At 72.4% G+C, this 111,413-nt stretch carries 115 protein-coding genes and 3 tRNA genes (1 of these 118 running past the window's edge); 51 read left to right on the forward strand and 67 right to left on the reverse strand.

The features are described from left to right. Positions 1 to 70: 70 nt before the first annotated feature. Positions 71 to 147 (reverse strand) — tRNA-Ile (locus tag ACFO9I_RS03715). A 327-nt stretch (positions 148 to 474) separates the two neighbouring features. On the opposite strand from ACFO9I_RS03715, the gene ACFO9I_RS03720 reads away from it, so the two are divergent. The 7 genes from ACFO9I_RS03720 (at position 475) to ACFO9I_RS03750 (ending at position 5,559) form a co-directional block, all read left to right on the forward strand. Then, entirely contained in the window at positions 475 to 783 is a 309-nt protein-coding gene (locus tag ACFO9I_RS03720) for a hypothetical protein (protein ID WP_379177931.1), read from the forward strand. Between the two features lie 79 nt (positions 784 to 862). Further along, positions 863 to 1,315 (forward strand): hypothetical protein, encoded by a 453-nt coding sequence (locus ACFO9I_RS03725; RefSeq protein WP_379177933.1) that lies wholly within the window; start codon positions 863 to 865, stop codon positions 1,313 to 1,315. Beyond that, on the forward strand, positions 1,312 to 2,721 hold the full coding sequence (locus ACFO9I_RS03730; protein ID WP_379177935.1) for a ferric reductase-like transmembrane domain-containing protein: 1,410 nt from the start codon (positions 1,312 to 1,314) through the stop codon (positions 2,719 to 2,721). Before ACFO9I_RS03725 ends, ACFO9I_RS03730 begins: the two co-directional genes overlap by 4 nt. A gap of 7 nt (positions 2,722 to 2,728) precedes the next feature. Continuing rightward, complete coding sequence (locus ACFO9I_RS03735) at positions 2,729 to 3,280, forward strand: FMN-binding protein (protein WP_379177937.1); 552 nt, start codon at positions 2,729 to 2,731, stop codon at positions 3,278 to 3,280. A gap of 7 nt (positions 3,281 to 3,287) precedes the next feature. Continuing rightward, positions 3,288 to 4,163, forward strand: a complete 876-nt coding sequence (locus ACFO9I_RS03740) for an FAD:protein FMN transferase (RefSeq protein ID WP_379177939.1) — start codon at positions 3,288 to 3,290, stop codon at positions 4,161 to 4,163. Continuing rightward, positions 4,049 to 4,861: a DUF72 domain-containing protein gene (locus ACFO9I_RS03745; protein ID WP_379177941.1), complete on the forward strand. Its 813-nt coding sequence runs from the start codon at positions 4,049 to 4,051 to the stop codon at positions 4,859 to 4,861. Before ACFO9I_RS03740 ends, ACFO9I_RS03745 begins: the two co-directional genes overlap by 115 nt. A gap of 173 nt (positions 4,862 to 5,034) precedes the next feature. After that, positions 5,035 to 5,559: a hypothetical protein gene (locus tag ACFO9I_RS03750; protein ID WP_379177943.1), complete on the forward strand. Its 525-nt coding sequence runs from the start codon at positions 5,035 to 5,037 to the stop codon at positions 5,557 to 5,559. A gap of 1 nt (position 5,560) precedes the next feature. On the opposite strand, the gene ACFO9I_RS03755 is transcribed toward ACFO9I_RS03750, so the two are convergent. Both ACFO9I_RS03755 and ACFO9I_RS03760 read right to left on the reverse strand, forming a co-directional pair. Further along, positions 5,561 to 5,932 carry a hypothetical protein gene (locus ACFO9I_RS03755; RefSeq protein ID WP_379177945.1) on the reverse strand — a complete coding sequence of 124 codons (372 nt, stop codon included), beginning with the start codon at positions 5,930 to 5,932 and terminating at the stop codon, positions 5,561 to 5,563. 35 nt (positions 5,933 to 5,967) lie between these two features. Beyond that, entirely contained in the window at positions 5,968 to 6,981 is a 1,014-nt protein-coding gene (locus tag ACFO9I_RS03760; RefSeq protein WP_379177947.1) for a phosphotransferase, read from the reverse strand. Positions 6,982 to 7,041: 60 nt separating this feature from the next. Here ACFO9I_RS03760 and ACFO9I_RS03765 point away from each other — a divergent pair, with 60 nt between their 5' ends. After that, positions 7,042 to 7,794 carry a PIG-L deacetylase family protein gene (locus tag ACFO9I_RS03765; RefSeq protein ID WP_379177949.1) on the forward strand — a complete coding sequence of 251 codons (753 nt, stop codon included), beginning with the start codon at positions 7,042 to 7,044 and terminating at the stop codon, positions 7,792 to 7,794. Positions 7,795 to 7,891: 97 nt separating this feature from the next. Beyond that, the gene (locus ACFO9I_RS03770) at positions 7,892 to 9,205 is read left to right on the forward strand and encodes a dicarboxylate/amino acid:cation symporter (RefSeq protein WP_379177951.1); all 1,314 of its coding nucleotides are present in this window, start codon (positions 7,892 to 7,894) and stop codon (positions 9,203 to 9,205) included. A 175-nt stretch (positions 9,206 to 9,380) separates the two neighbouring features. Here the strand turns inward: ACFO9I_RS03770 and ACFO9I_RS03775 are convergent. From ACFO9I_RS03775 to ACFO9I_RS03820, 10 genes are all read right to left on the reverse strand, one after another. Further along, a tRNA-Asn gene (locus ACFO9I_RS03775) sits at positions 9,381 to 9,456 on the reverse strand. 67 nt (positions 9,457 to 9,523) lie between these two features. Next, positions 9,524 to 10,006, reverse strand: a complete 483-nt coding sequence (locus ACFO9I_RS03780) for a hypothetical protein (protein ID WP_379177953.1) — start codon at positions 10,004 to 10,006, stop codon at positions 9,524 to 9,526. Between the two features lie 10 nt (positions 10,007 to 10,016). Then, positions 10,017 to 11,918, reverse strand: coding sequence for a DNA primase (gene dnaG, locus ACFO9I_RS03785; protein ID WP_379177955.1), 1,902 nt, complete (start codon positions 11,916 to 11,918; stop codon positions 10,017 to 10,019). Positions 11,919 to 11,968: 50 nt separating this feature from the next. Next, positions 11,969 to 12,883, reverse strand: coding sequence for a 2-hydroxyacid dehydrogenase (locus ACFO9I_RS03790; RefSeq protein ID WP_379177957.1), 915 nt, complete (start codon positions 12,881 to 12,883; stop codon positions 11,969 to 11,971). 10 nt (positions 12,884 to 12,893) lie between these two features. Beyond that, positions 12,894 to 14,180 (reverse strand): deoxyguanosinetriphosphate triphosphohydrolase, encoded by a 1,287-nt coding sequence (locus tag ACFO9I_RS03795; RefSeq protein WP_379177959.1) that lies wholly within the window; start codon positions 14,178 to 14,180, stop codon positions 12,894 to 12,896. A 30-nt stretch (positions 14,181 to 14,210) separates the two neighbouring features. Beyond that, positions 14,211 to 15,128, reverse strand: coding sequence for a mucin-2 protein (locus tag ACFO9I_RS03800; protein ID WP_379177961.1), 918 nt, complete (start codon positions 15,126 to 15,128; stop codon positions 14,211 to 14,213). Positions 15,129 to 15,277: 149 nt separating this feature from the next. Then, complete coding sequence (gene dusB, locus ACFO9I_RS03805) at positions 15,278 to 16,429, reverse strand: tRNA dihydrouridine synthase DusB (RefSeq protein ID WP_379177963.1); 1,152 nt, start codon at positions 16,427 to 16,429, stop codon at positions 15,278 to 15,280. A gap of 44 nt (positions 16,430 to 16,473) precedes the next feature. Next, entirely contained in the window at positions 16,474 to 17,205 is a 732-nt protein-coding gene (locus ACFO9I_RS03810; RefSeq protein ID WP_379177965.1) for a hypothetical protein, read from the reverse strand. 26 nt (positions 17,206 to 17,231) lie between these two features. Further along, positions 17,232 to 18,632, reverse strand: coding sequence for a glycine--tRNA ligase (locus ACFO9I_RS03815; protein WP_379177967.1), 1,401 nt, complete (start codon positions 18,630 to 18,632; stop codon positions 17,232 to 17,234). A gap of 58 nt (positions 18,633 to 18,690) precedes the next feature. Further along, complete coding sequence (locus ACFO9I_RS03820) at positions 18,691 to 19,011, reverse strand: antibiotic biosynthesis monooxygenase family protein (RefSeq protein ID WP_379177969.1); 321 nt, start codon at positions 19,009 to 19,011, stop codon at positions 18,691 to 18,693. A 62-nt stretch (positions 19,012 to 19,073) separates the two neighbouring features. On the opposite strand from ACFO9I_RS03820, the gene ACFO9I_RS03825 reads away from it, so the two are divergent. The 4 genes from ACFO9I_RS03825 to ACFO9I_RS03840 are packed head-to-tail and all read left to right on the forward strand — an operon-like array spanning position 19,074 to position 22,168. Further along, positions 19,074 to 19,952, forward strand: coding sequence for a metal ABC transporter substrate-binding protein (locus ACFO9I_RS03825; RefSeq protein WP_379177971.1), 879 nt, complete (start codon positions 19,074 to 19,076; stop codon positions 19,950 to 19,952). After that, complete coding sequence (locus ACFO9I_RS03830; protein WP_379177973.1) at positions 19,949 to 20,788, forward strand: metal ABC transporter ATP-binding protein; 840 nt, start codon at positions 19,949 to 19,951, stop codon at positions 20,786 to 20,788. Before ACFO9I_RS03825 ends, ACFO9I_RS03830 begins: the two co-directional genes overlap by 4 nt. Further along, complete coding sequence (locus ACFO9I_RS03835) at positions 20,788 to 21,783, forward strand: metal ABC transporter permease (RefSeq protein WP_379177975.1); 996 nt, start codon at positions 20,788 to 20,790, stop codon at positions 21,781 to 21,783. The genes ACFO9I_RS03830 and ACFO9I_RS03835 overlap by 1 nt, the downstream gene beginning before the upstream one ends. Then, on the forward strand, positions 21,770 to 22,168 hold the full coding sequence (locus ACFO9I_RS03840) for a Fur family transcriptional regulator (protein WP_379177977.1): 399 nt from the start codon (positions 21,770 to 21,772) through the stop codon (positions 22,166 to 22,168). Before ACFO9I_RS03835 ends, ACFO9I_RS03840 begins: the two co-directional genes overlap by 14 nt. Before the next feature lie 9 nt (positions 22,169 to 22,177). Here ACFO9I_RS03840 and ACFO9I_RS03845 read toward each other — a convergent pair whose 3' ends face one another. From ACFO9I_RS03845 to ACFO9I_RS03855, 3 genes are all read right to left on the reverse strand, one after another. Next, positions 22,178 to 23,776, reverse strand: coding sequence for a sensor histidine kinase (locus ACFO9I_RS03845; protein ID WP_379177979.1), 1,599 nt, complete (start codon positions 23,774 to 23,776; stop codon positions 22,178 to 22,180). Positions 23,777 to 23,910: 134 nt separating this feature from the next. Further along, on the reverse strand, positions 23,911 to 24,684 hold the full coding sequence (locus ACFO9I_RS03850) for an isoprenyl transferase (RefSeq protein WP_379177981.1): 774 nt from the start codon (positions 24,682 to 24,684) through the stop codon (positions 23,911 to 23,913). A gap of 17 nt (positions 24,685 to 24,701) precedes the next feature. Next, positions 24,702 to 25,625: a universal stress protein gene (locus tag ACFO9I_RS03855; RefSeq protein WP_379177983.1), complete on the reverse strand. Its 924-nt coding sequence runs from the start codon at positions 25,623 to 25,625 to the stop codon at positions 24,702 to 24,704. Positions 25,626 to 25,870: 245 nt separating this feature from the next. Here ACFO9I_RS03855 and ACFO9I_RS03860 point away from each other — a divergent pair, with 245 nt between their 5' ends. Further along, a complete protein-coding gene (locus ACFO9I_RS03860; RefSeq protein ID WP_379177985.1) occupies positions 25,871 to 26,524 on the forward strand; it encodes a TetR/AcrR family transcriptional regulator in 654 nt (217 codons plus the stop codon). Here ACFO9I_RS03860 and recO read toward each other — a convergent pair. Then, positions 26,509 to 27,234 (reverse strand): DNA repair protein RecO, encoded by a 726-nt coding sequence (recO, locus tag ACFO9I_RS03865; protein WP_379177987.1) that lies wholly within the window; start codon positions 27,232 to 27,234, stop codon positions 26,509 to 26,511. The two genes, ACFO9I_RS03860 and recO, sit on opposite strands and share 16 nt — an antisense overlap. 58 nt (positions 27,235 to 27,292) lie before the next feature. Here recO and ACFO9I_RS03870 point away from each other — a divergent pair, with 58 nt between their 5' ends. Both ACFO9I_RS03870 and ACFO9I_RS03875 read left to right on the forward strand, forming a co-directional pair. Then, the gene (locus ACFO9I_RS03870; RefSeq protein ID WP_379177989.1) at positions 27,293 to 27,745 is read left to right on the forward strand and encodes a protein kinase domain-containing protein; all 453 of its coding nucleotides are present in this window, start codon (positions 27,293 to 27,295) and stop codon (positions 27,743 to 27,745) included. Next, a complete protein-coding gene (locus ACFO9I_RS03875; protein ID WP_379177991.1) occupies positions 27,628 to 28,587 on the forward strand; it encodes a serine/threonine-protein kinase in 960 nt (319 codons plus the stop codon). The genes ACFO9I_RS03870 and ACFO9I_RS03875 overlap by 118 nt, the downstream gene beginning before the upstream one ends. Here ACFO9I_RS03875 and ACFO9I_RS03880 read toward each other — a convergent pair. Continuing rightward, entirely contained in the window at positions 28,568 to 29,434 is an 867-nt protein-coding gene (locus ACFO9I_RS03880; protein WP_379177993.1) for an alpha/beta fold hydrolase, read from the reverse strand. The two genes, ACFO9I_RS03875 and ACFO9I_RS03880, sit on opposite strands and share 20 nt — an antisense overlap. Before the next feature lie 50 nt (positions 29,435 to 29,484). Between ACFO9I_RS03880 and ACFO9I_RS03885 the strand changes: the two genes are divergently transcribed. Together ACFO9I_RS03885 and ACFO9I_RS03890 are read left to right on the forward strand one after the other, a co-directional pair. Beyond that, positions 29,485 to 30,246, forward strand: a complete 762-nt coding sequence (locus tag ACFO9I_RS03885) for a GNAT family N-acetyltransferase (RefSeq protein WP_379177995.1) — start codon at positions 29,485 to 29,487, stop codon at positions 30,244 to 30,246. Positions 30,247 to 30,313: 67 nt separating this feature from the next. Beyond that, entirely contained in the window at positions 30,314 to 33,151 is a 2,838-nt protein-coding gene (locus ACFO9I_RS03890; protein WP_379177997.1) for a PAS domain S-box protein, read from the forward strand. Here ACFO9I_RS03890 and leuA read toward each other — a convergent pair. Continuing rightward, complete coding sequence (gene leuA / locus ACFO9I_RS03895) at positions 33,138 to 34,874, reverse strand: 2-isopropylmalate synthase (RefSeq protein ID WP_379177999.1); 1,737 nt, start codon at positions 34,872 to 34,874, stop codon at positions 33,138 to 33,140. The two genes, ACFO9I_RS03890 and leuA, sit on opposite strands and share 14 nt — an antisense overlap. Positions 34,875 to 34,997: 123 nt before the next feature. Next, positions 34,998 to 35,447, reverse strand: coding sequence for an ion channel (locus ACFO9I_RS03900; RefSeq protein WP_379178001.1), 450 nt, complete (start codon positions 35,445 to 35,447; stop codon positions 34,998 to 35,000). Between the two features lie 51 nt (positions 35,448 to 35,498). On the opposite strand from ACFO9I_RS03900, the gene ACFO9I_RS03905 reads away from it, so the two are divergent. Then, on the forward strand, positions 35,499 to 36,068 hold the full coding sequence (locus ACFO9I_RS03905) for a sugar O-acetyltransferase (protein WP_379178003.1): 570 nt from the start codon (positions 35,499 to 35,501) through the stop codon (positions 36,066 to 36,068). Between the two features lie 5 nt (positions 36,069 to 36,073). Continuing rightward, a complete protein-coding gene (gene malQ, locus ACFO9I_RS03910) occupies positions 36,074 to 37,921 on the forward strand; it encodes a 4-alpha-glucanotransferase (RefSeq protein ID WP_379178005.1) in 1,848 nt (615 codons plus the stop codon). Here malQ and ACFO9I_RS03915 read toward each other — a convergent pair. Next, positions 37,905 to 38,303 (reverse strand): hypothetical protein, encoded by a 399-nt coding sequence (locus ACFO9I_RS03915; RefSeq protein WP_379178007.1) that lies wholly within the window; start codon positions 38,301 to 38,303, stop codon positions 37,905 to 37,907. The two genes, malQ and ACFO9I_RS03915, sit on opposite strands and share 17 nt — an antisense overlap. Before the next feature lie 120 nt (positions 38,304 to 38,423). Between ACFO9I_RS03915 and ACFO9I_RS03920 the strand changes: the two genes are divergently transcribed. Both ACFO9I_RS03920 and ACFO9I_RS03925 read left to right on the forward strand, forming a co-directional pair. Further along, a complete protein-coding gene (locus ACFO9I_RS03920) occupies positions 38,424 to 39,389 on the forward strand; it encodes an NAD(P)-dependent alcohol dehydrogenase (protein ID WP_379178009.1) in 966 nt (321 codons plus the stop codon). Between the two features lie 132 nt (positions 39,390 to 39,521). After that, positions 39,522 to 40,292, forward strand: a complete 771-nt coding sequence (locus ACFO9I_RS03925; RefSeq protein WP_379178011.1) for a maleate cis-trans isomerase — start codon at positions 39,522 to 39,524, stop codon at positions 40,290 to 40,292. A 46-nt stretch (positions 40,293 to 40,338) separates the two neighbouring features. On the opposite strand, the gene ACFO9I_RS03930 is transcribed toward ACFO9I_RS03925, so the two are convergent. Continuing rightward, positions 40,339 to 41,553, reverse strand: a complete 1,215-nt coding sequence (locus ACFO9I_RS03930) for an RNA polymerase sigma factor (protein ID WP_379178013.1) — start codon at positions 41,551 to 41,553, stop codon at positions 40,339 to 40,341. A 22-nt stretch (positions 41,554 to 41,575) separates the two neighbouring features. After that, on the reverse strand, positions 41,576 to 41,938 hold the full coding sequence (locus ACFO9I_RS03935) for a YciI family protein (RefSeq protein ID WP_379178015.1): 363 nt from the start codon (positions 41,936 to 41,938) through the stop codon (positions 41,576 to 41,578). A gap of 187 nt (positions 41,939 to 42,125) precedes the next feature. Here ACFO9I_RS03935 and ACFO9I_RS03940 point away from each other — a divergent pair, with 187 nt between their 5' ends. The 5 genes from ACFO9I_RS03940 to ACFO9I_RS03960 all read left to right on the forward strand — a co-directional run bounded on the left by ACFO9I_RS03940 (position 42,126) and on the right by ACFO9I_RS03960 (position 46,875). Further along, complete coding sequence (locus ACFO9I_RS03940) at positions 42,126 to 43,826, forward strand: alkaline phosphatase family protein (RefSeq protein WP_379178017.1); 1,701 nt, start codon at positions 42,126 to 42,128, stop codon at positions 43,824 to 43,826. Between the two features lie 53 nt (positions 43,827 to 43,879). Then, positions 43,880 to 44,365, forward strand: a complete 486-nt coding sequence (locus tag ACFO9I_RS03945) for a flavodoxin family protein (RefSeq protein ID WP_379178019.1) — start codon at positions 43,880 to 43,882, stop codon at positions 44,363 to 44,365. Positions 44,366 to 44,426: 61 nt separating this feature from the next. Beyond that, positions 44,427 to 45,236, forward strand: coding sequence for a septum formation family protein (locus tag ACFO9I_RS03950; RefSeq protein WP_379178021.1), 810 nt, complete (start codon positions 44,427 to 44,429; stop codon positions 45,234 to 45,236). Next, positions 45,233 to 46,078, forward strand: a complete 846-nt coding sequence (locus ACFO9I_RS03955; RefSeq protein ID WP_379178023.1) for a septum formation family protein — start codon at positions 45,233 to 45,235, stop codon at positions 46,076 to 46,078. Before ACFO9I_RS03950 ends, ACFO9I_RS03955 begins: the two co-directional genes overlap by 4 nt. 32 nt (positions 46,079 to 46,110) lie before the next feature. Continuing rightward, positions 46,111 to 46,875, forward strand: coding sequence for an SDR family NAD(P)-dependent oxidoreductase (locus tag ACFO9I_RS03960; RefSeq protein WP_379178025.1), 765 nt, complete (start codon positions 46,111 to 46,113; stop codon positions 46,873 to 46,875). Between the two features lie 12 nt (positions 46,876 to 46,887). Here the strand turns inward: ACFO9I_RS03960 and era are convergent, their stop codons facing one another. From era to ACFO9I_RS03980, 4 genes are all read right to left on the reverse strand, one after another. After that, on the reverse strand, positions 46,888 to 47,805 hold the full coding sequence (gene era, locus ACFO9I_RS03965) for a GTPase Era (protein ID WP_379178027.1): 918 nt from the start codon (positions 47,803 to 47,805) through the stop codon (positions 46,888 to 46,890). Beyond that, a complete protein-coding gene (locus ACFO9I_RS03970) occupies positions 47,798 to 48,592 on the reverse strand; it encodes a siderophore-interacting protein (protein ID WP_379178029.1) in 795 nt (264 codons plus the stop codon). The genes era and ACFO9I_RS03970 overlap by 8 nt, the downstream gene beginning before the upstream one ends. A 108-nt stretch (positions 48,593 to 48,700) precedes the next feature. Next, positions 48,701 to 49,999 carry a class I SAM-dependent methyltransferase gene (locus tag ACFO9I_RS03975; protein WP_379178031.1) on the reverse strand — a complete coding sequence of 433 codons (1,299 nt, stop codon included), beginning with the start codon at positions 49,997 to 49,999 and terminating at the stop codon, positions 48,701 to 48,703. Continuing rightward, positions 49,996 to 51,372 carry an FAD-binding oxidoreductase gene (locus ACFO9I_RS03980; RefSeq protein ID WP_379178033.1) on the reverse strand — a complete coding sequence of 459 codons (1,377 nt, stop codon included), beginning with the start codon at positions 51,370 to 51,372 and terminating at the stop codon, positions 49,996 to 49,998. The genes ACFO9I_RS03975 and ACFO9I_RS03980 overlap by 4 nt, the downstream gene beginning before the upstream one ends. A 113-nt stretch (positions 51,373 to 51,485) precedes the next feature. Here ACFO9I_RS03980 and ACFO9I_RS03985 point away from each other — a divergent pair, with 113 nt between their 5' ends. From ACFO9I_RS03985 to ACFO9I_RS04005, 5 genes are all read left to right on the forward strand, one after another. Further along, positions 51,486 to 51,716, forward strand: coding sequence for a hypothetical protein (locus ACFO9I_RS03985; protein ID WP_379178035.1), 231 nt, complete (start codon positions 51,486 to 51,488; stop codon positions 51,714 to 51,716). 64 nt (positions 51,717 to 51,780) lie between these two features. Then, positions 51,781 to 52,770 (forward strand): ATP-binding protein, encoded by a 990-nt coding sequence (locus ACFO9I_RS03990; RefSeq protein ID WP_379178037.1) that lies wholly within the window; start codon positions 51,781 to 51,783, stop codon positions 52,768 to 52,770. Positions 52,771 to 52,860: 90 nt separating this feature from the next. Continuing rightward, a complete protein-coding gene (locus ACFO9I_RS03995; RefSeq protein ID WP_379178039.1) occupies positions 52,861 to 53,511 on the forward strand; it encodes a TetR/AcrR family transcriptional regulator in 651 nt (216 codons plus the stop codon). Positions 53,512 to 53,545: 34 nt separating this feature from the next. After that, positions 53,546 to 54,025: an SRPBCC family protein gene (locus ACFO9I_RS04000; RefSeq protein WP_379178041.1), complete on the forward strand. Its 480-nt coding sequence runs from the start codon at positions 53,546 to 53,548 to the stop codon at positions 54,023 to 54,025. Continuing rightward, complete coding sequence (locus ACFO9I_RS04005; RefSeq protein WP_379178043.1) at positions 54,022 to 54,456, forward strand: nitroreductase/quinone reductase family protein; 435 nt, start codon at positions 54,022 to 54,024, stop codon at positions 54,454 to 54,456. Before ACFO9I_RS04000 ends, ACFO9I_RS04005 begins: the two co-directional genes overlap by 4 nt. Here ACFO9I_RS04005 and ACFO9I_RS04010 read toward each other — a convergent pair. From ACFO9I_RS04010 to ACFO9I_RS04020, 3 genes are all read right to left on the reverse strand, one after another. Next, positions 54,445 to 55,101 carry a DUF4389 domain-containing protein gene (locus tag ACFO9I_RS04010; RefSeq protein ID WP_379178045.1) on the reverse strand — a complete coding sequence of 219 codons (657 nt, stop codon included), beginning with the start codon at positions 55,099 to 55,101 and terminating at the stop codon, positions 54,445 to 54,447. The two genes, ACFO9I_RS04005 and ACFO9I_RS04010, sit on opposite strands and share 12 nt — an antisense overlap. A gap of 157 nt (positions 55,102 to 55,258) precedes the next feature. After that, positions 55,259 to 56,122 (reverse strand): neutral zinc metallopeptidase, encoded by an 864-nt coding sequence (locus ACFO9I_RS04015; protein ID WP_379178046.1) that lies wholly within the window; start codon positions 56,120 to 56,122, stop codon positions 55,259 to 55,261. Between the two features lie 159 nt (positions 56,123 to 56,281). Continuing rightward, positions 56,282 to 56,941 carry an FHA domain-containing protein gene (locus tag ACFO9I_RS04020; protein WP_379178047.1) on the reverse strand — a complete coding sequence of 220 codons (660 nt, stop codon included), beginning with the start codon at positions 56,939 to 56,941 and terminating at the stop codon, positions 56,282 to 56,284. 102 nt (positions 56,942 to 57,043) lie between these two features. Here ACFO9I_RS04020 and ACFO9I_RS04025 point away from each other — a divergent pair, with 102 nt between their 5' ends. Together ACFO9I_RS04025 and ACFO9I_RS04030 are read left to right on the forward strand one after the other, a co-directional pair. Beyond that, positions 57,044 to 59,353: an FHA domain-containing protein gene (locus ACFO9I_RS04025; protein WP_379178048.1), complete on the forward strand. Its 2,310-nt coding sequence runs from the start codon at positions 57,044 to 57,046 to the stop codon at positions 59,351 to 59,353. 100 nt (positions 59,354 to 59,453) lie between these two features. Further along, positions 59,454 to 61,256 (forward strand): serine/threonine-protein kinase, encoded by a 1,803-nt coding sequence (locus ACFO9I_RS04030; RefSeq protein WP_379178049.1) that lies wholly within the window; start codon positions 59,454 to 59,456, stop codon positions 61,254 to 61,256. A 4-nt stretch (positions 61,257 to 61,260) separates the two neighbouring features. On the opposite strand, the gene ACFO9I_RS04035 is transcribed toward ACFO9I_RS04030, so the two are convergent. From ACFO9I_RS04035 to ACFO9I_RS04055, 5 genes are all read right to left on the reverse strand, one after another. Next, positions 61,261 to 61,611: a cytidine deaminase gene (locus tag ACFO9I_RS04035; RefSeq protein WP_379178050.1), complete on the reverse strand. Its 351-nt coding sequence runs from the start codon at positions 61,609 to 61,611 to the stop codon at positions 61,261 to 61,263. Then, the gene (locus ACFO9I_RS04040; RefSeq protein WP_379178052.1) at positions 61,595 to 62,914 is read right to left on the reverse strand and encodes a hemolysin family protein; all 1,320 of its coding nucleotides are present in this window, start codon (positions 62,912 to 62,914) and stop codon (positions 61,595 to 61,597) included. Before ACFO9I_RS04040 ends, ACFO9I_RS04035 begins: the two co-directional genes overlap by 17 nt. Then, on the reverse strand, positions 62,911 to 63,372 hold the full coding sequence (gene ybeY, locus ACFO9I_RS04045; protein WP_379178054.1) for an rRNA maturation RNase YbeY: 462 nt from the start codon (positions 63,370 to 63,372) through the stop codon (positions 62,911 to 62,913). Before ybeY ends, ACFO9I_RS04040 begins: the two co-directional genes overlap by 4 nt. Then, on the reverse strand, positions 63,369 to 64,388 hold the full coding sequence (locus ACFO9I_RS04050; protein ID WP_379178056.1) for a PhoH family protein: 1,020 nt from the start codon (positions 64,386 to 64,388) through the stop codon (positions 63,369 to 63,371). The genes ybeY and ACFO9I_RS04050 overlap by 4 nt, the downstream gene beginning before the upstream one ends. A gap of 160 nt (positions 64,389 to 64,548) precedes the next feature. After that, positions 64,549 to 65,226: a hypothetical protein gene (locus ACFO9I_RS04055; protein ID WP_379178058.1), complete on the reverse strand. Its 678-nt coding sequence runs from the start codon at positions 65,224 to 65,226 to the stop codon at positions 64,549 to 64,551. Positions 65,227 to 65,386: 160 nt separating this feature from the next. Here ACFO9I_RS04055 and ACFO9I_RS04060 point away from each other — a divergent pair, with 160 nt between their 5' ends. Next, positions 65,387 to 65,650: a hypothetical protein gene (locus ACFO9I_RS04060; RefSeq protein ID WP_379178060.1), complete on the forward strand. Its 264-nt coding sequence runs from the start codon at positions 65,387 to 65,389 to the stop codon at positions 65,648 to 65,650. A 9-nt stretch (positions 65,651 to 65,659) separates the two neighbouring features. On the opposite strand, the gene ACFO9I_RS04065 is transcribed toward ACFO9I_RS04060, so the two are convergent. Together ACFO9I_RS04065 and ACFO9I_RS04070 are read right to left on the reverse strand one after the other, a co-directional pair. Then, positions 65,660 to 66,865, reverse strand: a complete 1,206-nt coding sequence (locus tag ACFO9I_RS04065; RefSeq protein ID WP_379178062.1) for a hypothetical protein — start codon at positions 66,863 to 66,865, stop codon at positions 65,660 to 65,662. Continuing rightward, positions 66,862 to 67,209 carry a histidine triad nucleotide-binding protein gene (locus ACFO9I_RS04070; protein ID WP_379178064.1) on the reverse strand — a complete coding sequence of 116 codons (348 nt, stop codon included), beginning with the start codon at positions 67,207 to 67,209 and terminating at the stop codon, positions 66,862 to 66,864. Before ACFO9I_RS04070 ends, ACFO9I_RS04065 begins: the two co-directional genes overlap by 4 nt. Positions 67,210 to 67,322: 113 nt before the next feature. Between ACFO9I_RS04070 and ACFO9I_RS04075 the strand changes: the two genes are divergently transcribed. Genes ACFO9I_RS04075 through ACFO9I_RS04090 form a run of 4 tightly spaced genes read left to right on the forward strand, consistent with a single transcriptional unit; the run spans position 67,323 to position 70,645 of the window. Then, a complete protein-coding gene (locus ACFO9I_RS04075; protein ID WP_379178066.1) occupies positions 67,323 to 67,916 on the forward strand; it encodes a SigE family RNA polymerase sigma factor in 594 nt (197 codons plus the stop codon). After that, positions 67,913 to 68,986, forward strand: coding sequence for a Gmad2 immunoglobulin-like domain-containing protein (locus tag ACFO9I_RS04080; protein WP_379178068.1), 1,074 nt, complete (start codon positions 67,913 to 67,915; stop codon positions 68,984 to 68,986). Before ACFO9I_RS04075 ends, ACFO9I_RS04080 begins: the two co-directional genes overlap by 4 nt. Continuing rightward, on the forward strand, positions 68,983 to 69,546 hold the full coding sequence (locus ACFO9I_RS04085; protein ID WP_379178070.1) for a GNAT family N-acetyltransferase: 564 nt from the start codon (positions 68,983 to 68,985) through the stop codon (positions 69,544 to 69,546). Before ACFO9I_RS04080 ends, ACFO9I_RS04085 begins: the two co-directional genes overlap by 4 nt. 52 nt (positions 69,547 to 69,598) lie before the next feature. Next, positions 69,599 to 70,645, forward strand: a complete 1,047-nt coding sequence (locus ACFO9I_RS04090) for a winged helix DNA-binding domain-containing protein (RefSeq protein ID WP_379178072.1) — start codon at positions 69,599 to 69,601, stop codon at positions 70,643 to 70,645. Positions 70,646 to 70,648: 3 nt separating this feature from the next. On the opposite strand, the gene ACFO9I_RS04095 is transcribed toward ACFO9I_RS04090, so the two are convergent. The 3 genes from ACFO9I_RS04095 to hrcA are packed head-to-tail and all read right to left on the reverse strand — an operon-like array spanning position 70,649 to position 73,617. Then, entirely contained in the window at positions 70,649 to 71,389 is a 741-nt protein-coding gene (locus ACFO9I_RS04095) for a 16S rRNA (uracil(1498)-N(3))-methyltransferase (RefSeq protein WP_379178074.1), read from the reverse strand. Then, positions 71,389 to 72,558: a molecular chaperone DnaJ gene (dnaJ, locus tag ACFO9I_RS04100; protein WP_379178076.1), complete on the reverse strand. Its 1,170-nt coding sequence runs from the start codon at positions 72,556 to 72,558 to the stop codon at positions 71,389 to 71,391. Before dnaJ ends, ACFO9I_RS04095 begins: the two co-directional genes overlap by 1 nt. 45 nt (positions 72,559 to 72,603) lie before the next feature. Further along, positions 72,604 to 73,617, reverse strand: coding sequence for a heat-inducible transcriptional repressor HrcA (hrcA, locus tag ACFO9I_RS04105; RefSeq protein ID WP_379178078.1), 1,014 nt, complete (start codon positions 73,615 to 73,617; stop codon positions 72,604 to 72,606). Positions 73,618 to 73,690: 73 nt separating this feature from the next. On the opposite strand from hrcA, the gene ACFO9I_RS04110 reads away from it, so the two are divergent. From ACFO9I_RS04110 to ACFO9I_RS04125, 4 genes are all read left to right on the forward strand, one after another. Then, positions 73,691 to 74,560 carry an MBL fold metallo-hydrolase gene (locus tag ACFO9I_RS04110; RefSeq protein WP_379178080.1) on the forward strand — a complete coding sequence of 290 codons (870 nt, stop codon included), beginning with the start codon at positions 73,691 to 73,693 and terminating at the stop codon, positions 74,558 to 74,560. Positions 74,561 to 74,594: 34 nt separating this feature from the next. After that, positions 74,595 to 74,795, forward strand: coding sequence for a hypothetical protein (locus tag ACFO9I_RS04115; RefSeq protein WP_379178082.1), 201 nt, complete (start codon positions 74,595 to 74,597; stop codon positions 74,793 to 74,795). A 61-nt stretch (positions 74,796 to 74,856) separates the two neighbouring features. Continuing rightward, positions 74,857 to 75,705: a DUF3097 domain-containing protein gene (locus ACFO9I_RS04120; RefSeq protein ID WP_379178084.1), complete on the forward strand. Its 849-nt coding sequence runs from the start codon at positions 74,857 to 74,859 to the stop codon at positions 75,703 to 75,705. A gap of 105 nt (positions 75,706 to 75,810) precedes the next feature. Beyond that, positions 75,811 to 76,341 carry a DUF4870 domain-containing protein gene (locus ACFO9I_RS04125; RefSeq protein WP_379178086.1) on the forward strand — a complete coding sequence of 177 codons (531 nt, stop codon included), beginning with the start codon at positions 75,811 to 75,813 and terminating at the stop codon, positions 76,339 to 76,341. A 4-nt stretch (positions 76,342 to 76,345) separates the two neighbouring features. On the opposite strand, the gene hemW is transcribed toward ACFO9I_RS04125, so the two are convergent. The 14 genes from hemW to ACFO9I_RS04195 form a co-directional block, all read right to left on the reverse strand. Continuing rightward, positions 76,346 to 77,587 (reverse strand): radical SAM family heme chaperone HemW, encoded by a 1,242-nt coding sequence (gene hemW, locus ACFO9I_RS04130; protein WP_379178088.1) that lies wholly within the window; start codon positions 77,585 to 77,587, stop codon positions 76,346 to 76,348. A gap of 21 nt (positions 77,588 to 77,608) precedes the next feature. Then, positions 77,609 to 78,175 carry a hypothetical protein gene (locus ACFO9I_RS04135; RefSeq protein WP_379178090.1) on the reverse strand — a complete coding sequence of 189 codons (567 nt, stop codon included), beginning with the start codon at positions 78,173 to 78,175 and terminating at the stop codon, positions 77,609 to 77,611. Between the two features lie 27 nt (positions 78,176 to 78,202). Beyond that, positions 78,203 to 78,514 carry a hypothetical protein gene (locus tag ACFO9I_RS04140; RefSeq protein ID WP_379178092.1) on the reverse strand — a complete coding sequence of 104 codons (312 nt, stop codon included), beginning with the start codon at positions 78,512 to 78,514 and terminating at the stop codon, positions 78,203 to 78,205. Positions 78,515 to 78,583: 69 nt separating this feature from the next. Beyond that, positions 78,584 to 80,404 (reverse strand): AMP-dependent synthetase/ligase, encoded by a 1,821-nt coding sequence (locus tag ACFO9I_RS04145; RefSeq protein ID WP_379178094.1) that lies wholly within the window; start codon positions 80,402 to 80,404, stop codon positions 78,584 to 78,586. Positions 80,405 to 80,536: 132 nt separating this feature from the next. Continuing rightward, complete coding sequence (locus ACFO9I_RS04150; RefSeq protein ID WP_379178096.1) at positions 80,537 to 81,184, reverse strand: MOSC domain-containing protein; 648 nt, start codon at positions 81,182 to 81,184, stop codon at positions 80,537 to 80,539. Between the two features lie 68 nt (positions 81,185 to 81,252). Further along, positions 81,253 to 82,431 (reverse strand): hypothetical protein, encoded by a 1,179-nt coding sequence (locus tag ACFO9I_RS04155; RefSeq protein ID WP_379178098.1) that lies wholly within the window; start codon positions 82,429 to 82,431, stop codon positions 81,253 to 81,255. 663 nt (positions 82,432 to 83,094) lie between these two features. After that, positions 83,095 to 84,015 (reverse strand): aminoglycoside phosphotransferase family protein, encoded by a 921-nt coding sequence (locus ACFO9I_RS04160; protein ID WP_379178100.1) that lies wholly within the window; start codon positions 84,013 to 84,015, stop codon positions 83,095 to 83,097. 22 nt (positions 84,016 to 84,037) lie between these two features. Next, a complete protein-coding gene (locus tag ACFO9I_RS04165; RefSeq protein ID WP_379178102.1) occupies positions 84,038 to 84,349 on the reverse strand; it encodes a hypothetical protein in 312 nt (103 codons plus the stop codon). Then, positions 84,346 to 84,768, reverse strand: coding sequence for a hypothetical protein (locus ACFO9I_RS04170; RefSeq protein WP_379178104.1), 423 nt, complete (start codon positions 84,766 to 84,768; stop codon positions 84,346 to 84,348). The genes ACFO9I_RS04165 and ACFO9I_RS04170 overlap by 4 nt, the downstream gene beginning before the upstream one ends. 1 nt (position 84,769) lies before the next feature. Then, the gene (locus ACFO9I_RS04175; protein WP_379178106.1) at positions 84,770 to 85,501 is read right to left on the reverse strand and encodes a WXG100 family type VII secretion target; all 732 of its coding nucleotides are present in this window, start codon (positions 85,499 to 85,501) and stop codon (positions 84,770 to 84,772) included. After that, positions 85,498 to 86,091, reverse strand: a complete 594-nt coding sequence (locus ACFO9I_RS04180) for a hypothetical protein (RefSeq protein WP_379178108.1) — start codon at positions 86,089 to 86,091, stop codon at positions 85,498 to 85,500. Before ACFO9I_RS04180 ends, ACFO9I_RS04175 begins: the two co-directional genes overlap by 4 nt. A gap of 92 nt (positions 86,092 to 86,183) precedes the next feature. Beyond that, the gene (locus tag ACFO9I_RS04185) at positions 86,184 to 86,678 is read right to left on the reverse strand and encodes a GNAT family N-acetyltransferase (protein WP_379178110.1); all 495 of its coding nucleotides are present in this window, start codon (positions 86,676 to 86,678) and stop codon (positions 86,184 to 86,186) included. Positions 86,679 to 86,682: 4 nt separating this feature from the next. After that, positions 86,683 to 88,560 carry a translation elongation factor 4 gene (gene lepA / locus ACFO9I_RS04190; protein ID WP_379178112.1) on the reverse strand — a complete coding sequence of 626 codons (1,878 nt, stop codon included), beginning with the start codon at positions 88,558 to 88,560 and terminating at the stop codon, positions 86,683 to 86,685. A 46-nt stretch (positions 88,561 to 88,606) separates the two neighbouring features. Continuing rightward, positions 88,607 to 90,331: a thiamine pyrophosphate-dependent enzyme gene (locus tag ACFO9I_RS04195; protein ID WP_379178114.1), complete on the reverse strand. Its 1,725-nt coding sequence runs from the start codon at positions 90,329 to 90,331 to the stop codon at positions 88,607 to 88,609. A 184-nt stretch (positions 90,332 to 90,515) separates the two neighbouring features. Here ACFO9I_RS04195 and ACFO9I_RS04200 point away from each other — a divergent pair, with 184 nt between their 5' ends. Together ACFO9I_RS04200 and rpsT are read left to right on the forward strand one after the other, a co-directional pair. Continuing rightward, entirely contained in the window at positions 90,516 to 91,457 is a 942-nt protein-coding gene (locus tag ACFO9I_RS04200) for a phosphotransferase (RefSeq protein WP_379178116.1), read from the forward strand. A gap of 142 nt (positions 91,458 to 91,599) precedes the next feature. Further along, on the forward strand, positions 91,600 to 91,860 hold the full coding sequence (rpsT, locus tag ACFO9I_RS04205; RefSeq protein ID WP_379178118.1) for a 30S ribosomal protein S20: 261 nt from the start codon (positions 91,600 to 91,602) through the stop codon (positions 91,858 to 91,860). 117 nt (positions 91,861 to 91,977) lie between these two features. Here the strand turns inward: rpsT and holA are convergent, their stop codons facing one another. The 6 genes from holA to leuS form a co-directional block, all read right to left on the reverse strand. Beyond that, positions 91,978 to 92,970: a DNA polymerase III subunit delta gene (holA, locus tag ACFO9I_RS04210; protein WP_379178120.1), complete on the reverse strand. Its 993-nt coding sequence runs from the start codon at positions 92,968 to 92,970 to the stop codon at positions 91,978 to 91,980. Between the two features lie 46 nt (positions 92,971 to 93,016). Continuing rightward, complete coding sequence (locus tag ACFO9I_RS04215; protein WP_379178122.1) at positions 93,017 to 95,332, reverse strand: ComEC/Rec2 family competence protein; 2,316 nt, start codon at positions 95,330 to 95,332, stop codon at positions 93,017 to 93,019. A 1-nt stretch (position 95,333) separates the two neighbouring features. Further along, positions 95,334 to 96,287, reverse strand: a complete 954-nt coding sequence (locus ACFO9I_RS04220; protein ID WP_379178124.1) for a helix-hairpin-helix domain-containing protein — start codon at positions 96,285 to 96,287, stop codon at positions 95,334 to 95,336. Positions 96,288 to 96,412: 125 nt separating this feature from the next. Continuing rightward, positions 96,413 to 97,267 carry a DegV family protein gene (locus tag ACFO9I_RS04225; RefSeq protein ID WP_379178126.1) on the reverse strand — a complete coding sequence of 285 codons (855 nt, stop codon included), beginning with the start codon at positions 97,265 to 97,267 and terminating at the stop codon, positions 96,413 to 96,415. 59 nt (positions 97,268 to 97,326) lie between these two features. After that, positions 97,327 to 98,871 carry an alkaline phosphatase D family protein gene (locus tag ACFO9I_RS04230; protein WP_379178128.1) on the reverse strand — a complete coding sequence of 515 codons (1,545 nt, stop codon included), beginning with the start codon at positions 98,869 to 98,871 and terminating at the stop codon, positions 97,327 to 97,329. Positions 98,872 to 99,078: 207 nt separating this feature from the next. Then, positions 99,079 to 101,589, reverse strand: a complete 2,511-nt coding sequence (leuS, locus tag ACFO9I_RS04235; RefSeq protein ID WP_379178130.1) for a leucine--tRNA ligase — start codon at positions 101,587 to 101,589, stop codon at positions 99,079 to 99,081. A 170-nt stretch (positions 101,590 to 101,759) separates the two neighbouring features. On the opposite strand from leuS, the gene ACFO9I_RS04240 reads away from it, so the two are divergent. The 4 genes from ACFO9I_RS04240 (at position 101,760) to ACFO9I_RS04255 (ending at position 105,239) form a co-directional block, all read left to right on the forward strand. Continuing rightward, positions 101,760 to 102,530, forward strand: coding sequence for an SDR family NAD(P)-dependent oxidoreductase (locus tag ACFO9I_RS04240; protein WP_379178132.1), 771 nt, complete (start codon positions 101,760 to 101,762; stop codon positions 102,528 to 102,530). A 78-nt stretch (positions 102,531 to 102,608) separates the two neighbouring features. Next, positions 102,609 to 104,078, forward strand: coding sequence for a flavin-containing monooxygenase (locus ACFO9I_RS04245; protein ID WP_379178134.1), 1,470 nt, complete (start codon positions 102,609 to 102,611; stop codon positions 104,076 to 104,078). Then, positions 104,042 to 104,314, forward strand: coding sequence for a heme NO-binding domain-containing protein (locus tag ACFO9I_RS04250; protein WP_379179382.1), 273 nt, complete (start codon positions 104,042 to 104,044; stop codon positions 104,312 to 104,314). The genes ACFO9I_RS04245 and ACFO9I_RS04250 overlap by 37 nt, the downstream gene beginning before the upstream one ends. A 7-nt stretch (positions 104,315 to 104,321) precedes the next feature. Then, complete coding sequence (locus tag ACFO9I_RS04255; RefSeq protein ID WP_379178136.1) at positions 104,322 to 105,239, forward strand: sensor histidine kinase; 918 nt, start codon at positions 104,322 to 104,324, stop codon at positions 105,237 to 105,239. Here the strand turns inward: ACFO9I_RS04255 and ACFO9I_RS04260 are convergent. From ACFO9I_RS04260 to ACFO9I_RS04290, 7 genes are all read right to left on the reverse strand, one after another. Continuing rightward, the gene (locus ACFO9I_RS04260; RefSeq protein ID WP_379178138.1) at positions 105,224 to 105,592 is read right to left on the reverse strand and encodes a metallopeptidase family protein; all 369 of its coding nucleotides are present in this window, start codon (positions 105,590 to 105,592) and stop codon (positions 105,224 to 105,226) included. The genes ACFO9I_RS04255 and ACFO9I_RS04260 overlap by 16 nt on opposite strands. A 44-nt stretch (positions 105,593 to 105,636) precedes the next feature. Beyond that, positions 105,637 to 106,020, reverse strand: coding sequence for a VOC family protein (locus ACFO9I_RS04265; RefSeq protein ID WP_379178140.1), 384 nt, complete (start codon positions 106,018 to 106,020; stop codon positions 105,637 to 105,639). 93 nt (positions 106,021 to 106,113) lie between these two features. Beyond that, positions 106,114 to 106,186: transfer RNA gene (locus ACFO9I_RS04270), tRNA-Ala, on the reverse strand. 44 nt (positions 106,187 to 106,230) lie between these two features. After that, positions 106,231 to 106,947: a histidine phosphatase family protein gene (locus ACFO9I_RS04275; RefSeq protein ID WP_379178142.1), complete on the reverse strand. Its 717-nt coding sequence runs from the start codon at positions 106,945 to 106,947 to the stop codon at positions 106,231 to 106,233. Next, on the reverse strand, positions 106,937 to 107,323 hold the full coding sequence (rsfS, locus tag ACFO9I_RS04280) for a ribosome silencing factor (protein ID WP_379178144.1): 387 nt from the start codon (positions 107,321 to 107,323) through the stop codon (positions 106,937 to 106,939). Before rsfS ends, ACFO9I_RS04275 begins: the two co-directional genes overlap by 11 nt. Continuing rightward, a complete protein-coding gene (gene nadD / locus ACFO9I_RS04285) occupies positions 107,320 to 107,913 on the reverse strand; it encodes a nicotinate-nucleotide adenylyltransferase (RefSeq protein ID WP_379178146.1) in 594 nt (197 codons plus the stop codon). The genes rsfS and nadD overlap by 4 nt, the downstream gene beginning before the upstream one ends. A 188-nt stretch (positions 107,914 to 108,101) precedes the next feature. Further along, positions 108,102 to 109,361, reverse strand: coding sequence for a glutamate-5-semialdehyde dehydrogenase (locus ACFO9I_RS04290; protein WP_379178148.1), 1,260 nt, complete (start codon positions 109,359 to 109,361; stop codon positions 108,102 to 108,104). A 127-nt stretch (positions 109,362 to 109,488) separates the two neighbouring features. On the opposite strand from ACFO9I_RS04290, the gene ACFO9I_RS04295 reads away from it, so the two are divergent. Continuing rightward, a complete protein-coding gene (locus ACFO9I_RS04295; protein WP_379178150.1) occupies positions 109,489 to 110,973 on the forward strand; it encodes a lysyl oxidase family protein in 1,485 nt (494 codons plus the stop codon). Positions 110,974 to 111,011: 38 nt separating this feature from the next. Further along, a protein-coding gene (locus ACFO9I_RS04300) for a DNA polymerase ligase N-terminal domain-containing protein (RefSeq protein ID WP_379178152.1) crosses the window boundary here: on the forward strand, positions 111,012 to 111,413 show its 5' portion. 105 nt of this gene lie beyond the right edge of the window; only the first 402 of its 507 coding nucleotides appear in the window; it begins with the start codon at positions 111,012 to 111,014; its stop codon lies off the right edge, out of view.

Raw genomic sequence — 111,413 nt, forward strand, 5'->3', positions numbered from 1 at the left:
CAACCGAAACACTGTCGCGCCTCAGCCGAAGTCCGAATGTCGTGTGTCAGGCGAAGTAACACATCCTGCATGGTAGGGCGGGTGGGGCTCGAACCCACGACCCAAGGATTATGAGTCCTCTGCTCTGACCGACTGAGCTACCGCCCCTCGAGTGCGAGAGCCTAGCCCGGAGCACGCCGGGAGGCTCTCCAGGGTGGCGACCCATGAGGGCGCCCGGTCCGTGCGGGGGACTCCCCTCCGGTTTGAACAAACGTTTGTTCAAAGCGCAGGGGTTGTCCCCTGCGTCGTGGCGAGGCACGAGCGCCTCGTGGCGCCACCGGATTTGAGTGATGACGGGCGCCGCCGGCCCGACGTACCGTGGACGGATTCCGAGAGCATCCCCGGGGAGATCCGCCATCGGAAGACGGGGACGACTCTTGGGAGCTGACGCTCCCGGCAAACCACGATCGGGTCCGTTCGAAGGACAGGCATGTCGTGGTCGCCGCACTCGCCCAAGCACACGGCCCCCGGGCCCTGCGGGCGTTCCTGCTGTCGCGGCTCGACGACGAGGACCAGACCGCCCGGGAGCTGCTCGAGCGCGACGAACTGAGCCCGGTGCTCCGCCGGGTCCTGGAGCACGCGCTGCAGAACGCGGCCGCGCGACGGCTCGAGGTCCTCAGCCACACCTCCCGCGAGCACGGCGACCGGATGTGCCACACCCTGCTGACGCTGGCGGCCTCCTACGCCACCCATCCCGAGTTCCGACGGGAGTGGATCGCCCTGGGACGGGGCCGCCCGGGCTGACAGGAACCTCACAGGTTCGCCACCTGTCGGGCTCAGGTCGGCGGCGCACGATGAGGTCACCTGAGACGAGGAGACCCACGTGAACGACGAACAGAGGCCCGGCAGCGGTTCCCGCTGGGAGCCCACTCCCCCGCCCACCGGTGCGAACGTGCCGCCCCCGCCCCCGCCCCCGGTCACCCCCGAGCCGTACGACGCCCCCACACCTCCGCCCGTCCGCTCGCGCAGCACCTGGATGCGCACCCGCGGTGCCATCGCCGGGGGGGCGGCGGCCGCGCTGGCGGTGTTCACGCTCGGCGGCTTCGCGGTCGGCCACGCCACCGCCGGTGACGGTGACGGGAGCGGTGACCACACCGGCCAGTTCGACCGGGGCTTCGGCCCCGACGGCGACCACGCGCCGCCCGGTCAGCCGCCGGGCGACCTCGACGGTGACGGCGAGGGCCTCGCACCGCAGCAACCGGACCAGGGCGACACCGACCAGGGCAGCACCGGCCAAGGAGCTGTCGAGGGCAGCGACACGGCGTACCTGTCATGACGGCGCTCACCGGCAGCCTGCCGACGCGGGTGCCCACGGTCCGGCACCCCCGGTTCCGGCGGGCGCGCGTGGACGCCGCCGTGCGGACCGGCGCCGGGGCGACCCTGTGGCTGAGCCTGCTGCTGGTGACCTACTGGTGGACGGCGGCCGGCGGTGTCCAGGACCTGGGTGGCTGGGCCTCGGGGCTGACCTCGCTCGGCCGGCTGACGGGACTGGTCGCGTCCGACCTGCTCCTCGCGCAGGTGCTGCTGATGGCGCGCCTGCCGCTGCTCGAGCGGGCGTTCGGCCAGGACCGGCTGGCCCGCCAGCACCGGCTCGTCGGCTTCACGTCGTTCAACCTGATGCTGGCGCACGTCGGCCTCATCACCTGGGGGTACGCCGCCGGCGACCTCGCCGCGACCCCGGGCACGTTGTGGAACCTGACCACCACCTACCCCGGCATGCTGCTCGCGGCCGCCGGCACCCTGTGCCTGGTGCTGGTGGTCGTGACGAGCATCCGCGCGGCCCGGGCGCGGATCCGCTACGAGTCCTGGCACCTGCTGCATCTCTACGCCTACCTCGGTGTCGGCCTGGCGCTCCCCCACCAGCTCTGGACCGGGCAGCAGTTCCTGACCTCGCGCGGGGCGACCGTCTTCTGGTGGACCGCCTGGGCGGCGACGGCGGCCGCGGTCCTCGTGTGGCGCGTCTGCCTGCCGTTGTGGCGCAGCGCCCGGCACGGCCTGCACGTGACGTCGGTCGTCCGGGAGGCCCCGGACGTCGTTTCGGTGTACGTCGCCGGACGCGGCCTGCACCGGCTCCCGGTCGAGGCCGGGCAGTTCCTCTCCTGGCGCTTCCTCGGGCGGCACGGCTGGACCCGCGCCAACCCCTACTCGCTGTCCGCGGCTCCCGACGGGCGCAGCCTGCGCATCACCGTCAAGGAGGCGGGCGACGGCAGCGCGGACGCGGCGTACCTGCGTCCCGGCACCCGGGTGCTCGTCGAGGGTCCGTACGGCCGGCTCAGCCCCCGGGCCCGTCAGCGGCACCGGGTCGCACTGATCGGCGCCGGCGTCGGGGTCACGCCGCTGCGCGCCCTGGCCGAGGGACTGGACTACGCCCCCGGTGACGCCGTGCTGGTCCAGCGGTTCCGCGACCACCCGCTCTTCGAGCGCGAGCTCGAGGTGCTCGGACGGGAGCGCGGGTTGCAGACGCTCTACCTGCCCGGTCCGCGCCGGGCCGACGACTCCTGGCTCGGGTCCGGCATCGGCCCCGCCGACGACCTGACGGCACTGACCTGGTGGATTCCCGACATCGCCGAGCGCGACGTCTACGTGTGCGGCCCCTCGGAGTGGGCCGAGAGCGTACGACGTACCTGCGAGGCGGCCGGGCTCCCGCCCGAGCACTTCCATCTCGAGACCTTCCGGTGGTGACCTCCCCATGAAGCGCAACGTCATCTGGCTGCTCAGCACCCTCAGCGTCGTGGTGCTGCTGTTCGGGTACCACACGTCCACGTCGGGTGCGCTGGGCACCAGCGCCGGCACCGCGATCACGTCCTCGGCCCAGCCCGACGGCTCGACGACCACGTCGGGCCAGGGAGGTTCGGGATCCGGGTCGGGATCCGGGTCCGGCGGCAGCACGGGCGGGACCAGCGGAGGTCAGAGCCAGGGCAACGGCGGCCAGAGCGGGAGCGGCGGCAGCGGCTCGACGACCACCACGAGGACGGTCACCGGGGACACCGTCCAGACCGCGTGGGGGCCGGTCCAGGTCGAGCTGACCGTCAAGGACGGCTCGATCACCGACGTCTCGGTCCTGCAGTACCCCAACGGCAACCCGCAGGACCAGCAGATCAACGCCTACGCGCTGCCGATCCTGGTGCAGGACACCCTCGACGCCCAGAGCGCGAACATCGACATGATCAGCGGCGCCACGATCACCAGCACGGGCTACGTGGAGTCGCTGCAGAGCGCGCTGGACCAGGCGGGGCTGTGAGCACCCGATGAGCAGCTCCGTGCATCGTCATGTCGCCCACGTCATGGGCATGCCCATCAGCCTGGCGCTGCGCGGCCGCCACGCCCACGACGCGCACGGCTACGGCGCCTGGGCGGAGGTGATGGCAGCGCTGCACGACGTGGACCGGGTCTTCAGCACCTACCGCGACGACTCGGTCGTCTCCCGGCTGGACCGCGGCGAGATCGACCTGGCCGACTGCCCGCCCGAGGTGGTCGAGGTGCTCGGCCTGGGCGCGCAGGCCGAGCGCGAGTCGGGAGGAGCCTTCCGCATCCACCTCCCGGGACCCGACGGCCGCACCCGGCTCGACCCCAGCGGGGTGGTCAAGGGGTGGGCGGTGGACCGCGCGGCCCGCCCGCTGCGAGCCCTGGTCGACACGGACTTCTGCCTCTCCGCGGGCGGAGACCTGGTCTGCCGCACCCTCGACCCGACCGCCGCCCCGTGGCGGATCGGCATCGAGAACCCGCACGACCCCACCGGCCTGGTCGCGGTCGTGCCGGTGCTCACCGGCGCGGTCGCGACGTCGGGCACCGTCCACCGCGGCCGGCACCTGGTCGACGCGCGCACCGGCGAGGCGCCCGCGGGGGTCGCCTCGGTGACGGTGGTGGCCGACTCGCTGACGTGGGCCGACATCGACGCGACTGCGGCGTACGCCCTGGGCCGTGACGCCGCCCGCTGGCTGCGCACCCGCCCCGGTCGCCGCGGCCTGGTGGTGTGGGCCGACGGCACCACCGATCTAGTGTCGACGCCATGGGACGCATCCGGATCGGCATCTCCGGCTGGACCTACGCCGGCTGGCGCGGGGACTTCTACCCGCCCGGCCTGGTACACCGCCGGGAGCTGGAGTACGCGGCCGAGCGGCTGACCTCGATCGAGATCAACGGCTCGTTCTACGCGCTGCAGCGCCCGACGTCGTACGCCGCGTGGCGCGACCAGACGCCCGACGACTTCGTCTTCGCCGTCAAGGGCGGTCGCTACATCACCCACCTGCTCAAGCTGCGGGGCGCCGAGACCGCCCTGGCCAACTTCTTCGCCTCCGGCGTGCTCGCGCTCGGCCCGAAGCTGGGACCGGTGCTCTGGCAGCTGCCGGAGACCCTCGCGTTCGACGCCGAGCGGCTGGCGGAGTTCTTCGCGCTCCTCCCCCGGACCACCGCCGAGGCCGCGGCGCTGGCCGCCCGTCACGACGACAAGGTGCCCGAGGACCGGGCGCTGACCAGCGCCGTCGACGAGCGACCGGTCCGGCACGCGCTGGAGTTTCGCAGCCGGTCGTTCTGCACCCCGCAGGCCACGGCCCTGCTCCGCGAGCACGGGGTGGCCTGCGTGCTCGCCGACACCGCCGGCCGGTGGCCGAAGGTCGACGAGGACACCACCGACTTCCGCTACGTGCGGCTGCACGGCGACCGGGAGCTCTACTCCAGCGGCTACACCGACGAGGCCCTGGACGGCTGGGCGACACGGTGCCGGGCGTGGGCGCGCCAGCGCGACGTGTTCGTCTACTTCGACAACGACGCCAAGGGATTCGCGCCCTACGACGCGATGCGCCTGCTCGAGCGCGTGACCTGACCCCGCCTGGGGACCAACGGCCCTGTCGTCGGCTGCCACCAGCCGCTGGGATCGTGGGGATGAACCGCCTCGCCTCGGGCGTCCGCCGGACCGCGCCGCGGACCGCCGCCGACCGCCGGAACGCACCTCCGCTGGCACCGAGCCCACTCCCACCGGGTGTCGCCTGGCCTGCGGTGGGCAGGAGCGTGCTCACGTCCGGCGCGATGCTCGCCCGGCGACGCATCTGGCAGCCGACCGACCACCTGGGCCTCCGGATCCGCTTCGCCGACGGCACCTCCGCACGCGTCTACCGCGAGACCCGTGTCGACCGGCCCGAGCCTGCGGACCCGTGTGTGCTCGTCGTGGCGTTCCGGCTCCGCTGGGTCCGCGGTCTCGGGCACGCGGCGTTCGAGCACGAGAGCGTGGTCCACACCCCCCTGTTCGCCGGGTTCCCGGGCCTGGTGTCCAAGCTGTGGCTCGACCACGACGAGCACCGCGTGTACCGCGGCGTCTACGAGTGGGACGGCGCGAGCCTCGCGGACAGCTACGCCCGCTCGCTGTGGCGGGCTCTGGCCCTCGTGAGCGCGCCCGGCTCGATCGACTTCCGGGTGCTCGACGGGCTGGGACGCGACGAGCTGCTCGCCGACCCGGTCCGCTCCGTGGGGTTCGCCCCCCTGGACCCGCACGCCTGGTGGCGGGTCGTGGCCACCGACCGGTAGGTCAGTCCTTCGCGCGGGCCGAGTCCACCAGCAGTGCCAAGGTGTTGAGGCCGGCCCAGCCCAGGGTCACCGCGAGGACCTTCTGCCGTACGGCGTCGTCATCGGTCTTCGCCGACAGCAGCGCCGCGTCACCGAGGTCCATGGCGATCCGCATCAACATGGCCGCCTTCACGGTCTTCCCCGACCGGCCGAACACGCCGAGCGCGCTGATCGCCAGGTCGCGCACGCCGTAGGTCTGCGCCAGCAGCTCGAGACCCGCCCGGTCACTCTTGTCCGCCTGCAGCGCGTCCGGCAGGTGGCCGGGGCTGGCGAGCGCGAAGACGCCGTACCCGGCGGTGGCGGTGGACATGAAGCGGCTCAGTCGGTAGCTCATGTCGCCACGCTAGCCAGCGGGGCACAAACCGGGGCTCATCCGGGCAGGTGGCCCACCGGCGGGCGCCGGCGCAACGAGGCGAGCGACGCCGCCGCGGCTCCGCCCCACTCCTCCAGCTCGGCCTCGTCCATCGGGGCCGTGCAGCGCACCCAGGTCTCGGTGCGGCCGAGCCGGCCCAGCTGGAGCGCGGCGGGCAGGGCGGCGCGCAGGTCCGCGGCATCGGCCAGGTCGCTCCAGACCTCGATCGCCGCGTCGGCGACCCGCCACAGGCGCGGGTCGTCCGGCCCCGCGTCGAGCCGGAAGGCCAGCAGGTCCAGCGGGATCTGCAGCGCTGCGAGCGGCTCCATCAGCATGGCGTCGCCGAAGTCGAAGAAGCGCAGCTCCTCGCCGACCTCGACCACGTTGTTCCCGTGCAGGTCGTTGTGGACCAGCGTCGTGGGCAGCCCGAGCGCGGCGACCTGCCCGGCCCAGCGTGCCACCTCGGGCAGCAGCCCGACGACCGCCACCCGGTCCTGATGGCGCATCGCGCGCAGGTCGCCGGGCGCCAGCACGTCGAACTGCTGGAGCAGCTGCTCGACGTAGGCGACGGCCTCCAGCGGCTCGAGGGTGGTCAGGCCCACGGCGGCCAGAAGGTCGGCGTACGCCGCCACCTCGCGCTGCAGCGCGGCCCCGGCCTGCACCACCCGGCACCAGGTGTCGATGTCCCCGGAGCCGTGGCCCAGGACGGGGCCCTGGTCGGGAGTGAGCAGCAGTCCCCGATCGAGGTCCACGGCGGTGACCGGGACGACGTGGTGGGGCGCGAGGACGGCCAGCTCCGCGAGCAGCGCGGCCTCGTAGGCCTGGGCCGGACAGTTCTGCTTGGCGTAGTGGACCCCCGCCGGGCCGGCTGCCCGCCAGACCGTGGCCCACGGGCGGATCTTCACCGGCTCCAGCGAGGCCGCCGCCCCGACCGCCGAGGACACCCACGCGGTCAGCTCGTCACGGAACTCCGCGCTGCGCCAGCGCGCGCTGGTCGACGGCAGTCGCTCGAGGCGGGCGAAGCGGGGCACGGGGCAACCCAACCGCCTGAGGTGCTGTGCGGCAAACCACTTTCGGTGCATGCTCTGGTCATGACCGACATGCCCCACGTGGACCGGCTCGAGCCACTGCCCGAAGACTGGGAGCGCGCCCTGTGCGTGGTCGCGCACCCCGACGACATGGAGTTCGGGGCGGCCGCCGCCGTGGCCCGCTGGACCGGTCAGGGCAAGGAGGTCGTCTACTGCATGGTCACCAGCGGCGAGGCCGGCATCGACGGCATGGCGCCCGACGAGTGCCGCCGGGTGCGCGAGGCCGAGCAGGTGGAGTCGGCGCGCGTCGTCGGCGTACCCGTCGTGGAGTTCCTGGGCCTCCCCGACGGCGTGCTGGAGTACGGCGTGCCGCTGCGCCGCGCGATCGCCCACGTCGTCCGCCGACACCGTCCCGACATCGTCATCACCGGCAACTTCCGCGAGACCTGGGGCGGGCGCAACCTCAACCAGGCCGACCACATCGCGACCGGGCGTGCCGTGGTCGACGCGGTCCGCGACGCCGGGAACCGCTGGGTGTTCAACGAGCAGCTCACCGACGGGCTCGAGCCGTGGGGCGGGGTGCGGGCCGTGTGGGCGTTCGGCTCACCGAACGCGACGCACGCGGTCGACACCAGCGACACCTTCGATGCCGGCGTCGCGTCGCTCGAGGCGCACCGCGCCTACATCGACGGGCTGGGCTGGGAGGACTTCGACCCACGGGAGTTCCTCGAGGGGTTCGGCCGGCAGTCCGGGCAGCGCCTCGGTGTCGCGTTCGCCGCGACCGTCGAGGTGTTCCCGATGGGCTGGGGCGAGTAGGCACGACGGCGAGTGAGGGACCTCACGGCCGATCTCGGAACCCCTCGTCGCGGGGCCTTGTTGTGACACGAGTCCACCCGTCGAAAGGCAACTGCTCGTGTTCTCAGCGCTTCGTCGGACCCCGTTCTGGGTCCAGATCGTCGGCGGCCTCGTGGTCGGCGTGCTCCTGGGCCTGGTGGCCCGCAGCTACGACGTCACCTGGCTGACCACCACCCTCGAGACCGTCGGCAGCGTGTTCGTCGGTCTGCTCAAGGCCGCGGTGCCGCCGCTGGTGTTCACCGCGGTCGTCGTCAGCATCGCCAACCTCCGTCAGGTCGCCAACGCCGCCCGGCTGGCCACCCAGACGCTGGTCTGGTTCATGATCACCTCGCTGATCGCGGTCGCGATCGGCCTCGGGCTCGGCCTGCTGACCAACCCCGGCCAGGCGGCCGACGTCGCGGCCGAGGGGGCGTCGTACGACGGCAGCACCGGCTCGTGGCTCGACTTCCTCACCGGCCTGGTGCCCGCGAACTTCCTGGGCCTCTCCGTGGCCGACGGCGCGCTCAGCTTCAGCGTCCTGCAGATCGTGGTGGTCGCGCTGGCGATCGGCGCGGCGTCGCTCAAGGCCGGTGACGCCGCGGAGCCGTTCCTCGGCTTCATGCGCTCCGCGCTCGCGGTCATCCAGCAGGTGCTGTGGTGGATCATCAAGCTGGCCCCGCTCGGCACCCTCGGCCTGATCGGCAACGCCGTGGCGACGTACGGCTGGGACCTCGTGGCCCCGCTCGCCACCTTCACCGTCGACGTGTACGTCGGCTGCGCGCTGGTGCTGTTCGTGGTCTACCCGGTGCTGGCCCGCCTGCACGGCCTCTCCCCCGCGAAGTACTTCTCCGGCGCCTGGCCGGCGATCCAGCTCGCGTTCGTCTCCCGCTCCTCGGTCGGCACCATGCCGCTCACCCAGCGGGTGGCGACCCGCAACCTGGGCGTCCCGATGGAGTACGCCTCGTTCGCGGTGCCGTTCGGCGCGACCACCAAGATGGACGGCTGCGCGGCGATCTACCCGGCGCTCGCGGCGATCACCGTCGCCCAGGTCTTCGGCATCCCGCTGGGCGTGCAGGACTACCTGCTGATCGCGTTCGTCTCCGTGATCGGCTCGGCGGCCACCGCCGGCCTCACCGGCGCCGTGGTGATGCTGACGCTCACCCTGTCCACGCTCGGTCTCCCCGTCGAGGGCGTGGCGCTGCTGCTGGCGATCGACCCGATCCTGGACATGATGCGCACCGCCACCAACGTCGCCGGCCAGGCGCTGGTCCCGACGATCGTGGCCAAGCGGGAGGGCATCCTCGACCTCGACGCCTACAACGCCCCGCGCGGTGCGGACGTGCTCGGCGACGACGCGACCGCGAATCGGGAGCTGGTGGGCAGCGCCGCCTGACCTGCCCGCCCGGTCGGCCGCAATCTCCGTCGACCGTGGTTGATCCGGTGCACCCGATGCGTCGGATCGACCGCGGACGCGGTTCGACCGGACGGAAGCCGGCCGAAACGTGCCGGACCATCCGTCGGAGATGCAGAACGGGCCCGCCTCGCAGTGAGACGGGCCCGTTCCTTGCTGGCTCCCCCGGTTGGACTCGAACCAACAACCCTCCGGTTAACAGCCGAATGCTCTGCCAGTTGAGCTACAGGGGATCGGTGCAGCGCGCACACATTAGCAAGGTCCCCGGCGCAGGTGAAAATCGGGCTCGGTCCCGGCGGGTCAGGGCAGTCCGACGTCCGCCCGGGCCGCCTCGAGGGCCTCCGCGGCGAGCCGGCGGACCTCGGGATCGGCCGGGTCGACACCGGCGTCGTACTCGTAGAGCCACAGCAACGGCTGGTCCCCGCGCGGCGCCCGGCGGGCGATCACGCGCAGCCCCCGGCGCCCCTGCACGGGGACGTGCCGCTGCAGCACGACGCTCGCGGTGACCCGCTCGCGGACCAGCTCGAGGAGCAGCCCGGGCTCCTCGAGGGTGAACCGGTGCTCGCGCCGCTGCTCGCCCCAGGTGCCGACCTCGCTGACCCGCAGCACCGACGTCTCCCGGTCCCAGTCGGCGGCCTCCACCAGCTCCCAGGCCAGGCGGCGGTCGCCGACGTACAGCGCGTCGCGGGTGCCGGCGACGACGCCCTCGGCGCCCTCGGCCCAGGCGAGGACGCGCTCGCCCGACGGGACCGCGACGGGCGGACGGGAACGCCTCAGCCTCACGGCGCCAGCCTCACTGGGCACCCACGGTGCGCTCGCGCAGGTTGCGGCGGTGCTGCTCGAGGGCGGCCAGCTCGCCGAACATCTTGTTGTACTCCGCGGGGTGCTCCACCGGGTTGGTGCGTTGCAGCCGGGACTTGAGCTCGGCGATCCGGCGCATGGTCGTCAGCTCGAGCAGCCGGAAGACGTGCAGGGCGACGTAGGAGGCGTCCGGCTCCTTGGCCGTCGGCAGCGGCTCGACCGCGAGCGCGCTGATCACCGAGGAGACCTCGGGGTCGGTGGCCGCGTCGCGGAGCCGGTTCGCCCAGGCGGGGTCGCCGGCACCGGCGCCGGGACCGCCGGCGGCCGCCACCAGCCCCCACACGGCGCGGTACGTCGGGTGCGTGAAGTCGTTGGGGCCCACGTCACCGGTGGTCCGGCCGATGGTCATCGGGTGCTGGATGACGAGCTTCAGCGTCTCCCGCTCCAGCGAGAAGCGGGGGTCGCGCAGGTCGGGCACGGGAGTGCGGGGCGCGGCCGGGGCCTGCTCGGCGGGGGCGCCCCGACGGTCGGAACGCTGGTCGTGGCGGCCACCCTGCACGGGACCACGCGCGGCAGCCCGGCGCACCTCGGCGCGGGCCTCGTCGATGTCGACGCCGATCATGCCGGCCAGCTCCCGCGAGAACGCGTCCACCTTGGACTTGTCGCGGATGCTCGAGACGAGGCGGGCAGCCTCGCGCAGCGCGTCCACCCGGCTGTCGGCCCGGTCGAGGTCGTACTTGCCGACCACGTTCGAGAGCACGAAGCGGTACAGCGGCACCCGCCGGGCCACCAGCTCGCGCACCGCCGCGTCACCGCTCTTGATGCGCAGGTCGCAGGGGTCCATCCCGGACGGCTCCACCGCGACGTAGGTCTGGGACACGAAGTTCTGGTCGCCGGAGAACGCGCGCAGCGCGGCCTTCTGCCCCGCCGCGTCACCGTCGAAGGTGAAGATCACCTCGCCCCGGAACTCCTCGTGGTCGTTGAGGAAGCGCCGCAGCACCCGCGAGTGCTCGTCGCCGAACGCGGTGCCGCAGGTGGCGACGGCGGTGCCGACACCGGAGAGGTGGCAGGCCATCACGTCCGTGTAGCCCTCGACGATCACTGCCTGCGAGGTCCGCGCGATCTCGCGCCGGGCCAGGTCGATGCCGTAGAGCACCTGGCTCTTCTTGTAGATCGGCGTCTCGGAGGTGTTGAGGTACTTCGCCTCGATCCGGTCGTCGTCGAAGATCCGGCGCGCCCCGAAACCGATGGTGTCCCCCGTCGCGTCACGGATCGGCCACATCAGGCGGCCGCGGAAGCGGTCGTACGCCGAGCGCCCCAGCGCCACCAGGCCGCCGGTGACCAGCTCCTCCTGGCTGAACGCCTTGGCCCGCAGGTGCTTGAAGAGCGCCTCGCCCTCCCGGGGCGAGAAGCCGATGCCGAACTGCTCGGCCGCCGCCTGGTCGAAGCCACGCTCGGCGAGGAACTGGCGGGCGGCCAGGGCGTCGGGGGTGGCCAGCTGGTCGGCGTAGAACTCCTGCGCCTCGCGGTGCGCCTCGAGCAGCCGACTGCGCGAGGGGCCCTTGGGGCGGTCCTCGCGGACGTCGCCCTCCTCGCGCTTGAGCTGCACGCCGAACTTGTCCGCGAGCCGCTCGACCGCCTCGGCGAAGCTCAGCGCGTCGATGTCCATCAGGAAGTTGATGACATCGCCGCCCTTCTGGCAGCCGAAGCAGTGGTAGAAGCCGCGCGAGGGGGTGACGTGGAAGGAGGGGGACTTCTCGTCGTGGAAGGGGCACAGGCCCTTCTGCGAGCCGCCGCCGGCGTTGCGCAGGCTGACGTACTGCGAGACCACCTCGTCGATGCGCGCCTTCTCGCGCACCTCGGCGATGCTCTCCTCACGAATCCGGCCGGCCACGTGCGGAGTCTACGGGCGCCGGTCGAGGCCCGGGGCAGCGCTCCACAAGGTCAGTACTCCCCCGACATCACGTTGGCCAGCGGCTCCCCCGCGGCGAACCGGCGCAGCTGGTCGCGGACCAGCCGGTGGGCGCGCGGCCACATCGCGCTGCTGGCGCCACCGACGTGCGGGGAGACCAGCAGGTTGGGTGCGCGCCACAGCGGGTGGTCCTCGGGGAGCGGCTCCGGGTCGACCACGTCGATCGCGGCGTGGATCCGGCCCGACTCGAGCGCGGCGACCAGCGCGTCGGTCTGCACGACGGCGCCCCGGGCGACGTTGACGAGCAGCGCGTCGTCCTTCATCCGGGCCAGGAAGTCGGCGTCGACGAGGCCCCGGGTCTCCTCGGTCAGCGGGACGATCAGGACGACCACGTCGGCGTCGGGCAGCAGGTCGGGCAGGTCGGTGATCGGGTGCACCCCCTCGCGGGCCGAGCGCGCCACCCGCACCACCTCGACCTCGAACGGCAGCAGCCGCGCCTCGATCGCCTCGCCGACGGCGCCGTACCCCACGATGAGCACCCGCCGGTCGGCCAGCGCCGGGCGCCACCCGGGCGCCCAGGCGCCGCGGTCCTGGGCGCGGACGAAGTCCGGGACTCCCCGCAGCGAGGCCAGGGTCAGGGTGAGCGCGAGCTCGGCGGTCGACGTGTCGTGGATGCCGCGGCCGTTGCAGAGGGTCACGCCGTCGGGGACGTTCGCCCTCAGGTTGTCGACGCCGGCGGTCATGGTCTGGACGACCCGGAGGCTCGTCATCCGGGGCAGCACCTCGGCGACGCGGGGCCCCACCTGGTACGGCGGCACGTAGAACTCGACCTCGGCCACGCTGTCGGGCACGTGCTCGGTCGGGTCGACCACCTCGTAGCGCAGTCCGCCCGGCGGGTCGCCGAGCAGGTCGGGGTCGAACGGCAGCCAGACGAGGGGTGAGGTCACGGGCTCGAGGCTAGCGAGCACCCCGGTGGGCATGGCGCAGCTGCTCGTGCCGGGCCACGGCGCTGGCGTCGGTCAGCGAGGCGACCTGGTCGATCACGACCCGCAGCCGGGCGTTGTCGTCGGCAGCGGCGGCCCAGTCGTCGGCGAACGGCCGCTCCAGGGCGTCGGGCCCACGGTGCGCCAGCAGCGCCACCAGCTCGGCGATCAGCTCGCGCTGGCGCACCATCGCCGCGACCCGGTCGTCGGCCTGCATGACGTAGTGCGCCGCGACGCCCTTGAGCACCGCCATCTCGAGACGCGCCTGCTCGGGCACGACCAGGTCGGCGGCGTACCGCGCGAACGGGCCCTCGCCGGCCGCGAAGGTCGCGTGCTGGGCGGCCCCGCAGAACCGGCCGATCAGGTCGCTGGTGAGGTTCTTCAGCGCGGCAAGGCTGCGCCGCGAGGAGTCGTACGGCGCCGTCGGCCAGCTCCCCTGCTCCCGCATCCCCGCGAGGGCGGCGTCGAGCGCCTCGTCCGAGGCGTCGGGGAGGTACCAGTCCCGGACCGTGTCCCAGACGGCAGCGGTGTCGAGGGCCGTCAGCTCGATCCGGCCCGCGACCACGCCGTCCTCGATGTCGTGGACGGAGTAGGCGACGTCGTCGGCGAGGTCCATCACCTGCGCCTCGAGGCACCGGCGGGTCCCCTCGACCCCCGAGCGCAGCCACTCGAAGACCGGCTTGTCGTCGTCGTAGACGCCGAACTTCCGGATCGTGCGCGGCGACCCGTCGGCGTGGACGCCGGCGGGCTCCTCGGCGTGCGCCCGGGGCCAGGGGTACTTGGTGCAGGCGTCCAGCGTGGCCCGGGTGAGGTTGAGCCCCACGGAGCGGCCGTCGGCGTCGATCGTCTTGGCCTCGAGCCGGGTCAGCAGCCGCAGCGTCTGGGCGTTGCCCTCGAAGCCGCCGCAGCTCTCGCTGAGCTCGGCCAGCACCCGCTCCCCGTTGTGGCCGAACGGCGGGTGGCCCAGGTCGTGGGCCAGCGCCGCCGTCTCGGCGATGTCGGGGTGGGTGCCCAGCGCCCGGGAGATGTCCCGGGCGACCTGGGCCACCTCGAGGCTGTGGGTCAGCCGGTTGCGCACGAAGTCGTCGCTCTGCGGACCGACCACCTGGGTCTTGGCGGCCAGCCGGCGCGAGGCCGCGGCGTGGACCACGCGGGCGCGGTCGCGCTCGAACGGCGTGCGCTCCGGCGCGTCCACCCGCTTGGGCGGCTCGTCGACGAGGCGCTCGCGCGCGGCGGCGTCGTACAGGTCCAGTGAGTCCATCGGGAGGACCCTACTCAAGCCCTCCGACGCTCACCCGTTGGTCGACACGTGGACGTGGTCCATGTGGTTGGCGGTCGCCGACCCGTGGTCGCCGTAGTCCCGCCAGCCCTCCGACGCGCGCTCCGGCGTCCAGATCTGGTCCCACCAGATGACGTCGTAGAGGTTGAGCTCGGAGGCGTGCGCCTGCAGGAAGGCGGCGATCTGGTCGCCCAGGGCCTTGTCGCTGGTCATGATGTCGATGGCGCGGCCCGAGGCGTGCTCGCCGTGGGCGTCCCAGCCGCCGTACGTCGTGATCTGCGGGAAGGCGTTGCACACGGCGCGGTAGACCATCACCGCGTCGGAGGTCAGTCCGCTCTCCACGCTGCCGTCGGGGCAGGGGGCCGTCGACAGCCCGGCCGTGCTGGTCCTCGCCGTCGTGTCGGTCGTCGTGTCGGTCGCCGGGTCGGCCACCGGCTTGTCCTCGGCGAGGTAGCCGGCGGTGACCCACCGCGCCTTGCCGCCGACGACGAGCTCGGTGCGATCGGCGGTCCGGCGCCCGGTGACGAGGACCTTCTTGCCCTCCTTGACCAGCCCGACCTTCTCGGCGTCCTTGTCCGGGCTGGTCCACAGGTTGAGCGGCGCCGTGGTCCACAGGTGGACGTGGGCCTTCTCGATCGCGCGCTCGGTCAGGCGCCGGTCGTAGGCGTCCTGCAGGTGCAGGATGTAGCGCTCGCCTCGGACCGACGCGAGCCGGGACTCGGACCGGGACACGATGGCGGCCCGGTCGGTCGTGATGTCGGCGCTCGTCGTCGCGTCCGAGGCGGCGATGACGTCGGTGGTCGCGGGGTCCTGCGAGAGCACGCCGATGGTGACGGCAGATGCGGTCGCAAGGAGGGCGAGAGGGCCGGCGATGAGCGCGGCTCGGGGCTTGCGGCGGGCATCGGTGTCCCGCTTGTGGCGGATGGCCACAGCGCTGATCCTTTGCTGTTGCTGACGGGGGGTCGGTCCGAGAACGTCGCCGCGAATCGGTGGTAACGAAACGGCAACGACCCACGACTAAAGCACAGATGGACCGCGCCGTCGCAAATCCACCCCCTATTTGGGGCGCGTGTTCCCGGTCACCCGCCGGTGGTCTCCCGCGCGTCCTCCTGCAGCCGGCAGCCGGTGCCGTCGGTGTCGTCGAGCCATCCCTCGGGCAGCACGACCCGCTCCCGCGGGGACCCCTGCCGTCCCCGCGGGGTGCCCAGCTCGGCCACCGGGAACGGCTCGGAGGGGTCCAGCTCGGCGAGCAGGGAGTCCAGCGCCGCGAGGCTGTCGACCAGGCCGAGCGAGCGGCGCATCTCGCCACCGGCGGCGAAGCCCTTGAGGTACCACGACACGTGCTTGCGGAACTCCTTGCAGCCGCGCTCCTCGCCCATGTGCTGGCAGAGCAGCTCGGCGTGGCGCCGCATCATCACCGTGACCTCGCCCAGCGTCGGCAGCGTGGCCACCTGCTCGCCGGCGAAGGCTGCGGCGAGGTCGCGGAACAGCCAGGGGCGGCCGAGGCAGCCGCGGCCGACCACGACGCCGGCGACTCCGGTCTGCTCCACCATCCGCAGTGCGTCGGCGGCCTCCCAGATGTCACCGTTGCCCAGCACCGGGATGTCGACGTGGTCGACCAGGGCGGCGATCGCCTCCCAGTCGGCCTCACCGGAGTAGGCCTGCGAGACCGTCCGGCCGTGCAGCGCGATGGCGGCTGCGCCGGCCTCCTGGGCGATCCGGCCGGCGTCGAGGTAGGTCAGGTGGTCGTCGTCGATGCCCTTGCGGGTCTTCATGGTCACCGGGACGTCGTACGGCGAGGCCGCGGCGACGGCCGCCTCCAGGATCTCGGCCAGCAGCCCCCGCTTCCACGGGAGCGCTCCCCCGCCGCCCTTGCGGGTGACCTTGGGGACCGGGCAGCCGAAGTTGAGGTCGATGTGCGCGACGCCGTACTCCGCGCAGAGGATCTCGGCGGCCTTGCCGACGTAGACCGGGTCGGTGCCGTAGAGCTGCACCGACCGGACGGTCTCGAGCTCGTCGAAGACCAGCATGTCGCGGGTGTGCTGGTCGCCCTCGACCAGGCCGCGGGACGTGATCATCTCGCAGACGTACAGGCCCGCGCCCTGCTCGGCGCAGAGCCGGCGGTACGCCGCGTTCGTGATCCCCGCCATCGGGGCCAGCACCACGGGCACGTCGACGTGCAGCGGCCCCAGACGGAGACCGGCACTCGGGGAGACGGACGGGGCGGACATGGGACCCATTGTCCCAAGCCCGCCCCGGAAGCCGAAAACCGCGGTCAGCCCTGCTGCTTCTCGTCCTTCTTCTTGTCCTTCTTGTCCTTCTCGCCCTGGTCGCCCTTCTTCGGCTGCTCGGCCCCGGGCCCGGTCAGCTCGCCGGTCCAGGTGATCGGATCGAACTCCTGGGTGGGGCGGAAGCTCACCGCGGTGAGGTCACCGTGCCGGGGCGAGAGGTAGACCAGGCAGGTCTTGACCTTGTCGCCGTGCCCGAACTTCTTCGGGAACGGCGTGCTCGGGCAGGGCTTGAAGCTGCTGGCGAACGTCGAGGCCTCGATCAGGGTGTTGCGACCGTCGACGATGTAGAGCGGCACCGCCCGTCCTCCGAGGTCGGTCCTGCCGACGTTCTCGACCGTGGCCCGCACGAAGTACGGGTTGGTCTTCCGGGTCGCCTTGTCCAGCTGCCAGCCGTCGAAGGACCGGGCGAAGCTGGTCTTCTCCAGGCCGGTCACCCGGACGTCGAGCACGCCCACGGTGCCCTGCCGCGGCTCGTAGGCGACCACGGCGTCGTCACCCACCGCCAGCTCGCTGCCCTGGGCGGTGAGCTCGACCCCGTCCGGGACCGGCAGGTAGGGCTTCTCCTCGGTGGGTGTCGGGCTCGACGCGGAGCCGGAGACCGGGGTCGAGCCGGACGCGGTGTCCGCCGGGGCGTCGTCGTCCGAGCAGCCCGTGAGGGTCGTGGCCGCCACGAGTGCGGAGACCAGCAGGGCGGAGGAGGCGAGGCGCTTGCGCATGGGAGGAGTCTGCAACGTGGCCCCCGTCAGCATCCGACGAAACGCTCGGCGAAGTAGGACGTGATCGAGTCGAGACCGATCCGCTCCTGCTTCATGGTGTCGCGCTCGCGCACGGTGACCGCGTGGTCCTCCAGCGTGTCGAAGTCGACGGTCACGCAGTACGGCGTGCCGATCTCGTCCTGGCGGCGGTAGCGACGGCCGATCGCGCCGGAGTCGTCGAACTCGACGTTCCAGCTGCGGCGCAGCTCGGCGGCGAGGTCCTTCGCCTTCGGCGACAGGTCGGCGTTGCGCGACAGTGGCAGGACCGCGACCTTGACCGGGGCCAGGCGCGGGTCGAGCTTGAGCAGGACGCGCTTGTCGACGCCGCCCTTGGTGTTGGGGGCCTCGTCCTCGGTGTAGGCGTCGATGAGGAACGCCATCAGCGAGCGGGTCAGGCCGGCCGCCGGTTCGATGACGTACGGCATGTAGCGCTCGTTGTTCGCCTGGTCGAAGTAGGACAGGTCCTGGCCCGAGAAGTTGCTGTGCTGGGTCAGGTCGAAGTCGGTCCGGTTGGCGATGCCCTCGAGCTCCTCGAAGTCACGGCCGGAGAAGCCGAAGCGGTACTCGATGTCGACGGTCCGCTTCGCGTAGTGGCTGAGCTTCTCCTTCGGGTGCTCGAAGTGCCGCAGGTTGTCGGGGTCGATGCCCAGGTCGGTGTACCAGCGGGTCCGCTCGTCGATCCAGTACTGGTGCAGCTCCTCGTCCTCGCCGGGCTTGACGAAGTACTCCATCTCCATCTGCTCGAACTCGCGGGTGCGGAAGATGAAGTTGCCCGGCGTGATCTCGTTGCGGAAGCTCTTGCCCATCTGCGCGATGCCGAACGGCGGCTTCTTGCGGCTCGAGGTCACCACGTTGGCGAAGTTGAGGAAGATGCCCTGCGCGGTCTCGGGGCGCAGGTAGTGCAGCCCGGACTCGTCCTCGATCACGCCGAGGTAGGTCTTGAGCATCATGTTGAACTCACGCGGCGGGGTCCACGCGCCACGGGTGCCGCAGTTGGGGCAGGCGACCGACTCGTTGATGTCGACCGAGTCCGGGTCGTCGATGCCCTTCTTGGACGCGTAGTCCTCCTGCAGGTGGTCCTCGCGGAACCGCTTGTGGCAGGACTGGCACTCGGTCAGCGGGTCGTTGAAGGTGCGCAGGTGGCCGCTGGCCTCCCACGTCTTCGTCGGCAGGATGACGCTGGAGTCGAGGCCGACGACGTCCTCACGGGCGGTGACCATCGAGCGCCACCACTGACGCTTGATGTTCTCCTTCAGCTCGACGCCGAGCGGGCCGTAGTCCCACGCCGACCGGGTGCCGCCGTAGATCTCGCCGCACGGGTAGACGAATCCCCGGCGCTTGCAGAGGGAGACGACGTGGTCGAGGGTCGAGGCGGGCGGCTTGGCCACAGCAGTGTGCTCCTCAAGACGGCCGGCTGGCTGCCGGTCTGGTTCGGGGTCGGAGGGATCAGCCTAACGACCGGGGCGACCCGATATTGAGGACGGTGCCGGGCTCGACGACCTCGAAGGCGCTGGGCTCGTCGATCGCCCGGCTCAGGAGCGCGACGGCGTTCAGCTTCACGTCGTACGACGACAGGGCGCGACGGTAGGAGCCGACGTTCTCCCAGGTGGTCGTGAGCACCCACAGCGTCGGGTCGTCGAGGTTGCGGCCGACCGTCCCGGCGACGTACCCGGCCCGCTCGGCCAGCGCGGCGTGCGCCCGGTCGAGCCCGGCCCGGAACTCCGACGCCTCGTCCTCGGGCACGCGGAACCTGCTCACCACCAGCACGACGGGCAATCTAGCGGACACGCATTTGACAATGATTCTCAAACAGTCTGAGAATCATTCTCATGCGATTGCTCCTCGTCCCGAGCCTGGTCGGCCTCCTGCTCGCCACGACGGCGTGCGGGTCGCTGGACGACGACTCGGGCAGGGTGAAGGTCGCGGCCGGCTTCTACCCGCTCGCGTGGGCGGCCCAGCGGATCGGGGGCGACCTGGTCGAGGTGACCAACCTGACCCAGCCCGGCGCGGAGCCGCACGACCTCGAGCTCACGATCAAGGAGACCGTCTCGATCGCCGAGGCGGACGTCGTGGTCTACGAGCACGGCTTCCAGCCCGCGGTCGACGACAGCGTCGAGCAAAACGCCGAGGGCACCACCCTGGACGCCGCGGACGTGGCCGACCTGCAGCCGTTCGCCGACCAGCCCGACGACCTCGACCCGCACTTCTGGCAGGACCCGCTGCGGCTGGCCGACGTCGGCGACGCCCTGGCGCGGGACCTGGCCGACGCCGACCCCGACCACGCGACGACGTACGCCGCGAACGCCCGGGCCCTGCGCCGGGACCTGACGGCCCTGGACCGCGACTACACCGCGGGCCTGGCGGACTGCGCGCGGCACACGATCGTGGCAACGCACGACGCGTTCGGCTACCTCGGCAGGTACGGCCTCGAGATCGAGCCGATCACCGGTCTCTCCCCCGACGCCGAGCCGACCCCGGCCGACCTCGGCCGGCTGCAGGACCTGATCCGCTCCGACGGCATCACCACGGTGTTCTCCGAGACCCTGGTGAGCGCGAAGACCGCCGACACCCTCGCCGGCGACCTCGGCATCGAGTCCGCCGTCCTCGACCCCATCGAGGGGCTCAGCGACCGGACCGCCGACGAGGACTACGAATCCCTCATGCGCCGCAACCTCGCGGCCCTCGAGAAGGCGAACGACTGCCGATGACCGACCACCAGCCCACCGGGCCCGGCGCCCCCATCCGCCTGCGCGACGGCGCGGTGTCCATCGGCGGCCGCCCGGTCGTGCGCGGCATCGACCTGGACGTGGACGCCGGCGAGTTCGTCGCGCTGATGGGCGCCAACGGGTCCGGCAAGTCGACGCTCGTGCGGGCCCTGACCGGCCTGAACCCGCTCACCGCCGGGTCGCTCGAGCTCTTCGGCACGCCCCTGCACGACTTCGGGGACTGGCAGCGCGTGGGCTACGTGCCGCAGCGCGCCTCCGCGGCCTCGGGTGTGCCCGCGTCGGTGTGGGAGGTCGTGGCCTCGGGCCGGCTGACGCGGCGCGGCCTGCTGCGCCGGCTCTCCCGTGCCGACCGCGAGGCGATCGACCACGCCCTGGTGGTCGTCGGCCTCCGCGACCGGGCCCGCGACGGCGTCTCGCACCTCTCCGGCGGCCAGCAGCAGCGCGTGCTCATCGCCCGGGCGCTGGCCGGCGAGCCCGACCTGTTCTTCCTCGACGAGCCGACCGCGGGCGTGGACCTGGCCAACCAGCAGGCGCTCGCCGACGCCCTCGCCCACCTCAAGCAGCGGGGGGCGACCGTCGTGCTGGTCGCCCACGAGCTCGGGCCGATGGCCCCCCTGGTCGACCGGGCGGTGGTGATGCGCGACGGACGCGTCGTCTACGACGGCCTGCCGCTGGACGACCACGCGGTCCCCCGGACCGGCCTCGAGCCCGACCTGGGCACGCACGTCCACCACCCCGACCCCGCGCACCACGACCACACGCCCCGGATGGGATCGCCCCTGGACCGGGAGTCACCGTCGAACGAAGGATGGGCCTGATGGAGCTGTTCACGCTCGCCTTCATGCAGAGGGCGATCCTCGCCGCCGTCTTCACCGGACTGGCGGCGCCGGCGGTCGGGACCTACCTGGTCCAGCGCCGGCTCTCGCTCATGGGCGACGGCATCGGCCACGTCGCGGTCTCCGGCGTGGCCCTCGGGCTGCTGACCGGGACCTCCCCCACCTGGACCGCAGTGGTCGTGGCGGTGCTGGGCGCCGTGCTCATCGAGGTGATCCGCGAACGCGGGCACGCCAACGGCGACGTCGCCCTGGCCCTGCTCTTCTACGGCGGCCTGGCCGGTGGCGTGCTGCTGACCGGCATCGGAGGGCAGAGCGCCTCGCGGCTGCAGGAGTACCTGTTCGGCTCGATCACCACCATCTCCCGCACCGACGTGTGGGTGACCATCGCGCTGGCGGCCGTGGTGGTCGTGGTCTGCGTGGGGTTGTCGCCCCAGCTGTTCGCAGTCGCCCAGGACCCCGACTTCGCGCGGGTCGCCGGCCTGAACGTCCGGGTCTACAACGTGCTCGTCGCGGTGCTGGCGGCGGTCAGCGTCACCGTGGCCATGCGGACGGTGGGGCTGCTCCTGGTCTCGGCGCTCATGGTCGTCCCGGTCGCGACCGCCCAGCAGGTGACCCGGTCCTTCCGCACCACCCTCGCCGCGGCGATGGCGATCGGCACGGCCGCCTCCCTCGGCGGGCTGGTGATCTCGGCGTTCGCGTCGTTCCACGCCCGGGTCGCCCCCGGCCCCACCATCGTGCTGCTCGCCCTGGCCGGCTTCCTGGTGACCTGGCCGCTCGGGGTCTTCCTGCGCTCCCGCCAGCGGCTGCGCGCGCCGTTCCCGGCCGTCGGGCCCGACGGGCACGAGGTCACCGACGACCATCCCCACGAGCACGGGCCGACGTGCGGCCACGTCGCCGTACCCCACGGCGACCACGTCGACTACGTGCACGACGGGCACCGGCACGCACCCCACGGGACCCACTATGACGAGCACTGAGCCCGGCCCGCTGCGGCCCACCCGCCAGCGGCGCGCCGTCGCGGAGGCCCTCGCCTCCTTCGCCGACTTCCGCTCGGCCCAGGAGATCCACGACCTGCTGGGGCGCCGTGGCGAGCAGGTCGGCCTGGCCACGGTCTACCGCACCCTGCAGAAGCTCGCCGACGCCGGCGAGGTCGACATGCTGCGCTCGGAGGACGGCGAGGCGGTCTACCGCCGCTGCTCCGACACGCACCACCACCACCTGGTGTGCCGGCACTGCGGGGCCACCGTCGAGGTGGAGGGGCCGGCCGTGGAGCGGTGGACCGGCGCGATCGCGGCCGAGCACGGGTACGCCGACGTCAGCCACACCCTCGAGATCTTCGGCAGCTGCCCGGACTGCCGCTGACGCGTCCGGTCAGACCCGGACGGACTCCTGCTCGACGTCGAGCGGGATCCGGACCCGGAAGACGCTGCCCCGGCCGACCTCGCTGTCGACCTCGATCCGGCCGCCGTGGCCCTCCACGATCGAGCGGGTGATGCTCAGCCCGAGACCGACGCCCTGGATGGACTGCTCCTCGGCGTGCCGGGCACGGAAGAAGCGGGTGAAGAGGCGCGCCCGGTCGGCCGCGGTGATGCCGATCCCGGTGTCGGCCACGACCAGCTCGAGGCGGTCGCCGTCGACGCCCAGGCCGACGTGCGCCCGTCCGCCGGCCGGGGTGTACTTCACCGCGTTGGAGACCAGGTTGTCCACCACCTGGGCGAAGCGCTGCGGGTCGACGCGTGCGTGCAGCTGCCCGGGCACCTCGAGGTCCAGCTCGACGCCGGCCGCCTGGGCCGCGGGGCCGGCAGCACGGACCGCCTCGCGCACGATCTCGCAGACGTCGCAGCGGGTCCGGACCACGTGCATCGGCCCTTCGTCCACCTGTGCGGTGTGCAGCAGGTCGGCGACCAGCCGGCGCAGGCGCTCGGTGTTGCGGTCGACGATCTCGAGCTGGGCCAGGACCTCGGGCGGCAGGTCCTGACGCTCGAGCAGGATGCTCACGTAGCCCGCGATCGAGGTCAGCGGGGTGCGCAGCTCGTGGGACACCGAGGCCACGAACTCGTCCTTGACCCGCAGCGCGCTCATCAGGGCGGTGACGTCCTTGTAGGCCAGCGCCGCGCCCGCGACCCGGCCCCGCCCGTCGCGCACGGTCCTGGCGGACACCGAGAGCGCGCGCCGGGTCAGCGGGTCACACCCGATCCAGATCCGGTGGTCGTCGAACTCCTCGCCGTGGCTGGCGCGGAAGGTCGGCATGTCCTCGCGCGTCAGCAGCGTGGCACCGTCCGCGGCGTACACGTCACCGAGCTGGCCTGCGACGCCCTCGTGGCCGTCGGGGAAGGCGATCGCCATCATCGCGCGGTGGTGCCGGTTCATCGACTCGTAGCGACCGTCCGCATCGAGCAGGACCAGGCCGACGTCGACGGTGTCGAGGATCGCGTCGGAGACACGACGCTGGTGCTCGATGGTCCCCTGGCCGGCGCGGACCCGGTCGATGCCGGAGGCGATCGCGAGGGCCGACCAGCCGACCACCACGACGATCAGCAGGACGCGCGAGACGTCGAGCCCGCTGGTCCCGAAGTAGAGCAGGCCGGGGACCGCGATCAGCGCCAGCGCGGCGCCCATGGCGATCCAGGCGCCCGTCCGGCCGAGCTGTCGCCCGAGCCACAGCGCCGGCACCACGGCGAGGATGCCCGGACCAGAGGTCTGCGGGTCCAGGCGCGAGAGCCCGAGCGCAGCAAGGTCGAGGACGGGCAGGACGGCCACCGCCCAGACCGGGAGCCGGCTCCAGGGCACGACCACCGCGGCGACGCACGCGACCACCGCCACCGCGATGCCCAGCGCGGGCCACGAGCGGGCGACGAGTCCGTCTCCCCCGAGGTCGCGCAGCAGCCGACCGAGGAGGAAGAGGAGCGCGAAGACGCCCTGCAGCGCCCGGGGGTCCGGCTCGTCGGCGAAGATCAGGCGGCGTGCCACCTTCGTGGCATGGCCCCGTGCACCCGACTGCGACATCCGTCATCCCCCTGCGCTGCTGTCGGCAGTCAGGATCCCAGAAACCGGTGTGACGTGCGACACGAACGCGCGTGTCCCTCCGGAGCCCTCGCCGCAGGTCAGCTCGGCTCGGCGCCGCCGTACCTGCGGTCGCGTCGGGCATAGGTCTCGATCGCGGCCCACAGGTGCCGACGGTCGACGTCGGGCCACAGCACGTCGGTGAAGACGAGCTCGGAGTACGCCGCCTGCCAGAGCATGAAGTTCGAGAGCCGCTGCTCCCCCGAGGTCCGCCAGATCAGGTCGGCGTCGCTCTGCTCGGGGACGTAGAGGTGCCGGGCGAAGACCTTCTCGTCGACCTTCTCCGGGTCCAGCCGGCCGGCCGCCACCTCGCGGGCGATCGAGCGGGCGGTGTCGGCCAGCTCGGCGCGGCCGCCGTAGTTGACGCACATCGTCAGCGTGAGCACGTCGTTGTCGCGGGTCAGCTCCTCGGCCACCTGCAGCTCGCGGATCACCGACTTCCACAGCCGCGGCGCCCGCCCGGCCCACCGGACCCGGACCCCGAGCTCGTGCATCTCGTCGCGGCGCCGGCGGATGACGTCGCGGTTGAAGCCCATCAGGAACTTCACCTCGTCGGGCGAGCGGGACCAGTTCTCGGTGGAGAACGCGTAGGCGGAGACCGCCTTGACCCCGATCTCGATGGCGCCCTCGACCACGTCGAAGAGCGAGTGCTCGCCGCGCTCGTGGCCGGCGGTGCGGGGCAGCCCCCGCTCCTTGGCCCAGCGGCCGTTGCCGTCCATCACGACGGCGACGTGCCGGGGCACCAGGCCCTTCGGCACCGCGGGCGGACGTGCTCCGGAGGGGTGCGGGGTGGGTGGGCGGACGCTGCGTCTCACGGGGAAACCCTAGGGGGTCACTTGCGGACGTCCCCCGCCTCCTCGAGCACGAGTCCCTCCATCTCGGCGAGCACCTCCTGCGGCGGGACCACCTCGACCGGGCACTCCGCCTCTCGCAGCAGGGTGCGCCCGGTGCCGCCGAGGTGCGAGGTGAGCGGCAGGCCGTGCGCCCGCCGGACGACCACCAGCAGTTCGGCCCCTGCCGCCGCGCGCAGCAGCGCCCGCACCGGCTGCTCGTGGACGACGGAGAGCTCCACCTCCACGTCCGGGTGGCCCTGCCGGAACGTCTCCAGCAGCGGGTCGATCTCCCTCTCCATCTCGAGGGCACGGTCGTCGGCGTGGGTGCGCGCCTCGACGATGTCGTCGTACGCGCCCGGCAGCTTCCAGGCGTGCAGGACGACCAGCCGGGCGCCCCTGAGCCGGGCGGCGGCGAAGGCCTGGCCCAGCAGCTCGGTCGAGTGGGCCGGCGAGCGTACGCCGACGACGACGCGGCCCCGCGTGGACTCGTCGGACCAGGTGGGCGGCACGCAGACCACCGGGCAGTCCGCCCGCCCGGCCGCGCCGACCGTGGTCGAGCCGGTGAACACCGCCTCCGCCCGGGAGCGGTGCTGGCGACCGAGAGCGACGAGGTGGGCTCCCTCAGCCGCGTCGAGCAGGGTGGTCACCGTGGGGCCGGTCCGCAGCACCGACGACACCTCGCACCCCGGATCGACCTCGGCCACCACACCCAGGGCCTCGCCCAGGATCTTCCTGCCGACCTGCTCGAAGTCGTCGCGGATCAGGGGCAGCATCGGCGTGGTCGGCGTGTAGTCGGGCGAGACGTGGACCAGCCGGACGCCCACCTCGAGACGCGCCGCCTCGGCCACGGCGTACCGGACCGCCTGGATGCTGGACGGAGAGCCGTCGACCCCCACGACCACCGGCGACGGAGTGCTCGTCATGGCCTGCCCCTCTCCGACGGTCCTGCCCCCGATCCTGAGGGGACACGCCTGCCCACGTCAGGGGCGTTCGCCGTCCGGGCGGGGACCAACGGCCCTCGGGTCACGTGGGCCGGACGTGGTGACCAGTCGGCCCGGCCGCCCCCTGTACCGGCCGGCCCGACTGGCCCCCGATCGCGGTGACGCGACGTCACACGCGGTGTCGCAGAGCATAGGCCCAACTTGCCCGCCTGCGTAGGCTTCGCCTGATGGCGACTCCGACTGGGCGCGCGGACCGGCAACGGCGGGAGCGCCGGGACGCCCGGCAACGGATCCTCGACGCTGCCTCCCGTCTCCTCGAGGAGCACCGCTGGCACGACCTGCGGCTCGAGGACGTCATGAGTGCCGCCGGCCTCTCCCGCACGGCCTTCTACCGGCACTTCGACGACCGGCACACGCTGCTGCTCGCGATGCTCGAGCAGGTGAGCGTCGGCGTCCGCGAGACCGGCCGGACGTGGAAGGCGGGCGCCGGCGGGGCCGTCGAGGAGCTGCGCGCGGGGCTCACCGAGCTGGCCGAGGCGATGCGCGAGCACGGGCGCCTGATGCAGGCGATCGCCGACTCCGCGGCGTACGACGTCGAGATCAGCGCCGCCCGCGACGAGATGGTGCGGTACTTCGTCGCCGTCACCGCGGACCGGATCCGCGCCGACGTGGCGGCGGGCGCGAGCGGGGTCCGCTCCCCCGAGAAGGTCGCCGAGGCGCTGGTGCGGATGAACGAGAGCGTGCTGCTCGACGCCTTCGGCCGGCCGCCGTATCCCCCGCTCGAGGACGTCGTGCCGACGATGTGCGAGGTGTGGGCCGTGACGATCTACGGTCGTGACGCCCTCGACGCGGCTGACCGGTCGGATCAGCGCTCGACGTAGGCCATCGACCGCAGCGCGCGCTCGAGGTGCCAGGCGAGGTACGCCGACACCAGGCCGCTCGCCTCCCGCAGGTGCCGCTGGTCGGCCGCGTCCACCACCGGCCAGTCACCGGCCAGCAGCGCTCCGAGGACGGCCACGGTCTCGGGCGCGGGGCTCGCCGAGCCGGGGACCCGGCAGGTCGAGCAGAGCACCCCGCCCATGGACGGGTTGAACCACCGGTGCGGCCCCTCGAGCCCGCACCGGGCGCAGTGCTCGAACGACGGTGCGTACCCCGCCACCGCCAGCGAGCGCAGCAGGTAGGAGTCGAGGACCTGGCTCGGCCCGTGCCGCCCGCCCACCATCGCGCGCAGGCCGCCCACCAGCAGCAGGAACTGCTGGACCGACGGCTCCTTCTCCTCGGTCACCAGCCGGTCGGCCGTCTCGAGCATGACGGTCCCGGCGGTGTAGCGGTCGTAGTCGAGGCCGAGCCCGGAGGAGAACGGGGTCAGCGTCTCGGCCTGGGTGACGACGTCGAGGTTGCGGCCCTCGGCCAGCTGAAGGTCGACGTGCGTGAACGGCTCCAGGCGCGACCCGAAGCGCGAGGTGGTGCGGCGCACGCCCTTGGCCACCGCCCGCACCCGACCGTGCTGGCGGGTCAGCAGCGTGATGATGCGGTCGGCCTCACCCAGCTTGTGGGTGCGCAGCACGATCGCCTCGTCACGGTAGAGCACCTCCCCATTCTGCCCCCGCCGCCGTTTGGAACCGGCACCGTGGGACAGACTCCCGTGCGTGTCGGCACCTGAGCAGCTCGGACGTCTCCGCCGGATCCGCAGGATCGGCGCGGGCGGCTTCGCGACCGTCTGGCTCTACCGCGACGACGAGCTGGACTCCGACGTCGCGGTGAAGTGCCTGGCCGACAACTGGGCGGGCGACCCCGAGATCCGCGAGCGGTTCCTGGCCGAGTCGAGACTGCTGCGCCGGGCCCGGTCCCCGCACGTGGTGCACGTGCACGACGTGGGCGTCACCGACGGTGACACGCCCTACTTCGTGATGTCGTACGCCGACGACGGCTCGGTCGCCGACCTGGCCCCGGTGCGGGCGTCGGCCCGGACGAGCTGGTGGAGGTGGTCACCCAGGCGGCCGAGGGGCTCGCCGCACTGCACGCCGTCGGGATCGTGCACCGCGACATCAAGCCCGCCAACCTGCTGCTCGCCTCCGACTCCTCGGGCGCACGGCGACTGATGGTGGCCGACCTCGGCGTGGCCAAGGCCATCACGCCCGACTCGGGCGTGACCCGGTCGGTGGGGACCCCGTCGTACATGGCTCCCGAGCAGATGGACGACGCCGCGGTCATCGACGCCCGTGCCGACGTCTACGCGCTCGGGGCGGTGGCCTGGGCGCTGCTGACCGGGCAGCCGCCGCGGGCCCGCCGCTTCCCCGGTGAGCGCCCGGCACCGGTGACCACGCTGCGGGCGGTCCCGCCCGCGGTCGACCAGGTCGTGATCCGCGCGATGGAGCCCGATCCCGACCACCGCTGGCCGGACGTGCGCAGCTTCGCGCGCGCCCTGACCGACGCCTGTCGCGGGGTCGCCCCGCCGCCCGCGCCGGCGCCCACGACCCAGCCCGCGGCAGCTCCCCCGGCATCGGGCGCACCCGCGGCGCCCGCCCGGGACGGCGGCCGGCACCGTCCGGGGACCGCGGTGCTCGCGAGCGTCGCCGCACTCGCCGTCGTCCTCGCCGTCGCGCTCGGCGTCGTGCTGCTGCGCGGCGGCGCGGGCGGGAGCGACGACTACAAGGACGCGTTCAAGGAGGCGGGCCTGGACTACGTCAGCGCCCTCCAGGACCGGCGCTGCGCGGACGCCGCGCCCTACGACCCGGACCTCACCGACCCCGAGGACGTGTGCGACCCGGACAAGAACAGCCACCTCGAGCTGGCGAAGTGCCTCGACGTCGACGGTCCGGTCCGGGTGGACATGATCGGCGAGAACCGCGCGCGCGTGGTCTTCGTCGACCAGGGCTACGTCGAGATGATCCGCGGCGAGGACACGCTCTTCCGGGCCGGCTTCATGGTCGGCTCCTGCTGACCCTGCCCGACCGTCGAGGGCTCTTCCAGCAGCCCAGCGCGAAGCCGATCGCCGCCCGGTTCAGCCGGTCGGGGGTCATCCGCCACTCGAGGATGCTCCGGGCGCGCACGAACGTCGCCCGCGGCATCTCCTCGGCGAGCATGGCCGCGTCGGCGGCCGGGTGCAGCGGGTCGATCGGGTGGCCGACCACCAGCGCCGGAGCCGTGATCGTGCGCCGCTGGCTCGAGGGCGGGGCGACCCGACCGAAGAACAGGCCGTGCACGACCGCCGCGACGGAGTCGGCCCGCTGGTCGAGGGTGTCCAGCCCGATCCCCACCCAGAACGGCACCAGGCCGCGCGGGATCGGTCGGGTCAGCAGCCGCAGGCCGTTGACGGTGAACGGCAGGAACCGGGAGGCGAACAGCAGCGGCCCGAAGGTCAGGATCCCGACCTCGAGGGCGTTGTTGAGCACCGGCATCTCCACGATCAGCCCGCGCACCCGGTCCGGGGCCAGCACGGCCACCTCGAGCGAGACGTTCGCGCCGAGCGACTTGCCGCCGACCACGGCCTGGGGTGCGCCGAGGTGGTCCAGCAGCGCGACGACCTGCTCGGCGAACGCGGTCATCGAGTAGACCAGCGGGTCGGCCGGCCGGTCCGACCTTCCGTGCCCCAGCAGGTCGAGCGTGACCACGTGCAGGCCCTCGGCGGCCAGCGCCCGGGCCAGCGGCTGGTGCATGCGGCGGGGCATCAGCTGGCCGTGCAGCAGCACCACCCAGGAGTCGCCCGCGCCGTACTCGGTGTACTCCAGCCGGTCGCGACCGCTGTCGCCCTCGACGAAGAACTGCCCAATGCGCTCGGAGACCAGCATGCACTGCAATGTAGTTGCTGCCCGGCGAGCCGGCTGGGACCTTTCTCCTCGTGGACCTGAGCCAGATCGAGCGCTACTACGATGCAGTCCCCCGGCCGGTCGCGACCGTGGAGGAGGTCGGACCGTTCACGCTCTTCGTGGCCGACCCGGCCACCGGGTGGCAGTTCTACGCCCGGCCACGGCTCGGCCTCGACCGCGACGTCCGGCCCGACGACGTACGCCGCGTCCTCGCGCGCCAGGCCGAGCTCGGCGTGCCGGGCGCCGTCGAGTGGGTCGACGACACCACCCCGTCGCTGCTGCCGGCCGTGCGCGCCGCGGTGGGCGGCCCGCACCAGCTCGACCTCTGCCCGCTGCTGGTGCTGCCGCGCCCGGCCGACCTCCGTGCCACGACCGGGGCGACGCGCGTCCTCGCCGCCGACGACCCGGACCTGCCCCTCGCGCTGGGGGTCGCCAGCGCGGCGTTCGGCGGGCGCGACGAGGTCACCCCCCAGGACCCGGGCGTGCGCCGGCGCCTGGTCGAGCGGGGACTGCTGGTCGTCGTGGCGGCGTACGACGGGTCCGGGACCCTGGTGGCGACCGGCACCGCCGCGCCACGTGAGGACACCGCCGAGCTGATGGGCATCGCGACCCTGCCGGGTGCGCGGCGGCGCGGCCTGGGGTCGGCCGTCACCGCGGCGCTCGTGCGTGCGTGTCGGGAGGCCGGGGTCCACGACGTGTTCCTCACCGCCGCGTCCGACGAGGCCGCCAGCGTCTACCGCTCGCTCGGCTTCGAACGCCGGGCCCTGGCCTGCATCCTGGGGGCCGGTTCCTGAGGGCGTCGCGCCGCCGACCGGCGAGCCGGTGCCGGTCCCGGCGCAGGCGTGGTCGACACTGTCCCCCATGACCACGTCCGGCCCCCGGTGCCCGGCCTGGCTGGTGTCGCTCGGGATGCTCGTGGCGGTCTACCTCGCCGGCGTCGGCGCCGTCCTGTTCGCGCCCGCAGGAGACCCGGTGGCGACCTGGTGGCCGGCGGCCGGCATCGCCGTCGCCCTGGTGGCGCTCTCGCCCCGACGGCGGTGGGCGCTGCTCGCGGCCGGCATCGTCGTCTCCAGCGGCCTGGCGAACCTCACCGGTGGCCGCGACCTGCCGATCTCGATGCTGTTCGGCATGGCCAACGCGGCCGAGGCGGTCGTCGCCGCCGCGGTGCTGCGCACGGAGGGTCGCGACCGTCCCCGGCTCGAGAGCCTCGACGACTTCGTCCGCCTCGTCGCGGCCGCGCTGCTCGGCGGTGCCACGATCGCCACCGGCGCAGCGCTCGCAGTCGTCGCACTCGACGGTGGCGGGTTCCTGGAGAGCTGGCGCTCCGTGCTCGCCTCCCACGCGGCGTCGACGCTCGTGCTCGTCCCGGTCGCCCTCTCCGCCCGCGTCGTCACCGGGCCCCCGCGCCGGGCGGCGCGCCCGATGCGCCACGGCGAGCTGCTGCTGCAGCTGCTGGCGCTGGTGGTCGTCACGACGCTGGTCTTCTCACCCTCGCAGGCGCTGCCGGTCACGTTCGTGCCGCTGCCGTTCCTCGTCTGGGCGGCCCTCCGCTTCGACCTGCGCACGGTGGCCTGGCAGCTGGCCGGCCTCAGCGTCGCCACGACGTACCTGACCGCCCACGGGTACGGCCCGTTCGGCACCAGCCTGGCCGACGGCGACATCGGCGCCGCGACGGCCGGGCTGCTCACCCAGGTCTACCTCCTGTGTGCGGCGCTGATGTCGGTGCCGCTGGCGATCGCGGCCGAGCAGCGCGGCCGCCTGCTCAGCCGGGTCAGCGCCAGCGAGCTGCTGTTCCGCCGCAACTTCACCGAGTCCCTCGTCGGCATGCTGCTGCTGCGTCGCCACGGGTCGGAGCTCCAGATCGTCGAGAGCAACGACACCGCCGCGGGCCTGCTCGGCGCGGACCAGGCGGACCTGGTCGGGCGCCGTCTCGACGACGTCCTCGACACCTCGGTCCGGCTCGACGACGTCGCCGGGCAGATGCTGGCCGGCGACCTCGAGGGCTGGAAGGCCCAGGTCGGCCTGACCGGCCGGCCCCGGGCCCGCGTCAACGTCGCCCTCTCCCTGCTCTACGGCGACCCGGAACCGACGTTCTCCGTGCAGATGCAGGACGTCACCGCCGAGTACGACGCCCTGCGCCGGCTCAAGGAGGCCGAGAGGCTCACCAACGCCACGCTCGACACGGCCGCGTGCATCATCCTGGTCACCGACCTCGCCGGCACGATCGTCCGGGTCAACGCCGCGACGACCGAGCTCACCGGCTACCGCGAGGACGAGCTGGTCGGAACCCCGGTGTGGGACACCACGTTCACCCCGTTCGCCGCGTCCGACGCGTCGGCGGTCTTCGAGCGGATCGGCACCGCGCAGCCCCGTGAGGTGGAGGCCCTGACCCGGAGCGGCGAGAAGCGGCGCATCGTCTGGAACGACGACGTCGTGCGTGACGAGCAGGACCGGCCGCAGTACGCCGTGCTCACGGGCGTCGACGTCACCGCGGAGCGCACCGCCGCGGGCATGGTGGTCCACCTGCTCGAGGCCGCGGTCACCACCGCCATCATCGGGATCGACCACTCCGGCCGGATCACGGTCTTCAACTCAGGAGCCCAGAACCTGCTGGGGTTCCACTACACCGACATGCTCGGACAGCCCTTCGTCACCCTGCTCGCGCCCGAGCAGCTCGAGGCGCGCACGGGCACCCGCGACGCCGACGCGGCCTTCGCCGCGCTGACGTCCTCGCTGCGGTCGTCGCAGGAGTCGTCGCTGGAGTCGTCGCTGGAGTCGTCGCTGGGACCGGAGCGCGCCGGACGGGTGCGGGACTGGACCTGGGTGGCCAGGGACGGCCGGCGGCACACGGTCTCGATGACGCTGAGCGTCACCGCGGACAGCGCGGGCTCGTCGATCGGCTTCCTCTGCGTCGGGCGCGACGTGACCGAGCAGCGGCAGAACCAGGAGCTCCTCGTCGCCGCGCTGGACAAGGAGCGCACGGCCGTGGAGCGGCTGCGCCAGCTCGACGAGGCCAAGAACGAGTTCGTCTCGACCGTGAGCCACGAGCTGCGGACACCCGTGACCAGCATCGTCGGCTACACCGAGATGCTCCAGGACGGCTCGTTCGTGGACCCCGCGCCCGAGCAGCTTCCGCTGCTGGACACCATCGCCCGCAACGGTCAGCGGCTGATCGTGATCTGCAACGACCTGCTGCTGCTCAGCGGGCTGGACTCCGGCGCCGTCCCGTGGGAGCGGGAGTCCGTGGACCTTGCGACCCTCCTCAAGCCGGTCGAGGAGGCGCTGCACCCGCTCATGCTCGGTCGCGACCTGTCGCTGCGGATGGAGCCGCCGGACGGTCCGCTCCCGGCCCTGGGCGACCGGGCCCAGCTCGAGCGGGTGCTCCTCAACCTGCTCAGCAACGCCGTGAAGTTCACCGAGGACGGCGGCGAGATCGACTGCCGCCTCGAGGAGCAGGACGGCGAGGCCGTGCTGACCGTCCGGGACACCGGGATCGGCATCCCCGAGGAGGAGCAGGGCGGGCTGTTCGAGAAGTTCTTCCGCTCCTCGACGGCCCAGGAGCGCGCGATCCAGGGCACCGGGCTGGGCCTGTCGATCGTGGCCGCCATCGTCGCCGCGCACGGGGGCCGGGTCGGTGTGCAGTCGGCCCACCTCGCCGGCACCACGTTCACGGTGCGGCTCCCGCTCAGGCGCGGTTGACCGCGCTGATCACGGCCTTGAGCGAGGCCGTCACGATGTTGGGGTCGAGGCCCACGCCCCAGAAGACCTGGTCACCGACGAGGCACTCGACGTACGCCGCCGCGATGGCGTCGCCACCCGACGAGAGCGCGTGCTCGGCGTAGTCGAGGACTCGGACGTCGAAGCGGCTGCCGCCGTCGGCGTCGGGCAGCTCGTTGATCGCGTTCACGAACGCCGCGATCGGGCCGTTGCCGCTGCCCTCGAGGGTCTGCAGCTCGCCGTCGACGTACACGTTGACCGTGAGCGCGTCCTTCTCCCCCGCCGCCGAGGAGGTGTGCACGGAGTTGAGCTTCAGCGGCGACTCGCGGTGGAGGTACTCGGTGGAGAAGACCGACCAGATCTCGTCGGGCGACATCTCGCCGCCCTCCGCGTCGGTGCGCTCCTGGACCACGCGGCTGAACTCGATCTGCGCGCGGCGCGGCAGGTCCAGCTTGTGCTCGGCCTTGAGGATGTAGGCCACGCCGCCCTTGCCGGACTGGCTGTTGACGCGGATGACCGCCTCGTAGGACCGGCCGACGTCCTTCGGGTCGATCGGCAGGTACGGCGCCTCCCACGGCAGCTGCTCGACCGGGACGCCCTGCTCGGCGGCCTGCCGGTCGAGGTCCTCCAGTCCCTTCTTGATGGCGTCCTGGTGGGATCCGGAGAAGGCGGTGTAGACGAGGTCGCCCGCGTAGGGGTGGCGCGGGTGGACCGGCAGCTGGGTGCAGTACTCCACCGTGCGACGGATCTCGTCGATGTCTGAGAAGTCGATCATCGGGTCGACGCCCTGGCTGAAGAGGTTCATGCCCAGCGTCACCAGGCAGACGTTGCCGGTGCGCTCGCCGTGGCCGAACAGGCAGCCCTCGACCCGGTCGGCGCCGGCCATCATGGCCAGCTCGGTCGCTGCGACCGCGGTGCCCCGGTCGTTGTGGGGGTGGAGGCTGACGACGGTGTTCTCGCGCCGCGTCAGCTGGCGGGAGAACCACTCGATCTGGTCGGCGTAGACGTTCGGCGTCGCGGACTCGACCGTCGCGGGCAGGTTGAGGATGATCTCGCGACCGTCCTCCGGCTGCCACACGTCGGAGACCGCCTCGCAGACCTCGAGGCTGAACGGCAGCTCGGTGGAGGTGAAGATCTCGGGGCTGTACTCGTAGCCGATGACGGTCATGTCCAGGTACGACTCGCCGTACTTCATGACCATCTCGGTGCCGCGGGTGGCGATCGCCTTGACCTCGTCCTTGCCGGCGTGGAAGACCACGCGGCGGAACAGCGGGGCCAGCGCGTTGTAGAGATGGATGTTGGCGCGGGGTACGCCGACCAGCGACTGCACGCTGCGCTCGATCAGGTCCTCGCGGGCCTGGGTCAGCACCGAGATCGTGACGTCGTCGGGGATCCGGTCCTGCTCGATGAGCTGGCGGACGAACGCGAAGTCCGTCTCGCTGGCCGAGGGGAACCCGACCTCGATCTCCTTGTAGCCCATCTTCACCAGGAGCTCGAACATCTTCAGCTTGCGGGCCGGGCTCATCGGGTCGATGAGCGCCTGGTTGCCGTCGCGCAGGTCGGTCGAGAGCCAGCGCGGCGCCTCGGTGATCGTCCTCGTGGGCCAGGTCCGGTCGGGCAGGTCGATCGGCGGGTAGGCGCGGTAGCGCTCCACCGGCATGCCGCTGGGCTTCTGGGAACCCGAGATGTTCGATGCAGTGGTCATGGTGTCCTCGCTGGGTCGGTGCTGGGCGGCCGGTCGCACGCGCTCACTCCGCAGCGAGGGGGTCCGGCTCTGGCTCAGACCTCGCTGCGGCAGCGAAGGAGAAGCTGGCGCATCATGACCCGTTCACGATAGCCCACCTGTCCCGGAGCGCGGGACGGGTGTCTCACTGCTCGATCCCGCACCGCCCAGCCGCTGCTCGATCGCGGCGATCCGCTGCTCGATCGCCGCGAGCCGCTCCAGCACCTGCTGCTCCAGCGCCTCCTCCCGCTCCTCCGCGGGCTCCTCGTCCTCGCGGACGAACAGCGAGGCGAGGGCGGCGCTGATCAGCGAGAGGAGCAGGAAGCCGGCCACCATCAGCAGGGCCGAGGTCACCGCACCGCCCACGCTGGTCGGCGTGCCCTCGACGAAGCCGACGGTCGTCATCAGGGCAAGCGCCCACCACAGGCCCTCCCAGTAGCTGCCGACGGTGTCGGACTCGAACGCGGCGGCGGCGCCCGCGCCCACGACCAGAGCGGACAGCGCGATGATGACGCCCGGCAGCACGAAGCTTCGTCGTACCCGCGGCAGCCGCATGACCCCACGATAGGACCGCCCCGCCGGGGTCGCGCATGACACGATCTGGGCATGACGGACGAGCGCAGCATGCGCGAGCGGATGCTCGCGGGTGAGCCCTACATCGCCGACGACCCCGACCTGGCGCGGGAGAGCCTCCGGGCACGAACGCTCTGCCAGCGGCTGAACCAGCTGGCACCCGACGCGGCCCTGGAGCGCCGGGAGGTCCTGGTCGACCTGCTCGGCGCGATCGGCGAGGACACCGAGATCCGGCCGCCGTTCCACTGCGACTACGGCTACCAGACCTTCATCGGGTCCGGGACGTTCGCGAACTTCGGCCTCGTGTGCCTCGACGTGGCCCGGGTGACGATCGGCGACGACGTGCAGATCGGGCCGAACGTCCAGCTGCTGACGCCCACCCACCCGGTCGAGCCGGGACCGCGCCGGGACAAGTGGGAGGCCGCCGAGCCGATCACCATCGGCGACAACGTGTGGCTCGGCGGCGGCGTGATCGTCTGTCCCGGCGTCACGATCGGCGAGAACACCGTCGTCGGCGCGGGCGCGGTCGTGACCCGCGACCTGCCGGCGAACGTCGTGGCCGTCGGCAACCCCGCGCGCGTGGTCAAGAAGCTGGACGGCTGAGGGCCGTGGGGACGGACGACCGGGGCGTCCAGCGGGACTGGGTGGACGCCTACGGGAAGCCCCGGGTCGCGTCCGACGCGTCCGTCGCGGCCCTGCGGGCGGCGATCGGCATTCCCCCGCCGGACCTCGAGGACCGGGCCCCCGTGGTGACCCGACCGGGTCGCCGCCTCGGGCTCGGGCCGCTCGTGGTCGAGTGCGAGGACGAGCGCGTCCGCCGCGTCGGCGACGTGGTCCCGGACGACTTCCCGCTGGGCTACCACCGGTTCCAGCAGCTCGGCGCGGACGGGCCCGGACCGTGGCGTCGGCTGGTCGTCTCACCCGGGCGGTGCTGGCTGCCCGACTCGCAGCAGTGGGGTTGGACCGTGCAGCTGTACGCTGCCCGCTCGCGGTCGAGCTGGGGCATCGGCGACCTCGGCGACCTCCGCGCCCTGCGCGAGTGGTCGGAGTCGCTGGGCGCCGGCTTCCTGCTGGTGAACCCGCTGCACGCGGTGGCACCCACGCTCCCCCAGGAGGCCAGCCCCTACCTGCCCGCCAGCCGCCGGTTCCGCAACCCCGTCTACCTGCGGGTCGACGACGTGCCGGGCTTCTCCCCCACACTCGACGACGGCGCCCGCGCGCGGCTCGACGCCACCGACCTGATCGACCGCGACGGCGTGTGGGCGCTCAAGCGGGCGGCCCTGTGGCAGGCCTTCGTCTCGGCCGAGGCGGCCGCCGACCCGACGTTCACGGCGTGGCGGCGCGGGCAGGGCCGCGGCCTGGAGGAGTTCGCCACCTGGTGCGCGCTCGCCGAGGAGATGGGCCCCGACTGGCGGGCCTGGCCCGAGGGCCTCCACCGCCCGGACGGGCCGGAGGTGGAGGCGTACGCCGCCACGCACCGCAACCGCATCGCCTTCCATGCCTGGCTCCAGTGGCAGCTCGACGTCCAGCTCAGCGCCGCGACCGGCACCACGACCGTCCTGCAGGACCTGCCGATCGGGGTGTCCGGCGGCGGGGCCGACGCGTGGGCCTGGCAGGACGAGGTGGCCTCCGGCCTCACCGTCGGCGCCCCACCGGACCTGCTGAACACCACCGGCCAGGACTGGGGCTCACCCCCGCTGGTGCCGTGGCGGCTCCGGGCCGCGGACTACGAGCCCTTCGTCCAGTCCGTGCGCGGCACGATCGCCGGCGCCGGCGGGCTGCGCATCGACCACGTGATGGGGCTCTTCCGGCTCTGGTGCATCCCCGACGGCATGGGCGCGACCGAGGGCGCCTACGTGCGCTACCCCGCCGACGACCTGCTCGACATCGTGGCGCTCGAGTCGCACCGGGCGCAGGCCGTCGTCGTCGGTGAGGACCTCGGCACGGTGGAGCCGGGGGTCCGGGAGGCGCTGGCCGAGCGCGGGATCCTCTCCTACAAGGTGCTGTGGTTCGAGGACGACGAGCCGGCCGACTGGCCCGAGGGCGCGCTGGCCACGGTCACCACCCACGACCTGCCGACGGTCGCCGGCCTGTGGACCGGTTCCGACGCCGAGGACCAGCTCGCCAGCACCTCGATGAGCGAGCAGGACGTCCGCGGCGGCCGCGCCGACCTGCTCGCCCGGTTGCGGCGGGGTGGCGAGCTCGACGACGCCGCGCCCGCGCGCGACGCCGTCGACGCGGCGTACCACCGCCTCGCACAGGCGCCCTGCCTCCTGCTGTCGGTGGCTCTGGAGGACGCCGTGCTCGAGGAGCGCCGGCCGAACGTGCCCGGCACCGTGGCCCGCGAGAACTGGCGGATCCCGCTGCGCGTGCCGCTGGAGGAACTGCCGGGCTCGCCCGACGCCCTGCGGCTGGCCCGCCTGATGGCCGAGGCCGTGGCTACTCGGCGAGCATGATCCCGACGAAGAGCGCCGCGAGCGCGGTGAGGCCGGTGAGCGCGCCGAACACCGCCATGCCCCGCTTCGACGTCGCCCGGGCGTGCAGGTACGCGGTGACGCCCGAGGCCAGCACGAGGACGTACTTCAGCGACAGCGTGTTCTGGAACGCCGCGCTGTCGTCGTCCGCCGCGACGACGTTCCAGACGCCCGTCAGCACCAGCACCCCGAACGCCGGCCAGGCGATCCGGTTGAAGGCGTTCGCGGCGGCCTTCGGCACATCGGTGCCGGCGGCGCGCAGGGCGGGCACCAGCGCGGCGAGCGTGACCTGACCGCCGACCCAGACCGTCGCGGCCAGCACGTGCAGGAACAGGCGGATGGTCTCGAGGTCGACGTCCTTCACGGGCGCCACCCTCTCAGGCGGCAGGTCGGGTCATCACGGAGCCCCGGTGCCGAAGGTCCCATGACGTGCTCTCGCGCCAGGTCCACGATGGTGGTGACGCAGCACTCCTGGAGGGTCGAGATGAGAGCCATCGTGCAGCACCGGTACGGCGGGGCGGACGCGCTGTCCGTCGGCGAGGTCGCCCGGCCCGAGATCGGTGATCGCGACGTCCTCGTGCACGTGGTCGCCGCCGGCGTGGACCGGGGTGCCCTGCACTTCATGACGGGCCAGCCGTACCTCATGCGACTGGGCACGGGCCTACGGTCGCCCAAGCGGGGCGTCCCCGGTGTCAGCTTCGCCGGGCGGGTCGAGGCAGTCGGCGGGGCCGTGACCCGGTTCCGCCCGGGGGACGAGGTCTACGGCGCTGCGAAAGGTGCGTACGCCGAGTACGTCGCGGCCCCGGAGGCCAAGGTGGCGACCAAGCCCGACGGGCTCACCTTCGAGGAGGCGGCGGTGCTGCCCTACTCGGCGTTCGCTGCCCTGCAGGCCGTGCGCGACCACGCCCACGTCGGCGCCCGCGACCACGTGCTGGTGGTGGGTGCCACGGGCGCGGTGGGGAGCATCGCGGTCCAGGTGGCCAAGGCGTCGGGGGCGGAGGTCACCGGCGTGTGCGGCACCCGGAGCCTGGACCTGGCCCGCTCGCTGGGGGCCGACCGCGTCGTCGACCACACCCGCGAGGACTTCACCGACGGCAGGGTCCGGTACGACGTCATCATCGACGTCTTCGGTCGGACTCCCATCAGGCGGCTGCGGCACGCGCTGGCTCCGCGCGGCCGGCTGGTCATCGTCGGCGGAGAGGGAGACCGGTGGATCGGGGGCATGCAGCGCCAGCTGTCGGCCGCCCTGCTCTCGCCGTTCGTCCACCAGCGGCTGGGCTTCTTCGTGGCGAAGGAGGATGCCGCCACCCTGGCGGCGGTCAACGACCTCGTCGCCGCCGGCAAGGTCCGTCCGGTGCTGGACCGCAGCTACCCCTTGGCCGAGGCCGATGACGCGGTGCGGCGACTGCAGGACGGGACCGGCTCGGGGCGGGTCGCGCTGGTCGTCTGACCGCGGCCAACCGCCTCGGCGGCCGACGGCCCACGCGCGATCGTGAGGTGGTGCGATGACAGCAGCCGTGCTGTCATGGAGACGAGCTCGTGACGGTGGCCGTCCCGGTGCCGTCCCGGAGGGGAGGCCGCGATGTGGCAGCCAGACGGGTGGGACGTCCGCACCCGCATCGGAGTGATCACGCCGCACGCGGACGTGGGCCCGGAGTCGGAGATCAGGGCCATGGCGCCCGCGACGATCGGTGTGCACGCCGCTCGGGTCCCCTTCGGCGCCATGGCGGCGGGTGGCGCCATGGATCCGACGATCCCCCTGGCGCCCGTCGCGGCGTTCGTGGAACCACCCCACATCGACGACGCGGTCTCGCTGCTCGCCGCCGCACCGCTTGCGGTCATCGGCATCGGTTTCACAAGCTCCGCCTACGTGACCGGCGCCGCCGCCGAGGCTGAGCTGGTCGAGCGACTCCGGAGCCGCGCATCCGGCGTGCCGGTCGTCCCCACCTGCGCTGCCGCGGTCCAGGCCCTCCGCCACGTCGGCGCGAGCAGGATCAGCGTCGTCGATCCCCCGTGGTTCGACGAGGAGCTCGACCGGCTCGGTGCCGAGTACTTCTCCTCGCAGGGTTTCGAGGTGGTCTCCCACGCACCGTGCAGCCTTCCGAGCGACCAGCGGAGCATCGAGCCGGCCGCGCTCCATGAGTGGATCCGCGTGCACACACCCGAGACCGCTGAGGCGGTGTTCGTGGGCGGCAACGGCTTCCGGAGCGTGGGGGCCATCGCTGCGCTGGAGGAGTCCCTGGCACGGCCCGTCTGCACGGCCAACCAGGTCCTCCTGTGGGGCATGCTGCAGGCGGCCGGGTCGCCCGTCCCGGTCCCCGGGTACGGACAGCTGCTCTCAGCGACGGCTTGACCGACGTACGCGAGCCGAGCGGCCAGAGTCGCGAGCCCGACCCGGCTCAGACCAGCTCGCCGCGCTTCCGGCCCAGGTAGGCACGCTCCGCGGAGTTCTGGGTGGCGGCGATGGCGGCGTCGTACGCCTCCTTCGCCTCGGTGCTCCGGCCGAGCCTGCGCAGCAGCTCGGCGCGGGTGGCGTGCCAGGCGTGGTAGCCGGTGAGGGGCAGCCGGTCGACGATGGCGAGGCCGACGTCCGGGCCGTCCAGCTCCGCCACCGCGACCGCCCTGTTCAGCGCGACGATCGGTGACGGGTCGAGCCGGACCAGCTGGTCGTAGAGCGCGACCACCTGTGACCAGTCGGTGTCCGAGGCCCTGGGAGCGTCGGTGTGCACGGCGTTGATCGCGGCGAGTATCTGGTAGCGACCGGGCCGGTTGATCGCGAGGCACTCGCGGACCAGGCCGTGGCCCTCGGCGACCAGGGTGCGGTCCCACCCGGCGCGGTCCTGCTCGTCCAGCGGGACCAGCTGGCCGTTGCGGACGCGGGCCTCACGCCGGGCCTCGATCAGCACCAGCAGCCCGAGCAGGCCGGTCACCTCCGGCTCCTCGGGGAGGAGTCCGTGCAGGACCCGGGTCAGCCGGATCGCCTCACCCGTCAGCTCCGCCCGGACCGGGTCACCCTCACCGCTGGCCAGGTAGCCCTCGTTGAACACGAGGAACAGCACCGCCAGCACTCCGCCCAGCCGGTCGGGGAGGTCGGCGGCCTCGGGCACCCGGTAGGGCACCTTCGCCGCCGCGATCTTCTTCTTCGCCCGGGTGATCCGCTGCGCCATCGTGGTCTCGGGCACGAGGAACGCCTGCGCGATCTCGGGCACCGTCAGCCCGCCGAGGAGCCGGAGCGTCAGCGCGATCCGCGCCTCGGGCGCGAGCGCCGGGTGGCAGCAGGTGAACATCAGCCGCAACCGGTCGTCCTCGACCGGTCCGGTGGCCTCGTGGGGCGTGTCGTCGTGGATCATCAGGGCCGCCTGGTGCTTGGCGTCGCGCAGCTTCTCGCGGCGGATCCGGTCGATCGCGCGGTTGCCCGCGGTGGTGGTGAGCCAGCCGCCGGGGTTGGGAGGCACGCCGGTCTCCGGCCACCTCTCCAGGGCGATCATGAGCGCCTCGCCCGCCGCCTCCTCGGCGAGGTCGATGTCGCCGAAGCGGCGGACGAGCGTGGCGATCAGGCGGCCGTACTCCTCGCGGAAGACCCGCTCGACGGCCGCCGTCCCGGTCTCCGTCATGGTCAGTCGTCGCCCGGCCGGCTCAGGCCAGGCCGCCGAACGGGCGGACCTCGACCTTGCCCCGGCACGCCTTCGACCCCTCCGCCGCGAGCCGGAGCGCCACGTCGAGGTCCGGCACGTCGATGACCCAGAACCCGCCGATGACCTCCTTGCTCTCGAGGTAGGGGCCGTCGGTGATCACGGGCGACTCGCCCCGGCCGTCGACGACGGTCGCCGTCGTGGCCGGCTCCAGGCCGCCGGCGAAGACCCAGTAGCCCTCCGCCTGCAGCTTGTCGTTGAAGGCACCGGTGGCGGCGAACGCGTCCTCCATCTCCTCCCGGGAGCCGTAGTTGCCGAACTCGCCCATCTCGGCCGGGCCGTGGACCGACATCAGGTAGTGCGTCATGACTTCTCCTCAGTTCCGGGGCGGTCCTCGCGACCGCCTTCACCCTGACCACGAACGGCAACGCGTCGACACGACACAACCTGCCACAGAGTCGGACCCCTTCTCTGGGGGATGCCCGCGGCCGGCCGCGAGGCATACGTTCGGCACACGGTTCGCGGGAGACGGCCGCGCCGGGAGGGAAACCGCCATGCATCGTGTCCGCCCCCGCACCATCGCCGCGGTCATCGCCGCGATCGCCCTCACCGCGACGGGTGCCCAGACCGTCGCCGAGGCGAGCGCCCCGGTCGACCCGTCCGGCGCGGCGCCGGACGGTCGCGCGGCCGACCACCCCACGAAGGTCGTCATCATCGTCGTCGACTCCCTGAGCAGGCAGATCGTCAGGAAGTACGACATGCGCCACGTCGAGGGCCTGATGCAGCGCGGCGTCGACACACCTCACGGCTACGTGGGCCACACCGGGTCGGTCACGGTGGTGACCCACAACGTGATCACCTCCGGCCAGCTCCCGAAGCACATGGGCTGGACCGACGAGGGCTACCGCGACGTGGCCGGGGTGCTGCCGGACGAGGAGCCGGACAACCCCGACCAGCTCTACATCACCAGCAACTTCGGCAGCGACGAGATGTTCGCCCTGCAGCAGGCGGCCGGTTACCCGAAGCTCGCGGACTACTTGGGTGCCGCCGACCCGTCGGCCAAGACCTTCACGATCAGCCCCAAGGGGTACGCCGCCTGGGCGTTCGGTGGCGCCGGCTCGGACTCGATCATCACCTTCGGGAGTGCCCCGGCCTGTCCGGGCGTCCCCGGCTCGTGGCGCATGCCGACCGGCATCAACGTGCCGTCGTACATCACCCGGGGGCCCTGCAGCCGGTTCTGGGTGCACAGCGGCTACCCGGACTACGCCTACGACACCACGAAGCTCCCGGCGATCCTCTACCCGCTCGACAGCGACCGCTACGTGACCGGCCACGACCCTGCCCACCGCGGTGGCGACGTCTGGGCGGCCGACGCCGCGGTCCAGGTCATGCGCCACGAGGCCGACTGGAACGGGATCTTCGTGACCCTCCCCGGCGTCGACAAGGCGGCACACATGTGGGGCGGCACCTCCGACCCGGGACCCACGGGCGCCGACGGCGACCCGATGACCCACATGCGGGCCGCCACCGCCACGGCCGACCGCCAGGTCGGCAAGATCATGGCCGAGCTGAGGGCACAGGGCGTCCTCGACGACACCCTCGTGGTGCTCACCGCCGACCACGGCTCGGTCGCCGGCCGCCACTTCTACGGCGACCTGGTGCCCGAGCAGGACTACGGCTACAACAACTGGTACTACGGCGACCCCGAGAACGACGACGTCTACGACCGGCCCCAGGCCGCACTGGCCCCGCTGGTCGCCACGGACAACGTCGGCCTCTCCTACAGCGACTCGATGCTGCGCGTGTGGCTCAAGGACCAGTCGCCGGCCAAGGTCGCCGAGGCCGCCGCCGCGATGCGCACGATGGCCGGCGTGACCGCCGTCTGGCGGCGCGACGGGGACCACTTCGACCGGGTCTCCCGGGTGAGGTGGGGCCGGATGCACTCCGCCGGCGAACGACGGTGGTTCGTGCGCCGGGCCCACGAGCTCGTCGACACCGAGGCGGCCCCCTACGGACCCGACCTGATCGCCACGCTCCCCGACGACACGACGTACTCCGTCGCCGGGGACCACGGCGGCATCCAGCGCGCCGCCCAGCGGATCCCGATCGTGTTCACCGGGGCCGGCCTCTCCGGTCGCGACCTCCGGGCGCCGGTCCGGTCGGTCGACATCATGCCGACCATCCTCGAGGCGATGGGGATCAGGCCCATCCACTCCATGGACGGCATCGCCTACAGGCTTCCTGCCCGCCGCTAGCACGCCCACCGGGCGGAACCGGGCCGGCAGCGCCCGGCGCTACGCTCGGCCGGATGGCCCGACTGCTGATCGTGCACCACTCCCCCACGCCCACCGTGCGTTCGCTGGCCGACGCGGTGGTGGCGGGCGCCCACGACGGCGCGATCGAGGGAGTCGAGGTCGTGGTCCGCCCGGCACTGGAGGCGACCGCGGCGGACGTGCTCGGCGCGGACGGCTACCTGCTCGGCACGACCGCGAACTTCGGCTACATGAGCGGCGCGCTCAAGCACTTCTTCGACTCGATCTTCCTCGAGGCCGGCGGCGCGCTGGCCGAGGACGGCTCCGCCACGGCAGCGGCAGGAGGCAAGAAGCCGTACGGGCTGTGGGTGCACGGACGCTACGACACCACCGGGGCCGTCCGCTCGGTGCAGTCGATCGTCGGGGCGCTGCCCTGGCGCCAGGCCGCGGAGGTGCTGGAGGTCCTCGGCGAGGTGGGCGAGGAGCAGCAGGCCGCGGCGTACGAGCTCGGCGGGACGCTGGCGGCTCTGCTCGCCGGCTGACCCACGGGTACGATCACGGTCGTTCTCGAACACCACGCGGGACATCAGGGAGGGAGGGTCCGTGCCGCACGTGCGCGCGCTCGCCGTATCCCTCCTGGTCGGTGCGCTCGCCCTCCTCGCCGGCTGCACCACCGAGCAGGCGCAGGGCAGCAACGCGGACCCCGACCAGGTCGACTCGGTCGAGGTGCCCGAGCTCGGCGCCTGCCGGGTGCTCACGCCCGAGGACGTCGCGCAGCCCAGCAACGCGACCCGCACCGTCGACTGCGCCGAGCCGCACACCGCCCAGACGTTCGCCGTCGGCACCCTGCCGGACTCGTTCGAGGACGCCGACTGGGACGCCGACGCACTGGGCGCCTGGGCCTACGAGACCTGCTCGAAGAAGTTCATGCGGTTCCTCGGCGCCGACGAGAGCCTGGTGATGCGCACGGTCACCAGCTGGGCGTGGTTCCGGCCCTCGGAGAGCGCCTGGGACGACGGCGCCCGCTGGTACCGCTGCGACGTGGTCGGCGGCGGCGACCAGAGCAAGGACTACGTCGAGCTGCCGGAGACCGCCGAGGGCCTGATGCTCGGCAAGCTCGACGACGACTGGCTCGTCTGCGCCGACGGCCCCTCGGTGGCGGGCTCGGTCAAGGTGCCCTGCTCCGAGCCCCACGACTGGCGCGCGGTGACGACGATCAAGCTGGGCGAGGACGACGACCCCTACCCCGGCGACCGGCTGGTCGAGGTGAAGACCCGGGACTTCTGCTCGGACTCGGTGGGCGCCTGGCTGGGCTACCCCGTGAACTACGACATCGGCTACACCTACTTCCACGAGGCCGAGTGGAAGGCCGGCAACCGGCGCTCGGTCTGCTGGGCGAGGACCGACCGGTGAAGCGCCTGGCCGCCGTCCTCGCGTCCGTGCTCCTGCCGGCGCTGCTGCTGGCCGGCTGCACCGGTGACGGTGACGGCTCCTCCGCACCGTCACCGTCCGCGTCGTCCTCGGCGACGGTGTCGGAGTCGCCCACGCCGACGCCCGCGGCGCGCGTGCCCGCCCCGCGCGAACGGGCCTGCTACGCGCTGGGCTACGACCAGGCGCTCGCCCCGACCAGCGGGGCGAAGTCGGTGCCCTGCGCGAAGCCGCACACCTCGATGACGTACGCCGTGGGTGTGCTCGACGCCGTCGTCGACGGGCACCTGCTGGCCGTGGACTCCGACCGGGTCCAGTCCCAGGTCGCGACCGAGTGCCCGCGCCGGCTGCCGGCGTACCTCGGCGGCAGCCTCGACGACCTGCACCTGAGCATGCTGCGTGCCGTCTGGTTCACCCCCACCGTCAAGCTCTCCGACGCCGGCGCCGACTGGTACCGCTGCGACGTGATCGCCGTCGCCTCCGAGGGCCGGCTCGCGCCGCTGGCCCCGCGGATGGGCGGGGTCCTCGGCACCGCCGAGGGCCGGGACCGGTTCGGCATGTGCAGCACGGCCGAGCCCGGCCACGCCGACTTCTTCCGGGTGATCTGCTCCCGGCCGCACAGCTGGCGCGCGGTCGAGGTCGTGCACTTCGCGGGCGCTCGCTACCCCGGCCCGGCAGCCGCTCGCGAGGCCGGCCAGGCGCCCTGCGAGGACGCCGGGCGGGCCGCGGCGGCGGACCCGCTGCAGTTCACCTGGGGCTACGAATGGCCGACCAAGGAGAAGTGGGACGGCGGGCAGCACTACGGCCTGTGCTGGGTGCCGGACTGACGGCCCGCACCCGACCACGAGAGGATGTCGCCATGGTCGAGCACACGTCTGGCCGCGGCGTCCTCGTCACCGGGGGCTCGCGCGGCATCGGAGCCGCGATCGCCCGGGCCTTCGCCGAGCAGGGTGACCGGGTCGCGGTCCACTACGGGACGTCGGTGGAGGCCGCCGAAACGGTGCTCGACTCGCTGCCGGGTGACGGGCACGTCGTCGTGCAGGCCGACGTGGCCCAGCCGGACGCCGTGCGCGAGGCCGTGGACTCCGCCGCGCAGCAGCTCGGCCGGCTCGACGTCCTGGTCAACAACGCCGGCGTCTTCGTCGCCCACCCGCCGCTGTCGACGTCGTACGAGGACTGGCAGGACGTGTGGTCACGAACCCTGGCCACCAACCTCGGCAGTGCCGCCAACGCCACGTTCTGCGCGATCCCGCACCTGCGGGCCGCGGGTGGCGGCGCCGTCGTCAACGTGTCGAGCCGGGGCGCCTTCCGCGGCGAGCCCGAGTGCCCGGCCTACGGAGCGTCCAAGGCGGGGATGAACGCCTTCGGGCAGTCGATGGCGCTCGTCCTCGCGCCGCACGGGATCACGGTCGGGACGGTGGCACCCGGATTCGTGGAGACCGACATGGCGCGGGAGGTGCTCGACGGCCCGGGCGGGGACGCCGTGCGCGGCCAGTCGCCCTTCGGGCGGGTGGCGCGCCCCGAGGAGGTCGCCGCTGCGGTGGTGTGGCTCGCCTCGCCCGACGCCCGGTTCGCCTCGGGCACCATCATCGACGTGAACGGTGCGTCGTACCTGCGCAGCTGAGCAGAGGCGGGCTCAGAACCCGAGCTTGCGCAGCTGGCGCGGGTCGCGCTGCCAGTCCTTGGCCACCTTCACGTGCAGGTCGAGGTAGACGGGCGTGCCGAGCAGCGCCTCGATCTGCTGGCGGGCCACGGTGCCGACCTTGCGGAGCCGGGCGCCCTTCGGGCCGATCATGATGCCCTTCTGGGAGTCGCGCTCGACGTAGAGGTTGGCGTGGATGTCCAGCAGCGGCTTGTCGTCGGGGCGGCCCTCGCGCAGGGCCATCTCCTCCACCACGACCGCGACCGAGTGGGGCAGCTCGTCGCGCAGGCCGTCGAGCGCGGCCTCGCGGACCAGCTCCGCCGCCAGGATCTCCTCGGGAGCGTCGGTGAGGTCGCCCTCGGGGTAGAGCTGCGGGCCCTCGGGGAGCAGTCCGACGAGAAGGTCCTCGAGCAGCTTGACCTGGTCACCGGACTTCGCCGACACGGGCACGATCTCGGCCCACTCGATGCCGGCCTCGCGCCCGGCCTCCTGGATCGCCAGCAGGTGCAGGCCGATCTGCTCGGGGGTGGCGAGGTCGGTCTTGGTCGCGATCGCGACCTTGGTGGTGCGCTTGATCTTGGCGATCTCGTTGATGATGAACTTGTCGCCCGGCCCGATCTTCTCGTTCGCCGGGAAGCACACCGAGACCACGTCGACCTCCGACAGCGTGGTCTTCACCAGGTCGTTGAGCCGCTCGCCGAGCAGCGTGCGCGGCCGGTGCAGGCCCGGCGTGTCCACGAGGATCAGCTGGGCGTCGTCGCGGTGCACGATGCCGCGCACCACCGTCCGCGTGGTCTGCGGCTTGTCCGAGGTGATGGCCACCTTGGTGCCGACCAGCGCGTTCGTCAGCGTCGACTTGCCTGCGTTCGGGCGGCCGACGAACGACGCGAACCCACTCCTGTGCTCACTCATGCCGGGTCCTCGCCTCGTCGTAGTCGGCCCAGATCTGGTCATCGGCCTTGCCTGCCATCTTGCCCGCCCGCCAGATCGGGCCGGGGTCGACCGCACGGGGCTGGCGCCGGGCCACCCCGCGCCAGTAGCCCATCACGTCGTACGCCGCGCTCGGCAGCTGCCGCTCGCGCATCAGGTGCTTGCGGATCGCCCGCATCTGCGCGGACTCCCCCGCCATCCAGAAGTAGCCGTCGCCCTCGGGCCAGTCGATGCCCTCCACGACCGCGGCCAGGTCGCTCTGCCCGGCGGCCGGCGGGGCCAGCCAGGTCACGTCGACACCCTCGGGGAGGTACGCGGAGCCGCTCAGGACGTCGGCGTCGGGCACCTCCGCCCAGATCCGGACGGGCAGGTCGCGCGGGACGGACTCGGCGATCCGGGCCATCGCCGGCATCGCGGTCAGGTCGCCGACCAGCAGCAGCCACGCGGCCTCGTCGGGCATCGCGAAGGAGCCCTTGGGCTCGGTGACCGTGACCGTCTCGCCCACGCACTCGCGGGCGGCCCACTCGGTGACCAGCCCGACCTCGTGCACGACGACGTCGAGGACCAGCTCCGCCCCGTCCCAGGACCGCACCGTGTAGTAGCGGCTCTGGAACTGCTGCGGCACCACCAGGCCGACCCACTCGTCGGGGATGCCGGTGCTCGCGAAGGCAGCCAGCCCGGGACCGCCCAGGGTCAGCCGGACCAGGTGGGGGGTGAGCTGCTCACGTCGCAGGACCTCTGCTGCGTACTGCCTGGCTCTCGTGCTCACCGGTCAAGGCTATTCGCCGACCCGTCGCTTGTTCACATCGAGACGCGTCGACCCGTCGTCGGCTGACGACGGGTCGACGGTCACGCGGGTCGGGAGCGACGGGTCGGCTCAGAAGGTGTGCCGCAGCGGGTAGCCCGACTCGCCGTTCTCGTCGGTCTTCGTGGCGAGGACGTGGTGCAGCTGGATCTCGTTGCGCTCGAACGCGAGCCGGGAGCCGGCCATGTAGAGGCCCCACACGCGGGCGGTGCCCTCCCCCACCTCGGCGACGCACTCGTCCCAGTTGTCCACCAGGTTCTGGCACCAGCCGGCGAGCGTCTTGGCGTAGTGCACGCGGATGTTCTCCTCGTGCTGCACCTCGAGGCCGGCGTTCTGCACCTCGGTGATGATCTTGCCCGACCCGATCAGCTCGCCGTCGGGGAAGACGTAGCGGTCGATGAACGCCCCGGTGCTGCGCGGGATGTTGTCGTGCCGGGTGATGCAGTGGTTGAGCAGCCGCCCCTGCGGACGCAGCTTGTCGCGGATGAACCCGAAGTACGCCGGGTAGTTGCGCACCCCGATGTGCTCGGTCAGGCCGATCGAGGAGATCGCGTCGAAGTCACCCTCCTCGACCAGCCGGTAGTCGAGGAACCGCACCTCGGCGAGGTGGTCGAGGCCCTCCTCCTTGATCCTCTGCTGGGCCCACGCGGCCTGCTCGCGAGACAGCGTCACGCCCAGCGCCTTGACGCCGTACTCCCGTGCGGCGTGGCGGACCATGCCGCCCCAGCCGCAGCCGAGGTCGAGCAGGCGCTGCCCGGGCTGGAGGTCGAGCTTGCGCGCGACGAGGTCGTACTTCGCGTGCTGCGCCTCCTCCAGCGTCGCGTCGGCGGTCGGGTACACCGCGCAGGTGTAGGTCATCGACGGCCCCAGCACCATCTCGTAGAAGCGGTTGGAGACGTCGTAGTGGTGGTGGATCACCTCGGCGTCGCGGGTCATCGAGTGCCGCACGCCCTCCATCACCCGGCGCCAGCGCGGCAGGTGCTCCTGCGGGGGCGGCGGCGGGGGCTTGAGGTTGGTGATGCCCAGCCCGCGCACCAGTGCGAGCGCCTCCGCTGCGGTCGGCTTGCGGAACCGCAGGTGGTTCTGCAGCAGCTTCAGCGCGTCGTAGGGGTCGCCCGGGTGCACGCCGTGGACCCGGAGGTCGCCGGAGACGTAGGCACGCGCCATGCCGAGGTCGCCCGGCGCGGTGAGCAGGAACGACAGGCCGCGCTGGTTGAGCAGCTCGAGGCCGATCGGGGCGTCCGCGTCTCCTGCTGCGCTGCCGTCGTACGCCGTGAACCGCACCGGCATGCCGTCGCGCAGCAGCGACGCGACTGCGTCGCCGATGCTGAGGTTCCCGGTCGTGGTTCGCCGGGACGTCGTGATGGTCATCGTCTCCTCACCGCCTTGTCGTAGAGGCTGGTCAGCCTGTCGTCGGGGTCGTAGCGCCGCTTGACGGCCGCGAGGTTCGCGCCGTCGTACAGCTGGTCGAAGGTCTCGGCGTCGTAGAACGCCTCGGAGTAGAGCGACTTGTGGCCGCCGAGCTCGTGGACGCGCTCCTCGATGGCGCGGTTGCGCGGCCCGTCGGGGGCGTCCGGGCCGACGTGCACGGTGCCCCAGAAGCCGACGTTGACGTACGTCGCGCCGGGCGCCAGCGGGTAGGTCGGCCAGTCGCGCCTCGAGACCAGCGGGCACAGCCAGACCGGCCGCATGCCCACGGCCTCGTCGAACCACGCGAGGAACTCCTCGAGCCGCTCGACCGGCACCTCGACGTCCTGGATCACGCGCTCGCGCAGCGGCCGTCCCGCACGCCGGTCGAGACGGTCGGCGATGCCGAGGCGACGGTCGAGGCCGACCAGCTTGTGGTAGACGTCCGAGCGCCGGTAGCGCCGCGGCCACAGCCGGCGGACCACCGGGTGCTGGACCCCGAACGCCCCGGAGCACCAGAACCAGTCGGTGTCCCACCGCCACAGGTAGTCGTACATCGTGAGCAGGTCGGTGCCGGAGCCGGCAGCTGCCCGCTGCTGGATCGAGCGGTAGTAGATCTCCTGGCCGGTGTAGTCCGACGTCGCGCCGTCCGGGGAGTCGGTCCAGGTGGCCAGCGTCAGGTAGTACTCCCCCGGAGCGAACGCGACGCCGTCGAGCCCGTCCACGCGGGTGCCCTCGAAGGTCCGGGTCGCGACGATGTCCGACACCGTCTTGGCCAGCACACCCGCGTCGTCGAAGCGGACGTGGCGCAGGGCGACGTACGACGGCACGGGCTCGAGCTCGATGCGGAGCCGGGTGGCGTAGCCCAGCGAGCCGTAGGAGTTCGGGAAGGTGTCGAAGAGCTCGTCCCCCGGTCGGGTCGTGACCACCTCCCCGGCGCCGGTGAAGACGTCCATCTCGAGGACAGACTCGTGCGGGAGCCCGCTGCGGAAGCTGGTGGACTCGATCCCGAGGCCGGTCACGGCTCCGCCGAGGGTGATCGTGCGCAGCTGCGGCACCACGAGCGGGATCAGGCCGTGCGGCAAGGTGGCGTCGACGAGGTCCTCGTAGGTGCACATCCCCTGCACCTCGGCGGTCCGCGCCGCCGGGTCCACCTCGATCACGCCGGTCAGCCCGGACACGTCGAGGCCGGGGGCCGCGGAGTCGGCGCGGGGCCGGAAGAGGTTGGAGGTCTTCTTCGCCAGCCGGACGGGTGCACCCGCCGGTATCGCGTCGTACGACGCCCGCAGGCGCTCGACCGCGGCGGCGTGCTGGTCCCAGGATCCCCCAGTCGTCACGGCATGCAACTTACTCCTGTCCGGTATCCGGAGTGTTACCGGTGGGTCAGGAGTCGTCACTTCAGGGGATGTGTGGGGTCGGCCCGTGTCGGGCCGCGTGCCACAGTGGGGCCATGACCATCCCCCACGCGACGCTCCTCGAGGTCGACGGCGAGGTCTTCGAGGTGGAGACGCGCGAGGGGGTGCGCAGCCAGTGCGACTTCACCTGGCTGTCCGGCCCGAACCGTGGCTACGGGTTCAGCTCGCGGCTCTCCGAGGACCGGTCGTTCACGCGGCCCGAGATGGTCTGGGCGATCCGGGACTTCCTCGCGAACATCAACCCGGACACGGGATACCTGGACTAGCGCGCCGAATCCTGCCCACCCAGCGAGCGGAGACAGCACCTCGTGGCGGTGCCACACTGACCGCGTGGACTGGTACCTGCCGGGTGACTCACCCCAGACTCTCCCGCTGCTGCGGCGTGAGCTGGTCGCCTACCTGAGGCGCCACGGCGAGCCGGAGAGTGACTTCGACGCGGCCGAGCTCCTCGTCGCGGAGTCGGTCGGCAACGCGATGCGGCACACGGCGGGACCGGTCTGGGTCTCGCTCACTTGGCGGGGCCCCAACCCCACGATGTCGGTCTTCGACCTCGGGCCGGGCTTCGACCAGGAATCCGCCGGGCTCGCCGACGACGTGGGTCCGGCCCCGGACCCGGATCCGGACGCCCTGGCCGAGTCCGGCCGCGGCCTCTTCATCATGCGGGAGCTGGCGCCCACGCTGGAGAGTCGCGAGCGCTCAGGTGAGGGTCTCGTCGTCTCGATGACGTTGCCCGTCTCCCGACCCGCCACGGTCGACCACGACCCACCACGTCGTCGCACCCCCGCACTGCCGGCGCTCGAGGAGGCCCTGCCCAGCGGCGGTTTCGGCAAGGAGGCCTTCCTCCGGGCGCTGGTCGTGCAGCTGGCGCAGACCATCGAGGTCGAGCACGGGCAGGACTCCGCCGACGCGGCCGTGGCGCAGGTCGGCACGGACGTCGGTGGTCGCATGGAGGAGGAGTTCCGGCTCGCGGCGGCGATCACCGGTCGGATGACTCCTGAGCTGATGGGTCAGTGCTACGTGCGGCTCAAGCACGCCATCGACGGCGGCTTCCGCGTCCTCGAGGCCAGCACCGAGCGGATCGTCCTGGTCAACGACCGCTGCCCGTTCGGTTCGGTGGTCCAGCAGGCACCCTCCCTGTGCCGGATGACCTCGAGCGTGTTCGGCGGGATCGCTGCTCGCAACAGCGACCACGGCGCGACGGTGCTGCTCGAGGAGAGGATCGCGGTCGGCGACCCCGGTTGCCGCGTGGTCGTGGAGCTGAACGTGCCGAAGGCCCGAGCCGCTCCCGAGGCGCACCACTACGCCGCTCCCCTTCCGTGACAGCTGTGCTCAGCCGGTCCAGACATTGACTGGAACACCGTTGTATCGAATACGGTCCGGTTCTAGCATCGTGCGTGGGAGGTGGCGCCGATGAGCACCCCCGAGGACACGCTCCCCGAGCAACCGAGGCGGCCGTACCGGTCGACGCGCCGCCGTGAGCAGGCGGCACAGACACGCGCGTCGGTGCTGGCAGCGGCGACGTCACTGTTCGCCGACCGGGGCTGGTCGGCGACCGGGATGCGTGACATCGCCGGGGCGGCCGGCGTCGCGGTGGAGACGGTCTACGCGAGCTTCGGGTCGAAGCCCGAGTTGCTGCTGACGGCCATCGACGTGGGCGTCGTCGGCGACGCGGAGCCACTGCCGCTGTCGCAGCGTCCGGAGTTCGCCGCGCTCGGGGTCGGCGGGTTCGCAGACCGGATCAGCGCCGCCGCGAGGCTGCTCGCGGGGTTCAACCAGCGCACCTGGGGGTTGCGTCGGGCACTCACCGAGGCCGCCGGCAGCGTGCCGGAGCTCGCGGCGAAGCTCCACGAGCTGGAGACCAGACGGCGGGACAACATCCGCCAGGGCGTGGAGATGGTGGTCGGCAGGCCGGTCGACGACGACGTGCTCGACGGGCTGTGGGTCGTCATGGGCGCCGATGCCTTCCACCTGCTCACCCAGGTCGGACGCAGGTCGGTCGGAGACTACGAGGAGTGGCTCGCGACGACGCTTCGCCTCTTGCTGAACGGTGACGGGACATGACACCCGCACGTCGGATCTACCGGAGGAGGGCTCCATGAGCCAGGTCCAGAAGAGCTCTCACGTCGAGGTGGTCGTCGACGCCACGGTGGCGCAGGTCTGGGCGGTGGTCGGCGACGTCACCCGGATCGGCGAGTGGAGCCACGAGTGCCGTGCCGCACGGTGGCTCGGCGGCGCCGCCGGACCGACCCCGGGGGCGCGCTTCCGGGGTCGCAACCGGGCCGGCTGGGCGCGCTGGGGCCGCACCTGCGAGATCCTGGCCGCGACCCCGCACCACGAGCTGGTCTGGCGGACGGTACCGACCCCGCTCTTCCCCGACAGCACGGTGTGGCGCATCCTGCTGGAACCGCGCGAGGACCGCACCCTGATCACGCAGTCGTTCACCGTCCTGCGCGCGCCGTGGCTGCTCGACCGGCTCTACGCACGACTCATCCCCGCCCACCAGGACCGCGACGCCCGCCTGGCCCAGGACCTCGCCCGGGTGGGTGCGGTGGCGCACAGGGGAGCCCGGACATGAGTCGACGCCTCACCCGGGTCGGCAACCGCATCGGCGTCTGGCTCTACCGGAGGCTCGACGGCCGGCTGAGCAGTGGCCGCAAGGACGTCACCGTCCTGCTGATCACCGTCCCCGGACGACGCACCGGTCTCCCCCGCTCCACCTGCGTGCGCTTCCTGGAGACGCCCGACGGCAAGGTCGTGTGGGGCACCGGTTCGGGCTCCGCACGGGACCCCGACTGGTTCCTGAACCTCCGTGCGGCCGACGTGGCTGACGTGCAGATCGGCCGTGACCACTTCCGGGTCCGTCCCCGCGAGCTCGTCGGGAGTGTGCGGGAGGCGGTGTGGACCGGGACCGTCCTCACCCGCGCGCCGGAGGTCGCCAGGTACGCCCGCAAGGCAGGCAGGACGATCCCGGTGGCCGTGCTCCAGGAGCTTCCCTCAGCGGAGTGAGAAGGGTGGGTACCGGTCGGTGACGAGGAGGAACGCGTACGCCTCCACGCGCAGCCACCACCGGCCCACGCCGACCACGTAGTCGAACAGTCCCTGGGGGTAGCGACCGGTGAACAGGATCGCGAACCAGGCGACGACCACGGCGAAGAAGGCACCGATCGAGAGGAAGAACAGCACGATGTAGTGCGGGATCGCGAGGAGCCACTTCACCAGGGGCAGCCAGCGGTTCAGCTCTCGCTCGACGTCCGGGTAGTCGATCTCGAGGTGGACCCTCTGCGCCTCGACCGTCGAGGGGTACTCGTCGGTGAGCAGCGCGACGTAGGCGCCGATGCGGGTGCCGAACCGGGTCAGCTCGAGCGCGAAGTCGAACCACCAGCGCGGGTACCGCTGCCGGAACAGGATCATCAGCAAGGTCGCCATGAACAGGCCTGCGACGATCCCGCCGCTCGTGGAGCTCACCGTCTCGCCGCTCTGGTCGTACGCCGTCTCGCTCGCGCCGGCGGTGAGCACGCCGTAGACGATCGCGATCGGGATGACCACCACGATCCGGAACGCCGTCGTCACGCGGTTGTACTGGTCCGCGTGATCGACCTCGAGGCGTGCCGGGTAGGCGGTCGGTACGGGTGGCGTGCTCGATGCAGACATGAAGGTCCTCCGTCGTCTCGATCCTCCAGCCCAAGCGTCCGTCAGGCCGTTCGGAGTGCGGAGAGGCTTACGTCCTGCGGCGGAGGGACCTGCCAGACGTCACGACAGCGCCCCGGACCGCCTGTCCGGGGCGCTGCAGCGAGGCGAGGTGTCGGCCTCACAGTGTGTCGGCGAGGTCCAGCGTGCAGCTGCTGGCGTCGCCGGAGTCGTACCCCACCATGAAGGCCCCCGAGCGCTCCTCCGGCGTGCCGTGGAAGCCCGGATCGGTGTACTCGTAGTCACCGACGGCCGCGGCCTCGGCCACCGCCTCCTCGACGTCACCGGGCTCGAGCTGGTTCTCGTAGTACTTCTCGTTGCTCCACACGCCGGCCAGGCAGTCTGCCTGCAGCTCCGTCGGCGCGACCGTGGCCGAGTCGGCGGGGGTGGTGATGCCGAGGTCGTGCTGGACGGCGTGCCCCATCTCGTGCGCGACGGCGTAGGCCACCCCGAAGTCGCTCGCCGCGGCACTGTCACCCGAGGCGTTCCAGATGTTGTCGTAGAGCCACTGGCTGGACAGGTAGATGGTCATGTCCGCGCCACAGAAGAACGCGGGGTTCGCCCCTGCGAGCTCGTCGGGGTCCCCGGCGAGCGTGGTGTTGCCCGCGCCATCGGTGCACGCGCTGAGGACGGACTGGCCGCTGTCGATGATCTGGTAGGTCACGGTCTGCCACGGACCGGTTCCGTACTGCGGCTCCCAGGCCGTCAGCTGGCCGCTCCAGTAGTTCGCGGTGTCCTCCACGACGCTCGCGAGGAACGAGTCGAAGTCGGTCGTGTCGGCGCTGGTGACCAGGCCGTCGGTGCTCCCCGCGCCACCGGCGGCGAGGGCCTGCGCCGACCCCGGGGTGCGGTCGGTCGAGCGGAGACGGGCTGCGGACGTGTCTCCGAGACCGCCCCCGAGGGCTGCCGTGAGCAGGACGCCGACGCCGGCGACGGCCAGGCCGGTGTGGAGCTTGAAGGAGCGGCTGGTGGTGAGAGTGGACATCGGATTCCCCTTGGTTCTTCGAGATCCGGCACCCGGGTGGTGCCTGTCCAAGAACCATCACTCCCGCCCGGGGGTGCCGGTAAGACAGCCAAAGTGGGGTCGCGCAGCGCTCGAGGGGTGGCGTTTCGCCACCCAGGTGTGGTGCCCGGGTGGCGGTGCTCAGAGCTCCTGGTCCGTGACGATGCCCAGACGCAGGGCGATCTCGACCAGGCGGGCTCGCTTCTGGTTCTGACCCAGCGCGTCCAGGTCGAACTTGGCGAACAGGGTGCGCAGGTGCGTCTTGACGGCGTCCACACTGAGGAAGAGCTCGTCCGCGACCTGCTGGTTGGTGGGGGGCGTGGCGTACCGCGCGCCGCCCTTGTAGGGCCGGCACAGCGCCACCAGGACCCGTCGCTGGCTCTCGGAGATCCGTACCGCGTGGGCCACGTCCACCGCGGTGACGGTACGCGGTGCGGTCCCGCCGGTGAGCGTCGAGCAGCTGAAGGTCACCGGCGTGTTCCCGAAGCGGATCGTGTCCCCGTCCTCCAGACGCTGACGACCGCTGACCCGGTGCCCGTTGACCCAGGTGCCGTTGCGTGACAGGCCGTCGTCGACGACGACCCACCGTGAGCCCAGCCGCTCGATGTGCGCGTGCAGGCGCGACACCTCGCCGTCCCAGGTCAGGGCGACGTCGAGACCCTGGTCGCGTCCCACCGTCACGTCGCGCTCGTCCAGCGCGACGATCCGCTGGCGCCCGTCACCGTCGCGGTAGAGCAGGAACGACGATCCCTGCCGCACCGCGTCTGGTCCCGCCGGACCGTCGGCGCTCGGGTCGGACATGCACACAGCGTAGGACCGTGCTGTACCGGCTGGCAGCGATCCTTGCTCCCGCGTGGGCGCGGTGAGACCATTCCGGACAACCGGGGAGGTCAGGCCGTGGGCGTGCCGAGCTTTTCCGCCGCATGGGACGGGACGCGCAAGTCCTTCGGCGGCGACCAGATCCTGGTGATCGGCCGCGACCAGCAGCACGACATCACCGTGCGCGACAAGCGCGTGAGCCGCAGGCACTGCGAGCTGCGTCCCGCCGCCGACGGCTGGACGGTCGTCGACCTCGACAGCCGCAACGGCACCTGGGTGGACGGACAGCGGCTCGGGAGCTACGACCTGCGACCCGGGCAGACCGTGAGCATCGCGCTCGGCGCACCGGACGGCCCCGTCGTGGCGCTCGCCCTGGACCCCGTCCCCAGCAGTGTCCCGGGCCACGCCTCGGCTCCCGGCCGACCACCGCGGGTCGCCGCCACCGTGGCCACCGCGGCGCCCCCCGCCCGCCGGGAGCGGATCAGCATCGGCCGGGAACCGGACAACGACGTGGTGGTCGCCGACCCGCTCGTGTCCCGCCACCACGCCGTGGTCGAGCGCGAGTCCGGTGAGGGCGTCCTCCTCGACCTCGACAGCTACAACGGCACGTTCCTCAACGGCAGTCGGGTCGAGGGACCTGCCCGGCTGCGACCACGCGACGTGGTCGGCGTCGGCGCGGCTCAGCTCCGCTGGGACGGCGATCGGCTGCTGCCCGTCGCACCGGGAGCCGGCTCGCCGCTGGTGGCGGAGGACCTGTCCGTGGTCACCAGGGGCGGCAAGGTCCTGCTGGACCACGTCTCGCTCACCCTGCCCGCGGGCACGCTCACGGCGGTCATCGGCCCCTCGGGCGCCGGCAAGTCGACGCTGCTCGGCGCGCTGAACGGCCTGCGCCCGGCCACGTCGGGGTCCGTGCGCTGGCTCGGTCGCGACCTCTACCAGGACTACGACCAGCTGCGACTCCACCTCGGCTACGTCCCCCAGGAGGACATCCAGCACCCGCAGCTCAAGGTCGGCGACTCCCTGCGGTACGCCGCACGGCTCCGGCTCACGCCGGACACCTCGACCGCCGAGCTCGACCACCGCGTCGACGAGGTGGTGGACGAGATGCAGCTCGGCGCCCGGCTGGACCAACGGATCGGGTCCGGGCTCTCCGGCGGACAGCGCAAGCGGGTGTCGATCGCGATGGAGCTGCTGACCGCTCCCCCGATCCTCTTCCTGGACGAGCCGACCTCGGGACTCGACCCGGGCCTGGACATCAAGGTGATGAGCGACCTGCTCCGCGGTCTCGCGGACGCGGGCCGGATCGTGGTCGTCGTCACCCACAGCGTGCTCGCACTGGAGGTGTGCGACTTCATCGTGGTCATGGCCGAGGGCGGTCGGGTCGCCTACTTCGGCCCGCCGGCGGACCTGCTCGAGTTCTTCGGCGTGCCGACGTTCGCCGCGGTGTTCAACGCGCTCGAGAGCTCGGAGTGGCCCAGCCGCTACGAGCAGTCGACGGCGCGTGGCCGGTTCGTGCGGCGCGACGAGTCGCTCACCCCGGCGCCGGTCCAGAGCAGGACGCTGCCGGCGGCGACCCGGCAGTTCCGCACGCTGGTGGCGCGTTCGCTCTCCGTGATCGCCGCAGACCGCAACTTCATCGTGCTGCTCGTGGCCATGCCCGTGGTCCTCGCCGTCCTGGCGCGCATCGTGCCCGGCCACGCCGGCCTGTCCATGCTGCGTCAGACCGAGCCCAACGAGGTGGACCAGAGGCTGATCATCCTGGTCCTCGGCGCGGTCCTGATGGGAGGCGCGATCTCCGTGCGGGAGCTGGTGAAGGAGCGCGCTATCTTCGCCCGCGAGCGGGCCGTGGGCCTGTCGGTGTCGGCGTACCTCGCCAGCAAGGTGGCGGTGCTGGGGAGCCTCGCCGCGCTCCAGTCGATCCTGTTCGTCCTGCTGACGGTGGCAGGAACCCCCGGCCCCGACGGCGACGGGGTGATCGGCCTCGGCACCCTCGAGATCGTCGTACCGCTGGCCCTCGTCTCCGTGGCCATGGTCATGGCCGGACTCCTCATCTCCGCCCTCGTCAGCTCCAGCGAGCAGACCATGCCGGCGCTCGTCGCCCTGGTGATGCTGCAGCTCGTGCTGTGCGGCGGGCTGCTCCCGATCGCCGGCCGCGCCGGCCTGGAACAGCTGTCGTGGGCGGTGCCCGGACGGTTCGCCTTCGCGGCGTCGGCGTCGTCGGTGGGCCTCGAGAGCGCCCCGCACCACCGCGGGACCGTCCGCGACGCGCTGTCCACGAGCTCGGCGGGGTACTGGACGCTCGACGTGGTGGCACTCGTCGTGCTCGCCCTCGTGCTCACGGCCCTGACCCGGTGGGCCACGGCCCGCTCCATCCGGCGTTCGTCGACGCGCTGAGGACCCGTCACCGCGGCCAGTTCTCGCGACGCGTACCTCACTTGGCGGACGTGGTGACCGGGCACGCACCCATCCGGGCGGGCCGCCCTATGGTGGCGAAATGATGCCGATGGTGGGTGAGGAGTTCGCTGGCTACCGCCTGCTCTCCGTCCTGGGCCGGGGCGGCATGAGCGTCGTCTTCCAGGCCGAGAACCCGCGTATCGGCAGCTCGGTTGCCCTCAAGGTGCTGGCACCGGAGCTGTCCACCGACGACGTCTTCCGCGCCCGTTTCCTCCAGGAGTCGAGGATCGCGGCGTCGCTCAACCACCCCAACGTCATCCCGATCTACGACATGGGCGCGCACGGCGACCTGCTCTACATCGCGATGAGGTACGTGCCGGGAAGCGACCTGAAGCAGATCCTGCGCCGGGGTCGCGCGCTCAGCCCGGTCCAGGTGCTGCACATCATCGACCAGGCCGCCCGCGCGCTGGACCACGCGCACCGCGCCGGTCTCGTCCACCGCGACGTCAAGCCGGCGAACATCCTCGTGCAGCGCGGCTCGGACGACGACCCCGACCACGTCTACCTCGCCGACTTCGGCATCTCGAAGCACGCCCTGTCCCGGACCGGCCTCACCCCCACCGGCCAGTTCATGGGCACGATCGACTACATCGCCCCGGAGCAGATCACCGGGCGGGACGTGGACGGGCAGGCCGACATCTACTCGCTCGGGTGCGTGCTCTACGAGTCGCTCACCGGACGGGTTCCGTTCGTCAAGGAGGCGGACGCCGCCGTCATCTGGGCCCACGTCGAGGAGGCGCCGACCCCACCCAGCCAGCTCCGCCCGGAGCTCGGTCACGCGATCGACGACGTGATGAGCCGCGCGCTGGCCAAGAACCCCGCGGACCGCTACACCAGCGGCCGTGAGCTCGTGGAGGCCGCCCGGACGGCGCTGGGGGCCAAGGACGTCCGACCCGAGACGGCGCTCAGCGCCACGGCCCCGGCGGGGTACGCCGGTCCACCGACCGAGGCGGCCGCACCCCGCGAGTGGTCGGCACCGGGCGGCAGCAGCGGAGGCGCGCCTCCCTCGACGGGCTCAGGCGCTGCCGACGTACCGCCCCCGGGTGGCACCGGCGCCGGCCCGGTGACCGACGCACGCCGGCGCCGAGCCGGCTGGCTGGTGCCCGTGACGATGGTCGTGCTGGCGGCCCTGGCGCTCGGCGGTCTCTGGTACGGCTACGAGCATCGGTCCTCGCCGGCGGGTGCGAGCAGCGACACCGGCGGGCAGCCCGGCCCGTCCGGGTCCACCAGCCCGTCGGGTGACGGCTCCGCGGGTGCCGGCACCAACCCGATCATGGGCATCCTCGCCGAGACGAGCTCGGAGGGCGCGGCCCAGGGCTACGTCCCGCCGGAGTCGTGCCAGCCCGCGACCAGCACGAAGGTCGTCTGCGCGCCCCAGGTGCACGGCGCGGACCTGGCCACCTTCGAGACCTACGACTCGCTGAGCGAGCTCTACTCGGCGTACCTCGACAGGGTGGAGAAGCTAACCGGCGAGCGGCCCTCGATGGACCAGACCGCCGTCGGGAACTGCTCGCGCAGGCGGTCGAGCGGCGAGGTGTCCTGGAACCACCGGTACGAGCACCCTCGCAACTTCATGATCTCCCAGCTCGAGGCGGGCGGCCTCAGCTCCGAGGTGGCCGGCGGGCGACTGTTCTGCACGCTCGTCGGCGGACGCCAGGTCATCGTCTGGACGCACAACGACCTCAAGCTGCTCGGCCAGGTCACCGGCTACGGCGGCCACGCCGAGACCTTCCTGTGGTGGCGGACCGTCCACCACAACATGGGCCCGGGCATGTCGATGCCGGGCGGGGGCGAGTCCGCGTCCCCGGGCGAGTCCGAGTCGTCGGACATGTCGGGGATGTGACCGGCTAGGTCGTCGAGGTCGACGCCAGCACGCCCTTCGGGTCGCCGAGGTGCACGACCACGCCCGTGCCGGCGAAGTCCGTCAGTGCCTGCAGGTCCGTGTCCGAGACGGCCCCGGACCCGGTCAGCACGACCGCGGCCTCGAGCCCGCGCGACCCGGAGGCCACGGCCATCGCCACGCACACCCCGAGCGCCGAGACCTGCAGCGAGGGCAGGTCGACGGTGGCGCCCGCGTAGGTGCGCCCGTCGCTGTCGCGGACCGCGGCGCCCTCCGCGGCGCGGGTCCGGGCCAGGGTCGCCCGGGCCAGGGTGACCAGCTTCCTGTCCTCCGCGGACAGGTCAGTCGGCGTGCTCACGCGTTCCTCCTTCGTCGGCCTCCGGCGCGGGCTCGGGCCCGACCCGGCTGATCAGCACCGTCTCGATCTTGTTGCGGCGGCCGACCGTGCCCTCGGCCTCGAAGCGCAGTCCGTGCGCCTCGACGTGCGACCCCGGGATGGGGACCCGACCCAGGTGCTTGGCCATCAGGCCGCCGACGCTGTCGACGTCCTCCTCCTCGACGTCGAAGCCGAACAGCTCGTCGAGGTCGTCGATCGGGTAGCGGGAGGAGACGCGCGTCTCCCCCGTCGGCAGCACCTCGACCTCGACCTCCTCCTCGTCGTACTCGTCGGTGATCTCCCCGACGATCTCCTCGAGGATGTCCTCGATGGTGACCAGGCCGGCGGTGCCGCCGTACTCGTCGACCACGACCGCGATGTGCTGCCGGTCGGCCTGCATCTCGGAGAGCAGCGCGTCCACGGGCTTGGACTCCGGCACGTAGTGGGCCGGGCGCATCACCTCGTCGATGCGCTGGGTGAACTCCACGTCCGGCGCCTCGAAGTCGCGGCGGACGATGTCCTTGAGGTAGGCGAACCCGATGATGTCGTCGAGGTTCTCGTTGATCACCGGCACCCGCGAGAAGCCGCTGCGCAGGAAGAGCGACATGGTCTGCCGCAGGTTCTTGTGCCGCTCGACGTAGACCACGTCGTTGCGGGGCACCATCACCTCGCGGGCGGTGGTGTCCCCGAGCTCGAAGACGCCGTGGATCATCTTGCGCTCGCCGGACTCGATCACGGCCGAGGCCTCGGCGAGGTCGACGAGCTCACGCAGCTCGGTCTCGGTCGAGAACGGCCCCTCGCGGAACCCCTTGCCCGGGGTGATCGCGTTGCCGACCAGGATCAGCAGCGCCGGCAGCGGGCCGAGCACCCGGGTCACGAACGTCAACGGGGCCGCGGAGATCAGAGCCACCCGCTCGGAGTGCTGCCGGCCGATGGTGCGGGGAGCGACCCCGATCGCCACGAACGACACCACCAGCATGACTCCGATGGTGGTGAGCACCGTCGGCCACCAGGAGCCGGAGAAGCCGTCGCTGACCTCCAGGGTGACCAGCACGATCGCCGAGATCTCGCAGAGCAGCCGCAGCAGCAGCGCGGTGTTGAGGTAGCGCGGCGGGTCGTCGAGCAGGGCCAGCAGCCGCCGGGCTCCGGGCCGACCCTCCGCGAGCAGCTCCTCCGCGCGGGCCCGCGAGAACGAACCGAGCGCGGCGTCGGCCGCGGAGAAGACACCGGCGAGGACGACGAGGGCGGCCGCTACGACGAGCAGCCCGGCATCACCGGAGCTCACGGAGCGGCGACGCCGGCACGCCAGGCGGCGAGCAGCTCGTCCTGGAGGCCGAACATCTCCTTGTGCTCCTCGGGCTCCGCGTGGTCGTAGCCGAGCAGGTGGAGGATGCCGTGCACGGTGAGCAGCTCGATCTCGGCGTCCTTGCCGTGACCGGCCGCCATGCCCTGCTTCTCCGCGATGTCCGGGCACAGGACCAGGTCACCGAGGACCCCCTCCTCGGGCTCCTCGTTGACCAGACCGGGCCGCAGCTCGTCCATCGGGAAGGCGAGCACGTCGGTCGGCCCCTCCTTCTCCATCCACTGCTCGTTGAGCTCGGCGATGGTCGGCTCGTCGACGGCCTTGATGCACAGCTCCGCCTGCGGGTGGACGCGCATCCGGTCCATCACGAAGCGGCTCAGGGCGGCCAGCTGCTTGACGTCGAGGTCATGTCCTGACTCGTTCAGCACCTCGATGCTCACGAGCGGTCCCCCTTCGCGAGCTCGGCGCGCGCGTCGAACTCGTCGTAGGCCGCGACGATCTTGCCGACCAGGCGGTGGCGTACGACGTCGTGGCTGGTGAGGCGGTTGAAGACGATGTCCTCGACGCCGTCGAGGATCCCCTCGATCACCCGCAGACCGGACTTCGTGCCTCCGGGGAGGTCGACCTGGGTGACGTCACCGGTGACCACGATCCTGGAGTTGAAGCCGAGGCGGGTCAGGAACATCTTCATCTGCTCCGGCGAGGTGTTCTGCGCCTCGTCGAGGATGATGAACGCGTCGTTGAGCGTGCGGCCGCGCATGTAGGCCAGCGGCGCCACCTCGATGGTCCCGGCCGCGAGCAGCTTGGGGATCGTCTCGGGGTCGATCATGTCGTGCAGCGCGTCGTACAGGGGCCGCAGGTAGGGGTCGATCTTCTCGCTCAGCGTGCCGGGCAGGAAGCCCAGCCGCTCCCCCGCCTCGACGGCCGGCCGGGTCAGGATGATGCGGTTGACGTTCTTCGACTGCAGCGCCTGCACGGCCTTGGCCATGGCCAGGTAGGTCTTGCCGGTGCCGGCGGGGCCGATGCCGAACGTGATGGTGTGCTTGTCGATCGAGTCGACGTAGCGCTTCTGGTTCAGCGTCTTGGGCCGGATCGAACGACCGCGGTTGCTCAGGATGTTGAGCGAGAGCACGTCGGCGGGACGCTCGGTGGTCTCGGCACGGAGCATGCCGAGCACGCGCTCGACCGTCTCCGGGGTGACGCCCTGGCCGGTGCGGATGATCGTCACCAGCTCGTCGAGGAGCCGCTCGGCGAGCGCGACCTCGCCCGGCTCGCCGTACAGCGTGATCCGGTTGCCGCGGACGTGGACGTCGGCCTCGAAGGACCGCTCGATCAACGCGAGGTGCTCGTCGCCGGGCCCGAGCAGGCTGACCATGTTGATGCTGTTGGGGACCACCACGGTGTGCCGCGTGGGGTACGTCGTCGGTGTCCCGTCGTGTCGGTGCGTGTCAGTCATGGATGCCCGAGGCGGGCGGTCCTTCCGGTCGGTGGTGCGAGCCCCTCCATGCTACGGGAGCCGGGCCCCGAGCCCCAGCGAGTTGCGGACGCCGTCCGGAGGGACGCGCGTCGGCCCCCGGCGGTGCCGGGAGCCGACGTCGGTCCTCAGGTGCCGTTGCTCACTGCAGGGACAGCGGGCCGTCGGACTCGTGCAGCACGCCGCAGGCCGCCGGGTCCGTCGCCTCGGCGGGGAGGCTCGGGTCGAGGTCGCTCTTGCCGGCGCTGAAGTCGTACTTGCCGTTGCCGTTGTAGTCGATGCCGTGGATCACCACGACGCCCTTGCCGTTCGCGATGGCGCGGGCCAGCTTCTTGCCGATGCCGATGGTGCGGTCGTAGTGGATCTGGTGCTGCGGCGCGGTCGGGAACCGGTTGACCGCGAGGGTGCTCTTCGGCGAGGTGTCGCCGCGCTTGGTGAGCGAGACGCGCACCGGGCCGTAGGCGGGCAGGCCCTCGACCGTGTTGATGCGGTGGTCGGCGTTGTCGTCGTCCCGCACCGTCGGGCACTCGTGACGCGCCTGGGCTCCGAAGTGGATGTGCATGGCGTGCGGCATCCCCTTCAACAGCCGCTTGGCATCGACCGAGACGTCGATCTTGCGGCCGTCGACCGTCACCGTGGCGACGCCGTTAGCGCCCGAGTTGTTGATCGGGTGGAGCTTCCCCTCGGTCTGTGTCCCGCCGAGCATGGCGTCGTTGGCCGCCGCGTTCGCGGGCACCTGCGCGGTGCCGGCGACCATCCCTGCCGACGAGAGCAGGAACATCCCCGCGGCGATCTGCTTCTTCCTCCGTGTGAGCTGCATGAGCGTTGTTCTCCAGGTTCCACCCTGTACGGGCGTCGGGAAATCTTGCCTTGCAGGTGGTGTTCGTCACCCGCACCACAGCGGATTGGTCCCGCGGCCGAGGACGCGGCGATCGGGCGAGTCCCGACGCGGGTCAGGTGCCCGGGCCTACCGTGGTCGCATGAGGGACGTGCACGACGATCCCGACGACGCTTCCTGGGACGAGGACGACGACAGCCCGCCGTACTGGGAAGCCGGTCAGCGCATGCCCGCGGACGCGCGCAGCATGGGCCTGACCCACCACGTGCCGGACGGGGCGCTGCTGGACTTCGCGGGCGCGCTCGACTCCACCAAGCGGGTGCACCGGGTGACGGCCTGGGTGATGCTCGTCGTCTTCGGGCTCCCGGTGGTCTTCGCCGTGCTGCGGGTGTTCGCCGCGTTCTAGCCCGGCGACCTACTCGAAGGCCACCTGCAGCATCCCGAGACACATCTCGTCGGTGGTGCCCTCGCCCCACACGACGTACTTCTCCTGCTGGCCCTCGAACGCCGGGAGCCTGTCGCGCAGCCACTGCACGTGGCGACAGGTCACCCTGACCGTGTCGAACGGTTCGAGGTGGACGGGCGCGATCGGCCTGGTGCCCTGGTTGTCGAAGTCCCAGACCGGGATGTCGAGGATCGTCTGCGCGCGTGGCGTACCCGGGTTCGTCTCGATGCGGATCGACCGGCCGAGCAGGTGCATGTGGCCGGCGACGCCGAGCACCGTCATCGGCCGACCGATCGTGCGGGTGCACGACGTGGTCGGCGACGGCCGCGCCTCGGACCCGCACAGCAGGTGCAGCAGGCTGTTGGTGTTGCCGGCGGTCCCGAACCGGTGCAGCACGTCGGCCACCGCGGCGTCGCGGTCGCACAGCGGCCCGTCGTCGTGGCCGGGCCGGCACGGGAGCTCGACCGGGGCGGGCATCAGGTAGGTGTGCAGCGGGGTCAGCCCCGACCCGTGGCGCATCACCCGGATCTGGGTGGAGGAGCGGTCGGGCTGCTGCCCGGCGAGCAGGTTGTAGTGGACCTGCATGATCACCCGCGAGCCGGGCGCGAGGTCGACGCCGTACCCCTTGCGGTCCACCGACTCCTTGCCGCCCGGCGCCCAGGCCCCCAGCCAGGCGGCGTCGTCGATGTTGTTGAGCTCTCCCGACAGGCCGCTGCCGCCGAAGCAGGTCCAGCCCTGACCGGGAGTGCGGTCGTCGAGCTGCTCGGCCTCGCGCACCTGCTGCGGCGGGACCCGGAACAGGATGACGTGGTGGACCACGTCGGGGTTGCCGGGCAGCACGTTGGTGCCGGTGAGCCAGGTGTCCTTCGTCAGGTGCGGGTCGAGCAGGAAGCAGCGGTAGTCGTCGGTGCCGACGCCGTTGGGCGCGCTGGGGGTGTAGTCCTCCGGCATGGTCAGGGTGACCCGCTTCTCGCCGGGGCGCAGCGGCACCAGCCTGGACGGCGCGGTGGAGTGGGCGTGCCCGTCCGCCTGGCCGCCGGCCGCCGCGGTGCCGGAGGGGGTCGGGTCCGTGTCCGACGCCTGCTCGCTCCCGCCGCCGTTGCAGCCGGTGACCACGAGGGCGAGCACGAGGGCCGGGCCGAGCGCCGCGACGGCCCGTCGCCACCGCCGGATCATCCCGGGGGCCAGGTCATGGTGCGCCCCGCGAGCACGTGCAGGTGGGTGTGGAACACCGTCTGGCCGACGCCCTCGCCGGTGTTGAAGACGAGGCGGTAGTCCTCGTGCCCCTCGGCGGTCGCGACCGCAGCGGCGACCCGCAGCAGCTCCGCGGTCGCCTCCGGGTCGCCGTGCGCGAGCTCGGCCGCGTCGCGGTAGTGCTCCCGCGGCACGACCAGGACGTGCGTCGGAGCCTGGGCGTTGATGTCGCGAAACGCGACGGCGTGCTCGGTCACGTGGACGACCTCGGCGGGGATGTCTCCCGCCACGATCTTGCAGAACAGGCAGTCGGGTGCCGCAGCCATCTGTCTCCCTCTCGTCGTGTCCATGCTGGCACGGATCTCGTGGTCGCGGTCCATGAAACCTTCTCTGTGACGCGTGTAAACCCCCGGGGCCGGCTGGGCGTGGCACTAGCGTGATGACCCATGCGACGGCGCCCCTGGTCCGCCGGTCCCCCGGGACCGGTGCGGTGAGCCCGTCCACGGACCGCGCGCCGTCGACCTGGAGTGCCGACGACGCCCTCGAGCAGCTGTACGCCGCGCACTGGCGGCAGCTGGTCCGGCTCTCGGTCCTGCTCGTGCGCGACGTCGGGACGGCCGAGGAGGTCGTGCAGGACGCGTTCGTCGCGGTGCACGCGCGCTGGTCGCGGCTGCGTGACCCGGCGCTCGCCCTGGCCTACCTGCGCCAGACCGTGGTGAACCGGTCCCGGTCCGCGCTGCGGCACCGCGCGGTCGTCGCCCGGCACGCCGACCGCCAGACCGTCCCGCCGGTCGACGCCGCGGCCGACGAGGCCCTGCTCACGGGCAGCCGCCGGCACGCCGTGCTCGACGCGCTGCGCCAGCTCCCCCGACGGCAGCGCGAGGTGCTGGCGCTGCGCTACTACCTCGACCTCACCGAGGTCGAGATCGCCGAGACCCTCGGCATCAGCCGCGGAGCGGTGAAGAGCCACGCCTCGCGCGGCTCCGCAGCCCTGCGGGCCCTGCTCCACGACCAGTGGGAGGACCGGCCGTGACCGAGCCACGGGACCCCGGCCGACAGCCCGACGAGAGCCGACTCTCCGAGCTGCTGTCCGACGCCGTCTCCGACGTCGAGCCCCGCGAGGCGCTCGACTCCATCCGCAACCGAACGAAGGTGACCCCCATGTCCGCACGCCGTCCCTGGACCTACGCCGTCGGCGGTGCCGTCGTCGCCACCGCCGTCGTGGTCGGCGCGATCGCCGTCGCCGGCGACCAGCTGGGGCTCACCGGCTCCGGGGACGACACCCCGGCCGCCTCGCAGCACCCCCGGCACACGCGCGGCGAGGCACGGGCCAGCGAGTCGCCGAGCCCGGACTCGTCCGCCAGCAGCGAGCCGTCGGCGTCCGCGTCGCCGTCGACGCCGACGAGGTCCACGATGGCGGCGTACTACCTCGGCGGCACGCCGCAGGGACCGCGGCTCTTCCGCGAGTTCGACCAGGTCGAGGCCGCCGACCCGGTGCAGGGCGCGCTCGCGCTGCTGACGGCCCAGCCCCACGACCCGGACTACCAGACTCCGTGGCACCCGGGCGACTTCAGCGGCGGGACCGAGGGCGAGGAGTTCGTTGACATCGAGGTCAGCGACGCACTGGCCGAGCGACCCTCGGGCATGAGCCCGCAGGCGGCGGGCGTGGCCGTCCAGCAGGTGGTCTACACGGTGCAGGCCGCCGTCCAGTCCCGCAAGCCGGTGCGCTTCTCCGTCGACACCCTGCTCGGCGTCGACACCACCGAGCCGGTCACCAACGCCGATCCGCTCGACACGCTCTCGCTGGTCAGCGTCAGCGACCCCGAGGAGGGCAGCACCGTGAGCGGCTCCTTCACCGCCAGCGGGGTGGCCAGCTCGTTCGAGGCGACCGTGCCGTGGGAGGTCCGTCGAGGCGACACGGTGGTGACGAAGGGCTCCGCGATGGCGGACGGCTGGATGGACAAGCTCTACCCGTGGCAGTCGAAGGTCGACGTGTCCGACCTCGCCCCGGGCGAGTACACCTTCGTCGCCATGACCGACGACCCCTCCGGCGGCGAGGGCCCCGGTCCGTTCGTGGACACCCGCACGATCGTGGTCGAGTGACGCGGGGCCGGCGCTCGTCGAGCGGCCCGGAGCTCGCCGTCCTCGCGACTGACCAGGTCGACGCGGCGACCCGCGCGGACCTGCGCAGGCTCTGGGACCGAGCCTTCGGCGACCGGTTCAGCGAAGCCGACGCGGACCACGCCTACGGTGGCGTGCACGTGCTGGCCCGCGAGGGCGGCTGCCTCGTCGGGCACGCCAGCGCGGTGCCCCGCCGGATCAGGTTCGGGGACGGACCATGGCGCACCATCGGATACGTCGAGGCGGTGGCCACCGATCCTGACCACCAGGGCAGGGACGTCGGCCGAGGCACGATGGAGCGGCTCCACGAGGAGATCCGCGCCCGCTGGCCGGCGGCGATGCTCTCGACCGGCCGCGCCACCGGCTTCTACGAGCGGCTCGGTTGGGAGCGCTGGCGCGGCCCTTCCTGCACGCGGAACGCCACCGGAGTCGTCCCCGACGACGAGCACGGCGGGCTCATGGTCCTCCGCCCGGACCGGTCGATGGTCCCGGACCTGACCGTGGCAGTGACCTGTGAGGACAGGCCGGGCGATGCCTGGTGAGTGCGGCCGCGACGGGCCGGGAGTCCCGGGCGCACCTGGTTAAGGTCTGGCCGTGCTGCTCTCACGCCGTCGGCTGAACCGGACCCTGCTGCAGCGCCAGCACCTGCTCGAGCGGGCGGTGTCGTCGGCGGACGACATGGTCCACCACCTCGTCGGGATGCAGGCCCAGGAGACCCTGCCGCCGTACCTCTCCCTGCACGCGCGGCTGACGGCGTTCGACCCGTACGACGTCAGCCGCGGGCTCGACGAGCGGGGGCTGGTGCGGCTGCTGACCATGCGCGGCACCATCCACCTGCTCACGCCGGAGGACGCGCTCGCGCTGCGCCCGTGGGTGCAACCGGTGATGGACAGGTCCATCCGGAGCAACCAGGCCGTCCGCGCGGTGAGCCACCTCGACCGGGAGGCGTTCGGCCGCGCCGTCGAGGCGGTGCTCGCCGACGGTCCGCTCGCGCAGAAGGACCTGGGACCGGCGCTCGAGCGCCACTTCCCGGGCCTGCCGGCCACGGCGCTCGCCCAGCTCGCGCGGGTCGCCGCGCCGCTGGTCCAGCTGCCGCCACGCGGGAAGTGGAAGCAGCCCGGCGGCGTCGTCTACGACCACGTCGAGCGCTGGACCGGCGCAGCGTCCGCCCGCGCCGACCCCGCAGACGTCGTCCGCCGCTACCTCCGCGCCTTCGGGCCGGGCACCGCCGCCGACGTCACCGCCTGGTCGGGGGTCACCGGGCTGACCGGCGTGCTGCGCGGGATGGCCGACCTGGTCCGCCACCAGGACGAGGCGGGCCGCCCGCTGTACGACGTACCGAACGCCGAGCCAGCCGACGAGGACGCGCACGCCCCCGTCCGCCTGCTCGGGACCTACGACAACCTGTGGCTCTCGCACGCGGGACGCGACCGGGTCACCACGCCGGAGAACCGTCGCCGGTGGATGGGCACCAACGGCGGTACGGGTCACACGGTCTTCGTGGACGGCATGCTCGAGGGACTGTGGCGTGTCGCCGACGGCCGCGTCGAGGTGATCGAGCTCTTCCGCGACCTCACGCGGGCCGAGCGCGACGAGCTCGACGCCGAGATCGCCTCGGTCGAGGCACTGCTCGCGCGCTGACGGTCAGGACCAGCGGGGCGTGCGGGAGAGCAGCGCCGCGGCTGCGGCCACGCCGGCGGTGGAGGTGCGCAGGACCTCGCTGCCCAGCCGGACAGAGGCGGCGCCGGCGGCGACGAACGACGCGACCTCGACCTCGCTCAGCCCACCCTCGGGGCCGACCACCACCACGATCGGGCCCTCGAGGGGCACCGGCAGCGACGCCATCGACACCGACGCGTCCTCGTGCAGCACCACCCCCAGGGCGGCGTCGGCCAGCAGCGCCTCGACGTCCGCGGTGGAGGCCAGCTCGTCGACCTCGGGGAACCACGACCGACGCGCCTGCTTGGCGGCCTCGCGCGCGGTGGCACGCCAGCGGGCCAGCGACTTCGCGGCACGCTCGCCCTTCCAGACGGCGACGCTGCGCGAGGCGGCCCACGGCACGATCCGCGACGCGCCGACCTCGGTCAGCATCTCGACGGCGAGCTCGCCCCGGTCACCCTTCGGCAACGCCTGGACCACCACGAGCTCCGGCTCGGGCCGTGGGACGTCCGCGACCTCGGCCACCTCCAGCGCGAACACACGCTTGCCGGTGCTCGCCACGGCGCCCGTGACCGAGCGGCCGTTGCCGTCGGTGAGCACCACCGGCTCCCCCACCCGCAGCCGGCGTACGGCGACCGCGTGGTGCGCCTCGTCGCCGGTCACCTCGACCGAGGAGCCCACCTCGACACCGTCCAGGGACGGGACCAGGTGCACCGGCAGCGACATCAGTGGGGGTTGAACGCGTCGCGGATGCGGCCGAAGACCGACTTCGAGCCCGGGCGCACCTGGCCGGTCGGCTGCTCCTCGCCGCGGATCGCGGCGAGCTCGCGCAGCAGCTCTTCCTGGCGCGGGTCGAGACGGGTCGGCGTGTCGACCACCACGGTGACGACCAGGTCGCCGCGTCCCCCGCGCAGCCCGGGCACCCCGCGGCCCCGCAGGACCTGCTCGGTGCCGGACTGGGTGCCGGGCTTGATCTCGAGGTCGAACGTCGTCTCCACGCCGGAGTCCGCACCCTGCTCCACGTCGGCCTCGAGGGTCGGCAGGGTGAGCGTGGTGCCGAGCGCGGCCGCGGTCATCGGCACCGTGACCGTGCAGTGCAGGTCGTTGCCGTGCCGGGTGAAGGTCTCGTGCCGCGCGATCTGGATCTCGACGTACAGGTCGCCGGGCGAGCCGCCACCGGGGCCGACCTCGCCCTGCTCGGTGAGCTGCACGCGGGTGCCGTTGTCGACGCCCGCGGGGATCTTCACGGTGATGGTGCGGCGCGACCGGACGCGCCCGTCGCCGGAGCACTCGCGGCAGGGCTCCGGGATGATCGAGCCGAAGCCGCGGCAGGCGGCGCAGGGCCGCAGCGTGCGGATCTCGCCGAGGAACGAGCGCTGCACGTGGGCGACCTCGCCGGCGCCGTGGCAGGTCTCGCAGGGCACCGGGTGGGTGCCGGGCGCGGTGCCCTCGCCCTGGCAGGTACCGCACAGCACCGCGGTGTCGACGGTCAGCTCTCGGGTGACGCCGAACGCCGCCTCGGCCAGCTCGACGTCGAGCCGGATCAGGGCGTCCTGGCCGCGGCGGGTGCGCGGCCGCGGGCCACGGCCGGCCGCCGCCCCGCCCGCGCCCCCGAAGAACGCGTCCATGATGTCGGTGAACGAGAACCCGGCGCCCTGGCCGAACCCTGCCGCGCCGCCGCCGAACGGGTCGCCGCCGCGGTCGTACGCCGCCCGCTTCTGCGGGTCGGAGAGGACCTCGTAGGCGCGGGAGACCTCCTTGAAGCGCTCCTGCGTCTCGGGGTCGGGGTTGACGTCGGGGTGCAGCTGCCGGGCCAGACGCCGGTAGGCCTTCTTGATGGTGTCGGCGTCCGCGTCGCGGGCGACACCGAGGAGGTCGTACAGGTCCTGACTCAAGTCGGTTCCTTCGGGATCGGGGGTGGATCTGACGTGCGGGAGGGGCTAGCCCTCGTCGAGGAAGCGGGAGACGTAGCGGGCGACGGCGCGCACGGCCGCCATCGTGCCCGGGTAGTCCATGCGGGTGGGCCCGACGATGCCGAGCGTGGCCAGCGCCTCGTCGCGCGGGCCGTAGCCGGTCGCGACCACGCTCGTGGAGGACAGCTCCTGGTAGGGGCCCTCGTGACCGATGCGCACCGTGACCGTGCCACCGGTGCTCGCCTCGCCGAGCAGCTTGAGGAGGACGACGTGCTCCTCCAGCGCCTCCAGCAGCGGGCGGACCGCCGAGTCGAAGCTGTCGCCGTACCTCGCGAGGTTGGCCGCGCCCCCGACCGCGACCCGCTCGTCGGAGCGGTGGTCGGACATCGCCTCGACCAGGGTCTCGACGACGGCCGCGGTGGCGGCACCGTCGACGGGCGGCACGGCCTTGCGCAGCGCCGCCACCGCGTCGGCGATGACCTCGCCGGTGGCCGCCCGGTTGACCAGCTGCCGGAGGTCGGCGAGCTCGTCGTCGGCCAGGGCCGCGGGCAGCTCGACCACGCGCTGCTCGACGCGGCCGGTGCTCAGGATCAGGACGACCAGGATGCGGGTCGGCGTGAGCGCGACCAGCTCGACGTGGCGGACGGTCGAGCGGGAGAGCGTGGGGTACTGCACCACCGCGACCTGGCGCGTCAGCTGCGAGAGCAGCCGCACCGAGCGGCCGACCACGTCGTCGAGGTCGACGGCGCCGTCGAGGAAGGTCGCGATCGCCCGCCGCTCCGCGGTGCTCATCGGCTTGACGGTGGTGAGCCGGTCCACGAACAGGCGGTAGCCCTTGTCGGTCGGCACCCGCCCGGCACTGGTGTGGGGCTGGGTGATGAACCCCTCCTCCTCCAGCGCCGCCATGTCGTTGCGGACCGTGGCCGGCGAGACGCCCAGGCCGTGGCGCTCGACGAGCGCCTTGGAGCCGACCGGCTCCTCGGTGGACACGTAGTCCTCCACGATCGCGCGGAGCACGGCGAGCCTGCGCTCCTCCTGCATCCCGCCTCCTCTCGACTCACGCCCGTCTTGGCACTCAGGACTTCCGAGTGCCAAGACTACTAGTCTTCCGGGCATGACGGGATTCACGGGAGCCGGGTTCAGGGAGGTCGCCGACCGGGTCTGGGTCGCGCGCTACGCGTGGTTCGACGTGAACGTCACCCTCGTGGGCGGCGAGCGCGGGCTCCTCGTGGTCGACACGCACGGCTCGGCGGCCGCGGCCACCGAGGTCGTCGACGACGTACGACGCCTCGGCGCCGGCGAGGTCACCGGCATCGTCAACACCCACTGGCACTTCGACCACTCGTTCGGCAACGCGACCTTCCGCACGGCGTACGGGCCGGTGCCGGTGCACGCGCACGAGAACGCCCGCGACGAGCTGGAGAAGTGGGGTCCCGAGCTGAAGCAGCGGGTGGCGGGCTCCCCCGACGACGACCCCCACCGCGAGGACGTGGTGGGCACCGAGATCGTGCTTCCCGACCAGACCTTCTCCAGCGCGAAGGTGATCGATCTGGGCGACCGCGCGGTCGAGCTCGTCCACCCGGGTCGTGGGCACACCAGCGGCGACCTGGTGCTGCGGGTGCCCGACGCAGACGTCGTGCTCGCCGGCGACCTCGTCGAGGAGTCCGCCCATCCCTCGATCAACGCCGACGCCTGGCCGATGCACTGGCCGCTCACCCTCGACATCGTCCTCGGCCTGCTCACCCCCCGCTCCGTCGTCGTCCCCGGCCACGGCGCTCCGGTGGACCGCTCCTTCGTCGAGGACCAGCGCAACGAGCTCGGCGTGATCGCCGAGACGATCCGCGACCTGGCCGGCCGCGGCGTTCCCGTCGACCAGGCGCTCGAGGCCGGCGAGTGGCCGTGGCCCCGGGAGCTCCTCGCCGAGGCCGTGCGACGCGGCTACGAGCACCTCCCCCGCAGCCAGAAGCGGCTCCCGCTGATCTGAGCGTGACGCCGGTTCCGGTGGGTACGGTGCCCGCATGACCAACAGCAGCGACGAGACCTCCACGCAGGGCACCGGCGACATGGGCATCGGCGACGACGACCTGCCCGAGGACCTGCAGCCGACCGAGGACAACCCGCTCGCCCAGCCCCTGGACGACGAGGTCGACCCCGGCGACCTCGACATGGAGGGCGGCAAGGGCGCCGAGGAGTGGGACGACGAGGAGCTCGAGGACTGAGCTCCCGCGGGCCCGGCGCGTCATCCGGGCCGCGACCGGGCCCGCCACCTAGCGTTGTCCGGTGACCTCCCGCGACCGCTACGGATCCGACGTCCTCTCCACCGACTGGCGCGCCCCCAAGCGCGGCCGGGCCGTCGAGGCCCCCGCCGAGATCGGGGCCGTGGTGGAGGAGGTGACCACGGACTGGGTCGGCGAGATCGTCGCCGTCGACCGCGACCTGCACACCGTGACGCTCGAGGACCGGCGCAACAAGAGGCGCACGTTCCCGCTCGGTGCCGGCTTCCTGCTCGAGGGCAAGCCCGTCATCCTGACCGCCCCGGTGCGCGCCGCGGCGCCCTCGAAGCCGACGCGCACGGCGTCGGGGTCGGTCGCCGTGCACGGGGCGAAGGCGCGCGTCGCCCGGGCCAGCCGGATCTTCGTGGAGGGACGGCACGACGCCGAGCTCGTCGAGAAGGTCTGGGGTGACGACCTGCGCCTCGAGGGCGTGGTCGTGGAGTTCCTCGGTGGCGTCGACGACCTCGCCGACCACCTGCGCGACTTCAAGCCCGGGCCGCAGCGCCGCGTCGGCGTCCTCGTCGACCACCTGGTGAAGGGCTCCAAGGAGAGCCGGATCGCGCAGAACATCGCGAAGTCGCCCATCGGCAAGGACGTGCTGATCGTCGGGCACCCGTTCATCGACATCTGGCAGGCCGTCAAGCCGCAGCGCCTCGGCTTCGAGCGCTGGCCCGACGTGCCCCGCCACATCGACTGGAAGACCGGCACCTGCCAGCAGCTGGGCTGGCCGCACCGCAACCAGGCCGACATCGCCCGCGCCTGGAAGCACATCCTCGGCGGGGTGCGTGACTACAACGACCTCGACCCGGCGCTGCTGGGCCGCGTCGAGGAGCTGATCGACTTCGTGACCGCCTGAAGCGGCGCTGGTGTCGGTGCCCGGCGCGAGCGCGCGGCGGCGCTACGGTGGACGAGGAGCGATCGACTCCGTCACCGCCTATCCGCGACCGTCAGGGAGCCCGTGATGAGTGATCCGACCAGCCCGCCGCCGAACCCCGAGCAGGATCCGCCTCCGGGCACGCAGCCCTACGGTCAGCCGCCGGTCTACGGCCAGCCACCCACCTACGGCCAGCCACCCACCTACGGCCAGCAGCAGCCGGGGTACCGCGGTCCGCCGCAGCAGCCGCCGTACGGCGGTCCGCCGCAGCAGCCCGGTGGCCACACGCCCGACGAGATCACCTGGGGGTGCGCCGCGCACTGGAGCGCCCTGGTCGCGTCGGTGATCGCGCTGGCGTTCCTCGGGCCGCTCATCGTGATGCTGACCAAGGGCAACGAGTCGGCCTACGTGCGGCGCCAGGCGGTCGAGTCACTCAACTTCCAGCTCTCGATGCTGATCTACGGGATCGTGTCGTTCGTCCTGGTGTTCGTGCTGGTCGGCCTGATCCTCCTGCCGATCGTGGGGATCCTGTGGCTGGTCTTCACGATCATCGGATCGGTCCGCGCGTCCCGCGGCGAGGAGTACCGCTACCCGCTCACGATCCGGATGGTGAGCTGACCGGTCAGGGCAGCAGGTCGCGCACGACCCCGTCGGCGAGCAGCCGGCCGGTGCGCGTGAGGACCAGCCGATCCCCCTGTGTCACCAGCAGTCCCCGGGCCTCGAGGTCGGGGACTGCGGCGCGTCCGGGCCCGTCCAGGACGTCGGCGGCGAGCCCCTCGCGCAGCCTCAGCTCGAGGAGGACCCGCTCGACCCGGCGGCTCTCCTCGTCGAGGACCTCTCGCGCGTGCGCGGGGCTGCGGCCGGCGGCCAGCCGCTCGGCGTAGACCGCCGGGTGCTTGACGTTCCACCAGCGCACCCCGCCCACGTGGGAGTGCGCTCCCGGGCCGACGCCCCACCAGTCGGCGCCGGTCCAGTACAGCCGGTTGTGCCGGCACACGCTGCCGTCGTCGTCGGGCATGCCGCGCGCCCAGTTGGACACCTCGTACCACCCCAGGCCCGCGGCCTCGAGCCGCTGGTCGGCGACGAGGTACTTGTCGGCGAGGTCGTCCTCGTCGGGCATCGGCAGCTCGCCGCGGCGGACCCTCCGGGCCAGGGCCGTGCCGTGCTCGACGATCAGGGAGTACGCCGACACGTGGTCGGGCTCGCACGCCAGCGCGGTGTCGAGCGAGGTCTCCCAGTCCGCGAGGGACTCGCCCGGCGTGCCGTAGATCAGGTCCAGGCTCACCTGATCGAACCCGGCCTGCCGCGCCCACGCCACCACCGACGGCACCCGGCGCGGGTCGTGGGTCCGGTCCAGGGTGCGCAGCACGTGGTCGACCGCCGACTGCATGCCGAAGGACAACCTGTTGATGCCACCCGCCCGGAGCTGGTCGAGGGCCTCCGGGGTCAAGCTGTCGGGGTTGGACTCGGTGGTGACCTCGGCGTCCGCGACGAGACCGAACTCGTCGCGAACCGCCGCGACCACCGAGGTCAGGTCGGCAGGCGCGAGCAGGGTCGGGGTGCCACCGCCGAAGAAGACCGTGGACACGGGCAGGTCCCGGTCGCCGAGCGCCTGTCGCGCCCGGCGCACCTCGGCGACCGCGGCCTCGGCGTACGTCGTCCTCGACGCGCCCCGCGCCGCGCCGGCACCGCCGAGCTCCTCGGCGGTGTAGGTGTTGAAGTCGCAGTAGCCGCACCGCACCGTGCAGAACGGCACGTGCACGTAGAGGCCGAACGGCCGCTCCCCGAGGCCGGCCAGCGCCGAGTCGGGCAGCGACCCGTCGTCGGGGACCGGGTCACCGGCGGGGAGGGCGGAGGGAGGCACGGGCTCCATCCTCCCATCCGGTCACACAGGCACGTTGAGCGAGATGGTGTAGCCCGCGTCGACCGAGCCGGACACCTTCGCGAGCTGCAGCGAGTAGCCGTCGGCGAACACCATGTCCGAGGAGAGGCTGACCTTCGCCAGGTTGGCGACGGAGGCGTCGTACCCCTCCGCGGTGCCGTAGACCTGCTCGCAGACGTCCTGCGGCAGCGCGAGCTGGGAGGTGCGCAGCTTGTTCGTGTACGACGTGGCGTCGTCCAGCGACCGGTAGACCTCGAAGTGCATGTGCGGCCAGCGGCCGTCGTAGCAGGCCGGGAAGATGCTGGTGAACTCTACCCGCCCGTTCCCGTCGGTCTCCTGCACGCCGCGCAGGTAGTTCTCGTCGGCGACGGCCGAGGAGTACATCGAGTAGCTGCCGTCCCGGTCGCAGTGCCAGAGGTAGACCGCGGCGCCGGCGAGCGCGGTGGCGTCGTCGCCGCTGAGGTCCTGCACCCGGAGCCGCACCGTCACCGGCACACCCTCGGCGACACCGGTCGCATCTCCGAAGCTCGAGGTGATGTCGCTGCGCACGATGCCGCTCTCGGCCAGCACGTTCGGACCGTTGGAGCCGTCGCCGGGCTAGGGCCCGGCGGTCTCCTCGGGGATCTCGCCGTCGGCCACGGCGACCGTGGATCCGGCCGCACCGCCCCCGGGCGCTCCCGGCCGGCCACCGTCGGGCGCCGACGACAGCGAGGTGTCCGTGTCGTCGCCGAGCGCGCAGCCGGCGAGGACCGCGGTGGCGCCGAGGCCGCCGAAGACGCCGAGCATCCCGCGGCGGCCCAGCCGCCGCTGCTTCGCGACGATCTGGGGCAGGTCGTGGGAGAGCCCGAGGTCGTGGTCCTCGAGCTCGTCCCCGTGGCGGGTCTCCGGGTCGGTCTCGTGAGAAGTCATGCCGACATCCCACGGGACCGACCTGTGCGCCTCCTGTGCCGGACCGATTCGCCCGTTGTCAGTCCGGGGTCAGGCGTAGAGCGCGTCGATCCGGTCCTGGTGGTTGCTCTCCACGACGTTGCGCTTGACCTTCATCGACGGGGTCAGCTCGCCGGACTCGACCGTGAGGTCGTGGTCGAGCAGGTCCCACTTCTTGATGGTCTCCCAGCGGTTCAGGCGCGTGTTCAGCTCATCGACGTACTCCGCCACCATCTGCTTGACCTTGTCCGAGCGGACCAGGTCGGTGTACGACGCCCCCGCCATGCCGTTCTCCTCGGCCCAGCCGGCCAGGGCGTCGGGGTCGAGCGTGATCAGCGCGACGCAGTAGTTGCGCTCGTTGCCGAACACCATGAACTGGCTGGCGTAGGGACAGATCGCCTTGAACTTCGACTCGATCGCCGAAGGGGCGATGTACTTGCCGCCCGAGGTCTTGAACAGGTCCTTGATCCGGCCGGTGATCGTGAGGAAGCCCTCGGCGTCGAGGCTGCCCTTGTCGCCGGTCCGCAGCCACCCGTCGTCGGTCAGCGTCTTGGCGGTCTCCTCGGGCAGGTTGTGGTAGCCGTCCATCACGCCGGGACCCTTGATGAGGATCTCGTCGCCGTCACCGAGCTTGACCTCGCTGCCCGGCAGCACCGGGCCGACGGTGCCGATCTTGTAGCCGTGGGGGTGGTTGACGAACGACCCGGCCGAGCTCTCGGTCAGGCCGTAGCCCTCGAGGATGAGGATGCCGGCGGCGTTGAACCACTGCGCGATGTCCTGGTTCAGCGCTGCCGCCCCGGAGATGAAGAAGCGGACGCGGCCACCGAAGCGGTCGCGGATCTTGCTGAACACGAGCTTGTCGAACAGGCCGTGCTGGAGCTTGAGGGGCAGCGGGATGCTCTTGCCCTCGCGCCGCAGCTCCTCGACCTTGAGGCCGACCTTGAAGGCCTGGTTGAAGATCTTCTCCTTGGCGCCGCCCTCGGCCTGCTGCATGGTGATGATCCGGCCGTGGGCCTTCTCGAAGATCCGGGGCGCCGCGCCCATGAAGGTCGGCTTCACGATGCCGAGGTTCTCCACGATCTTGTCGACCCGGCCGTCGATCGCCGTGGCGAAGCCGCAGGCGAGCTGGGTGGACAGGAGCACCTTGCCGAACGAGTGCGCCATCGGCAGCCACAGGAACTGCAGGTCGTCCTCGTGCAGGATGTCCTGCACCTCGATGGCCGCTCCCTCGTAGACCCAGGAGCGGTGGCGCAGCCGCACGCCCTTGGGGCGTCCGGTGGTGCCCGAGGTGTAGATCAGGGTGGCCAGCTGGTCGGGCGCGATCGCCTCGGCGGTCTGCTCGATGACGTCGGGGTGCTCGGCCAGGTAGGCGTCCCCGAGCTCGCCGAGCTGCTCGAGGCCGATCACCCAGCTGTCGTCGGTGGTGCCGTCGAACGTCACCACGCGGAGCAGGTGCGGGAGCTCCGCCTTGTGCTCCTTGAGCTTGGCGATCTGCTCGTCGTCCTCGGCGAACACGACGCGGCACTCGGAGTCGCTGAGGATGTACGCCGTGTCGGCGGCGTTCGTGGACGGGTAGACCGTGGTGGTCGCCGCGCCCGCGCACATGACCGCCAGGTCGGCGAGGATCCACTCGTAGCGGGTGTTGGAGGCGATGCCCACGCGCTGCTCGCTCTCGATGCCCAGCGAGAGCAGGCCGGCCGCCAGACGCTTCACCTGGTCCCCGGTCTGCCGCCAGGTGACGGACTCCCAGTCGCCGTTCTTCGGGTAGCGGTACGCCTCGCGGTCCGGCGACTTGGCGACCCGGTCGAGGAACTGGGCGGCGACATTGGGGGCCAGACGGTCGAGGAAGCTGGTGTCGTAGTTGACGGGCATGACACTCCTGCGTGGCGGCGGTCGGGGCGGGGAAGACGTCGAGCCGACTTCCTGGCCAGTAACCTAGATCACCTGGTTACGCTCCGGTAGCCAATCCCACGTGAGGATCGACATTCACGTCGCGAACCGGCCTCATCCCAGGGAAGCGACGTACCTCTCCGCCTTGTCGCGGGCCTCGGCCACCAGGCCGTCGACCTTGAGCAGCTCCGGCAGCAGCGCGTGCTCGCTCATCAGGGCGCGGAACATCGTGCTGACCGTGACCCCGTGACCCGGCTCGTGGATCACCTCGATCTCGTCCCCCGGCGTGATCGTGCCCTCGCCGAGGACCCGCAGGTAGGGACCGGGGCGGCCCTGCTCGGCGAACCGACGCACCCACGCCCTGTTCTCGTAGCCGCAGAGCCCCATCCAGGCTTTGAAGTCGTTGCAGGGGATCCGCACCGACGCGACCTCCAGCACGACCTCGCCGATCCGCCACCTCTCCCCCACCTCGGCCTCGTTGACGTCGATGCCCGACGTGGTGAGGTTCTCGCCGAACTGGCCGTCCTGGATGTCGTGGCCGAGCTCGGCCGCCCAGAAGTCGAGGTCCTCGCGGGCGAAGGCGTAGACCGCCTGGTCGACCCCGCCGTGGTGCTTGGTGTCGGAGACCTGGTCGCCCTCCACGCCGAGCCGGCCGACGTGCACGGGTCCCCGCACCGGCCGCTTGTCGATCGACGTGCGCCCGATGCCGGCCCACTCGGCTTCGCGGGGCAGGCCGACGTTGACGGAGACGAGGGTGGGCACGGGGTGATTCTCCCGGCCCCGGGCACCCGCGCCAAGTCGTTTGCCGGCGCTCGGCGCGGCGGCTCGGACTACCTTCGATCTTCTCCGGATGGGCCAGGAAGCGTCCACAGGCAGGGACGGATGTCGGTGCCTTCTGGGACCATGGACGCATGTTCGAAACAGGCGCCAACTGGGACCCGGTCGAGGTCGACGACCTCGACGCGGACGGCGTGCTCGAGCTCCTCGAGATCCGCCGGCAGGGCGCCCGTGCCGAGGAGCGGGGCAAGCTCCGGCTGGCCCTGCAGTGGGCGGTGTTGCACCCCGCCATCGTCGACACCGGGGTGGCGACCTGGGGCGGACCCAGCGTGCTGCTGACCGATGAGTCCCTGGGCGGGGAGGGGACCCCGGCGGTGGCGGCGTTCGCGCCGGAGCCGGTCGCCGCGACGCTGGGGATCTCCACGGCCGCGGGGATGGCGCTGATCGCGGACGCGCTGGACCTGCAGTTCCGGCTGCCCCGGATCTGGCGGCTCGTGCAGCAGTTGGCGGTGGAGCCGTACCGGGCCCGGCAGGTCGCCCAGGCCACCCACCGGCTCTCCCGGGCCGCGGCCGCGTACGTGGACGAGCAGCTCGCCCCCCGGCTCGCGTCGTGCGGGTGGAAGGCGGTCGAGACCACCGTGGCGCACGCGATCGCGACGTTCGACCCCGACCTGATCGCCCAGAAGGAGAAGAAGGGCAGGGCTGGCTGGCACGTCACCCTGCGGCACGACCACCCCGGCCGGTTCGACGGCACCTCCTACCTCGATGTCGCCGGCGACACCCTCGACCTGACCGCCTTCCACGACCTCGTCTGCGACCAGGCCGCCCAGTTGAAGGCCCTCGGGGATGAGGACGAGCTCGAGGTCCGCAAGGCCAAAGCCCTCGGGGTGATCGCCGCCCAGCAGGCCACCCTCGACCTCCTCTCCGTCACCGGCCACGACACCGGGCAGGACACCGACCAGCCCGCGGCCGCGCCCGTGGATGCAGCCGCTGTCACACGCGTGAAGCCACGGCCGCCCAGGACCCGGCTCTACCTCCACCTCCACCTGGCCGACCTCGCCTCCAGCTGCCCCACCACCGAGCCCGGCGCCGCCACGAGCGGGACGGTGACCGGCACCGTCGAGCGGCTCGGCCCCGCCACCATCGACCTGATCAAGGACTGGGTCGGCCGCTCCCGCGTCACCGTCCAGCCGGTCATCGACCTCACCTCGACGGTGGCGGTCGACCAGCACGACCCACCACCCTGGATGGCCGAGCTGGTCATCCTCCGCGACGGGCACTGCGTCTTCCCCTGGTGCCAGATCGACGCAAGACGATCCGACCTCGACCACATCGCCCCTATATCCCGATGGACGAGGGCGGACCACCGGGGCAGACCGCACCCGACCGACTCGCCCCCTTGTGCCGGCGACATCACCGCTGCAAGACCTCCGGCCGCTGGCGGTACCGACGCAGACGCGACGGCACGTATGAGTGGCACGGCCCCCACGGCCGCAGCTACCTCGTCACCCCGCACGGCACCATCCGCCTCGACACCAACTAGCCATACGAGCAGCACCGCAGGCCCGACCACCCGGCACCCACCGGGCGATCGGGCCTGCCGTGCTGCCCGGCGCAGGTCCCGCACCTCGGGCACCTCGGCGAAGCCCGCCGGCCACCCCGACACCCGGCGCGCTGCTACGGATGCCCGAGGTGCGCCCCGAGCCATCGCTCGATGTCGTGCAGCGCGACCCGCGCCATCGGACTCGCGCAGGGACGTGGAACCGCAACGGAACGCTGCGACCTGCAACAGTGACGCGCTCCTCGACGGCCGGAGGCCGGCCCGGGCAGCAGCGGGCGGGGCGACACCGTCCCGGACGGCACGGAGCACCTCCCATCTGCTCGAGTCCGCGCGGTCAGTCCTGCACGGCCTTGGCGATCGCGATGCACATGGTCAGGAAGTCGTCGTCCGACATCTGGCGCTCCGCCCCGGGAGGGTCGGCCAGCCGCCACGAGGCGTTGTGCAGCATGCGGACGACCACCCAGGCCCGCGCCCGGTCCTCGTCGAGCATGGCGCCGTCGACGAGCGCGTGGAACCGGGACCGCACGGCGGCACGGACGCTCGGGGCAGCAGTCACCTCGTCCCAGCGGTTCCAGAGCATCGGAGCCGGTTCGTAGTGCGGGTCGCCGCTCACCGGCTTCGGGTCGATCGCCAGCCAGCCGTCGCGGTCCGAGGCGAGCACGTTCGCGTAGTGCAGGTCGGCGTGGATCATCGTGCCCGTGCTGGCGGGGTCCGCGACGAGGTCGCGTCCGAGGGCGAGCGCCTGCTCGACCAGTCGGCGCGGCACGGGCGCGTTGCGCGGCAGCTCCGCGAGCCCGGCGTTCCACCGCTCGACGTACGACGTGAGGGCGCGCAGCTGCGGCGGTGCGGGGACGTGCAGCCGGCTGTAGAGCCCGGCCACGACCTCGCAGGCGTCGAGGTCCCAGGCGTCCGCGAGGTCCGCGGTGTCCAGACGCTCGAGGAGCAGCGCGCGCCGCCGGGGGTCCGCCCGGAGCAGACGGACGGCGCCGTTCCCGCCCCAGCGCTGCAGAGCGAGGTGCTCGTGCTCGGACTCGTCGTCAGGGAAGCCGATCTTGAGCACCGCCGGCTCACCGGCGGCCAGGACCGGCAGCACGAGGGCGCAGAACCCGTGCGTCGGGGCGCCGTCCGGCACGAGCTCCCACTCGCCGAGGATTTCCCGGACCAGCCCGGGGAGACGGTCCACGAACCCGGCCCAGTCGGGTCCGCGCTCGGCGAAGGCGAGCACCCCCGGCGGCAGCTGCGGGTGAGGGCTCACTCCGCCATCACATCAGGTGCCGTCACATCAGGTAGAAGGGCACCATCGCCCCGAGCACGAACAGCAGCAGCCCGAGGACGCGCCACGAGACTCGGCCGTAGACCCATCCTGCGAGGATGAAGTAGGCGGCGGCAGGCAGGGCGGGCACTGCGATCAGCGACCAGGTGTTGTCCGCGACGACGAACATGGCGACGTGCACGCCCAGCATGACGAGGGCACCGAACGCGTAACCGGCGTACCGGACGGTGCCGGTGGACGACGAGCGCCACGCCCTGTGGAGCGCAGCCTTGAACGGGATGTGCTGCTCGGTCCCGACCGCCTGGTCCTGGGTCATCTCCGACTCTCTCCGTCCGTGCCTGCCTGCTCGAGCGCGGTGTCGTGCGCCCGCCTGAACTCCGGGTCGTGCTCGCGCAGCTCCGCGACGATGGCGCGGGTCCGCTCGCCGACCGACTCGCGGAACTGCGACGACGAGCGCTCGTCGTCCTGACCGCTCAGCACCGCGCGCCAGCTGGTCTCGCCCCGCTCCAACCGCTCGGCGACCTGCCGGCTCCCCGGGTCGAGGCGGCCGGCGCGCAGGTCGTCGCGCAGCGCCCGCTCGCTGTCGTCCCGTTGCTGCCTCAGCCGGTCGCGCTCGGCCTGGAGGGCGGCGCGGGCGCGCTGTGCCGTGAGCGTCACCTGCATGGCCTGCTCGCGTGCGCGCAGGACGACGGTGCGCAGCTCGGCCAGCTCGGCCTCGGGCCCGTGCGCGGCCATCTCAGAACCCCGCCTGCGCGATGTCGTCGACCTTGCTGCCGCTGTTGGCGTTGGCCGAGACGTTGCCGATCAGGAACACGGTGTCCAGCGCCTTCATCATCGCCGACATCAGCGCGCATGCCTGGAGCAGCGGCGGGACGACGTCCTTCAGCGTCCGCACGGCATCGATCGCACGGTTCACCAGGCTGACGATCTTGCGGATCGTCTCGCCGCCGGTGGCGATCTCCTTCGCCGCCCGCAGCCAGCTGCTGACCAGCCAGACCACCAGGTCGTCGACCATCGAGAGCGTGTCGGCGATCAGCTCGACCACGGCCTTGGTGGCGACGAGCATGTCCTGCATCGCGGTCGAGACGAGGCGAGCTCCCTCGGCCTGGGTGGCGAAGCCTCCGGCGAAGTCACCCAGCTTCCCGGTCGCGGCGCTGGCGGCCTGGCCCGTCCAGACCTGGGACACGGCGTCGGTCAGCGCGGTGTAGTTGTCACCGATCTGCCCGAGCCCGGCACCCAGCACGCCCCAGTTGGCCGCCATCGCGTCCACCGCGTCGTAGTCACCGGCGATGGGGTCGAAGATCGCGGCGATCAGGTCGATACCGACCTGGCGCAGGACCCAGTCGATGCCCTGGATCACGAAGCCGCAGTTGTCGCGCAGCTCATCGATCAGGGGCCCCTCCCCGCCTGCCGAGCTGGGCGTGAAGGTCGTCGTCGGGTCGACGAGGTGCACGGTGAGCGCGGTCATCGGCGGCCTCCGTGCTGGTGGACGTACTCGTCGGCGTCGTCGGCGTGGTCGAGGCCGTCACCCATCCCGTTGGCGTCGTCCATCAGGCTCAGCGTGTTGTCGACGAGGTCCAGGGGGGCGGCCGGCGTCGAGGCGGCGTGCTGGTGCACGAAGTCGGGGACGGGCGGGCCGCTCATGGGGGTGTCGACGTCCAGCTGGTTGTTGAGGCTGACCAGGTTGTCGGGGAGCTGCGGGACGTCGCCTCCGCCGTCCCCCGGGGAGTACCCCTGGCACTCGACCTGGGTCTCGAGCCGAGCGTGCAGGACCTCCACGCCGTGGTCGGTGTGCCGCAGGTCGTCACGGACGTCGCCGATACGGTCCGACAGCGCCTTGGCCGCCGTCATGGCGTCGTCGAGGCTGGCCGTGACCGCGTCGAGCGCGTCCTGGTAGCTCCCCCTGAAGAGGCTCAGGAAGCCACTGAACGCACCTGTGTTCGCCAGCTGCCCCGAGCACGTGAACCCCGATGCCTCCGACAGGTTGAGGTACTGCTCGTTGGTCAGCGAGACCAGCTGCTCCATGCCCTGCCAGGACACCTTCACCTCGTCAGCCATCACATCCCCCGTTTCCCGGTCATCACTGGTTCGGACCGGCGTCCATGGGCTACCCCGACCACCTGCGGCCGAAACCTCGTGGCCGTCCGGGCTCACCCGCCCGAGGTGGTCCCCGAGATCCAGTGGTCCGGCGGCACCTCGGGCTTGCCGGGGACCGGCCGGGCCTCCTCGGTCCATCCGTCGAACACCTCGTCGGCGATCGCCCGCCAGAATCGGCCGGCGCCGACGTTCTCGTCCTGGAAGGCGATCTCCCACGGGCCAGGGTGGCGGCCGATCACGTCCAGCGCGAGCCTCCGACCGAGACCCGAGCGACGTACGACGGGAGCGACCCAGAAGGCACCGATGCCGCGTGGACCTTCGCGCAGCCGGTTCACGACGGCGAACGCCACCGGCGCCTCACCCTCGTGGGCGAGGTAGCCGGCCGCATCCTCGGAGACCGCCCAGTCGTCGAGCCAGGCGTGGTTGTAGCGACCGTCGCTGCGCGGGAACGCACCCACGATCGGCGCCAGGTCCTGCCGGTAGGCCTGCCAGAGCCAGGCGATGACGGTCCAGTCCTGGCCCCCCGTGGCCCGTCGGATCTCCGCCAACGGGCTACTTCTTGCCGGGCTTCTCGGCGGTGGGAGCGTTGGAGAGCGCGGCGATGAAGGCCTCCTGGGGCACCTCGACCCGGCCGACCATCTTCATCCGCTTCTTGCCCTCCTTCTGCTTCTCCAGCAGCTTGCGCTTGCGGGTGATGTCACCGCCGTAGCACTTGGCGAGCACGTCCTTGCGGATCGCCCGGATGTTCTCGCGGGCGATCACCCGGGCGCCGATCGCAGCCTGGATCGGCACCTCGAACTGCTGGCGCGGGATCAGGTCCTTGAGCTTGCCGGCCAGCATCACGCCGTAGGAGTACGCCGCGTCGCGGTGGACGATCGCGGAGAACGCGTCGACCGGCTCGCCCTGGAGCAGGATGTCGACCTTGACCAGGTCGGCCGCCTGCTCGCCGGAGCGCTCGTAGTCGAGCGAGGCGTAGCCCTTGGTGCGCGACTTCAGCTGGTCGAAGAAGTCGAAGACGATCTCGCCCATCGGCAGCGTGTAGCGCATCTCCACGCGGTCCTCGGACAGGTAGTCCATGCCCTGCAGGTTGCCGCGCTTGGTCTGGCACAGCTCCATGATCGTGCCGATGTAGTCGGCCGGGCTGAGGATGGTGGCGCGCACGACGGGCTCGCGGACCTCGGCGATCTTGCCCTCGGGGTACTCGCTGGGGTTGGTCACGGTGTGGACCGTGCCGTCCTCCATCGTGACCTCGTAGACCACGTTGGGGGCGGTCGAGATCAGGTCGAGGTTGAACTCCCGCTCCAGCCGGTCGCGGGTGATCTCCATGTGCAGCAGGCCCAGGAAGCCGCAGCGGAAGCCGAAGCCCAGCGCGCCGGAGGTCTCCGGCTCGAAGGTCAGGGCCGCGTCGTTGAGCTGGAGCCGCTCCAGTGCGTCGCGCAGCGTCGGGTAGTCGTCGCCGTCGATCGGGTAGAGGCCCGAGTAGACCATCGGGTTGGGGTGCTTGTAGCCGCCCAACGGCTCGGTCGCGCCGCCGTGCTGGGCGGTCACCGTGTCACCCACGCGGGACTGGCGGACGTCCTTCACGCCGGTGATGAGGTAGCCGACCTCACCCACGCCGATCTCGCCGGCCTTGACCGGCTCGGGGCTGATCACGCCGACCTCGAGCATCTCGTGCACCGCGCCGGTCGACATCATCTTGATCCGGTCGCGGTGGGTGAGCTTGCCGTCGACGACCCGGACGTAGGTGACCACGCCACGGTAGGTGTCGTAGACGGAGTCGAAGATCAGCGCCCGGGCCGGGGCGTCGGCGTCGCCGACCGGCGGCGGGGTCTGCTTGACGATCTCGTTGAGCAGCGCCTCCACCCCCAGGCCGGTCTTGGCACTCGTCTGCAGCACCTCGGAGGGGTCGCAGCCGATCAGGCCGGCCAGCTCCGCGGCGTACTTCTCGGGGTTGGCGCTGGGCAGGTCGATCTTGTTGAGCACCGGGATGATGTGCAGGTCGGCGTTCATCGCCAGGTAGAGGTTGGCCAGCGTCTGGGCCTCGATGCCCTGGGCGGCGTCGACGAGCAGGATCGCGGCCTCGCAGGCCTCGAGCGAGCGGGAGACCTCGTAGGTGAAGTCGACGTGGCCGGGCGTGTCGATCATGTTGAGGACGTAGGTGCCCGGCTCGGCGCCCTGCTCGTTGTCCGCGGGCACGGTCCAGGGCATCCGCACGGCCTGGCTCTTGATCGTGATGCCGCGCTCGCGCTCGATGTCCATGCGGTCGAGGTACTGCGCGCGGGCAGCCCGCTCGTCGACGACTCCGGTCAGCTGCAGCATCCGGTCGGCGAGCGTGGACTTGCCGTGGTCGATGTGCGCGATGATGCAGAAGTTGCGGATGATCGCGGGATCGGTGTGGCCCGGTCGGGGCGCGGTCGCTGAGGTGGCCACGAACTGCTCTCGTCGAGGAAGGGATGGACGGGGTCCATTCTTCCATTCACTCGGGCGAGTCCACGAACTCCCGGGTCTTGGCGATGGCGAAGCCCCAGCCCTGCTGCAGCGTCGGCTTGGGTGGCACGGCGATCTCGTCGGGGTTGGTGAGCACGTCCAGCAGGACCGGTCCGTCGTGCGCGAAGGCCTCCCGGACGGCCGCCTCGACGTCGTGCGGGTCCTCCACCCGGATCCCCCGCAGCCCCACCGCCTCGGCGACCCGCGCGAAGTCGGGGTTGTGCAGGACCGTCCCGAACTCCGGCAGCCCCACCTGCTCCATCTCGAGCTTGACCATCCCCAGCCGGCCGTTGTCGAACACGACCAGCTTGACCGGCAGGTCGTGGGACACCGCGGTGATCAGGTCACCCATCAGCATCGACAGGCCGCCGTCACCGCAGAAGGCCACCGCCTGCCGTGACCGGTCCAGGCCCGCCGCGCCGAGGGCCATCGGCATCGCGTTGGCCATCGAGCCGAGGTTGTAGGACCCGACGAGCCGGCGGGTCCCGGTCATCCGGACGTACCTCGCCAGCCAGGTCGTCGCCATCCCGGTGTCGGAGGTGAACACCGCGTCGTCGGCGGCGTACCGGTTCACCATCTCGGCCAGCAGCTCCGGGCGGATCCGGGACTCGGGGTTGTCGACCTTGCGCCGCAGCAGCCCCTTGGGCTTGCGGTCGTAGTCGGGGTCGACGAAGTGCTGCTGCCGCTCGCGCCAGGAGTCGTACGACGACCGCGCCTTGTCGAGGTGGCCGCGGTCTTCCTTGGGCTCCAGCATCGGGATCAGCGCCTGCAGCCCGAGGCGGGCGTCGCCGACGACCGCGTGCTCGACCGGCGTGCGCCGCCCGATGTGGGAGCCGTCGACGTCGAGCTGGACGACGACCTTGCCCTGCGGGAAGAAGTCCTTGTAGGGGAAGTCGGTGCCGACCATGACCAGCACGTCGCAGCCCTCGAAGGCGACCGCGCTGGCGTGATTGCCCAGCAGGCCGGACTGGCCGACCTCGTAGGGGTTGTCCGCCTCGAGCCCCTCCTTGCCCTTGAGCGTCAGCACCATCGGCGCCGACAGCCGCTCGGCCAGCTCGAGGACCTCGGCCCGCGCGTGGCGGGCCCCCTGGCCCACCAGCAGGGTGACCGAGTCCGCGGCGTTGACGGCGGCCGCAGCCGCGGCGAGGGAGTCCCGGCTGGGCGGCACCGCCGGCAGGTCGGTGACGAACCGCGGGAGCGTCGTCCCCTTGGGCAGGTCGAGCCCGCCGACGTCGCCCGGCAGCGTGAGCACGGCGACACCACGCTGCTGCAGCGCGGCGTTGCCGGCCTGCTCGATCAGCAGCGGCAGCTGGTCGACGCTCGTGACGGTGCGGTTGAAGACGGAGACGTCGGCGAACAGGACGTCGTTGTCGACCTCCTGGAAGAAGTCGCTGCCCATCTCCTCGCGCGGCACCTGGCCGCAGATCGCGAGCACCGGCGCGTGTGACTTCTTGGCGTCGTACAGGCCGTTGAGCAGGTGGATGGCGCCCGGCCCGACGGTGCCCATGCAGACCGCGAGCCGGTCGGTCAGCTGCGCCTGGGCGCTCGCGGCGAACGCGCCGGCCTCCTCGTGCCGCACCCCGACCCACTCGATGCGGTCCTCGCGGCGGATCGCGTCGGTGACGGGGTTGAGGGCGTCCCCGACCACGCCCCAGACCTGCGTCACCCCGTGCTCGGCGAGTGCCTCGATCAGCAGTTCGGCAACGGTGGTCATGGTGCTCCTGTCAGGACGGAGGTCGATCAACGCGGGAAGCGGTCCGGGTCGGCTCGTACCCAGTCCCGGTCCCACGATGCCGGCGAGTCGCGCAGCGGCTGCCCCGGAGAGAGCTGCTCGGACATCTCCGCGTGGCGGGGCGACCGGTTGGCTCGCAGTCGCGCCCCTGGGAAAGGATGGACCGGTGATCCCGACGACGATCCCCCACGGCCGGACCGCCCGCCGGCTGGAGTGGGCGCACCTGCCGCCGCACGTCCGCGCCCTCATCGAGCGCCGGACCGGGTCGCCGGTGGTCTCGGCCGACTCGCAGACCGCGGGCTTCACGCCGGGGTTCGCCTCCGTCCTGACCTGCGCCGACGGTGGCCGGCACTTCGTCAAGGCGGCCTCGCTCAAGGCGCAGCGCCCCTTCGCGGAGTCCTACCGCGAGGAGGCCCGCAAGCTCCGCGCCCTGCCCGGAGCGGCACCGGCGCCGAGGCTGCTGTGGACCCACGACGGTGACGACTGGGTGGTGCTCGGGACGGAGTACGTCGACGCCCGGCGCCCGCGTCGCCCGTGGCGCGAGCGCGACCTCGAGGCCGCACTCACGATGCTGGGGGACGTCGCCTCCTCGCTGACGCCGGCCCCGGTGCAGCTGGGCCTCGACGACTTCGCGACCGAGTTCGCCGACTGGCCGGCGTACTGGGACGTGCTGCGCACGCGACGTCCGGACCTGTCGCACCTCGACGAGGCCGCGGCGCTGGCGACCCGGTTCGCCGAGGTGACCGCGGGGACGACCGTCGTGCACACCGACGTCCGCGACGACAACATCCTGCTGGCCGCGGACGGCCGGGTGCTGATGTGCGACTGGAACTGGCCGGTGGTGGGCGCCGCCTGGCTGGACACCCTGCTGCTCCTGATCGGCCCGCGCGGCGACGGCCTCGACGTGGAGGCCGTGCTCGCCACGAACCCGCTCACCCGCGAGGTCCCCGCGGAGCACGTCGACATCGTGCTCGCGCTGGTGACGGGCTACTTCCTCAAGTCCGCCGGCGACCCGGTGCCGCCCACCTCGCCGTACGTCCGAGACGTGCAGCGCTGGCAGGGCGAGGTCGTCTGGGAGTGGCTGTGCGAGCGGCGTGGTTGGGCGTGAGCGTCGCCGACCACACGATTTGGGCGGCCGAGCGCGCCGCTGCTAGTCTTTCTCGTCGCGTGTCTGGCGCCAGCACCCTGGCTGGAGCGCCGACAGCACCAAGAGCTCAGCAACATCCCACACCTACGACGAAGGCGCAGTAGTGGCGAACATCAAGTCCCAGATCAAGCGGAACAAGCAGAACGAGAAGCGTCACGAGCGCAACAAGGCCGTGAAGACCGGTCTGAAGTCCGCCGTGCGCAAGTTCCGCGAGGCCGCCGAGGCCGGTGACAAGGAGGTCGCGATCGTGGCCGGCCGCGACGCCGCCCGCAAGCTCGACAAGGCCGTCTCCAAGGGCGTCATCCACAAGAACCAGGCCGCCAACCGCAAGTCGGCGATCGCCAAGAAGGCCGCCTCTCTCTGAGGCCCCTCGCACTCAGGCGTCGTCCCCCCGGGGACGGCGCCTTTCTGCGTTTCCCGACGGATAGTCCGGCACGTTTCCGTTCCAGCACGGCTGAGAACGTGCCGGACTATCCGTTGGTCAGCGGTGGTCGCGCAGGCCGGTGATCGTGAGCACCAGCCGCTCGAGGGTGTACGACGCGTCGCTGGCCGCGCCCTTGATGTCGGCGTCGGCGCGGGCGACCGCCCGGATGGCGTGGGCGATCCCGCCGTCGGACCAGCCGCGGGCCTGGTCACGGATGGTGCGCAGCTTCCACGGCGGCACCCCGACCTCGCGGGCCAGGTCGGCGTCGCGCATGCCGCGCGGCGCGGACTTGTAGCGGGCGACCCCGCGGGCCCCGCCCGCGAACGCCGAGGTCACCAGCACCGGGGCGGTCCCGGCGTCCAGGGCCCAGCGCAGCTCCTCGAGGGCAGCCTCCCGGCGCCCCCAGAACGCGGAGTCCGCGACCGCGAACGACTTCGCCTCCGCCCGGCCGCCGAAGTACTGCTTGACCCGGTCGATGCTCAGCGGCTGACCCGGGAAGTCGTTGGTCAGCTGGTGCGCCGCGGCCGCCAGCGAGCGCAGGTCCTGGCCCACCGCCTGGATCAGGAACGCCGCCGCCTCGTTGTCGATCCGCGACCCGTGGCCGCGGACCTCGGCGGCCACGAAGGAGGGGTACTCAGACGCCCGCAGGTCGCCCGACTTCGACTCGGTCACCGGCCCCAGCTTGCGGAGCTTGGTGAGCACGCCGCTGCCCTTCGGGCCGCCGCCGTGCACCAGCACCAGGGCCACGTCCTCGGCGGGCGCGGCGGCGTAGGCCAGCAGCCCTTCGACCGACTCGTCGGGGAGGTTCTCCAGGCCGCGCACCACGATGCAGCGGACGCTGGAGAACAGCGACGGCGCGGCCAGCTCCCCCAGCGTCGCCAGGGTCAGGTCGGCGGCGCCCGTCTCCGAGAGCTCCGCATCCGGGTCGTGCTCGCGCACCGCCCGGCGGACCGCGGCGACGGTGCGCTCGTTGAGGAACTCCTCCTTGCCGGTCACGAGGGTGACCCGGGCGAGGACGTCTGCTGCGCGCATCTGAGAGGGGCCGGCCATGGTGCGGACAGCCTCCCACAGGCCGCCGACGCACCGATCGGGGTGCTCAGCCGCCGGTGACCGAGAGGAGGCGTCCGTCGCGCTCGACGACCGCCAGGTCGCCGTCGAGGTCGGTGCGCAGCACCCGCGCGCCCGACGCGGAGAGCGGCGCCAGCGTCGTGGTGGCGGGGTGCCCGTAGTCGTTGTCGGCGCCCACCGAGACGAGAGCCAGCCGCGCCCCCAAGGAGAGCAGGAAGTCCAGGTCCTGATAACGGCTGCCGTGGTGGGGCACCTTCAGCACGTCGACGTGCAGGCCCGGCAGCAGCGCTGCCAGCCGGGCCTGGCCCTCGGGCTCGACGTCACCGGCGAGCAGCAGCCGGACGCCGCGCACCTCGGCCAGCAGCACCACGCTCGCCTCGTTGGCGGTGCTGCCGTCGCCGGGCCCGGTCGTTGGCGAGTCGGCCGGCGGCCACAGCACCTGCAGGGTCACGGCGCCGACGGTCCGGGTGGCGGCGAACGGCGCAGGCGCCGCCACGAGCCCCAGCTCACCCGCGGCCCGGTCCACCCGGCGTACGCCGCCCGGCGGGTCGAGCAGGCGCGTGGTCTCGACGGCGCCGACGCGTCGGCCGTCCAGCACTCCCTCCACACCGTCGACGTGATCGGCGTGGAAGTGGGTCAGCACCAGCAGCGGCACGCTCCTCACCTCCAGCCGGCGCAGGCACGCGTCCACCGCACCCGGGTCCGGGCCGGCGTCGACCACCACGGCGGCGTGCGGGCCGGCGTTGAGGACCAGCGCGTCGCCCTGGCCGACGTCGCAGGCGACCATCACCCAGCCGTCCGGTGGCCAGCCCGGGGTGGGCGGCGGGACGACCACCCCCACCACCAGCACGGCGCAGCAGCCCAGCCCGGTGCTGCGGCGCCCCAGGAGGTGCGGGGCCACCAGGGCCAGGCACACCGTGAGCGCGGTCAGCAGCACCAGCGGGAGCACACCGGCGCCCCAGTCGAGCGCCGCGCCGGGCAGCGCCGCGCCGTGCCGGGCGACCAGCACCACCCAGCCCACGCACCACGCGGCCGGGGTGCCCGCCAGTCTCCCCAGCGGCGCCCAGACGAGCCCGAGCAGCCCGCCGGCCAGCCCGAGCACGGTGGCGGGTCCCACCGCCGGCGCCACGACCAGGTTGGCCGCCACCGCGACCAGGCTCACCTGGCCCGAGATCGCCGCCACCAGGGGCGTGCAGGCCAGCTGGGCGGCCGCCGGGACGGCGACGGCCTCCGCGAGCCACCGCGGCATCCAGCGGGACAGGGCGTCCCGCCACCCGGGCGCGAGCAGCAGGATGCCGCCCGTCGCCAGCACCGACAGCGCGAAGCCGACGGAGGTCGCCAGCCCGGGGTCGGCGAGCAGCAGCACCACGAGCGCGACCCCCAGGGCGCGGGTCCCGCGCTCACGACCGTTGGACGCCATCGCCAGCAGTCCCACGCTGCCCATCGCCGCGGCCCGGACGACGCTGGGCTCGGTCCGCGCCAGCAGCACGAAACCGGCGATCCCGAGCGCGCCCACGACGTGGAGCCAGCGCCCACGCACCCCCGCCCACCGAGACAGCACCAGCAGGAACCCGACGACCAGCGTCAGGTTCGTCCCGGACACGGCCAGCAGGTGCGTGAGCCCGGTGGTCCGGAAGTCGTCGGCGAGCGCGTCGTCGACGCCGCCGTCGTCCCCGTCGACCAGGGCCGGGACCAGGGCCCGCTGCTCCGGCGGCCGTTCGGCCACCGAGGCGCGCAGCGAGGCCCGCACCGCTCCGGACGCGCGCCACCACACGTCCGGCCGGACCAGGGTCTCCGGCGGCCCCCTGGCCAGCAGCACCCCCGCCAGGTCGGGTCCGCTCGACGCGGACAGCCGCCCGGACGCCCGGACCGTGGCACCGAGCGGCACTTGCTGCCAGGCCTCGTCCGCGATCACCAGCACCGGGGCGGCGAGGTCGTACGTCGCACCCCGGCCGGTGACCCGGCGCACCTCGAGGCGCACCAGCACCTGGGGGCCGAACCGCCCGGACGTCACCCGCGGGTCGGCGGTGACCGTGCCCTCGACCGTCGAGACGGCGCCCTCCCGGGCCAGCGCGGCGACGGGGCTGCGGGCGACCTGCTCGTGGCGCACCGACCCGACCCACGCCACAGCCACCAGGACCAGCACGATGCCGGCCGCGGTCGACCTGTGCTGCGGCAGGACCCGACGGCGGAGCGCTGCGAGGCAGGCCAGCAGCGCCGTGCCGACCGCCACCACGCCCAGACCGGGGACCCACTGCGCCAGCAGGGCTCCCACCCACGCGGCGGCGCCGAGCGCCGGCATCCGCAGGTCGGGCACCGGTCGGGTCGCCGGCTCCCCGGCCACGTCAGACGGTGACGTACGGCGCGAGCTGGCTCAGGGTCGCGTCACCGATGCCGTCGACCTCGAGCAGCTCGTCCACCGCGGTGAAGCCCCCGTGCTCGTCGCGCCACGCGACGATCGCCTGGGCGGTCACCGGGCCGACCTCGGGCAGGGCCTCCAGCTCGCTCTGGGTGGCGGTGTTGAGGTCGACCAACGCGCCCGTCGGGGACCCCGGGACCGTCGGGGACGGCCCCGAGGTGCCGACGGCCACCGAGGGCACTGCGACCCCCACCACGATCTGCTCGCCGTCGACGAGCAGCCGGGCCAGGTTGAGCTCCGTGAGGTCGACCCCCGGTCGCGCTCCCCCGGCCGCCTCCAGCGCGTCGACGACGCGGGCTCCCGCGTCGAGGACCGCGATGCCCGGCCGGCGCACCTTGCCGGCCACGTCCACGGTCACCGAGCCCGCCGTGCCGGCGTCGCCCGTCGAGGTGGAGGCGGTGCCCGAGGCGACGCCCGGAACCGCTGTCGACGCGTCCGGGGAGACGGACACCAGCCCGGCTGCCGGGCTGGGCAGGCTCGGCGCGACGACCTCGTCGGCCCGACCGCGGACCAGCCACCAGCAGGTGACGGCCAGCCCGAGCGCGACCAGGACCGCCAGCACCGTGACCTGCGAGGGGCCGAGCACCACCCGGCCACGGAGGGTCTCCGGCACCACGACCGGGACCAGCCGCCGGGACCGGCGGGACGCATGCCGACCGGGGGCCGGGACGAGCGGGGCCGGGTCGTCCTCGACGGTGCCGGGACCAGCTCCGACGGGTGCCGCCCGAGCCGTCGGCAGCCGGGTGTGGGGCGCCATCCAGTCGTCGGGCTGCTGCGGGTCCTCGACGCCCTGGGGGCGGACCGAGGCGAGCTCGGCGCCCAGCAGGGCCAGCCGCCGGGTGACGGCTTCCTGGTGCTCGGACGTGGGGCGGGTACGCATGGCAGCGACGCTAGGCAGCGGGCCCGACGCCCGTGCCGGGCCGGGCCGCGGGCTGTGGACAGCCGGCACCGACGCGCCGTCTGTGGATCCCCTCCGGCCCTCGCGCCGCCTCCGGGCTCGACCGCTCAGCCGCGCGGCGCCACGCACACGGCGAGCATGCCCGGGCCCACGTGCGCCCCGAGGACGGCGCCGAGCTCACCGCACCAGACCTCGCGGCCCTCGAGGTTCGTGGCCAGCCGCGCCGACAGGTGCTCGGTCAGCTGGGCGGCCCGGTCGGGGCTGGCGAGGTGGGCGACGCAGACGTCGACCGGACTGTCACCGGCGGCCTGGGCCGCGAGCTCCTCCAGCCGGCCCAGCGCCCGGGCGGCGGTGCGCACCTTCTCCAGCGTGGCGACGACGCCGTCCTGGATCTGCAGCAGGGGCTTGACCGAGAGCGCGCCCCCGAACAGCGCGGCGGCGGCACCGATCCGTCCGCCCCGGCGCAGGTACTCCAGCGTGTCGACGTAGAACAGGGACGACGACGCCTCGGCCCGGGCCCGGGCGGCCTCGACCGCCTCGTCGGCGCTGCCGCCGGCGTCGAGCACGTCGGCGGCGGCGAGCACGGCGTACCCGGTGGCCACGCCGACCTGCCGGCTGTCGAGGGGAAGCACGCGCACCGAGGCCTCGCGGGCGGCGAGCTGCGCCGACTCGAACGTGCCGCTCATCTCCCCCGACAGGTGGATCGACAGCACCTCGGTGGCGCCGGCACGCGCGGCCGCCTCGTAGGCCTCGAGCAGGACCGCCGGTGACGGCCGCGACGTGCTGACCGGCTTGAAGGCGCGCAGCGCCTCGGCCACCACCTGCGGGGTCGCGCCGTCGGCGCCCTCGTCCAGCACCCGGGCGCCGATGACCACCTGGAGCGGCACCACGGTGATGCCGCGCTCCGCCGCGAGCCCGGCAGGCAGCATCGCGGTCGAGTCGGTGACGATCGCGGCCGGCATGGCGCGAAGGGTACCCGCCGGGGACCGGGCCCGACGGGTCTCCCCGCGCCGCCGAGACGTCAGCCTCCGGTCTCCTCCCGGATGGTGTCCGCGATGACCTGCTGGTCGCTCGGCAGCCCCCGCACCGCCGAGGAGCGGAGAGGCATCGGGTTGTCCGCGGTCTGCTGGAGGCCGCGCACCCGGTCCTCGACCACGAACGAGGCCCGGGTGAACACGGGCGCGTCGGGCGTGGTCACCGCGGGGACGCACCGGAAGTCCGCCGCCAGCGCCTCCGGCGTGACGGTCGTGCTCACGTAGCCCCGCAGGTTGGTCCAGAACCTCAGGTTGGGGTTCCACGCCGCCCATGGGTGCTGCCCGGTCGGGGTGTCGTAACCGTCGCCGCCGGAGGTGATCGAGCTGCAGACCAGCTCCGACCCGAGGACCTCGGACGCGGGGTCCTGCCAGTCGGCGAGCACGTCGGAGGCCCAGTGCGCGTGCACGTCCCCGGTGAGCACGACCGGGTTGCGCACGCCTGCGTCGACCCAGCCCTGCACGACCCGGTCGCGCGAGGCCGGGTAGCCGTCCCACGCGTCCATCGACACGACGCCCGGCTCGCCGGCGTCGCTGTCCCTCCGCCCGAAGAAAACCTGCTGCCCGAGCAGGTCCCAGCGCGCCGTGGACCGGCGGAAGCCGTCCACCAGCCACGCCTCCTGCTCCGCGCCCGGCAGCGAGCGGGCCGGGTCGGCCGCGTCCGGACAGTCGTCGTACCCGTCCCCGCAGGCCTGGTCGGAGCGGTACTGCCGGGTGTCGAGCATGTGGAAGGTCGCCAGGCTGCCCCACGCGACCCGGCGGAACAGCTGCAGGTCGGGACCGCTCGGCACCGAGGTCCGGCGCAGCGGCATGTTCTCGTAGTAGGCGAGGTACGCCGCGGCACGGCGCTCGCGGAAACCCGCGGCGTCGGCGGGCTTCTCCGGGACCTCGTCGGCGTAGTTGTTCTCGACCTCGTGGTCGTCCCACACCGCGAGCCACGGGGCCGCGGCGTGCGCGAGCTGCAGGTCGGGGTCGGTCTTGTAGAGCGCCTGGCGCTGCCGGTAGTTGGCCAGCGTCCGGGTCTCGGGACCGACGTGCGGACGGCCCAGGGCGTTGGCGGCCGCCCCTCCCTCGTACTGGTAGTCGCCGAGGTGCAGGACCAGGTCCGGCCGCTCGTCGGCGAGGTGCCGATAGGCGGTGAAGAAGCCCGCCGGGTAGTTGGAGCACGACACGAACGCCATCGACAGCGATGCCACCAGCGCGCCCGGGGCCGGGGCCGTCAGGGCACGGCCGGCCCCCGAGACCCAGCTCCCGGTGCGGAACCGGTACCAGTACTCGCGGCCCGGCTCGAGCCCCGCGACCTCGACGTGCACGGAGTGGGCGCTCTCCGGGCCGGCGCTCACCGACCCGGCGCGCACCACGTCCGCGAAACGGTCGTCGGTGGCCACCTGCCAGCCGACCTGGAAGCGGCTGCCCGGCATCCCGCCCAGGCCGTCGTCCTCGAGCGGCGACGGCGCGAGCCGGGTCCAGATGACGAAACCGTCGGGCCACGGGTCGCCGGACGCGACGCCCAGCGTGAACGGGTCGGCTCCCAACCGCGGAGAGGCGGCGGTGGGACGCAGGTCGGGACGAGGACGGCCCGCGGCGAGCGGGGGCGTCGTGGAGGGCGAGGCCCCCGGCCAGGGCGGCGGACCCGGTGACGAGGCCCGCGGACAGGATGGTTCTCCGAGATGTCTGCACGCACGCGAGCCAACCGGCGGTCGGCGACCACCGGTTGGCCGCGCATGACGCGCAGGGGTCGATCAGACGACGACGTTGACCAGCTTCGGCGCGCGCACGATCACCTTGCGCACCGGGCGCCCGTCGATGGCGCGGACCACCGCCTCGTCGGCCATCGCCAGCGCCTCCAGGTCGGCCTCGCTGATGTCCGGCGAGACCTCCAGGCGGGCCTTGACCTTGCCCTGGATCTGGACGACCGCCGTGACGGCGTCCTCGACCAGCAGCGCGGGGTCGACGGTCGGCCAGCCGACGCGGGCGACGGTGGGCTGGTGGCCTAGCCGCTCCCACATCTCCTCGGCGGTGTACGGCGCCACCAGCGACAGCAGGATCGCCACCGCCTCGACCGCCTCGCGCACCGCCGGGTCGGCCCCGCCCGGGCCGGAGTCGATCGCCTTGCGGGTGGCGTTCACCAGCTCCATCGTGCGCGCGACCATGACGTTGAACCGGTGGCTCTCCACCAGCACCTCGGCGTCGCGCAGCGTCTTGTGCGTGACCTTGCGCAGGGCCACGTCACCGCCGGCCGGGTCGACGCCGGGGGCGCTGGTGACGTCGCCGCTCAACCGCCAGGCCCGCTGCAGGAAGCGCGCCGACCCTCCGGGCGAGACGTCCGCCCAGTCGATGTTGTCCTCGGGCGGGCTGGCGAACACCAGCGTCAGACGGACGGCGTCGACACCGAACTCCGCCAGCTGGTCCCCCAGGTTGACGCCGTTGCCCAGCGACTTGCTCATCTTGCGGCCGTTGTTGATGACCTTGCCCTGGGACAGGTACGCCGAGAACGGCTCGTCCCAGCTCACCATGCCCATGTCGCGCAGCGCCTTGGTGAAGAAGCGGGCGTACAGCAGGTGCAGCACGGCGTGCTCGTCGCCGCCGACGTACAGGTCGACGGGACCCCACGCGTCGGCCAGCGCACTGTCGAACGCCTGGGTGTCGTCGTGCGGGGAGACGTAGCGGAAGAAGTACCAGGACGAGTCCACGAACGTGTCCATGGTGTCGGTGTCGCGGGTGGCCGGGCCGCCGCACGTGGGGCAGCTGACGTTGACCCAGTCCGTGGCCGCCCCCAGGGGCGAGGTGCCCTTGGGCTTCAGGTCGGCGCCCCGCAGCTCGGGCAGCTCGACGGGCAGCTGGTCCTCGGGGACAGGCACCTCACCGTCGACCGGGCAGTGGATGATCGGGATCGGCGCGCCCCAGTAGCGCTGGCGCGACAGCAGCCAGTCGCGCAGACGGAAGTTGACCGTGCCCCGGCCCAGCCCGCGCCGTTCCAGGAACGCGATGGTCGTGGACTTGGCCTCGGCCACGCCCATGCCGGACAGGTCGATCTCGTCGTTGGCCGAGTTGATCGCCGGCCCCTCCCCGGTGAAGGCCTCACCGTCCCAGTCCTCCGGCGGCGCGACGGTGCGCACGATCGGCAGGTCGAACGCCTTCGCGAAGTCCCAGTCGCGCTGGTCCTGCCCGGGCACCGCCATGATCGCGCCGGTGCCGTAGTCGGCCAGCACGTAGTCCGCGGCGTACACCGGGATCCGGGTGCCGGTCAGCGGGTTGGTGGCGTGGACGCCCAGGAACACGCCGGTCTTGGGCCGGTCGGTGGACAGCCTGTTGATCTCGGTCTCCTTGCGGACCTCGACCAGGTAGTCGTCCAGCGCCTGCCGCTGCTCGTCGGTGACCAGCTCGGAAGCCAGCGCCGCGTCGGCCGCGACGACCATGAACGTCGCACCGAACAGCGTGTCAGGACGAGTCGTGTAGACCGTCAGGGGCTCCTCGCGGCCCTCCACGACGAAGTCGACGTGGGCGCCCTCGGATCGGCCGATCCAGTTGCGCTGCGCGTTGACGACCTTGTCCGACCAGGTGGGCTGCAGGTCGTCCAGGCAGTCCAGCAGCTCCTGGGCGTAGGCCGTCGTGCGGAAGTACCACTGGGTCAGCTCACGCTTGGTGACCTCGGCCCCGCAGCGCTCGCAGGCACCGTCGACGACCTGCTCGTTGGCCAGCACGGTCTGGTCGTTGGGGCACCAGTTGACCGGGCTGTTCTTGCGGTAGGCCAGCCCCTTCTCGTGGAACTTCAGGAACAGCCACTGCGTCCACCTGTAGTACGACGGGTCCGAGGTGTTGAACCGTCGCGACCAGTCGAAGCTCACGCCGTACCGCTGGAAGGACTCCAGCTGGGTGGCGATGTTGCCGTAGGTGTAGTCGGCCGGGTGCGCGTCGTTGCGGATCGCGGCGTTCTCGGCGGGCAACCCGAAGGAGTCCCAGCCCATCGGGTTCAGGACCTCGTAGCCCTTCTGCCACCAGTAGCGGGCGATGACGTCGTGCAGGGCCGTCACCTCGGCGTGGCCCATGTGCAGGTCGCCGCTGGGGTACGGGAACATCGTCAGCGCGTACTTCTTCTCGCGCGGGCTGTCGTCGTCGGCCCGGAACGGCTGCAGCTCGTCCCACACGGCCCGCCACTTGGTCTCGGCCGCTGCGGCGTCGTACGTCGCGCGCTCGTCGCCCTCCCGCGCGTCGGCACGCCCGTCGTCGGCGCTGGTTGCCTGCTCGCTCATCTCGTCTCTCCCACGTCTGGTCGGTGATCTGGCTCCGGGCACAAAAAAGCCCCTCGGGCACGAGGGGCAGCCGCGTCGATGTGTGCGTGTCGACGCGGCTAGGTAAGGAGCAGGATCCTCCGCATGACACCCATGGTACCGAACCTCCTCCGGGTGGCTACAGTCGCGGCATGGCCGACAAGACCGTCCCCGACCTGTTCCGACTCGACGGCAAGGTGGCCGTGGTCACCGGTGCCTCCAGCGGGCTGGGCGTCGCCTTCGCGCGGGGCCTCGCCGAGGCGGGGGCCGACCTCGCCCTCGGCGCCCGCCGCGCCGACCGGCTCGAGGACACCGCCCGACTGGTCGACGCCACCGGGCGCCGGGCGCTCACCGTCGCCACCGACGTGGCGGACCCGGACTCGTGCACGAACCTCGTGGCGCTGGCGATGGAGGAGTTCGGCCGGGTCGACATCCTGGTCAACAACGCCGGCATCGGCACCGCCGTGCCGGCCACGAAGGAGACGCCCGAGCAGTTCCGGCAGGTCATCGGCGTGAACCTCAACGGCTGCTACTGGATGGCGCAGGCCTGCGGCCGGGTCATGCAGCCGGGGTCGAGCATCATCAACATCTCCTCGGTGCTCGGGCTCACCACGGCCGGTCTGCCGCAGGCGGCGTACGCCGCGTCGAAGGCCGGCCTGATCGGGCTGACCCGTGACCTGGCCCAGCAGTGGACCGGCCGCAAGGGCATCCGGGTCAACGCGATCGCCCCGGGCTTCTTCGAGTCCGAGATGACCGAGCAGTACCCGCCCGGCTACCTGGAGTCCCAGGGCCAACGGATCCCCGTCGGCCGCAAGGGCGACCCGGCCGAGCTGGCGGCCACCGTCGTCTTCCTCGCCTCCGACGCCGCCGGCTACATCACTGGCCAGACGCTCCCGGTCGACGGCGGGATGACCATCACCTGACCCGCGGGGGGGCGCCCGGTCGGTCCGGTGCCGCGAGACCGCCTCCCGGATTTCCGTAACGTGTTCTACCGTCGCTCCATGAGCACACCACGGGTGGTCGTCATCGGGGCGGGCTTCGGCGGGCTCGGGGTCGCGCAGGCCCTGCGCAGGACCGGGATCCGGGACATCACGATCCTGGAGCGCGCCGACGAGGTCGGGGGCGTCTGGCGCGACAACACCTACCCGGGCGCCGCGTGCGACGTGCCGACCCCGCTCTACTCCTGGTCGTGGGCGGTCAACCCGGAGTGGGGCCGACGCTACGGTCCCCAGCCGGAGATCCTCGAGTACCTGCGCCGCGCGGCGGGCGAGGCCGGGCTGCTCGACCTGGTCCGCACCGGGGTGGAGGTCAAGGCCGCGGAGCACGACGACTCCCGCGGCTGCTGGCGGGTGACCACCGGCGACGGGGAGACCCTCGAGGCCGACGTCGTCGTCTCGGCCGTGGGCCAGCTGTCGAACCCGGTCGTGCCGAGGATCCCCGGCGCCGAGACCTTCGCCGGTCCGGCCTTCCACTCCGCGCAGTGGCGCCACGACGTCGACCTGACGGGCAAGCGCGTCGCGGTCGTGGGGACCGGCGCGAGCGCCATCCAGTTCGTGCCCGGCATCGTCGACCGCGTCGGCTCGATGACGGTCTTCCAGCGCTCGGCGCCGTACGTCGTCCCGAAGCCGGACCAGGCCTACGGACCCCGCCACCACGCGCTCTTCCGCCGGCTGCCCTGGACCCAGGCGGCGGAGCGCCGGACGGTGTTCTGGGTGACCGAGAAGCTCAACGCCGCCCTCGGGGGCGACTCGTGGCTCTCCACTCCCCTGCCCGCGCTGCTGCGCACCGCCTTCCGCCTCCAGCTGCGCCGCCAGGTGCGCGACCCCGAGCTGCGCCGCAGGCTGGTGCCGGACTACCCGATCGGGTGCAAGCGGCTGCTGTTCTCCAACGACTGGTACCCCGCCCTCGACCGAGACCACGTCGACGTCGTCACCGACCGGGTCACCGGGATCGAGCCGTCCGGCCTGCGCACCGCCGACGGGCGCCTCCACGAGGCCGACGTGCTGATCTGGGGCACCGGCTTCGCAGCGACCGACTTCCTCGCCGACATCGAGGTCCGCGGCGCCGACGGCGCCGACCTGCACGAGGTCTGGGCGGACGGCGCGCGGGCGCACCTGGGCCTGACCGTCCCGGGCTTCCCCAACCTGTTCTGCGTCTACGGGCCCAACACCAACCTCGGCGGCAGCTCGATCATCGCCATGATGGAGGCGCAGGCCGGCTGGATCGCCCAGGTCGTCGGCCGCATCGCCGACGGAGGGGCGCGGCGGGTGGCCGCGCGGCCCGAGGTCGCCGAGGCCTACGACCGCGAGATGCAGCAGCGTCTCTCCCGCAGCGCCTGGGCGGGCTGCGACAGCTGGTACCGCGACGGCGAGCGGATCACCACCAACTGGCCCGGGCGGGTGCAGGAGTACGTCGACCGGACCGCGACCGTCGACTGGTCGGAGCTCGAGGAGCTCGGCGGCACCCGGTAGCGGAGCTCCGTCCGTCATGCGCTCCGCAGGCCACGCCGCCGGACTTCGCGTTCGACGAGACGGACCCCGACACGCTCGTCGTCCACTACCGCTCCGCGCGCCGGCTCTGCGTCCTGGCCATGGGCATGATCGAGGGCGCCGCGGCCCACTACGGACAGCGTGCCGAGGTCGCGCAGACCTCGTGCACGCTCGACGGCGCCGACCACTGCGTCCTCAGCGTCTCGTTCGCGGCGTGACGCATCGATGACCACCACGGCGGGCCGCTGCACGACGAAGACCTCGGGTGAGTCGGAGGAGCTGCTCCGGCTGCGACGACAGCTGGAGCGGGAGAGGTCCCGGAGGATCGCCGCGGAGAACATCGGCGAGCAGGCCACCGCCGACCTCTACTCGACCGTGCAGCAGCTGCGCGCCGCGCAGGCCGAGCTGGTCGATCGCACCCACCGGCTCGAGGAGCTCGACCGGGCCAAGGACGCCTTCGTCTCCAACGTCTCCCACGAGCTGCGGACCCCGCTGACCAGCATCAGCGGCTACCTCGAGCTGATGGCCGAGGGCGCGCTCGGCGAGGTCTCGACGTCGATGGCGCGGGGCATCGACGTGGTCACGCGCAACGCCGCCCGGCTCACCCGCCTCGTCGAGGACCTGCTCACGCTCTCGACGTACGACGACCGAGGCGTCCGCCTCGAGCTGTGCGACGTCGACCTCGCCGCACTCGTGGCCGACTGCCACCGCAGCCTGCTGCCGACGCTGGCCCACCGTTCGCTCGACGTGGCGCTGCGGCAGCAGGCCGCTCTGCCCACCATCCGCGCCGACCTCGCCCAGGTCGAGCGGGTGGTGCTCAACCTGCTCACGAACGCGACCAAGTTCACCCACGACGGTGGCCGGGTCACCATCGACGTCGAGGCCGGCAGCCGGGACACCCTCGCGCTGACCGTCAGCGACACCGGCATCGGCATTCCCGAGGCGGAGCTGGGGCAGGTCTTCTCGCGCTTCTTCCGGTCCTCGCTCTCGGTCGCGGCCGAGATCCAGGGCACCGGCCTGGGCCTGGCGCTGACGAGGACCATCGTGGAGCTGCACGGGGGCAGCGTCCGGCTCGAGTCCGTCGAGGGGATCGGGACCACGGTCACCGTGGTGCTGCCGATCGACGCTCAGAACCAGCCGTAGGCGCGCAGCTGGGCCTCGCTGAGGCCGAACGCGTGGCCGACCTCGTGACCGAGGACCTTCAGGACCCTCGGCGCCACCTCGTCGCGGCTGCGGCAGACCGCGAGGATCGGGCGCCGGTAGAGCGTGATGACGTCGGGCAGGCTGCCGGGGACCCGGCCCCCGACCCGGGTGTGCTCGATGCCGCGGAACATCCCGAGCAGGAGCACCCCGGGCTCGGCCTCGCCGGGCTCGGGCTGCTCGCGCACCACGACCGCGATCTCGGCGACCAGTCGCAGCGCCTCGTCCGGCAGCTGGTCGAGCGCGTCACGGACCAGCTCGTCGAACTCCTCGCGTCCGACCGCGTCCGCATCCACCACCCCATCCTGTCCGCCGACACCAACCGCCGCGGTCCAGCACCTCATCCGTCGTCGCGGCACAGGCAGAAGGGGTGGCCGGCCGGGTCGAGGAGGACCCGGACGTGCTCCTGGGGCTGGGGCGTGGCCACGGTGGCGCCCAGCGCGACCGCGTCGGCGACCGCCGCGTCCAGGTCGCCGACCTCGAAGTCGAGGTGCATCATCGGTCGCTGCTGCCCGTCACCGGGCGGCCACTCGGGGGCCCGGTAGCCCTCCGCTTCCTGGAAGACCAGGTAGGCGGTCCCTCCCGGCACGGCGAGCACGGTCGTGCCCGGCTCCTCGTGGCCCAGGGGCCAGCCCAGCAGCTCGGAGTAGAACCTCGCCAGGGCGCCGGGGTCCGGCGCCTCGATGGCCGCTCCCCACCACATGCCGTCGACTCGGGATCGCATGGCCCAGCACCCTGCCGCACGACCCGGGTCGCGTCCACAGGTGCGCGAGAAACGCAGAAGGCCGGATCCGTCTGGATCCGGCCTTCTGTCCGGTGGAGCTGAGGGGACTCGAACCCCTGACCCCCTGCATGCCATGCAGGTGCGCTACCAGCTGCGCCACAGCCCCATCGCTTCCCTTGGCTTCCGCCGCGGTGAGCAACGCGTGGAATATTAGCCACTCGGTGCGTCGGTTGCGAAATCGGGGGTCCCCGTAACGGTCAGGACACCCGGATGAGCGGTCTCGTTGTAGGAGCTGAGGCGCAACCGGCCGCTGCGGTGCTCGGTCACGCTGGCCCATCCGCAGTTGTCCATGACGAAGATCGACTCGTCGGCCTCGACCGGGAGGCCGAGCAGCGCGACCAGGGACACCTTCAGGCAGGCCCCGTGGGTCACCACGACGCCGGTCTCTCCGGCTGCCAGCGAGTCGAGCATCTCCCGCAGCGCAGGGACCATCCGCCGGGTGACGTCCTCGACGGTCTCCGCGCCGGGGACACCGCCGGTGATGTGGCCGGAGGCCCACCGCGCGTGCGCCTCGGGGTACTTCGCCGCGAACTCGGGGACCGTCAGCCCGGCCCGCTCCCCCACGTCGAACTCACGCACCCGCGGGTCGGGGGTCGCGACCAGACCGGTCGCCGCCTCGACGTACGCCGCGGTCTCGCGGGCGCGCGCGAGGTCGCTGGACCACAGGGCCGCGGGCCGCAGGAGCGCGAGGTACGGCGCCGCCGCGGCCGCCTGGGCGCGACCGGTGTCGTCGAGGGGGACGTCGGAGTGGCCCTGGGCGCGTCCCTCGAGGTTCCAGGCGGTGCGTCCGTGCCGGAGCAGCACGAGCCGGCGACCGCCGGCGGTCTCGGCGACCTCCACCGCTGAGCGCTGTCGCTCAGCGCTCAACCGCGCCGCCCGAGGTGACGTCGGCCGGGAGCTCGATGACGGGGCAGTCGCGCCAGAGCCGCTCGAGGGCGTAGAACTGCCGCTCCTCCTCGTGCTGGACGTGCACGACGATCTCGCCGTAGTCGATGAGGACCCACCGGCCGTCGCGCTCGCCCTCGCGGCGGATCGGCTTGGCGCCGATCTCACGGAGCTTGTCCTCCACCTCGTCGACGATCGCCTTGACCTGGCGGTCGTTGGCCGCGGAGGCCAGCACGAAGGCGTCGGTGATGGCGAGCTGCTCGCTCACGTCGAAGGCCACGATGTTGGTGGCGAGCTTGTCGGAGGCTGCGCGCGCAGCGGTGCGGACGAGCTCGAGGGCGTGGTCAGTGGCGGTCATGCCTGGTCCTTGGCTGGGTAGAGGTGGTGCTTGGCGATGTACTGCACAACGCCGTCGGGCACGAGGTACCACACGGGTTCCCCGCGGCGCTTGCGCTCCCGGCAGTCGGTGGACGAGATGGCGAGCGCCGGGATCTCGACCATCGTCACCCGGTCGGCCGGGATGGAGTCGAGGGTGGCGGCGTCCATCGTGTAGCCCGGGCGCGTGCAGCCCACGAACTGGGCGAGCTCGAACAGCTCCCCCGCGTCGCGCCAGGTGAAGATCTCGGCGAGGGCGTCGGCGCCGGTGATGAAGTAGAGCTCGGCGTCGGGCATGGCCGCGCGCAGGTCGCGCAGCGTGTCGATCGTGTACGTCGGCCCCTGCCGGTCGATGTCGACCCGGGAGACGTTGAAGCGCGGGTTGGCGGCGGTGGCGATCACCGTCATCAGGTAACGGTGCTCGGCGGGTGAGACCTCACGGTCGGACTTCTGCCACGGGTCCCCGGTCGGCACGAAGACGACCTCGTCGAGGTCGAACCACGCCTGGACCTCCGACGCGGCCACGAGGTGGCCGTGGTGGATGGGGTCGAAGGTCCCGCCCATGACCCCCACCCGACGGGGTCCGGGCGAGCGTCCCTCCGTCGCCGGGGAGACGGCCGGGGCGGCGTTCGTGCTCAGCTGTGCTCGCGTCCCGCGCCGAACATGAGGAGTCCGACCAGCATGAAGAGCAGGATGCCCAGGGCGACCGCGCCCACAACCCAGTGATTCATGGCGGACACCCTACCGGTGCGCGTCGGGCGTCAGCGCACGTGGCCGTCCCCGGTGACGACGTACTTGGTCGAGGTCATCTCCGGCAGGCCCATCGGGCCGCGCGCATGGAGCTTCTGCGTGCTGATCCCGATCTCGGCCCCGAAGCCGAACTCCCCGCCGTCGGTGAACCGGGTGGAGGCGTTGACCAGCACCGCGGCGGAGTCCACCTCGGCGACGAAACGGCGGGCCGCCCCCTGGTGCTCGGTGACGATCGCGTCGGAGTGCTGGCTGGAGAAGCGGCGGATGTGGCGGATCGCCTCGTCGAGGTCGGGCACCACGCGCGCGGAGATGTCGAGGGAGAGGTACTCCTGCGCGTAGTCCTCGTCCGTGGCCGGCCGCACGCCGTCGTACGCCGCGAACGCGACGTCGCCGTGGATCGTCACGCCCGCCTCCTGCAGGGCCGCGACGACCCGGGGCAGGAACGCCTCCGCGACGTCCTGGTGCACGAGCAACGACTCGGCGGCGTTGCAGACGCTGGTGCGGTGGGTCTTGGCGTTCACGACGATCGCCAGCGCCTTCTCGAGGTCGGCATGGGCGTCGACGTAGACGTGGCAGTTGCCGACGCCGGTCTCGATGACGGGGACCGTGGACTCCTCCACGACGCTGCGGATCAGGCCGGCGCCGCCGCGCGGGATGAGCACGTCGACCAGCCCGCGCGCCCGCATCAGCACCTTGACGCTCTCGTGCGAGTCGCCGGGGACGAGCTGGACGACGTCGGCGTCGAGGCCGGCCTCGACGGCTGCGGCGCGCAGCACGTCGACGATCGCCGCGTTGCTGCTCCGCGCGCTGGAGCTGCCCCGCAGCAGCACGGCGTTGCCGGACTTCAGGCAGATGCCGGCCGCGTCCGCGGTGACGTTGGGGCGGGCCTCGTAGATCATCCCGACGACGCCGAACGGCACCCGCACCTGCCGCAGCTCCAGCCCGTTGGCCAGGGTGCTGCCGCGCACCACCTCCCCCACCGGGTCGGGCAGCCCGGCGACGTCCCGCAGGCCCTGGGCCATGCCGGCGAGCCGCTCGTCGGTCAGTCGCAGCCGGTCCACGATGTTCGGCGCGGTCCCGCCCTCCTCGGCGCGCCGCACGTCCTCGGCGTTCGCGGCCAGGATGCCGGCGCCCGAGGCGAGCAGCGCGTCGGCCATCGCCTGCAGCGCCCGGTCCTTGCGCGCCCGGGTCGCGAGTGCCAGGGAGTGGCTCGCCTCCCGGGCCCGCCGGGCGGCCTCGAGGACGTCGTGCTGGGTGCTGTCCGGTGCCATGCCTCCGAGCGTAGAGCGCCGCGAGGTCACAGTTCGGCGCGTCTCGGGGCAAAGGCAACCAAATGGCCGTTCACCGCGTCATACGCTCCGCAGGACTTCTCTCACCCGCCGTCTCTAAGGACACCTCGTGCTTCGTCATTCCTGGCGCCCCGGCGCCCGCGCCCTCGGGGTCGCAGCCGCACTCGCACTCGCGGTCCCCGCCGTCACCACCTCCGCCGACGCCACCCCCTCGGCGGCCGCCGAGGGCTCGCCCCTCACCCTGTGGGCGCCCGGCAAGGTCGTCGCCTACTCCTACGAGGGCCAGGTCTGGACCGACTTCGGCCTGCGCCTGATCGCGCCCACCGACCCGTTCGAGATCTACTCGACGCGGGCGTCGTACGACGCCCCGATCGTCAGCGAATGGCACTCCCCCACGGGCACCCAAGTGCTGCCCGAGGAGCTCGCCATGGCCGACTTCACCGGCCTCACCGGCTTCGCCGGCATCACCGTCCGCCGGGTCGACACCGGCAAGCGGGTCGCGAAGATGGACCTCAGCGGCTGCCTGAACGGCTACGACGCGCAGCGGGTCCGCCCGGACGCGCCCGCCCGGTCGACGTACCCGACGAGCTGCCCGTGGAACCCGTACACCCTGGGCTCGGTGATGGGGATCGAGGGGGGCTACGCCAGCCCGCTGCTGCCCGAGTGGGAGAACTCCTACGAGCTCAAGCCCGGCAAGTACGACGTCACCGCGAGGATCGCCCCGGCCTACGCCGACTTCTTCGGGATCGACGCCACGGACGCGAAGGCCACCACCCGCCTGGTCGTCAAGAAGGAGACCGAGGGCGACTACCGTCCCGCCGCCCCGCGCCCCGGGGCCATCGCGAAGCCGGCCGCCCACGCACCCCAGGGCGAGTCCGCGGGCGACATCTCCGGTCCGACGCCCGACCTGCGCTCGCTCCCCGCGTTCGGCATCGGCCTCAACCGCAAGGGCAACGCGCTGCGGTTCGCCGCCACGGTGTGGAACGCGGGCACCAGCCCGATGGTCGTCGACGGCTACCGCGGCGAGGACGGCGACCACATGGACGCCTACCAGTACTTCTTCGACACCGACGGCAACCAGACCGGCTACCAGCAGGTCGGCGAGATGCACTGGCACGCGCAGAACCACCAGCACTGGCACTTCGAGGACTTCGCACGCTACCGCCTGCTCAACGCGGACAAGACCCGCGCGGTGATCTCGGGCAAGAGGTCGTTCTGCCTCGCGAACACCGACGCCGTGGACTACACCGTCGAGGGTGCGGACTGGATGCCGGAGAACACCGACCTGTCGACCGCCTGCGGCGGCCACGACGCCCTCTCGGTGCGGGAGGTGCTCGCGTCCGGCTCCGGTGACACCTACATGCAGTACCGCTACGGCCAGGCGTTCCGGCTCGACAAGGTCGAGGACGGCATCTACTACATCGCGGTGGAGGCGAACCCGCTCCACTCCGGTGCCCGCAACCTGATCGAGTCGGACTACGACAACAACGACTCGCTGCGCAAGATCAGGCTCTCGACCGACAAGCAGGGACACCGCAAGGTGAAGGTGTTCCAGGTCGGCAACATCCTGGAGCCCGACTTCTACGGGAAGTGAGCCGTTAGTCGGCCATGGCTGGCGGGTACCCGTCAGCCATGGCCGGCGATCTCACCCCCGTCTTCGTCGTGCAGCGGCACGACGCGTCGACGCTCCACTTCGACTTCCGCCTCGAGATCGGCGGCGTGCTCGTCTCCTGGGCGGTGCCCAAGGGTCCCTCCCTCGACCCTCGCGACAGGCGGCTCGCCGCGATGACCGAGGACCACTCCCTCGACCACGCCGACTTCGAGGGACGGATCGGCGAGGGGTACGGCGCGGGGACCGTCGTCGTCTGGGACACCGGCCGCTTCGAGAACGTCACCGAGAGGGACGGGGAGCCGGTCACGGCTGAGGAGGCTCTCGCCGCCGGGCACCTGAAGTTCGTCCTGCACGGCAAGAAGCTCACCGGCGCCTTCGCACTCACCCACACCAGGATGGGCGGCGACGAGAAGAACTGGCTG

This window comes from Nocardioides sp. GCM10023255, from assembly GCF_042653125.1.
In the GTDB taxonomy this organism is placed as follows: Bacteria; Actinomycetota; Actinomycetes; order Propionibacteriales; family Nocardioidaceae; genus Nocardioides.

Coding starts and splice junctions, on each gene's coding strand:
- ACFO9I_RS03730 (WP_379177935.1), top strand. CDS start 1,312: ATGACGGCGCTCACCGGCAGCCTGCCGACGCGGGTGCCCACGGTCCGG.
- ACFO9I_RS03735 (WP_379177937.1), top strand. CDS start 2,729: ATGAAGCGCAACGTCATCTGGCTGCTCAGCACCCTCAGCGTCGTGGTG.
- ACFO9I_RS03740 (WP_379177939.1), top strand. CDS start 3,288: ATGAGCAGCTCCGTGCATCGTCATGTCGCCCACGTCATGGGCATGCCC.
- ACFO9I_RS03745 (WP_379177941.1), top strand. CDS start 4,049: ATGGGACGCATCCGGATCGGCATCTCCGGCTGGACCTACGCCGGCTGG.
- ACFO9I_RS03755 (WP_379177945.1), bottom strand. CDS start 5,932: ATGAGCTACCGACTGAGCCGCTTCATGTCCACCGCCACCGCCGGGTAC.
- ACFO9I_RS03765 (WP_379177949.1), top strand. CDS start 7,042: ATGACCGACATGCCCCACGTGGACCGGCTCGAGCCACTGCCCGAAGAC.
- ACFO9I_RS03795 (WP_379177959.1), bottom strand. CDS start 14,180: ATGGACTCACTGGACCTGTACGACGCCGCCGCGCGCGAGCGCCTCGTC.
- dusB (WP_379177963.1), bottom strand. CDS start 16,429: ATGTCCGCCCCGTCCGTCTCCCCGAGTGCCGGTCTCCGTCTGGGGCCG.
- ACFO9I_RS03810 (WP_379177965.1), bottom strand. CDS start 17,205: ATGCGCAAGCGCCTCGCCTCCTCCGCCCTGCTGGTCTCCGCACTCGTG.
- ACFO9I_RS03825 (WP_379177971.1), top strand. CDS start 19,074: ATGCGATTGCTCCTCGTCCCGAGCCTGGTCGGCCTCCTGCTCGCCACG.
- ACFO9I_RS03830 (WP_379177973.1), top strand. CDS start 19,949: ATGACCGACCACCAGCCCACCGGGCCCGGCGCCCCCATCCGCCTGCGC.
- ACFO9I_RS03835 (WP_379177975.1), top strand. CDS start 20,788: ATGGAGCTGTTCACGCTCGCCTTCATGCAGAGGGCGATCCTCGCCGCC.
- ACFO9I_RS03840 (WP_379177977.1), top strand. CDS start 21,770: ATGACGAGCACTGAGCCCGGCCCGCTGCGGCCCACCCGCCAGCGGCGC.
- ACFO9I_RS03855 (WP_379177983.1), bottom strand. CDS start 25,625: ATGACGAGCACTCCGTCGCCGGTGGTCGTGGGGGTCGACGGCTCTCCG.
- ACFO9I_RS03860 (WP_379177985.1), top strand. CDS start 25,871: ATGGCGACTCCGACTGGGCGCGCGGACCGGCAACGGCGGGAGCGCCGG.
- ACFO9I_RS03880 (WP_379177993.1), bottom strand. CDS start 29,434: ATGCTGGTCTCCGAGCGCATTGGGCAGTTCTTCGTCGAGGGCGACAGC.
- ACFO9I_RS03890 (WP_379177997.1), top strand. CDS start 30,314: ATGACCACGTCCGGCCCCCGGTGCCCGGCCTGGCTGGTGTCGCTCGGG.
- leuA (WP_379177999.1), bottom strand. CDS start 34,874: ATGACCACTGCATCGAACATCTCGGGTTCCCAGAAGCCCAGCGGCATG.
- ACFO9I_RS03900 (WP_379178001.1), bottom strand. CDS start 35,447: ATGCGGCTGCCGCGGGTACGACGAAGCTTCGTGCTGCCGGGCGTCATC.
- ACFO9I_RS03905 (WP_379178003.1), top strand. CDS start 35,499: ATGACGGACGAGCGCAGCATGCGCGAGCGGATGCTCGCGGGTGAGCCC.
- ACFO9I_RS03920 (WP_379178009.1), top strand. CDS start 38,424: ATGAGAGCCATCGTGCAGCACCGGTACGGCGGGGCGGACGCGCTGTCC.
- ACFO9I_RS03925 (WP_379178011.1), top strand. CDS start 39,522: ATGTGGCAGCCAGACGGGTGGGACGTCCGCACCCGCATCGGAGTGATC.
- ACFO9I_RS03930 (WP_379178013.1), bottom strand. CDS start 41,553: ATGACGGAGACCGGGACGGCGGCCGTCGAGCGGGTCTTCCGCGAGGAG.
- ACFO9I_RS03935 (WP_379178015.1), bottom strand. CDS start 41,938: ATGACGCACTACCTGATGTCGGTCCACGGCCCGGCCGAGATGGGCGAG.
- ACFO9I_RS03940 (WP_379178017.1), top strand. CDS start 42,126: ATGCATCGTGTCCGCCCCCGCACCATCGCCGCGGTCATCGCCGCGATC.
- ACFO9I_RS03945 (WP_379178019.1), top strand. CDS start 43,880: ATGGCCCGACTGCTGATCGTGCACCACTCCCCCACGCCCACCGTGCGT.
- ACFO9I_RS03960 (WP_379178025.1), top strand. CDS start 46,111: ATGGTCGAGCACACGTCTGGCCGCGGCGTCCTCGTCACCGGGGGCTCG.
- era (WP_379178027.1), bottom strand. CDS start 47,805: ATGAGTGAGCACAGGAGTGGGTTCGCGTCGTTCGTCGGCCGCCCGAAC.
- ACFO9I_RS03975 (WP_379178031.1), bottom strand. CDS start 49,999: ATGACCATCACGACGTCCCGGCGAACCACGACCGGGAACCTCAGCATC.
- ACFO9I_RS03985 (WP_379178035.1), top strand. CDS start 51,486: ATGACCATCCCCCACGCGACGCTCCTCGAGGTCGACGGCGAGGTCTTC.
- ACFO9I_RS03995 (WP_379178039.1), top strand. CDS start 52,861: ATGAGCACCCCCGAGGACACGCTCCCCGAGCAACCGAGGCGGCCGTAC.
- ACFO9I_RS04000 (WP_379178041.1), top strand. CDS start 53,546: ATGAGCCAGGTCCAGAAGAGCTCTCACGTCGAGGTGGTCGTCGACGCC.
- ACFO9I_RS04005 (WP_379178043.1), top strand. CDS start 54,022: ATGAGTCGACGCCTCACCCGGGTCGGCAACCGCATCGGCGTCTGGCTC.
- ACFO9I_RS04010 (WP_379178045.1), bottom strand. CDS start 55,101: ATGTCTGCATCGAGCACGCCACCCGTACCGACCGCCTACCCGGCACGC.
- ACFO9I_RS04015 (WP_379178046.1), bottom strand. CDS start 56,122: ATGTCCACTCTCACCACCAGCCGCTCCTTCAAGCTCCACACCGGCCTG.
- ACFO9I_RS04020 (WP_379178047.1), bottom strand. CDS start 56,941: ATGTCCGACCCGAGCGCCGACGGTCCGGCGGGACCAGACGCGGTGCGG.
- ACFO9I_RS04030 (WP_379178049.1), top strand. CDS start 59,454: ATGATGCCGATGGTGGGTGAGGAGTTCGCTGGCTACCGCCTGCTCTCC.
- ACFO9I_RS04050 (WP_379178056.1), bottom strand. CDS start 64,388: ATGACTGACACGCACCGACACGACGGGACACCGACGACGTACCCCACG.
- ACFO9I_RS04055 (WP_379178058.1), bottom strand. CDS start 65,226: ATGCAGCTCACACGGAGGAAGAAGCAGATCGCCGCGGGGATGTTCCTG.
- ACFO9I_RS04060 (WP_379178060.1), top strand. CDS start 65,387: ATGAGGGACGTGCACGACGATCCCGACGACGCTTCCTGGGACGAGGAC.
- ACFO9I_RS04065 (WP_379178062.1), bottom strand. CDS start 66,865: ATGATCCGGCGGTGGCGACGGGCCGTCGCGGCGCTCGGCCCGGCCCTC.
- ACFO9I_RS04070 (WP_379178064.1), bottom strand. CDS start 67,209: ATGGCTGCGGCACCCGACTGCCTGTTCTGCAAGATCGTGGCGGGAGAC.
- ACFO9I_RS04075 (WP_379178066.1), top strand. CDS start 67,323: ATGACCCATGCGACGGCGCCCCTGGTCCGCCGGTCCCCCGGGACCGGT.
- ACFO9I_RS04095 (WP_379178074.1), bottom strand. CDS start 71,389: ATGTCGCTGCCGGTGCACCTGGTCCCGTCCCTGGACGGTGTCGAGGTG.
- hrcA (WP_379178078.1), bottom strand. CDS start 73,617: ATGCAGGAGGAGCGCAGGCTCGCCGTGCTCCGCGCGATCGTGGAGGAC.
- ACFO9I_RS04110 (WP_379178080.1), top strand. CDS start 73,691: ATGACGGGATTCACGGGAGCCGGGTTCAGGGAGGTCGCCGACCGGGTC.
- ACFO9I_RS04115 (WP_379178082.1), top strand. CDS start 74,595: ATGACCAACAGCAGCGACGAGACCTCCACGCAGGGCACCGGCGACATG.
- ACFO9I_RS04125 (WP_379178086.1), top strand. CDS start 75,811: ATGAGTGATCCGACCAGCCCGCCGCCGAACCCCGAGCAGGATCCGCCT.
- ACFO9I_RS04140 (WP_379178092.1), bottom strand. CDS start 78,514: ATGACTTCTCACGAGACCGACCCGGAGACCCGCCACGGGGACGAGCTC.
- ACFO9I_RS04145 (WP_379178094.1), bottom strand. CDS start 80,404: ATGCCCGTCAACTACGACACCAGCTTCCTCGACCGTCTGGCCCCCAAT.
- ACFO9I_RS04165 (WP_379178102.1), bottom strand. CDS start 84,349: ATGACCCAGGACCAGGCGGTCGGGACCGAGCAGCACATCCCGTTCAAG.
- ACFO9I_RS04170 (WP_379178104.1), bottom strand. CDS start 84,768: ATGGCCGCGCACGGGCCCGAGGCCGAGCTGGCCGAGCTGCGCACCGTC.
- ACFO9I_RS04175 (WP_379178106.1), bottom strand. CDS start 85,501: ATGACCGCGCTCACCGTGCACCTCGTCGACCCGACGACGACCTTCACG.
- ACFO9I_RS04180 (WP_379178108.1), bottom strand. CDS start 86,091: ATGGCTGACGAGGTGAAGGTGTCCTGGCAGGGCATGGAGCAGCTGGTC.
- ACFO9I_RS04195 (WP_379178114.1), bottom strand. CDS start 90,331: ATGACCACCGTTGCCGAACTGCTGATCGAGGCACTCGCCGAGCACGGG.
- holA (WP_379178120.1), bottom strand. CDS start 92,970: ATGGCCGGCCCCTCTCAGATGCGCGCAGCAGACGTCCTCGCCCGGGTC.
- ACFO9I_RS04220 (WP_379178124.1), bottom strand. CDS start 96,287: ATGCGTACCCGCCCCACGTCCGAGCACCAGGAAGCCGTCACCCGGCGG.
- ACFO9I_RS04225 (WP_379178126.1), bottom strand. CDS start 97,267: ATGCCGGCCGCGATCGTCACCGACTCGACCGCGATGCTGCCTGCCGGG.
- leuS (WP_379178130.1), bottom strand. CDS start 101,589: ATGAGCGAGCAGGCAACCAGCGCCGACGACGGGCGTGCCGACGCGCGG.
- ACFO9I_RS04240 (WP_379178132.1), top strand. CDS start 101,760: ATGGCCGACAAGACCGTCCCCGACCTGTTCCGACTCGACGGCAAGGTG.
- ACFO9I_RS04245 (WP_379178134.1), top strand. CDS start 102,609: ATGAGCACACCACGGGTGGTCGTCATCGGGGCGGGCTTCGGCGGGCTC.
- ACFO9I_RS04255 (WP_379178136.1), top strand. CDS start 104,322: ATGACCACCACGGCGGGCCGCTGCACGACGAAGACCTCGGGTGAGTCG.
- ACFO9I_RS04265 (WP_379178140.1), bottom strand. CDS start 106,020: ATGCGATCCCGAGTCGACGGCATGTGGTGGGGAGCGGCCATCGAGGCG.
- rsfS (WP_379178144.1), bottom strand. CDS start 107,323: ATGACCGCCACTGACCACGCCCTCGAGCTCGTCCGCACCGCTGCGCGC.
- ACFO9I_RS04290 (WP_379178148.1), bottom strand. CDS start 109,361: ATGGCACCGGACAGCACCCAGCACGACGTCCTCGAGGCCGCCCGGCGG.